The sequence below is a fragment of the Aurantimicrobium sp. MWH-Uga1 genome (assembly GCF_003325955.1).
Lineage (GTDB): Bacteria > Actinomycetota > Actinomycetes > Actinomycetales > Microbacteriaceae > Aurantimicrobium.
In genome coordinates, this window is the sequence record NZ_CP030929.1 from 280285 (window position 1) to 395627 (window position 115343).

113 protein-coding genes and 3 tRNA genes (2 of these 116 only partly in view) are annotated in these 115343 nt (G+C 54.2%); 88 read left to right on the top strand and 28 right to left on the bottom strand.

Annotated features, from left to right (window positions below):
• The 3 genes in view from AURUGA1_RS01475 to AURUGA1_RS01485 are tightly spaced (at most 41 nt apart) and all read right to left on the bottom strand, a layout consistent with a single transcriptional unit that may run on beyond the window.
• Window positions 1–1543, bottom strand: the 5' portion of a protein-coding gene (locus AURUGA1_RS01475; protein WP_114128561.1) for a DNA repair helicase XPB. 92 nt of this gene lie to the left of the window's left edge; the window shows 1543 of its 1635 coding nt (coding positions 1–1543); its start codon is at window positions 1541–1543; its stop codon lies beyond the left edge, outside the window.
• 41 nt (window positions 1544–1584) lie between these two features.
• The gene (locus AURUGA1_RS01480; RefSeq protein WP_114128562.1) at window positions 1585–3312 is read right to left on the bottom strand and encodes a helicase-associated domain-containing protein; all 1728 of its coding nucleotides are present in this window, start codon (window positions 3310–3312) and stop codon (window positions 1585–1587) included.
• A gap of 12 nt (window positions 3313–3324) precedes the next feature.
• Window positions 3325–3588 (bottom strand): hypothetical protein, encoded by a 264-nt coding sequence (locus AURUGA1_RS01485; RefSeq protein WP_114128563.1) that lies wholly within the window; start codon window positions 3586–3588, stop codon window positions 3325–3327.
• A 70-nt stretch (window positions 3589–3658) separates the two neighbouring features.
• On the opposite strand from AURUGA1_RS01485, the gene AURUGA1_RS01490 reads away from it, so the two are divergent.
• On the top strand, window positions 3659–4039 hold the full coding sequence (locus tag AURUGA1_RS01490; RefSeq protein WP_096382151.1) for a cold-shock protein: 381 nt from the start codon (window positions 3659–3661) through the stop codon (window positions 4037–4039).
• Window positions 4032–4652, top strand: a complete 621-nt coding sequence (locus tag AURUGA1_RS01495) for a DUF3027 domain-containing protein (protein ID WP_114128564.1) — start codon at window positions 4032–4034, stop codon at window positions 4650–4652. The genes AURUGA1_RS01490 and AURUGA1_RS01495 overlap by 8 nt, the downstream gene beginning before the upstream one ends.
• Window positions 4653–4658: 6 nt before the next feature.
• On the opposite strand, the gene serC is transcribed toward AURUGA1_RS01495, so the two are convergent.
• Complete coding sequence (gene serC, locus AURUGA1_RS01500) at window positions 4659–5771, bottom strand: phosphoserine transaminase (RefSeq protein ID WP_114128565.1); 1113 nt, start codon at window positions 5769–5771, stop codon at window positions 4659–4661.
• Window positions 5772–5837: 66 nt separating this feature from the next.
• On the opposite strand from serC, the gene AURUGA1_RS01505 reads away from it, so the two are divergent.
• The 6 genes from AURUGA1_RS01505 (at window position 5838) to AURUGA1_RS01530 (ending at window position 9349) form a co-directional block, all read left to right on the top strand.
• Window positions 5838–6536 carry a metal-dependent transcriptional regulator gene (locus tag AURUGA1_RS01505; protein WP_114128566.1) on the top strand — a complete coding sequence of 233 codons (699 nt, stop codon included), beginning with the start codon at window positions 5838–5840 and terminating at the stop codon, window positions 6534–6536.
• Window positions 6537–6781: 245 nt separating this feature from the next.
• Window positions 6782–7582: a C40 family peptidase gene (locus tag AURUGA1_RS01510; RefSeq protein WP_162784027.1), complete on the top strand. Its 801-nt coding sequence runs from the start codon at window positions 6782–6784 to the stop codon at window positions 7580–7582.
• A gap of 274 nt (window positions 7583–7856) precedes the next feature.
• On the top strand, window positions 7857–8354 hold the full coding sequence (locus tag AURUGA1_RS01515; protein ID WP_096382139.1) for an HNH endonuclease: 498 nt from the start codon (window positions 7857–7859) through the stop codon (window positions 8352–8354).
• Window positions 8355–8383: 29 nt separating this feature from the next.
• Window positions 8384–8455, top strand: a tRNA-Arg gene (locus tag AURUGA1_RS01520).
• 100 nt (window positions 8456–8555) lie between these two features.
• A complete protein-coding gene (locus tag AURUGA1_RS01525) occupies window positions 8556–9011 on the top strand; it encodes a prevent-host-death protein (protein ID WP_114128568.1) in 456 nt (151 codons plus the stop codon).
• Window positions 9012–9013: 2 nt separating this feature from the next.
• Complete coding sequence (locus AURUGA1_RS01530; RefSeq protein WP_114128569.1) at window positions 9014–9349, top strand: hypothetical protein; 336 nt, start codon at window positions 9014–9016, stop codon at window positions 9347–9349.
• 8 nt (window positions 9350–9357) lie between these two features.
• Here AURUGA1_RS01530 and AURUGA1_RS01535 read toward each other — a convergent pair whose 3' ends face one another.
• Window positions 9358–10248 carry a LysR family transcriptional regulator gene (locus AURUGA1_RS01535; RefSeq protein ID WP_240187376.1) on the bottom strand — a complete coding sequence of 297 codons (891 nt, stop codon included), beginning with the start codon at window positions 10246–10248 and terminating at the stop codon, window positions 9358–9360.
• Between the two features lie 72 nt (window positions 10249–10320).
• Between AURUGA1_RS01535 and AURUGA1_RS01540 the strand changes: the two genes are divergently transcribed.
• Window positions 10321–11811 carry an aminotransferase class I/II-fold pyridoxal phosphate-dependent enzyme gene (locus AURUGA1_RS01540; protein WP_114128570.1) on the top strand — a complete coding sequence of 497 codons (1491 nt, stop codon included), beginning with the start codon at window positions 10321–10323 and terminating at the stop codon, window positions 11809–11811.
• A gap of 2 nt (window positions 11812–11813) precedes the next feature.
• On the opposite strand, the gene AURUGA1_RS08095 is transcribed toward AURUGA1_RS01540, so the two are convergent.
• Window positions 11814–11975, bottom strand: a complete 162-nt coding sequence (locus AURUGA1_RS08095; protein ID WP_110234363.1) for a hypothetical protein — start codon at window positions 11973–11975, stop codon at window positions 11814–11816.
• Between the two features lie 64 nt (window positions 11976–12039).
• Between AURUGA1_RS08095 and rlmN the strand changes: the two genes are divergently transcribed.
• From rlmN to AURUGA1_RS01560, 3 genes are all read left to right on the top strand, one after another.
• The gene (gene rlmN / locus AURUGA1_RS01550) at window positions 12040–13269 is read left to right on the top strand and encodes a 23S rRNA (adenine(2503)-C(2))-methyltransferase RlmN (protein ID WP_114128571.1); all 1230 of its coding nucleotides are present in this window, start codon (window positions 12040–12042) and stop codon (window positions 13267–13269) included.
• A gap of 70 nt (window positions 13270–13339) precedes the next feature.
• The gene (locus AURUGA1_RS01555) at window positions 13340–17344 is read left to right on the top strand and encodes an AAA family ATPase (protein WP_205214657.1); all 4005 of its coding nucleotides are present in this window, start codon (window positions 13340–13342) and stop codon (window positions 17342–17344) included.
• A 2-nt stretch (window positions 17345–17346) separates the two neighbouring features.
• On the top strand, window positions 17347–17541 hold the full coding sequence (locus AURUGA1_RS01560; protein WP_114128572.1) for a hypothetical protein: 195 nt from the start codon (window positions 17347–17349) through the stop codon (window positions 17539–17541).
• Here AURUGA1_RS01560 and AURUGA1_RS01565 read toward each other — a convergent pair.
• The gene (locus AURUGA1_RS01565) at window positions 17538–17789 is read right to left on the bottom strand and encodes an FmdB family zinc ribbon protein (RefSeq protein WP_114128573.1); all 252 of its coding nucleotides are present in this window, start codon (window positions 17787–17789) and stop codon (window positions 17538–17540) included. The genes AURUGA1_RS01560 and AURUGA1_RS01565 overlap by 4 nt on opposite strands.
• Window positions 17790–17810: 21 nt before the next feature.
• Window positions 17811–18392 carry a 5-formyltetrahydrofolate cyclo-ligase gene (locus AURUGA1_RS01570; protein WP_114128574.1) on the bottom strand — a complete coding sequence of 194 codons (582 nt, stop codon included), beginning with the start codon at window positions 18390–18392 and terminating at the stop codon, window positions 17811–17813.
• Between the two features lie 55 nt (window positions 18393–18447).
• Here AURUGA1_RS01570 and AURUGA1_RS01575 point away from each other — a divergent pair, with 55 nt between their 5' ends.
• From AURUGA1_RS01575 to AURUGA1_RS01595, 5 genes are all read left to right on the top strand, one after another.
• Window positions 18448–19083, top strand: a complete 636-nt coding sequence (locus AURUGA1_RS01575) for a GNAT family N-acetyltransferase (RefSeq protein WP_114128575.1) — start codon at window positions 18448–18450, stop codon at window positions 19081–19083.
• A 66-nt stretch (window positions 19084–19149) separates the two neighbouring features.
• Window positions 19150–20037: a hypothetical protein gene (locus AURUGA1_RS01580; RefSeq protein ID WP_114128576.1), complete on the top strand. Its 888-nt coding sequence runs from the start codon at window positions 19150–19152 to the stop codon at window positions 20035–20037.
• Between the two features lie 36 nt (window positions 20038–20073).
• Entirely contained in the window at window positions 20074–20847 is a 774-nt protein-coding gene (locus AURUGA1_RS01585) for an SDR family oxidoreductase (RefSeq protein WP_114128577.1), read from the top strand.
• A gap of 2 nt (window positions 20848–20849) precedes the next feature.
• Window positions 20850–21488 (top strand): pyridoxamine 5'-phosphate oxidase, encoded by a 639-nt coding sequence (gene pdxH, locus AURUGA1_RS01590; protein ID WP_114128578.1) that lies wholly within the window; start codon window positions 20850–20852, stop codon window positions 21486–21488.
• A 10-nt stretch (window positions 21489–21498) separates the two neighbouring features.
• Window positions 21499–22641, top strand: coding sequence for a MalY/PatB family protein (locus AURUGA1_RS01595; RefSeq protein ID WP_114128579.1), 1143 nt, complete (start codon window positions 21499–21501; stop codon window positions 22639–22641).
• Between the two features lie 10 nt (window positions 22642–22651).
• Here the strand turns inward: AURUGA1_RS01595 and AURUGA1_RS01600 are convergent, their stop codons facing one another.
• Window positions 22652–23857 carry an MFS transporter gene (locus AURUGA1_RS01600; protein ID WP_114128580.1) on the bottom strand — a complete coding sequence of 402 codons (1206 nt, stop codon included), beginning with the start codon at window positions 23855–23857 and terminating at the stop codon, window positions 22652–22654.
• A gap of 260 nt (window positions 23858–24117) precedes the next feature.
• Here AURUGA1_RS01600 and AURUGA1_RS01605 point away from each other — a divergent pair, with 260 nt between their 5' ends.
• The 3 genes from AURUGA1_RS01605 (at window position 24118) to AURUGA1_RS01620 (ending at window position 29158) form a co-directional block, all read left to right on the top strand.
• Window positions 24118–26616, top strand: coding sequence for a ribonucleoside-diphosphate reductase subunit alpha (locus AURUGA1_RS01605; protein ID WP_114129672.1), 2499 nt, complete (start codon window positions 24118–24120; stop codon window positions 26614–26616).
• Window positions 26617–26839: 223 nt separating this feature from the next.
• Window positions 26840–27820 carry a ribonucleotide-diphosphate reductase subunit beta gene (locus AURUGA1_RS01615; RefSeq protein ID WP_096382109.1) on the top strand — a complete coding sequence of 327 codons (981 nt, stop codon included), beginning with the start codon at window positions 26840–26842 and terminating at the stop codon, window positions 27818–27820.
• Between the two features lie 99 nt (window positions 27821–27919).
• Entirely contained in the window at window positions 27920–29158 is a 1239-nt protein-coding gene (locus AURUGA1_RS01620; protein ID WP_114128582.1) for an InlB B-repeat-containing protein, read from the top strand.
• A gap of 47 nt (window positions 29159–29205) precedes the next feature.
• Here the strand turns inward: AURUGA1_RS01620 and hrpA are convergent, their stop codons facing one another.
• The gene (hrpA, locus tag AURUGA1_RS01625) at window positions 29206–33063 is read right to left on the bottom strand and encodes an ATP-dependent RNA helicase HrpA (RefSeq protein ID WP_114128583.1); all 3858 of its coding nucleotides are present in this window, start codon (window positions 33061–33063) and stop codon (window positions 29206–29208) included.
• A gap of 85 nt (window positions 33064–33148) precedes the next feature.
• Here hrpA and AURUGA1_RS01630 point away from each other — a divergent pair, with 85 nt between their 5' ends.
• A complete protein-coding gene (locus tag AURUGA1_RS01630; RefSeq protein WP_114128584.1) occupies window positions 33149–34720 on the top strand; it encodes an MFS transporter in 1572 nt (523 codons plus the stop codon).
• A 44-nt stretch (window positions 34721–34764) separates the two neighbouring features.
• Window positions 34765–35661, top strand: a complete 897-nt coding sequence (gene mmuM / locus AURUGA1_RS01635; RefSeq protein WP_114128585.1) for a homocysteine S-methyltransferase — start codon at window positions 34765–34767, stop codon at window positions 35659–35661.
• Here mmuM and AURUGA1_RS01640 read toward each other — a convergent pair whose 3' ends face one another.
• Window positions 35662–37026 carry an L-serine ammonia-lyase gene (locus tag AURUGA1_RS01640; protein ID WP_114129673.1) on the bottom strand — a complete coding sequence of 455 codons (1365 nt, stop codon included), beginning with the start codon at window positions 37024–37026 and terminating at the stop codon, window positions 35662–35664.
• A gap of 74 nt (window positions 37027–37100) precedes the next feature.
• Entirely contained in the window at window positions 37101–38627 is a 1527-nt protein-coding gene (locus AURUGA1_RS01645) for a dolichyl-phosphate-mannose--protein mannosyltransferase (protein ID WP_114128586.1), read from the bottom strand.
• Window positions 38628–38668: 41 nt separating this feature from the next.
• Between AURUGA1_RS01645 and rsmI the strand changes: the two genes are divergently transcribed.
• The 9 genes from rsmI to AURUGA1_RS01690 all read left to right on the top strand — a co-directional run bounded on the left by rsmI (window position 38669) and on the right by AURUGA1_RS01690 (window position 49324).
• Window positions 38669–39484, top strand: a complete 816-nt coding sequence (rsmI, locus tag AURUGA1_RS01650) for a 16S rRNA (cytidine(1402)-2'-O)-methyltransferase (protein ID WP_114128587.1) — start codon at window positions 38669–38671, stop codon at window positions 39482–39484.
• A 107-nt stretch (window positions 39485–39591) separates the two neighbouring features.
• Window positions 39592–40623: an iron ABC transporter substrate-binding protein gene (locus tag AURUGA1_RS01655; RefSeq protein ID WP_114128588.1), complete on the top strand. Its 1032-nt coding sequence runs from the start codon at window positions 39592–39594 to the stop codon at window positions 40621–40623.
• Window positions 40624–42162: an iron ABC transporter permease gene (locus tag AURUGA1_RS01660; protein ID WP_162784028.1), complete on the top strand. Its 1539-nt coding sequence runs from the start codon at window positions 40624–40626 to the stop codon at window positions 42160–42162.
• Window positions 42159–43202 (top strand): ABC transporter ATP-binding protein, encoded by a 1044-nt coding sequence (locus tag AURUGA1_RS01665; RefSeq protein WP_114128590.1) that lies wholly within the window; start codon window positions 42159–42161, stop codon window positions 43200–43202. The genes AURUGA1_RS01660 and AURUGA1_RS01665 overlap by 4 nt, the downstream gene beginning before the upstream one ends.
• A gap of 49 nt (window positions 43203–43251) precedes the next feature.
• Window positions 43252–44832 (top strand): methionine--tRNA ligase, encoded by a 1581-nt coding sequence (gene metG / locus AURUGA1_RS01670; protein ID WP_114128591.1) that lies wholly within the window; start codon window positions 43252–43254, stop codon window positions 44830–44832.
• Between the two features lie 15 nt (window positions 44833–44847).
• Entirely contained in the window at window positions 44848–45753 is a 906-nt protein-coding gene (locus AURUGA1_RS01675) for a TatD family hydrolase (RefSeq protein ID WP_114128592.1), read from the top strand.
• Window positions 45750–46586 (top strand): 16S rRNA (adenine(1518)-N(6)/adenine(1519)-N(6))-dimethyltransferase RsmA, encoded by an 837-nt coding sequence (gene rsmA / locus AURUGA1_RS01680; protein WP_114128593.1) that lies wholly within the window; start codon window positions 45750–45752, stop codon window positions 46584–46586. The genes AURUGA1_RS01675 and rsmA overlap by 4 nt, the downstream gene beginning before the upstream one ends.
• A gap of 9 nt (window positions 46587–46595) precedes the next feature.
• Window positions 46596–47534 (top strand): 4-(cytidine 5'-diphospho)-2-C-methyl-D-erythritol kinase, encoded by a 939-nt coding sequence (locus tag AURUGA1_RS01685; RefSeq protein ID WP_114128594.1) that lies wholly within the window; start codon window positions 46596–46598, stop codon window positions 47532–47534.
• Window positions 47534–49324, top strand: coding sequence for an ABC-F family ATP-binding cassette domain-containing protein (locus AURUGA1_RS01690; protein WP_114128595.1), 1791 nt, complete (start codon window positions 47534–47536; stop codon window positions 49322–49324). The genes AURUGA1_RS01685 and AURUGA1_RS01690 overlap by 1 nt, the downstream gene beginning before the upstream one ends.
• On the opposite strand, the gene AURUGA1_RS01695 is transcribed toward AURUGA1_RS01690, so the two are convergent.
• Window positions 49325–49837, bottom strand: coding sequence for a MarR family winged helix-turn-helix transcriptional regulator (locus tag AURUGA1_RS01695; RefSeq protein WP_114128596.1), 513 nt, complete (start codon window positions 49835–49837; stop codon window positions 49325–49327).
• 66 nt (window positions 49838–49903) lie between these two features.
• Here AURUGA1_RS01695 and AURUGA1_RS01700 point away from each other — a divergent pair.
• The 5 genes from AURUGA1_RS01700 (at window position 49904) to AURUGA1_RS01720 (ending at window position 53225) form a co-directional block, all read left to right on the top strand.
• Window positions 49904–49974 (top strand) — tRNA-Gln (locus AURUGA1_RS01700).
• Window positions 49975–50000: 26 nt separating this feature from the next.
• Window positions 50001–51422 carry a bifunctional UDP-N-acetylglucosamine diphosphorylase/glucosamine-1-phosphate N-acetyltransferase GlmU gene (gene glmU / locus AURUGA1_RS01705; RefSeq protein ID WP_114128597.1) on the top strand — a complete coding sequence of 474 codons (1422 nt, stop codon included), beginning with the start codon at window positions 50001–50003 and terminating at the stop codon, window positions 51420–51422.
• A 40-nt stretch (window positions 51423–51462) separates the two neighbouring features.
• A complete protein-coding gene (locus AURUGA1_RS01710; protein WP_114128598.1) occupies window positions 51463–52440 on the top strand; it encodes a ribose-phosphate diphosphokinase in 978 nt (325 codons plus the stop codon).
• 87 nt (window positions 52441–52527) lie between these two features.
• Window positions 52528–52824 (top strand): type II toxin-antitoxin system VapB family antitoxin, encoded by a 297-nt coding sequence (gene vapB / locus AURUGA1_RS01715; protein WP_205214658.1) that lies wholly within the window; start codon window positions 52528–52530, stop codon window positions 52822–52824.
• Entirely contained in the window at window positions 52824–53225 is a 402-nt protein-coding gene (locus AURUGA1_RS01720) for a type II toxin-antitoxin system VapC family toxin (RefSeq protein WP_162784029.1), read from the top strand. The genes vapB and AURUGA1_RS01720 overlap by 1 nt, the downstream gene beginning before the upstream one ends.
• Here AURUGA1_RS01720 and AURUGA1_RS01725 read toward each other — a convergent pair.
• The 3 genes from AURUGA1_RS01725 to gndA are packed head-to-tail and all read right to left on the bottom strand — an operon-like array spanning window position 53218 to window position 56460.
• The gene (locus tag AURUGA1_RS01725; RefSeq protein ID WP_114128600.1) at window positions 53218–54060 is read right to left on the bottom strand and encodes a hypothetical protein; all 843 of its coding nucleotides are present in this window, start codon (window positions 54058–54060) and stop codon (window positions 53218–53220) included. The two genes, AURUGA1_RS01720 and AURUGA1_RS01725, sit on opposite strands and share 8 nt — an antisense overlap.
• Before the next feature lie 4 nt (window positions 54061–54064).
• On the bottom strand, window positions 54065–55009 hold the full coding sequence (locus AURUGA1_RS01730) for a carbohydrate kinase (RefSeq protein ID WP_114128601.1): 945 nt from the start codon (window positions 55007–55009) through the stop codon (window positions 54065–54067).
• Between the two features lie 44 nt (window positions 55010–55053).
• Window positions 55054–56460 (bottom strand): NADP-dependent phosphogluconate dehydrogenase, encoded by a 1407-nt coding sequence (gene gndA / locus AURUGA1_RS01735; RefSeq protein WP_240187400.1) that lies wholly within the window; start codon window positions 56458–56460, stop codon window positions 55054–55056.
• Window positions 56461–56791: 331 nt separating this feature from the next.
• Between gndA and AURUGA1_RS01740 the strand changes: the two genes are divergently transcribed.
• From AURUGA1_RS01740 to mfd, 4 genes are read left to right on the top strand one after another with little or no spacing between them, the layout of a single operon-like run.
• The gene (locus AURUGA1_RS01740) at window positions 56792–57505 is read left to right on the top strand and encodes a 50S ribosomal protein L25/general stress protein Ctc (RefSeq protein WP_114128603.1); all 714 of its coding nucleotides are present in this window, start codon (window positions 56792–56794) and stop codon (window positions 57503–57505) included.
• An 8-nt stretch (window positions 57506–57513) separates the two neighbouring features.
• Window positions 57514–58095, top strand: coding sequence for an aminoacyl-tRNA hydrolase (gene pth / locus AURUGA1_RS01745; protein WP_114128604.1), 582 nt, complete (start codon window positions 57514–57516; stop codon window positions 58093–58095).
• 42 nt (window positions 58096–58137) lie between these two features.
• Window positions 58138–59268 (top strand): hypothetical protein, encoded by a 1131-nt coding sequence (locus AURUGA1_RS01750; RefSeq protein ID WP_114128605.1) that lies wholly within the window; start codon window positions 58138–58140, stop codon window positions 59266–59268.
• 19 nt (window positions 59269–59287) lie between these two features.
• Entirely contained in the window at window positions 59288–62884 is a 3597-nt protein-coding gene (gene mfd, locus AURUGA1_RS01755) for a transcription-repair coupling factor (RefSeq protein ID WP_114128606.1), read from the top strand.
• On the opposite strand, the gene AURUGA1_RS01760 is transcribed toward mfd, so the two are convergent.
• Window positions 62847–64007 (bottom strand): Na+/H+ antiporter NhaA, encoded by a 1161-nt coding sequence (locus AURUGA1_RS01760; protein ID WP_240187377.1) that lies wholly within the window; start codon window positions 64005–64007, stop codon window positions 62847–62849. The genes mfd and AURUGA1_RS01760 overlap by 38 nt on opposite strands.
• Before the next feature lie 34 nt (window positions 64008–64041).
• On the bottom strand, window positions 64042–65481 hold the full coding sequence (locus AURUGA1_RS01765) for a helix-turn-helix domain-containing protein (RefSeq protein WP_114128607.1): 1440 nt from the start codon (window positions 65479–65481) through the stop codon (window positions 64042–64044).
• Between the two features lie 134 nt (window positions 65482–65615).
• Here AURUGA1_RS01765 and AURUGA1_RS01770 point away from each other — a divergent pair, with 134 nt between their 5' ends.
• The 10 genes from AURUGA1_RS01770 (at window position 65616) to AURUGA1_RS01815 (ending at window position 75176) form a co-directional block, all read left to right on the top strand.
• Window positions 65616–67490: a phosphoenolpyruvate carboxykinase (GTP) gene (locus AURUGA1_RS01770; RefSeq protein ID WP_114128608.1), complete on the top strand. Its 1875-nt coding sequence runs from the start codon at window positions 65616–65618 to the stop codon at window positions 67488–67490.
• A gap of 102 nt (window positions 67491–67592) precedes the next feature.
• A complete protein-coding gene (locus tag AURUGA1_RS01775) occupies window positions 67593–68021 on the top strand; it encodes a hypothetical protein (RefSeq protein ID WP_114128609.1) in 429 nt (142 codons plus the stop codon).
• On the top strand, window positions 68018–68671 hold the full coding sequence (locus tag AURUGA1_RS01780) for a MazG family protein (protein WP_205214659.1): 654 nt from the start codon (window positions 68018–68020) through the stop codon (window positions 68669–68671). The genes AURUGA1_RS01775 and AURUGA1_RS01780 overlap by 4 nt, the downstream gene beginning before the upstream one ends.
• A gap of 4 nt (window positions 68672–68675) precedes the next feature.
• Window positions 68676–69983, top strand: coding sequence for a histidine--tRNA ligase (gene hisS, locus AURUGA1_RS01785; RefSeq protein WP_114128611.1), 1308 nt, complete (start codon window positions 68676–68678; stop codon window positions 69981–69983).
• A 58-nt stretch (window positions 69984–70041) separates the two neighbouring features.
• A complete protein-coding gene (gene eno / locus AURUGA1_RS01790) occupies window positions 70042–71322 on the top strand; it encodes a phosphopyruvate hydratase (RefSeq protein ID WP_114128612.1) in 1281 nt (426 codons plus the stop codon).
• 15 nt (window positions 71323–71337) lie between these two features.
• Window positions 71338–71829 carry a septum formation initiator family protein gene (locus AURUGA1_RS01795; RefSeq protein WP_114128613.1) on the top strand — a complete coding sequence of 164 codons (492 nt, stop codon included), beginning with the start codon at window positions 71338–71340 and terminating at the stop codon, window positions 71827–71829.
• A 12-nt stretch (window positions 71830–71841) separates the two neighbouring features.
• Window positions 71842–72354, top strand: coding sequence for a DUF501 domain-containing protein (locus AURUGA1_RS01800; protein WP_114128614.1), 513 nt, complete (start codon window positions 71842–71844; stop codon window positions 72352–72354).
• On the top strand, window positions 72330–73610 hold the full coding sequence (locus AURUGA1_RS01805) for a S8 family serine peptidase (protein ID WP_371412363.1): 1281 nt from the start codon (window positions 72330–72332) through the stop codon (window positions 73608–73610). The genes AURUGA1_RS01800 and AURUGA1_RS01805 overlap by 25 nt, the downstream gene beginning before the upstream one ends.
• 16 nt (window positions 73611–73626) lie before the next feature.
• Window positions 73627–75039 (top strand): NAD(P)/FAD-dependent oxidoreductase, encoded by a 1413-nt coding sequence (locus AURUGA1_RS01810; protein WP_114128615.1) that lies wholly within the window; start codon window positions 73627–73629, stop codon window positions 75037–75039.
• A 63-nt stretch (window positions 75040–75102) separates the two neighbouring features.
• Window positions 75103–75176, top strand: a tRNA-Leu gene (locus AURUGA1_RS01815).
• 40 nt (window positions 75177–75216) lie between these two features.
• On the opposite strand, the gene AURUGA1_RS01820 is transcribed toward AURUGA1_RS01815, so the two are convergent.
• Window positions 75217–76356 (bottom strand): site-specific integrase, encoded by a 1140-nt coding sequence (locus AURUGA1_RS01820; protein ID WP_114128616.1) that lies wholly within the window; start codon window positions 76354–76356, stop codon window positions 75217–75219.
• Window positions 76356–76925 (bottom strand): helix-turn-helix domain-containing protein, encoded by a 570-nt coding sequence (locus AURUGA1_RS01825; RefSeq protein WP_114128617.1) that lies wholly within the window; start codon window positions 76923–76925, stop codon window positions 76356–76358. Before AURUGA1_RS01825 ends, AURUGA1_RS01820 begins: the two co-directional genes overlap by 1 nt.
• A gap of 94 nt (window positions 76926–77019) precedes the next feature.
• Between AURUGA1_RS01825 and AURUGA1_RS01830 the strand changes: the two genes are divergently transcribed.
• From AURUGA1_RS01830 to AURUGA1_RS01870, 9 genes are all read left to right on the top strand, one after another.
• Window positions 77020–77226 (top strand): AlpA family transcriptional regulator, encoded by a 207-nt coding sequence (locus AURUGA1_RS01830; RefSeq protein ID WP_114128618.1) that lies wholly within the window; start codon window positions 77020–77022, stop codon window positions 77224–77226.
• The gene (locus AURUGA1_RS01835) at window positions 77226–77834 is read left to right on the top strand and encodes a hypothetical protein (protein WP_114128619.1); all 609 of its coding nucleotides are present in this window, start codon (window positions 77226–77228) and stop codon (window positions 77832–77834) included. Before AURUGA1_RS01830 ends, AURUGA1_RS01835 begins: the two co-directional genes overlap by 1 nt.
• 275 nt (window positions 77835–78109) lie before the next feature.
• A complete protein-coding gene (locus AURUGA1_RS01840; RefSeq protein ID WP_162784030.1) occupies window positions 78110–78496 on the top strand; it encodes a helix-turn-helix domain-containing protein in 387 nt (128 codons plus the stop codon).
• Between the two features lie 192 nt (window positions 78497–78688).
• A complete protein-coding gene (locus AURUGA1_RS08040) occupies window positions 78689–78838 on the top strand; it encodes a hypothetical protein (protein WP_162784031.1) in 150 nt (49 codons plus the stop codon).
• Window positions 78839–79397: 559 nt separating this feature from the next.
• Complete coding sequence (locus AURUGA1_RS01850; RefSeq protein ID WP_114128622.1) at window positions 79398–79715, top strand: hypothetical protein; 318 nt, start codon at window positions 79398–79400, stop codon at window positions 79713–79715.
• Complete coding sequence (locus AURUGA1_RS01855) at window positions 79712–79966, top strand: hypothetical protein (RefSeq protein WP_114128623.1); 255 nt, start codon at window positions 79712–79714, stop codon at window positions 79964–79966. The genes AURUGA1_RS01850 and AURUGA1_RS01855 overlap by 4 nt, the downstream gene beginning before the upstream one ends.
• A 13-nt stretch (window positions 79967–79979) precedes the next feature.
• Window positions 79980–80651, top strand: coding sequence for a hypothetical protein (locus tag AURUGA1_RS01860; protein WP_114128624.1), 672 nt, complete (start codon window positions 79980–79982; stop codon window positions 80649–80651).
• A 186-nt stretch (window positions 80652–80837) separates the two neighbouring features.
• The gene (locus AURUGA1_RS01865; RefSeq protein WP_114128625.1) at window positions 80838–82325 is read left to right on the top strand and encodes a hypothetical protein; all 1488 of its coding nucleotides are present in this window, start codon (window positions 80838–80840) and stop codon (window positions 82323–82325) included.
• Complete coding sequence (locus tag AURUGA1_RS01870) at window positions 82319–82582, top strand: hypothetical protein (RefSeq protein WP_114128626.1); 264 nt, start codon at window positions 82319–82321, stop codon at window positions 82580–82582. The genes AURUGA1_RS01865 and AURUGA1_RS01870 overlap by 7 nt, the downstream gene beginning before the upstream one ends.
• 221 nt (window positions 82583–82803) lie before the next feature.
• Here the strand turns inward: AURUGA1_RS01870 and AURUGA1_RS01875 are convergent, their stop codons facing one another.
• Entirely contained in the window at window positions 82804–84732 is a 1929-nt protein-coding gene (locus AURUGA1_RS01875) for an alpha-amylase family protein (protein ID WP_114128627.1), read from the bottom strand.
• 90 nt (window positions 84733–84822) lie between these two features.
• A complete protein-coding gene (locus AURUGA1_RS01880; protein ID WP_114128628.1) occupies window positions 84823–86103 on the bottom strand; it encodes an MFS transporter in 1281 nt (426 codons plus the stop codon).
• Between the two features lie 97 nt (window positions 86104–86200).
• Here AURUGA1_RS01880 and AURUGA1_RS01885 point away from each other — a divergent pair, with 97 nt between their 5' ends.
• From AURUGA1_RS01885 to ilvA, 3 genes are read left to right on the top strand one after another with little or no spacing between them, the layout of a single operon-like run.
• The gene (locus tag AURUGA1_RS01885; RefSeq protein ID WP_114128629.1) at window positions 86201–86770 is read left to right on the top strand and encodes a LemA family protein; all 570 of its coding nucleotides are present in this window, start codon (window positions 86201–86203) and stop codon (window positions 86768–86770) included.
• A gap of 22 nt (window positions 86771–86792) precedes the next feature.
• A complete protein-coding gene (locus AURUGA1_RS01890; RefSeq protein WP_114128630.1) occupies window positions 86793–87674 on the top strand; it encodes a M48 family metalloprotease in 882 nt (293 codons plus the stop codon).
• Window positions 87675–87704: 30 nt separating this feature from the next.
• Complete coding sequence (gene ilvA, locus AURUGA1_RS01895) at window positions 87705–88949, top strand: threonine ammonia-lyase (protein WP_114128631.1); 1245 nt, start codon at window positions 87705–87707, stop codon at window positions 88947–88949.
• A gap of 52 nt (window positions 88950–89001) precedes the next feature.
• Here ilvA and greA read toward each other — a convergent pair whose 3' ends face one another.
• Together greA and AURUGA1_RS01905 are read right to left on the bottom strand one after the other, a co-directional pair.
• A complete protein-coding gene (gene greA / locus AURUGA1_RS01900) occupies window positions 89002–89493 on the bottom strand; it encodes a transcription elongation factor GreA (protein ID WP_096382000.1) in 492 nt (163 codons plus the stop codon).
• A gap of 10 nt (window positions 89494–89503) precedes the next feature.
• Window positions 89504–89911 carry a DUF4307 domain-containing protein gene (locus tag AURUGA1_RS01905; protein WP_114128632.1) on the bottom strand — a complete coding sequence of 136 codons (408 nt, stop codon included), beginning with the start codon at window positions 89909–89911 and terminating at the stop codon, window positions 89504–89506.
• A 96-nt stretch (window positions 89912–90007) separates the two neighbouring features.
• Between AURUGA1_RS01905 and AURUGA1_RS01910 the strand changes: the two genes are divergently transcribed.
• A complete protein-coding gene (locus tag AURUGA1_RS01910) occupies window positions 90008–90214 on the top strand; it encodes a hypothetical protein (protein WP_096381996.1) in 207 nt (68 codons plus the stop codon).
• A 12-nt stretch (window positions 90215–90226) separates the two neighbouring features.
• Window positions 90227–90565 carry a TipAS antibiotic-recognition domain-containing protein gene (locus AURUGA1_RS01915; protein WP_114128633.1) on the top strand — a complete coding sequence of 113 codons (339 nt, stop codon included), beginning with the start codon at window positions 90227–90229 and terminating at the stop codon, window positions 90563–90565.
• Here AURUGA1_RS01915 and AURUGA1_RS01920 read toward each other — a convergent pair.
• Window positions 90562–91248 carry a hemolysin III family protein gene (locus AURUGA1_RS01920; protein WP_114128634.1) on the bottom strand — a complete coding sequence of 229 codons (687 nt, stop codon included), beginning with the start codon at window positions 91246–91248 and terminating at the stop codon, window positions 90562–90564. The two genes, AURUGA1_RS01915 and AURUGA1_RS01920, sit on opposite strands and share 4 nt — an antisense overlap.
• 87 nt (window positions 91249–91335) lie before the next feature.
• Here AURUGA1_RS01920 and AURUGA1_RS01925 point away from each other — a divergent pair, with 87 nt between their 5' ends.
• The 5 genes from AURUGA1_RS01925 (at window position 91336) to AURUGA1_RS01945 (ending at window position 95789) form a co-directional block, all read left to right on the top strand.
• Window positions 91336–92112 (top strand): isoprenyl transferase, encoded by a 777-nt coding sequence (locus tag AURUGA1_RS01925; protein WP_114129677.1) that lies wholly within the window; start codon window positions 91336–91338, stop codon window positions 92110–92112.
• Between the two features lie 88 nt (window positions 92113–92200).
• Complete coding sequence (locus AURUGA1_RS01930) at window positions 92201–93562, top strand: PhoH family protein (RefSeq protein WP_114128635.1); 1362 nt, start codon at window positions 92201–92203, stop codon at window positions 93560–93562.
• 102 nt (window positions 93563–93664) lie between these two features.
• Window positions 93665–94168: a prepilin peptidase gene (locus AURUGA1_RS01935; RefSeq protein WP_114128636.1), complete on the top strand. Its 504-nt coding sequence runs from the start codon at window positions 93665–93667 to the stop codon at window positions 94166–94168.
• 13 nt (window positions 94169–94181) lie between these two features.
• Entirely contained in the window at window positions 94182–94964 is a 783-nt protein-coding gene (locus AURUGA1_RS01940; RefSeq protein WP_114128637.1) for an alpha/beta fold hydrolase, read from the top strand.
• A 9-nt stretch (window positions 94965–94973) separates the two neighbouring features.
• Window positions 94974–95789, top strand: coding sequence for a CoA ester lyase (locus tag AURUGA1_RS01945; RefSeq protein WP_114128638.1), 816 nt, complete (start codon window positions 94974–94976; stop codon window positions 95787–95789).
• On the opposite strand, the gene AURUGA1_RS01950 is transcribed toward AURUGA1_RS01945, so the two are convergent.
• Entirely contained in the window at window positions 95786–96028 is a 243-nt protein-coding gene (locus AURUGA1_RS01950) for a hypothetical protein (RefSeq protein ID WP_114128639.1), read from the bottom strand. The genes AURUGA1_RS01945 and AURUGA1_RS01950 overlap by 4 nt on opposite strands.
• A 94-nt stretch (window positions 96029–96122) precedes the next feature.
• On the opposite strand from AURUGA1_RS01950, the gene AURUGA1_RS01955 reads away from it, so the two are divergent.
• The 11 genes from AURUGA1_RS01955 (at window position 96123) to AURUGA1_RS02005 (ending at window position 107136) form a co-directional block, all read left to right on the top strand.
• The gene (locus tag AURUGA1_RS01955) at window positions 96123–96638 is read left to right on the top strand and encodes a hypothetical protein (RefSeq protein ID WP_114128640.1); all 516 of its coding nucleotides are present in this window, start codon (window positions 96123–96125) and stop codon (window positions 96636–96638) included.
• 121 nt (window positions 96639–96759) lie between these two features.
• Window positions 96760–97527: an IclR family transcriptional regulator gene (locus AURUGA1_RS01960; RefSeq protein WP_205214661.1), complete on the top strand. Its 768-nt coding sequence runs from the start codon at window positions 96760–96762 to the stop codon at window positions 97525–97527.
• A 140-nt stretch (window positions 97528–97667) separates the two neighbouring features.
• Window positions 97668–98894 carry a cytochrome P450 gene (locus tag AURUGA1_RS01965; RefSeq protein WP_114128642.1) on the top strand — a complete coding sequence of 409 codons (1227 nt, stop codon included), beginning with the start codon at window positions 97668–97670 and terminating at the stop codon, window positions 98892–98894.
• Between the two features lie 9 nt (window positions 98895–98903).
• Window positions 98904–99974, top strand: a complete 1071-nt coding sequence (locus tag AURUGA1_RS01970) for a PEP/pyruvate-binding domain-containing protein (RefSeq protein ID WP_114128643.1) — start codon at window positions 98904–98906, stop codon at window positions 99972–99974.
• 76 nt (window positions 99975–100050) lie between these two features.
• On the top strand, window positions 100051–101898 hold the full coding sequence (locus AURUGA1_RS01975) for a PEP-utilizing enzyme (RefSeq protein WP_240187378.1): 1848 nt from the start codon (window positions 100051–100053) through the stop codon (window positions 101896–101898).
• Between the two features lie 25 nt (window positions 101899–101923).
• Complete coding sequence (locus AURUGA1_RS01980; RefSeq protein ID WP_114128644.1) at window positions 101924–102637, top strand: HD domain-containing protein; 714 nt, start codon at window positions 101924–101926, stop codon at window positions 102635–102637.
• Entirely contained in the window at window positions 102637–103395 is a 759-nt protein-coding gene (locus AURUGA1_RS01985) for an SDR family NAD(P)-dependent oxidoreductase (RefSeq protein WP_114128645.1), read from the top strand. Before AURUGA1_RS01980 ends, AURUGA1_RS01985 begins: the two co-directional genes overlap by 1 nt.
• A gap of 37 nt (window positions 103396–103432) precedes the next feature.
• Window positions 103433–103753, top strand: coding sequence for a 2Fe-2S iron-sulfur cluster-binding protein (locus AURUGA1_RS01990; RefSeq protein ID WP_114128646.1), 321 nt, complete (start codon window positions 103433–103435; stop codon window positions 103751–103753).
• 5 nt (window positions 103754–103758) lie between these two features.
• Window positions 103759–105003, top strand: coding sequence for an NAD(P)/FAD-dependent oxidoreductase (locus tag AURUGA1_RS01995; protein ID WP_114128647.1), 1245 nt, complete (start codon window positions 103759–103761; stop codon window positions 105001–105003).
• A gap of 5 nt (window positions 105004–105008) precedes the next feature.
• Window positions 105009–105671, top strand: coding sequence for an HD domain-containing protein (locus tag AURUGA1_RS02000; protein WP_114128648.1), 663 nt, complete (start codon window positions 105009–105011; stop codon window positions 105669–105671).
• Window positions 105672–105678: 7 nt separating this feature from the next.
• Window positions 105679–107136, top strand: coding sequence for an aldehyde dehydrogenase (locus tag AURUGA1_RS02005; protein ID WP_114128649.1), 1458 nt, complete (start codon window positions 105679–105681; stop codon window positions 107134–107136).
• A gap of 7 nt (window positions 107137–107143) precedes the next feature.
• Here the strand turns inward: AURUGA1_RS02005 and AURUGA1_RS08045 are convergent, their stop codons facing one another.
• Window positions 107144–107434: a DUF2218 domain-containing protein gene (locus tag AURUGA1_RS08045; protein WP_162784032.1), complete on the bottom strand. Its 291-nt coding sequence runs from the start codon at window positions 107432–107434 to the stop codon at window positions 107144–107146.
• 79 nt (window positions 107435–107513) lie between these two features.
• Complete coding sequence (locus AURUGA1_RS02015) at window positions 107514–108707, bottom strand: 4-hydroxybenzoate 3-monooxygenase (protein ID WP_114128651.1); 1194 nt, start codon at window positions 108705–108707, stop codon at window positions 107514–107516.
• 110 nt (window positions 108708–108817) lie between these two features.
• Here AURUGA1_RS02015 and AURUGA1_RS02020 point away from each other — a divergent pair, with 110 nt between their 5' ends.
• The 8 genes from AURUGA1_RS02020 to AURUGA1_RS02055 all read left to right on the top strand — a co-directional run.
• Window positions 108818–109579: an IclR family transcriptional regulator gene (locus tag AURUGA1_RS02020; protein ID WP_114128652.1), complete on the top strand. Its 762-nt coding sequence runs from the start codon at window positions 108818–108820 to the stop codon at window positions 109577–109579.
• Window positions 109580–109608: 29 nt separating this feature from the next.
• Window positions 109609–110400 (top strand): IclR family transcriptional regulator, encoded by a 792-nt coding sequence (locus tag AURUGA1_RS02025; RefSeq protein WP_114128653.1) that lies wholly within the window; start codon window positions 109609–109611, stop codon window positions 110398–110400.
• 97 nt (window positions 110401–110497) lie between these two features.
• Window positions 110498–111178: a 4-carboxy-4-hydroxy-2-oxoadipate aldolase/oxaloacetate decarboxylase gene (locus tag AURUGA1_RS02030; RefSeq protein ID WP_114128654.1), complete on the top strand. Its 681-nt coding sequence runs from the start codon at window positions 110498–110500 to the stop codon at window positions 111176–111178.
• Window positions 111175–112275, top strand: coding sequence for a 4-oxalomesaconate tautomerase (locus AURUGA1_RS02035; RefSeq protein WP_114128655.1), 1101 nt, complete (start codon window positions 111175–111177; stop codon window positions 112273–112275). The genes AURUGA1_RS02030 and AURUGA1_RS02035 overlap by 4 nt, the downstream gene beginning before the upstream one ends.
• Complete coding sequence (locus AURUGA1_RS02040) at window positions 112272–113291, top strand: amidohydrolase family protein (RefSeq protein ID WP_114128656.1); 1020 nt, start codon at window positions 112272–112274, stop codon at window positions 113289–113291. Before AURUGA1_RS02035 ends, AURUGA1_RS02040 begins: the two co-directional genes overlap by 4 nt.
• Window positions 113288–114175: an amidohydrolase family protein gene (locus tag AURUGA1_RS02045; protein ID WP_114128657.1), complete on the top strand. Its 888-nt coding sequence runs from the start codon at window positions 113288–113290 to the stop codon at window positions 114173–114175. The genes AURUGA1_RS02040 and AURUGA1_RS02045 overlap by 4 nt, the downstream gene beginning before the upstream one ends.
• A gap of 2 nt (window positions 114176–114177) precedes the next feature.
• Entirely contained in the window at window positions 114178–114576 is a 399-nt protein-coding gene (gene ligA, locus AURUGA1_RS08125; RefSeq protein ID WP_114128658.1) for a protocatechuate 4,5-dioxygenase subunit alpha, read from the top strand.
• Window positions 114576–115343: the 5' portion of a class III extradiol dioxygenase subunit beta gene (locus tag AURUGA1_RS02055; RefSeq protein ID WP_114128659.1), read on the top strand. 78 nt of this gene lie beyond the right edge of the window; the window shows 768 of its 846 coding nt (coding positions 1–768); its start codon is at window positions 114576–114578; its stop codon lies off the right edge, out of view. The genes ligA and AURUGA1_RS02055 overlap by 1 nt, the downstream gene beginning before the upstream one ends.

The window sequence follows — 115343 nt, forward strand, 5'->3', positions numbered from 1 at the left end:
CTCTGGCAACCAGGGTGTAAAAAGTCGCGGTGAAACCACTCTTCTTGGGGCGTAACAAGCGACCCAGGCGTTGAGCTTCCTCTTGCCGTGAACCAAATGCGCCAGAAACCTGAATTGCCACACTAGCTTCGGGAAGGTCGACAGAAAAGTTGGCCACCTTGCTCACCACCAGCACCGGCTCACTGCCATCGCGAAACGCATTGAACAAACGCTCTCGCTCATCAACCGCAGTAGAGCCCGTAATCTCTGGAACACCCAGGGCATCCCCCAGCTCAGCTAGCTGGTCAAGATATTGACCAATTACCAGCACACGCTCACCGGGGTGGGCGGCAATGAGTTTCTTTGCAATTTCAATTTTGCGTGGGGAGGTTGCAGCCAGGCGATAACGTTCAGCATCGCTGGCAGCTGCATAGATCAAACGCTCCTCGGGATCGAGGTCAATGCGGATTTCTTTACACTCGGCTGGAGAAATAAAACCTTCTTGCTCAATTTCTTTCCAGGGTGCATCAAAACGTTTGGGACCAATCAGGCTAAACACGTCTGATTCACGACCGTCTTCACGCACCAGCGTCGCTGTCAAGCCCAGACGGCGTCGAGCTTGCAGCTCCGCCGTCAGCTTGAACACCGGCGCTGGCAAGAGGTGAACCTCGTCATAGATCACCAGACCCCAGTCCAGCGCATCAAGCAGTGCCAGGTGCGCAAATTCTCCACCGCGTTTGGCAGTGAGGATTTGATAGGTCGCGATGGTGACCGGTTTGATCTCCTTGGTTGCGCCGGAGTACTCGCCAATTTCATCAGGCGTCAAGGAGGTGCGCTTGAGAAGTTCATCTCGCCACTGGCGAGCAGAGACAGTATTGGTGACCAAAATCAACGTGTCCGTCTTGGTGGCAGCCATCGCGCCGGCACCGACCAAGGTCTTTCCCGCGCCACAGGGAAGCACGACAACACCAGAGCCACCATCGAGAAAGTTAGACACAGCCTTCTCTTGGTAGTGGCGCAGTGCCCACCCATCGGTTGCGAGATCAATGTCATGGTGTGCACCGGGCTTATATCCGGCATGATCTTCCGCCGGCCACCCCAGCTTGAGAAGTTCCTGCTTGAGTTGTCCTCGAGCCCAGGCAGCTACTTCGTAGCTGCCATCCTCCCGACGATCCACGAGTAAGTCGGAGACCTTCTTCGATCGCGATACTTCTGCCAGCACGGCATTGTCTGTGCCGCGAAGAATAAGCACACCCTCAGCATCTCGTTCTATCGTGAGTCGTCCGTAACGATTGACGGTTTCTTCGATATCTATCGAGACAGTGGCTGGGATTGCATACTTCGAATACTTCTCGAGCGTTCCCAAGATTTCTTCTGCGGTATGCCCAGCAGCACGCGCATTCCATAACCCCAAACGGGTAATGCGATAGGTGTGAATGTGCTCGGGAGCGCGTTCAAGCTCCGCAAAGACAGCTAGGTCATGGCGGGCGTCTGCGGCCTGCGGGTGAGCGACTTCCAGTAAAACGGAACGGTCGCTTTGAACAATGAGCGGTCCTTCGGGCATCTCTCTACGTTACTCCCGTTGGAGCAAGCCAGTTGACCGCCCTAGGCCAAGCGAACAGAGGTGATGTGGCTTGCCGGAAGAGTTCTCTCCACCTCAGTGTTTCGATCCAGGCAACGCAGGCGCCCATTGGAGAAGCCCTTGGGTTCGATGGTGAACTCACGTTCACCATCGGGCATGCTGACGCTCACAATCAGAATGCTCTTATTGCGCACAGCAAGATCAAGCTGACGCGCAATCCAGGTGGCATCATCGGTAGTTCCAGCTTCGCGGCTTCCACGCAGGCGTTCAATCAACACGCTGGTGGCTGAGGGTACGTCGGGTAAAACCTCAAGCTGTGCGCGCACAGGCCGTGAGGAAACAATGTTTCCGGACTTGTCGACCAGCTGAGCCGAATACTTTGCTTCCAGCAAAGCATTGAGCACGACCTCAGCAGAGTGCGTACACACCAGAGTGTTCTCATCACCTCGACGTAATGACAGTGCAGTCAGTGCGCGATCGGCTGCGATGGTGCGCAGCACCAGCGGATCGAGTGCAGTAACCACTGCGCCAGAAACACCCTGGTTCACCGTGATGGATCCAAAACGCTCACCAAGGTCGGTGATGAAGTAGCTCACGGCTTGAGGAATATCTGTCGCTGCCAGGGCGCCAAGACGCTTCACAATCTCTGCCGCGCTGAAGCCCTGAGAAAGCAGAGCATTCACTCCGTGTGAAGTAATGCGGTATGTGCTGGCAATGCCGCGCGACTCCACAGCACACAGTTGCCTCATGAACTGCTCGTCTTCGGGAGCCAGGGGGCTGGGAGCAATCACCGTGAAGTCATGCTGTACAAAGACGTGCGTGGCATAGGGAGGAATGAGCGCTGTGACCGCCTGCTCGGCGGCGGCAAAGTCACCGGAAACCACGGCACGACCAATATCGGTGACGATGCCCTGCACCTCAAGGCCCAATAGGTGAGCTTGCTCTACTGCCGCCTGCATCTCGCTGTCGAGCCATTGGTGACCCAGTGGATACGTTGCTTCAACCCAGTTGGCGAGAGGGTGTCCCCAGTCGCTGTTGTCCTGAAGTGCCTCACGCAATTGAGGCGATAACGATGTGGACCAACCTGAGGCAATACTGAGCCACTTGCCGGCCAGAGGAGCTTGTTGCCACGTTGCTACTTCCTGACCGGGAATCCACATGTTCGAAACCAGGGCAAGAAGTCCTGCCTTGCTGCTCAGCGCAAGCAGCGACAGGGGATTGCTCACCTGCGGAGGAAGTAGTGAAGACAGGCGCTGCTGATCCTGTGCGCTGAGACCACCACGAGCAAGTTGTTTGACGGGATGAGATTCCACGCTGGCAATCACATCCTCCAGCGAAGACACAATGGCCAGAGACTGTTCAATAGCCGCTGCAGCTTTCACAGGTGAAACCTGCTCCACCGGGGAGATCAGAGCAGCTGGGCTGGGAATCTCAGGCAGGCTGTTCACAGCATGAGCAACCTCGGGATAGACCACCGTTTCTTCATCACCAAGAAGTTCAGACTTCAACAGTGCAGACAGCTGCGCTGAAGCGCGGCGAGGAGTGTGAGAGATCTCACGAAGTTCCTGCAACAACGTCACCGGGATGCGTTGCAGAGCGCGCTGCAGCGACTCGTCGCCCAGCAGCGCGTCAGCAACGTCGAAGTAATCCTTGAGCCCGGTGACAGAAGTTAAGCGCCAGCTCAGTAATTCCTGAAGCTGCTGATCATCCAACGCACGCAGACGTTTGGAAATAGTGAGAGAAGAGGACACTGAGTGCGCGGCTTAGCGTGAACTCTTCGAGGAGTCGCGACGGCGACGAATGATGTTCACAATGACCAAGGTCATCAACAGGATGAACGCAATGGGCAGGCCAATGCCAGGCAGTACAAGGATGAAGTTGCCCAGCGGGCTAGTCAGATCAAGTTGGGTGATTCCTGCGGTGATGATGGCGAGGAATGCCAATACGGAGACGGCGACGATGGACACAACCATGGTGCCGAGGATGCGTTCTAATCGGGTTGCTTCGTAAGTGTCTTCAGTAGCCATACTTCTAAGGATAGGTGCCACTTGTTACTCCTGAGTAAACTGGAGCTTGCACCAAACGCAGGAGGAAACCATGCCAACCGGCAAAGTGAAGTTTTACGACGAGGAAAAAGGCTTCGGCTTTATCTCAACAGACGACGGTCAGGAAGTATTCCTGCACGTCTCCGCCCTGCCTGAAGGTGTGAAGGTTCGTCCTGGAACCCGCCTCGAGTTTGGTGTGGCTGAAGGAAAGCGCGGTGCTCAGGCGCTATCTGTTCGTGTGCTCGATGCACCCGCAGGTCGCGAGAAGCTGGACCGTAAACCAGCTGATGACATGGCCATCATCGTGGAAGATTTGGTCAAGCTCCTTGATGGTATTGGTAACAACCTCAAGCGTGGAAACTATCCAGATAAGGCTCACAGCGCCAAGATTGCTGCGCTACTGCGCCGCGTAGCAGATGACTTTGATGTCTAAAGCTTTCCCTCAACTCACCGCGCTGCACCAAACCCTGGCGCTTGCTGCGCTGCACGAAATCACCACCCCAGAAAGCATTGGCGAACTTGAGGTGGAAACCATCGACCACGATGGGATTGCCACGCTGCAATATGCCTGCAAGCTTGATGGCTATCCCAACTGGCGCTGGAATGTGAGCCTGGCCACCCTTGAGGGCGAAGACCCCACGGTGATGGAGGCAGAACTGTTGCCTGCCGAGGGTGCACTGGTTGCCCCTGAGTGGATTCCGTGGTCTGTGCGGCTTGCAGAATTCTTGGAAGCACAAAAGCAGGCTGCTGCTGCAGGTATTGAACTGGATGAAGAACTCCCTGAAGGCCTGCTGGATCTGGCCGAGGGTGCACTTGATGGCACCGTCCTCGATGACGAACTAGAAGATCTCAACGACAGTGATGACGGTGAGGATGACGAAGATGAGGATGATGACCTCGACGAGGACGACCTCGACGAAGATGAGGATGACGAGGAAGACGATGACGAGGACGATCTCGTCTCAGCACCGACCCACGGTGGAGATATCGACGGAGTCGATATCGATGACCTCGATGACAGCGCAAACGCTGAGCGCGAGGACTAGCTCACACTAGAGACGTTCGACGACGTATTCGATTGAGCTAATCAGAGCAGCAACATCACTCGGTTCAATTGCTGTGAACGTTGCCACACGCAATTGGTTGCGTCCGAGTTTGCGATAAGGCTCGGTGTCAACAATTCCGTTAGCGCGAAGAATCTTGGCGATAGCTGCAGCGTCAATGTCATCGTTGAAGTCAATCGTGACCACGACCTGAGAACGGTGCTCAGGGTTGGCAACGAAGGGGGTCGCGTAGTCGACACTGTCTGCCCAGTTGTAAAGAAGGTTTGAAGATTCTTTGGTTCGCGCATCTGCCCAGCCCAAACCACCGGAAGCATTCATCCAGTTGATTTGCTCTTCGAGCAACACCAAGGTTGCCACCGCAGGAGTGTTAAGGGTTTGCTCGAGGCGTGAGTTGTCAATAGCGTTCTTCAGGCTCAAGAACTCAGGGATGTAACGGTCGCTGGCAGCAATGCGCTCAACCCGCTCAATGGCAGCGGGGGAGAACAGGGCAAACCACAGACCACCATCAGAAGCAAAGTTTTTCTGCGGAGCAAAGTAGTACACATCAGTTTGGGCTGCATCGATCTTGATACCGCCTGCTGCGCTCGTGGCATCGACCACGGTGAGTGCGCCTGCATCGCCGTGAACCCTGGTCACCGGGGACATCACACCGGTCGAGGTTTCGTTGTGTGCCCAGGCATAGACGTCGATGCCTGCGGTAGCCACTGCATCAGCACGAGAACCTGCTGGCGCTTCGATGACGTGTGGCGCGGTCAGCCACGGTGTCTTGGCTGCGGCTGCGAACTTGCCGCCAAATTCACCACAGACCATGTTTTGGCTCTGCTTTTCGATGAGAGAAAACGCAGCTGCATCCCAAAACGCGGTGGATCCACCGTTACCGAGCACAACTTCATAGCCGTCGGGCAGATTGAACAGTTCAGCCAGTCCCGAACGAACGCGACCAACCATGTTCTTGATGGGTGCTTGGCGGTGGCTGGTGCCCAGAAGCTCTGCACCACGGCCAGCAAGAGCTGTCAGCTGCTCGGGGCGAACCTTGGATGGTCCGCAGCCGAAACGGCCGTCAACGGGAAGAAGTTCGCTGGGGATGGTGATCTCTGCCATTACATAATTCTAGGGTTTGGCCGAAGGCGATTTTTCCGGCGGAGCGTGCTGGGTAAAGTAGTGACTATGACGGATCTGATCGACACCACCGAGATGTATCTGCGCACCATCCTCGAACTCGAGGAAGAGAACATTGTTCCCATGCGTGCGCGCATCTCTGAGCGCGTAGGCCATTCTGGCCCCACCGTGTCTCAGACCGTGGCACGCATGGAGCGTGACGGTTTGGTTCTCGTCTCCGATGATCGTCACCTCGAGCTCACCGATGAGGGGCGCTCTAAGGCCGTACATGTGATGCGTAAGCACCGCCTAGCGGAACGGCTTCTCAGCGACATTATTGGTTTGGAGTGGGAATACGTTCACGACGAAGCCTGCCGCTGGGAACACGTGATGAGCGACAGGGTGGAACGCCGCATTCTCGAGATGTTGGGCAACCCCTCCCAGTCTCCTTACGGCAACCCCATCCCAGGTTTGGACGAGTTAGGGCTCACTCCCGCTGAGGGCTTCCTTGATGGTGTTGCTAACCTGTTGGATCTGCTGCAGGCCTCGGGAGAAGAAAGCACCGGTGTGGTACGACGCTTGGGTGAACCTGCACAAATCAACCCAGAGCTGTTGCACGATTTTGCTGAGGCAGGGTTGATTCCTGGCTCCACAATTTTCTTCACTCGTGACGGTGATCGGGTTCGCGTCAGGGCTGAGGGATACACCGGTTCCCTCGATTTACCCCTAGATGTTGCGGTTCACGTTTTCGTTGAACACAGCCTGTAGTAATTCACTGCGTTACCAATTCGTGACTTTGTCGTGTCGCTGATGTGACTTTGCGGCCCTCCTCGCGTAGTCTAGGGAAGCTTTCACACCACAGTTAAGGTGCGGAAGACTCATAACGAGACGTCCCAACCCCCGTCTCTCGGTATGAACAATGACGCGAATTTCGCATCGTGACGGGGTAAGCAACCTAGCTTGTTGGGGCGCCGGAGGTTCCAACTTTGGCCGAATTAGGTAACGACAAAATCATGTCGCGTCGAGCACGCAAGCTCGCCAACAAAAAAAGCTTGAAAAAAAGCGCTCGCAGCGCATTTAGTTCCGTCAAGGAATCTGCCAGCTCAGCCATGGCAGTTGCTTCTCAGGCGGTAACACCTCGCCACGAGCGCACTGAGCCTCGCGAGCGCCGTTCTTTCTCCAACTCTGGTTTCTTCCGCGCTGGCGTGATGACCGTTGCCGCTGGAATCGTTGCAACAATTGCCATTCCTGCGTACGCGTTCAACCCAGAAACTCGTGATCAGGAACTGCTCGAAAACACCGCCTCGACGGTGTATCAGCGCAGCTCCGGTCAGGATGCTGAAGTTTCGGCAGATGCAGCCTCGATTACTGCAGGCCGTGATGGCTACGCCATCACGGCTGCATCTCGTGCGGCAATGAATGTTTCTGGTGGCCCTTCCTATGCTTCGGTGATGGCAAATCCACCTAACCCGAACTTCAGCCTCGCCGGCATCTTTGCTGAAGGCATGAAGTACATCGGAACTCCTTACGTTTATGCCGGTAGTTCTCCTGCTGGCTTCGACTGCTCCGGTTTCACTATGTATGTCTATGCAACATTCGGTGTTGCCTTGCCACACAACTCGCAGTCTCAAGCAGCTATGGGCACACCTATTTCTGAAGCGGATGCACAGCCCGGCGATATTGTGTGGATGCCCGGTCACGTCGGCCTGTGGGGTGGTCCCGGAATGATTCTGGATGCGCCCGTTCCTGGTGGAACCGTGCAATTGCGCAAGATCTGGACCTCCAACTACCAGATCATCCGCATCGGTATCTAAGTCCCTAACTTTTCGTGAACGCTGAATAACATTTCGGCGTGGCACTGTTCTGTGTTCGGGAAGAGGAATACTCTAACTCTCAAGCATCGTGAGAAATCGCGGAGGGTTACATGAAACTACACGACCGAATAGGCGGGCTCATACGAGCGCGTCTTCGCTAGGGCATTGTCTGTATTGACGGTGCCCTTTTCTGTTTCTTGACCACCCACGGTTGATGCGACCATTCGGCAAGTAGCCTGCACGCCATGCAGGCCCCAACTCGAAAAGGCCCCACATGCGAACACTGGTTCTCAACGCAGGATATGAACCTCTTGCAATCGTGTCATTCCGTCGAGCGCTCATGCTGGTCATGAGTCAGAAGGCGACCGTTCTCCGTGCCGACAGCGAGCACCCCGTTGAAGCCATCACGGCCCGCTTCGATCGTCCTTCCGTCATTGTTCTCTCCCGTTATGTTCGTGTTCCCTACTCCCGCAGGGTGCCTCTCACTAGGCGCGGAGTGCTGCGGCGAGATGGACATCACTGCGCCTACTGCGGCAAGAGCGCCAACACCATTGACCACGTAATTCCCAAATCGCGCGGGGGAGCAGAGTCGTGGGAAAACCTCGTGGCGTGCTGCTTCAAATGCAACAACATTAAGTCTGATCGCACTCCCCAAGAAATGGGGTGGCGCTTGCGCATCACTCCGCGAATGCCGGCTGGACCAAGCTGGTTTGCCATGGGGCTTGAACACCGTGACACCGCGTGGGATGACTACCTCGCCCCAGCTGCCTAGCGAGCTGGGGGTCGTAGAATGAGATACACGCCTCTGTAGCTCAATGGAAGAGCACCTCCGTCCTAAGGAGTTGGTTGGGAGTTCGAGTCTCTTCAGGGGCACTCAACAAGGTCAGCTTTTCTCTCGCCGGAGAAAGCTGACCTTTTGTATTGCGTGTGGAAAACATTTTATTCAGAATACGTTCTGAAGTATGATGGGTATATGTCAGTCACTCTTGAACGCAAGGTTTTTCAATCCTCTGAGCTTTCGCGTCAACCCCTGCCCGTTTTCGAAGCAGCCACAGTAGAACCTGTTGAAATCACGCGCCGCGATGATGACACATTGGTGTTGATGAGTAAGCGCGAAAACGATGCACGTGATCGGTTGCTCGAGTTAGCTGCCCAGATCATCGCTATTACTGTTGAGGACGACCCTCGCCCACTAGGGGAGCGGTGTGCTGATGTCTTCAATTGGATGTGGGCCTTAGATGCCGTGGATCGTGAGCAGTGTGCTCTAGATCTCATTCGTGCTTCTCGAGCATCTTTTGCAACGAAAAAGGCATACCTTGCCATGACTGAATTGGCTTCCTGGCAAGCAACAGCTGCTGCTCTGGCAGATGACCTCAGCAACGAGCCGATTCAGTGGCATGACATTAATGAGCCGGTCGAGAAGCCCTAGAGATGGCCAAGGCAGAGCGGGTAGATCGGCCTCTCAAAAAATCTGAATTTCAGATTGTGTACGGATCCTCTGAAGCGAAAAAAGGCTGGAGAGATCTGCTCGCAACACAACGATCCCAGTTGGTAGATGCGTGGAATCTTCTGACAACAGACCCCTTTGCCCACAATGCTCAGATTCATCCACTCAAAGGCAGCTTGGGGATCGTTACCCGTGGCGGGGTTGAACATGTTCAGCGCCAGTGTGAACTCTCCCAAGGCGCGCGCATCTGGTTTTATGTGGATGACATGAACTTTGTCGTTGTCAAAGTGCACACCAGGCACCCGAACCAGACAAAGTAGAGATTTTGTTATTTCGTTAGGCCAACGAGCAATGAACGTAACTTAGTGACGGCTGCCGGCAGCTGGCCAGTGCGCGTTGCGAAGTACACACTGCGTTCACCAAGATTTTGGACAGTGGCCTTCAAGGACACTCCAAGTGAAGTGTTGGCAGCAGACTCCGTCATAATTGCCAAACAGAGTCCTTCGCTCACAAGGCCATGAATCATGCTGAGGTCATCAGTTCGAATGAATTCTTTAGGGAGAAAGCCGGCGTTACGGCAGGCACGAAGTAACACTCGTTCGGTTGCTTCGTCTACATGGCGGGTGCGAACCCAACTGGTAGAAGCAAGCTGAACAAAGTCGAGTTTCTTTTCCTGGGCAAGTGGGCTTTCTCGTGCAACTAAGACTCGGTAGGGCTCACGCAAAAGTTGGACGAGCTCGAGATCTTTTTCAATGATGCTCGGGTCATCAGCGAGGTCATAGAGAAGTGCCGCATCAAGTTCGCTGCGGCGCAGGAGTTCGACCAGTTCAAGTGGTTCTGCTTCAACTACTTCGATACGAACATTTGTCGTGGCCTGAAGTTCGTGAATTGCAGGTGGCAGAAGTTTGGAGCCCAGAGAGGCGAACGTACCCAGGCGCAGTGTGACCAATCCCGCATCGCGGTGCTCAGCGATGATTCGCTCGAGGTCGTCGACTCGAGCCATGATGGTTTCTGCTTCACGAACTGTGGCCTCACCCAATGGAGTCAAGGTGACTCCGCGGTTTCCGCGCTCCACCAAAACTGCACCAAAGTGAGCCTCGAGAAGGTTGAGGTGGTGGGTTACCGTGGGGGTACCGTAGCCCAAGTTCTCGGCAGCTTTAGTCAGACTGCCCGCATCGCGAATAGCTATGAGGACTCGAAATTGTTGCAAACTCAGCACACATAGATTATATGTTGTTGAGTTAGATATTATGATATTCCTTTGAGGAGTTGAAGTTCTTAGTGTGAAGCTATGACTGTTCCTGTTGTGCTCAATCAGAACACCACGCCATATGCCGATGCCATTCGGTCATTGGCAGAAAAAGATTGGCAGCGACTGCACGTTCCTGGTCACCAAGCCAAGGTCGAAAATGCACCGGGACTCGAACCCGTAGTTGGTGCCAAAGCGCTCTCTCTAGATTTCCCCATGCTCATGACGGGTGTGGATCAAGACACCTGGCGGAGCCGAGCTGCAGGAAATCCCACTCCGCTGATGCAAGCGCAAGCACTGGCTGCCGACGCGTGGGGAGCGAGCCGCATCTGGTTCATCACTAATGGCGCCTCAGGTGGAAATCACATTGCCACCATGGTGGTCAAGGGACTCGGTTTAGAGTTTGCTGTTCAGCGCAGCGTGCATTCAAGCGTAATAGATGGCGTGGTTCATGCAGGACTCACTCCACACTTCATTCATGGCGTGATCGACACCGGATTAGGTTCTGCTCATGGAGTGACGGCGGCACAAGTGTCGAGAGTGCTCGACGAACACCCAGAATCTTCTGCGGTATATATCGTCACTCCAAGTTACTTTGGTGCTGTTTCAGATGTGGCAGCGATCGCGGAAGTTGCCCACCAGCACGGTGTTCCCCTCATCGTGGACGAAGCTTGGGGCTCCCATTTTGGCATGCACCCAGAACTGCCTGTGAATGCTGTGAGATTAGGCGCAGATTTGGTTATTTCAAGCACTCACAAGGGTGCTGGTTCGCTGACCCAGTCAGCCATGCTGCAGCTTGGACATGGACCATTCGCCCAGCAAATTGAGTCCCTCGTCGACCGGGTCGTGAGGTCGTACCAATCTACGAGCTGCAGCTCCCTCCTGCTCTCGTCGTTGGATGAAGCTCGTCGCCACCTCGCCGTGAATGGCACAGAGGCTATCGGCGCAGCGCTAGAAAGTGTGCGTGCAATTCGGCTGGGGATTCGTCAGAGTGAACGTTTCCGCGACGCCACCCTAGACATTGTTCGGAGCGAAGGAACAGTCGACTATGACCCATTCAAAGTGGCTATTGATATGCGCGGTGCGGGTATCACCGGCAACGATGCGCAGTATCTCTTAATCCGAGATCATCAGGTATATAGCGAGCTCTCAACCCCGTCTGCTCTGTTGTTATTAGTCGGTGCAACCTCCCCGGTTGACGTGGATCGCTTCCTTGAAGCACTTCATTCTTTACCCAAGGAGGAGACTGAGCCACAACGTCCTGAGGTGTTAATTCCTGCTGCCTGTGAACGGGCAATGCAGCCCACGGAAGCTTTTTTCAGCAAAGTGGAGTTGGTCAATTTTGCAGATGCGGTTGGACGTATCTCAGCTGACTCTCTCGCTGCGTATCCACCAGGAGTACCCAACGTGATTCCAGGAGAAGTGCTCAGCGAAGAAGTGGTTAACTTTCTTCGCACCACAGCAGCAGCTCCCTCTGGCTATGTCCGAGGAGCTTCTGACCCGGCACTGGAAAAATTCCGAGTAGTAGCGTAAATCTACTTCTTTCCGCCAAACAACTTGGCAAAGAAACCAGGTTCGGCTTCGTGGCCTTGGCAACGTTGGTTCTTTGGGATGCCACGCATCACTTGATCGACGTGCTGGCCACAGCCAGCCCAGGTTGCTTTTCCGCACTTGCGGCAGGTGACTTCTCTACACATGTGGAACTCCTTAACTCTGTGTTCATTATACCCCCGGGGGTATCCCTCATGCCACACTTGTTTCATGACAGAAAAGCGTGGAGCACGGAACCTTACCGACCGCGCACAGCAGAGACCCCAGGTTCGGCCCACCCCGGAAGGGTGGACACAGAACGTTGACGCTGAGGGTCGTCCCACACTTCAGTTCGAAGCGCCCAAGCGTGGTGCAAAACCCCCTGTTCACCTAGCAGACCTCACTCCTGAGGAGCGCAAAGCTCAGGTGACCGAACTAGGTCTTCCTGCTTTCCGCGCCAAACAAATCAGCACACACTACTTCTCTCACTACACAAGCGATCCAGAAAAAATGACCGACCTGCCTGCGGCAGGACGTGCCGAGTTGGTTGAGTCACTGTTGCCTCCGCTCATGACTGAGGTCAAGAGACTGAGCACCGACAACGGCGACACCATCAAGTTTCTGTGGCGGTTGTTTGACGGGGCTCTCGTTGAGTCTGTGTTGATGCGCTATCCCGGACGCATCACACTGTGTGTTTCTTCCCAAGCAGGTTGCGGCATGAACTGTCCGTTCTGCGCAACAGGCCAGGCGGGATTGACGCGCAATATGTCGGCGGCTGAAATTGTGGATCAGGTCGTCCGCGCTAATGCTGTGATTGCCGCTGGTGAGCTTGGCGGTAAGCGCCGATCAGAAGAAGGCCAGCCTGAACGAGTGAGCAACATTGTGTTCATGGGCATGGGTGAACCCTTAGCGAACTACAACCGCCTGATGACCGCGGTGCGCACCATGCTGGCACCGCAGCCAGAGGGCTTGGGGATGTCAGCTCGTCACATCACCGTTTCCTCAGTGGGACTAGCCCCCGCTATTCACAAGCTTGCAGATGAAGGTTTGCAGCTGACGTTTGCTCTCTCGTTGCACGCACCTGATGACGAACTGCGCGACGAGCTCATCCCGGTGAATTCGCGTTGGAAAGTCGATGAGGCTCTCGATGCGGCCTATGCCTATTACGAAAAAACTGGTCGTCGCGTTTCCATCGAATACGCACTAATCAAAGATATGAACGACCACGCCTGGCGCGCGGATCTTCTTGCTCAGAAGCTCAACGAGCGCGGACGTGGATGGGTTCACGTAAACCCCATCCCACTCAATCCCACCCCGGGATCTATCTGGACTTCTTCAGAACCGTCGATTATGCGTGAATTTGTTCGACGCCTTGAAGAGCGCGGTATTCCCACCACGCTGCGAGACACTCGAGGCAAAGAAATTGATGGTGCGTGCGGACAATTAGCGGCAGCTGACTAAACGCTCCAAAGGTGCCAAAAATAGGTGTCACTACAGGGATTCTTCCCCCTGCAGACATAGTGTTTTTGATGTGTGGCCACGTAATCGACGCCCTGACGACGAGTCGTTAGAACCAGAAGAGACTGCCTCGAATATTGGCGAGCAGATCTCTCTCGATGACGACCCCTTTCCCGAGCTGTCAGCCGAGAAAGAGGAAGCAGTAGATCTACTTGCTCCCACCGCCGGCAGCCTCAACTCTGCGCTGTCCAACATCAACGTTGCCGAGCCAGTGTGGAACCAGTGGCGGGAGGAACTTTCCGTGGTCGGTGGCACCTCGCCGCTGATTCAGTTTGTGGACACCCCTCGAACCAGGATTGAACTCACCTCGATTCACCCGGGTGGTTTGCCCTCATTCATCTCGGGTAAGCCCACGCTTCTTTCTAGTTTGATTCGTGAAGAGTTTGCTTTGCGCAACGCCAGATTGGCAGCGGCAGCCGTGACGGCAAAATGCACCGAACTGCGTTCCATGCGCAGTATCGAATCTGTCTACCTTGCCCTCGGCATTGCTAAATGGACGTTCCACGACCGTGAATATTGCGGCCCGGTCTTGCTGCGCCCAATGACCTTGCGTCGCTATGGCAAAGATTTTGAGCTCAAACTCAGCGGCCAGCCATTCCTCAACCCTCAACTGGCTCGTGCTCTGGAGAGCCAGTTGGGCATTGCCTTAGATGCCGACTCTTTCGTAGCGCTGGCCAACCTGGATGGCATGTTCAACCCACTACCGGTGATAGAGCGTCTGCGCGGACTGACCCAACACGTGCCGAGCTTCGAGGTTGAGCCCCGACTGGTTGCCTCCAGCTTTGCTGATCTCTCTGCTGCGATGGTCGCTGACGTTCGTGACCTGGCTCACCCCATCTTGGATGCTCTGGCAGGCAACATCACCGCCCGCACACGTTTGACTGAAAGCCACAAAGAAGCCGTGGTAATCGGTCAGGATGAGCGCCCCCCAGCAACCGACACGCTCCTTCTTGATGCTGATTCAGAACAGGAAAGCATCGTCGCAGAAATTGCCGCCGGCAATTCCATGGTGGTCAAAACTCTTCCAGGCACCGGTGGAACACAGACCATCGTGAACGCCATTGGTGTTCTCACCGCCGCACACAAGCGTGTCCTCGTGGTGGGTGCTCGTCGCTCCAGTTTGGATTCTGTCCAGCACCGCCTGGCACAGGTCGGCCTCGAAGGTCTCACAGTTTCTCCACGCACCCTGCGTCGCGATCTCATCAACGCCATTTTGCGTAATGAGAAAGCAACTCGTCCCAACGTCACCGACGTGGACGACGCCCTGCTTCGTTTGCGCAAAGTTCTGCTCGACTACCGCGGTTCACTCACCCGGAAAGATGAAGTCTTAGGTGTATCGGTATTGGACGCTCTTGAGCAACTCTCACACCTGAGCTTGCTGCCCACACCACCATCGACCACCGCGCGCCTGCCTCGTCGCGCCATTGAGGGACTGGCTAATTCGAGACCAGCCGCAGCGGCAAGCCTGATCAAAGCTGCTGCACTGGGAGAGTTCCGTTACGGCCCCGATGACTCACCATGGTACGGAGCAAACTTCCCCACCGCAGAAGAGACCACCGCGGCACACGAGCAAGCCAAGCGTCTGCATCAAACTGAGCTTCCCAAACTGCTCGAACGTGCTGAGGAAGTATTTGGTCGCACCAAGATGCGCCCCTTCGAGAACCTCGAAGAGCTCGGCATCTACATCACTTTGCTCGTTGATATTCGCGAGACGCTCGATAAGTTCTTGCCGTCTGTTTATGACCGCCCACTGACCGAACTCATCACCGCGACTTCAGGCCGCGGAAGTGGCATGAGTGGCGGAGATCGCCGTCGCCTGAAAAAGCTTGCCTACGAATACGTGCGTCCGGGAGCAAATGTTCCGGACATGCACGAGGCACTCATTGAGATTCAACAGCAGCGTGTGCTGTGGCAGCGCTACGTAGTGGCCGGTGCTGTTCCCGAGGTTCCGGTTGGTATCGCAGACCTGCAAAGCGCCTACGACAAGGTCGTTGCCGAGCTTGTTGTTCTTGATATTGCCCTGGGGCTCAACGGTACTGACCAGTCTTTCCTCAAGCTTCCACTTGCCACACTGACCAACAAGGTTTCCGGTCTGGCAGCCGAGTCAGAAGTTCTTAATAATTTGCAAGAGCGCACCGCGCTCTTGGCACACCTGCGTGAGCTTGACCTCGATGTTCTTCTTGCAGATTTGTCAGCACGTCACGTCCCTGAAGAAGAAGTCGCAGACGAGCTTGAACTTGCCTGGTGGCAATCAGTTCTCGAAGGCATGCTCACTTCAGACAAGGCACTTCTCGGTGCTAACACGAGCATCTTGGATCGGCTTGAATCAGACTTCCGCCTGGTAGACGACGCTCACGCATCGGCAAACGGCGGACTTCTTGCGGCACGCCTAGCTGAACTGTGGAAGATTGGCCTAGTTGATCTTCCCGATGAAGCAGAACGTTTACGTCAGGCGTTACGTGGTGACTATCTCAGCCCACAAGAACTTGTTGAGCTTGCGCCACGTTTAGCCAAGTCGATTGCGCCAGTGTGGTTGTGCTCCCCCTATGAGGCCCACCTCATTCCCGACACTGTCAGTTTTGATGCCGTCTTCCTCGTTGATGCCGGTGCAACCACGGTTGCTGAGAATGCGGGTGCGATTCGTCGCGGCAGCAGCGTTGTGGTCTTTGGCGATCCTGTTACTCAGACACCCTCACGTTTTGAAACCGGGATGGGCGAATTTGAAAACCCACTTCCTCCGGTGACCGACGCAGACGCGTGGCACAGTAAATCTGCCCTGGCACAGTTCAGCGGGATCTTGCCTGCCCGCACCCTCACCAAGAGTTACCGTGCCGGCGGTGAAGACCTGGCAGATGTGGTGAACCGCCGCTTCTATGGCGGAAAGATTTCCTCCCTGCCTTGGGCAGGAACCTTCTTGGGCCACTCCAGTTTGCGCCTGCACTACATTGCCGACGGAACAGGTATGCCTGACTCTGCCACCGGTGCCGTTGAAAGCGTGGATGCTGAAGTCTCCCGCGTTGTGGAGCTTGTGTTGGAGCATGCGACCGAGCGCCCCACCGAATCCCTGATGGTCATTACCGCTAGCCCTAAGCATGCGGTGCGTGTTGAGCAATCGGTGCTTTCCGCGTTTGCTCGGCGTCCTGATTTAGCCGAGTTCATCCTGGAGGACCGAGCTGAATCCTTCGCCGTGATGACGCTTGAACAAGCCGTTGCACAAAGCCGTGACCGTGTCATCTTCTCTATTGGTTATGGTCGCACCCCACACGGTCGACTCCTGTCTGACTTTGGTGCGCTTGCTCTTCCTGGCGGTGAGCGTTTGCTTGCCGTGGGAATGACGCGGGCGCGACGCTCTATGGAGATTGTTTCCTGCTTCCGCCCTGGAGACATCGACGAGAGTCGTCTCTCGGACGGCATGCGTGCCCTGGCTGAAGTTCTCACCGAGACAGAAAAGCCTCACACCACCGAGCTGGGCACAGACTCACCAGAGCCCATGCTCATTGATTTAGCCCAGCGCTTGCAGCGTCGTGGCCTGCACGTCTCTCTCAACCACGCGGGAGAGATTGCCCTGGCCGCCTCCTATCAAGGACGAGCCGTGGCAGTGGAGACTGATGCGGTTCTCGCCAAGGGTTCCTTGCGTGAATCTCTGCGGTTGCGTCCAGAAATGCTACGCCGTCTCGGTTGGCACTACATCCGTATTCACGCCTTCGAACTCTTTGCTGACCCCGAAGCTGTTGCCACACGCGTTGCCGCACTGATCGGCGTGGAGCCCGCTGAAGATGAGCAGCTCACCGGGCCAATCGATATTCCTCAGGTAGAAACCGCTACGAACAGTGGTGACAACGAGGTGGTTGACGAAGAAATCACCGTCGAGCTACGCGAGACAGTCGTCGTTGAGCAGGTGGGCGACACTGTCGTGGTTGAAGACATTATCGAAGAAGATCTCACCACCACAGAGGTCTCCTCGACACCTGGCAGTGAGCCCGATGCGATTACGGCACCGATTGATCTGCCCGAGTAATAATGCCTACCCAGCCTGAACAAGAGCCCAAGCCTCGTTCGCGCACCAACCGCCGAGTTCAGTGGCAACCAGAAGGTGCCGCAGTCGACCCGGCGTTTGTGGATTCTCCTGCCGAGGTGACCGGTGAAGATTGGGCTGAGCGTCAGCTCAGTAACGATGAGCAACTCAAACGGGATAAGCCACCCCACTGGGGTTAGTTCGAAGAAGAGCTACTTCCACCAGAGGAGCTGCTGCTTCCGCTGCTGCCCGAAGTTGAACCACTCGAACTCTGACGTGAATCAGTGCGGTAAAAACCTGAACCGTTGAAGGTCACCCCGACCATGTTGAAGAGTTTGCGCAGCTTTCCTTTGCAGCTGGGGCACTCGGTCAGGCTGTCCTCGCTGAGGGACTGCTGAATATCGAAGGCGTTATCGCATTGCGTGCAGCGGTATGAGTAGGTAGGCACAAGATCTCCGAATGAGTCGAGTTAGAAGGTAATCAGGGCGGAAGGAGTAACCACACCGGTCACCGGTTGGTCATGAACTTCCTGAGGCAAGGAATCAACATATTCACTGTCGAAAACAAGAGCATAAACAGGTGGGCGTTTACCCATCGAGCCGAGAGTCTTATCGAAATATCCGCGACCCCAACCCATGCGCACACCCTTCTTATCCACGGCGGAAGCCGGAACAATAATGAGGTCCACATCGTTGATGGCAATGGGGCCTATCAGTTCACCGGTGGGTTCGGGGATTCCATACAAACCCACGTTCTCATCCGGGGAGTCATTGGCGATAGCCCAGTCCAATAAACCGTCATCGCGGCTCACCGGCAACAACACGTCAATTCCGTTGTCGTAAGCCCAGGAAAGAAAAGGTCTGGTTTCTGGTTCACTCGGTGTTGCCAGGTAGCACGACAGGCGTTTCACGCCCCGTGCTGCCACAAGATTCTTGAGGTGTTCCGTGAGCTTAGCGGTGGCCTCATCACGCTCATGCTGAGGCATCACCCGACGGCGGTCACGAATCTCGGCACGCAAAGCCTGCTTTGCAGTAACAAGATCCTCAGACATATCCATATTCTATTCGCCCACAAAGAAGCACACTCCTGTGGTTAGGCTTAGTCACATGGCAGCCATCATTCCCACACTGCATGAAGGCCGTGTGAGTATTCGGGGAATCAAAACCCGTGATGCCAAAAAACTTGAAGAAGAACTGATGCGCAACCGCGCCTGGTTGCGCCAATGGGAAGCCACTGTTCCGCAAAGCTTTGTCAGTTTCGACACCAAAGCAGGAATACGAAACCTGCTCGCCCACGCCCGCGTGGGAGCAGGTATTCCGTTCGCCATTGAATATGACGGCGAATTGGTGGGCCAACTCAATGTTTCTGCTATTGCCTATGGCTCGCTCTCCTCAGCCCAGCTGGGTTATTGGGTGGCCGAGCGCGTCGCCGGCCAGGGTGTGACACCTACTGCTGTTGCACTTGCCACCGACTACTGTCTGCACAACCTCGGGCTTCACCGGATGGAAATCTGCATCCGTCCAGAAAACACTGCCTCGCTGCGCATCGTGGAGAAACTGGGCTTCCGCTATGAGGGTCTTCGCCGCCGCTACATCCACATCAACGGAGACTGGCGCGACCACTTTTCCTTCGCCCTCACCCAGGAAGAAGTCCCCGATGGAGTGCTCGAGAGATGGAAGAGTGGCAGGGTTCCTGAAGGAATCGGTACCGTGCCGGCAGCTGACTACGATTTGCTGGGCTAACCCACCTCAGACAACACACCCCGGGCTTAAAGCACTCCGGCTCGATTCACTCGTACCTTAGAAGTCATGAGTGGTGATTTTCTTGGCGGAGGGCTGGTATTCGCAATCGCGGCCGCCCTGTGGATTATGTATCTCATCCCTACCTACTTACGTCGCAAGCACTTCGATGCGACCGAACGCAACGCCGTGCGCATGCAGCAAACCATCCGCGCTCTGGCAGAAACTGCCGATGTTCCCGAGGAGATTCGTGTGGAAGCATCTGCTCGCGCCGTGATCGAACAAAAGCGTGTGCTTCGTCAAGCAGAGGCTGCAGCCCGCGCAGAAATGCGCCAGGCAGCAGCACGTGCTGTGGGCTATGACGAGCAAGCCGTGATTGCTGCTCGCCGCGCTCGCCGCAACCGTCTTGCAAGTGCGCTCTTCCTGGCTGCAACACTGGTCGGCATCATTGCTGGGTCCATCATCTTGGCAACCGGTGGAAGCTGGGAGACCCTCGCCATTTCGTGCCTCGTGTTCGCTCTGGCTTTAGTCATTCAAGAAGTTGTCGTTTCCTCGACCACTATCCAGGCAGCACCTGCGGCGTCGCACCGGTACGCCTCCGAATTCTTTGACCAGTCCCACTTCAAGCCTGCACAGGTGTCACGAAGCTGGACTCCTACCGCACTTCCACGCCCACTGCATCTCTCTGAGGGCACGCTGTCGCAGGCGGTCGTGCAATCACAGATTGCTGCCGAGCGCATGCGTCAGTCTGCACAAGAATCTGCACTGGTTGAGCGCATGAGCATGGATCAAGCTGGACTTGAACAGCTACGTCGCACCGCAACCACTCCTCCTGTTCGCACCGAAGCACCTGCACCAGAGGTTGCCTCACGCCTAGCTGGTATGGGTGTGGTGGACACCACAGCTTCTGCAGAACTTGATCTGGACGCTGTTCTGCGCCGTCGTCGCGCAGGATAAGTAAACCCACTAACACTTCCGCGGTACATTTGCTCTATGAGCACTCGTCGCGTTGTCATTACTGGAGCTAGTTCAGGTATCGGTCAGGCTACTGCCCGGCTTTTTGCTCAGCACGGTTGGAACGTGGTCGGTGTTGCACGCCGCGCAGACCGTCTCGCTGAACTCGAGGCTGATGCCGGCATCAGCACCTTCGTTGCCGATGTGACTCAGCAAGAAGATGTTGATGCTCTGCGGGAATTCCTCGCTGACACTGGCCCCGTGCACGCGCTGGTCAATAATGCCGGTGGTGCTTTTGGCGCATCCAGCGTGGAAGAAAGCGATCCTGCCGATTGGCAGAAGATGTTTGATGTGAATGTGTTGGGTGTGCAGCGGGTGACCAGTGCCCTGCTGCCGCTGCTGCGCCAGGCGGCAGCCGGTGGGCACGCGGACATCATGACGGTGACCTCCACAGCTGGTTTTGTTCCCTATGAGGGTGGCGGGGGATATAACGCAGCCAAGTTTGCTGCCCACGCGGTGGTGGGAGTTTTACGCCTAGAGCTTGCCGGTGAACCCATCCGCGTGATGGAGATTGCCCCGGGCATGGTCAAGACCGACGAGTTTGCACTCAACCGTTTAGCTGGAGACACCAGCAAAGTTGAGGCACTCTATGCCGGGGTGGAAGCACCACTGGTTGCCGAAGATGTTGCCGAAGCCATCGTGCACGCACTCGAACTTCCCGGGCATGTGAACATGGACATGATTACGATCCGTCCGGTAGCCCAAGCCGCACAACACAAACTCATTCGTGGCACACTCACACCGAAGGCCTAAGCATGGAATCTCTTTCGCGTCACACCGACTACGGCAATGTTCCCTTCGACGAGAACATTGCCTTAGCTCACCCTCTTGAGCAGTTTGCACAATGGCTCACCCAGGCAGAAGCAGAAGATATTTTTGAGCCCAATGCGATGGTCGCCAGCACAATTGACCCCGATGGCAGGGTGAGTTCGCGCACCGTCCTACTCAAGGGTCTGGATGAGAGTGGCTTCCAATTTGTCACCAACTACACTTCACGCAAAGGCAAAGCACTGCTGGCAAACCCCAGTATTTCTCTATTGTTTCCTTGGTATAGCCTCAAGCGCCAAGTGATTGTCTATGGCACAGCAATCAAGGCAAGCGCAGCCATCAGTGATGAGATGTGGAACAGGCGCCCGCAGGGCGCCCAGCTTGCTTCCGCTGCAAGCAATCAGTCTGAGCCCATTGCTTCGCGCGCAGAACTTGATGCTCAACTAGCTGAGCTTGAAAAGCAATATCCAGAAGGGACTGCTGTTCCCCGGCCAGAACACTGGGGTGCTTTTCATGTGGAACCGCATGCCATTGAGTTTTGGCAGGGACGTTCCATGAGATTCCACGATCGCATCCGGTATGACCTTGTGGATGGTCTCTGGCAGATAACACGCCTCCAGCCCTAGGCTGAAGGACATGGCAACTCCGTTCACTACCTATTCCCTCGATCAACTCCGCACCCGCACCAGCGCTAAGTGGAGACAATACGGCCCGGATGTGTTGCCGCTGTGGGTGGCAGAGATGGACAGCACCATTGCGCCTTCCGTTGCAGAAGCAGTTAACGCCGCACTGACCGAGGGTGACACCGGTTATGCCCATGGTGATGTCTATGGTGAAGCCTTCGCGGAATATTCGAGGCGCCACTGGAACCTCAACGTCGATCCTGCCTACACTCTCCCCGTCATTGATGTCATTCGAGGGTTGACCTCGGTCATTTTGGAATTGACAGAACCGGGGGCACCGATTGTGTTGACTCCTCCGGTGTATTACCCCTTCGCGATGATTGTTGGCGGTACGCAACGAACAGTTGTGAATGCGCCGCTGACGGCCGAAGGACGCTTTGATGCAGAAAGCCTAGAAAAGGCATTTTCTGAAGCAGCAGCTCTGGGCAAGGGCGGCATGGTGCTCATCAGCAACCCGCATAATCCTGGTGGTGCTGTTCACACCCGTGAAGAGCTGACCATGTTGGCAACCTTGGCGGCCAAGCACGGCATCCGTATTCTCTCGGATGAAATTCACGCTCCCTTGACGATGCCTGGCTATACCTTCATTTCCATCCTGGACATCCCCGAAGCAGCTGACGCCATCGTGGTGACCAGTGCCTCCAAGTCATACAACCTTGCCGGGCTCAAGGCAGCGCTCATTGTGACCAATCCAGCGTCCTCGGAGTTTGTTCGTTCCATGAAGTCCAAGTATTTGGAAGGTCCCAGCCACCTGGGCACTATTGCTCACGTTGCAGCGTTGCATGGCGGCGACCAGTGGTTGGCGGATGTGAATAAAGACATCGACCGCAACCGCCACCTCGTCACGGAACTGGTGACCACGTTCCTTCCCGGTGCGAAATACACTCCCGTGGAGGCAACCTATTTAGCGTGGGTGGATTGCCGAGACCTCGGCCTGGGCGATGACCCAGGACAGGTGTTCTTAGAAAAAGGCAAGGTTGCCTTTAGTAGTGGCCACGTCTTTGGCCCAGGCGGCGAAGGCCACATCCGTGTCAACATGGGCACAAGTCCCGAGATTTTGACGGAAGCATTCCGCCGGGCATCGCTAGCTCTCTAGTTCTGCTGTTCTAGCTGATTGTTTCCAGCGGGCCCGTATCAGGTAGAGGAACTCCCGTTGTGCCACGGAGGTCGGGACTCCACTTATATGCCACTACAGCACCGAGTACGGTAATCACCGCAAAGCCAGTGGCGGCAACAATTGCTGATGGGGCACCGAAATGGTCAATACAGAAACCTGCGACAGCTGCACCCACCCCGACTCCGATGAGTTGTCCAGTGCCTATCCAGGCGTAGGACTCCGCGGTCTCGCTGAACTTCATCGTTGCGCTGATGTTGGCAAAAAGAACCGTGAGTGCAGGGGCAACTCCAAGTCCTGAAATGAAGAGGGTGAGCGAAAGCCACCAGAAATCACTGGAGAAGGACGCGGCAACTAGCCCTGCAGTGATCACCACGAGTCTGCGCGTCAACGACCACGGCGCAATTTCCCGGTGACCCCACGCCAATCCACCGACCAGTGAGCCCAGGGCATAGATGGCGAGAATCCATCCAGCTTCTGGTCCCTCTTTGCCGTAGAGACCAATAATTCCTGCTTCAACAGCGGAGAATGTGGCCACCAAAGTGAGCCCTAAGGTCATCGAGATAATGACGGGAGAGCGAGTGAGCACTCCACCCAAGCGACGCTTGCTGGGGGGAATACGAACTTGCCCCACTGAGGGGGAAGTAATAAACCATGCTCCGCCGACGGCCAGGAATGCCATCGCCGTCAGGATTGCCTCGGTGCTGCCAAACTGCACAGCCACGAAGGTGGTGAGTACGGGCCCAACAATCCAAATGATTTCTTGAGCAGTGGCATCGAGAGAAAACAGGGGAGTGAGCAAGCGGTTAGGAACCAGCTTGGGGTAGATCGTGCGCACAGCAGGCTGAATCGGTGGGTAGGAGCATCCGGCGATAAAGCCCAGAAGAATCATGACGGGAACGGAGAAGGGGATGATGGCCATTGCGCTAAACAGCACAACTGCAACCACAGCCATCACGCTCAGCAGTGGGCGCATCCCCCAGCGCGACATGAGGCGAGAACTAATTGGCCCGGCAATAGCTTCGCCCAAGCTGATCGCACCAACCACCAGTCCTGCCGCTGCGTAGGAGTTGTGAATGCGCTCCACGTGAATAAGGAATGCGATGGAGAGCATGCCGTGGGGAAAACGTGCGAGTAGCTGCGACAAAACAACGCGGGTCACCCCGCGTACTTTGAGTAGTTCCGCATACGTTTTCACAGTTTCTCCAGTCTATGGGCCGGGTCATAAGGGTGCGAATGAGCGCGAATAACCGTCGTGAGTGTCCGTGGGTGGCCAGAAGATGTATTTCACGTAATAAATGAACAAAAAACGATGTGAATATGTGCACAAATGCGGAAAAGTTATCCACAATTGGGGATGACACGCCCACAACATGTAGGGGATTCATTTTCGAGCCAACCCCTTATATAGTGGTCAAGCACCTAGAGCAGAAAATTTACGAGGAAGAGACAACAGACGTGGGAATCACTGTCGTTAAGCGCAATGGACAGCGCGAACAGTATGACGCCAACAAGATCAACATGGCGATTGAAGAGGCAACTCATGGCCTGCACGACAACATTGCGTGGGTGACCCAGATTGCAACCGAACTCGAAATCACCCTGTTTGATGGCATCACCACTCAGCAACTTGACGAAGCAGTCATCCAGGTTGCTCTGCAGAACGTCAAAGATGACCCTGCATTCGACGTTGTAGCTGCCCGTCTGCTGCTCAAGACCATCTACAAGCGTGTTCTCGGAGACTTCTCTACCCCCGAACAGCTCAAGAAGCTACACCGCGATCACTTCGCAGAGAACATGAAGCGTGGCGTCGAGGAAGGTCTGCTTGACCCTCGACTGGCTGAACTGTTCGACCTCGACGCACTCGCGGCTGAGATTGACCCCAGCCACGATGACCTGCTCAAGTACATCGGTGTTGTTACCCTCAACAACCGCTACGCCATCAAGGGCCGCAACGGTGACCCTCTTGAGGTTCCTCAGTACTTCTGGATGCGTATCTCCATGGGTCTGTCTCTCAACGAGAAGAACCCCACCGAGCACGCCATCAAGTTCTACAACAAGATGAGCCAGCTTGAGTACCTTGCAGCTGGATCTACTCTGGTGAACGCCGGAACCATCTACCCACAGCTTGCTAACTGCTTCGTTCTTGAAATGCAGGACGACATGGAGCACATCGCGAAGACCACGCGCGACGTCATGTGGCTTACCAAGGGAACCGGTGGTATTGGTCTGTCCGTAACCAAGTTGCGTGCGCAGGGTTCCCCCATCCGCTCGAACAACACCACCTCGACCGGCCCTATTCCTTTCATGCACACGCTGGACTCGATCCTGCGTGCGGTGAGCCGTGGTGGTAAGAAGTTCGGTGCGATGTGCTTCTACATGGAAAACTGGCACCTCGATTTCCCCGAGTTCCTTGACCTGCGCCAGAACTCTGGTGACCCCTACCGTCGTACCCGTACCGCAAACACTGCTGTGTGGATCTCCGACGAGTTCATGAAGCGTGTTCAGAACGACGACGACTGGTACCTCTTCGACCCACTCGAGGTAACTGACCTCAACGAGCTCTACGGTAAGGCGTTCTCTGAGCGCTACAACTACTACGTAGCCGAGGCAGAAGCCGGCCGGATGAACCTCTACAAGAAGATCGGTGCTCGCGAGCAGTTCAAGCAGATCCTGATCTCTCTCCAGTCCACCAGCCACCCCTGGCTGACGTGGAAGGACACCATCAACCTCCGTGCCCTCAACAACAACACCGGAACCATCCACTCCTCCAACCTGTGCACCGAAATTACGCTGCCACAGGACGAGGACAACGTCTCGGTATGTAACCTCGCCTCGATCAACCTCTCCCGTCACCTCACCGACGAGAACACCGTTGACTTTGCCAAGCTGGCCGAAAGCGCCAAGCTTGCTGTGCGCCAGCTCGACAACCTGATCGACATCACACGCTCGTCAGTGGAAGAGGCAGACTTCTCCAACAAGGAAAACCGTGCCATCGGTCTGGGTCTCATGGGCTTCACCGACATCGTGGAGCGTATGGGTTACTCCTACGAGTCCGAAGAGGCCTACGACCTCATCGACGTCATCACCGAGCACATCTCTTATGCAGCAATCGAAGCATCGGTTGAGCTTGCACAGGAGCGTGGCGCCTACAGCAACTTCGAAGGAAGCCGCTGGTCACAGGGTCTCGTACCTTTCGACAGCATCGACCTCACCGAAGCAGACCGTGGTGTCCCCATCACCGTCAACCGCAAGACCACCCTGGACTGGGATGCACTGCGGAAGAAGGTCAAGGGTGGCGTTCGCAACGCAACCCTGATGGCTATTGCTCCCACCGCATCCATCGGTCTTGTTGCCGGAACCACCCCAGGTCTGGACCCCCAGTTCTCACAGATCTTCAGCCGTGCAACCAGTTCGGGCAAGTTCCTTGAGGTCAACCGCAACCTCGTTGCAGACCTCCAGAAGCTCGGAATCTGGGAGACCGTCCGTGAAGACCTGCTGCGTAACCAGGGTGACGTACAGAACCTTCCTCAGATTCCCGACCACATCAAGGCTGTTTACAAGACCAGCTTCCAGCTCTCGCCCTTCTCCTTCCTTGAGGTTGCCGCGCGTGCACAGAAGTGGATCGACCAGGCCATCAGCCGCAACATGTATCTGGAAACTCGTGACCTCGGCGACATGATGGAGATTTACTCCGAAGCATGGAACCGTGGCGTGAAGACCACCTACTACCTGCACATGAAGCCACGTCACACGGCCGAGCAGTCCACCGTCAAGGTGAACAAGGCAGAAGACATCAACGCCAGTGGTGGACCCAAGAAGGGCTTCGGCTTCGGTAGTGGTTCCGGTGCAAACCCAGAACCACACGCAGTCTCCGCTGTTGCAGAAGCAGAACCTGCTGTCGCTGCCCCTGCACGTAAAGGCTTCGGATTCGGCGCATCGGGAGGTGGAAACTAATGAACTACACAACCCCCGTAGACGAGTACTTCGTTCCCGTCGACCCGATGGATGAACTTCAGTGCGAGTCCTGCCAGTAGGCAAATCGCTCTGATCCACAGACACCCCTGCAACACCTGCACCATCTGTAACAACCCCGCCGCACCCCACTAGGGCACCCGCTCTAGAAAAACGGGACACTACAGAAACACCACACTTTTACGACGAACTAAGGAGAAACACCATGGGTATTCTCGGTACCGGAGTCCAGGATGGACTCATGCTTAAGCCCGTCACCTACAAGTGGGCGATGGACCTTTACGACCAGGCAGTAGCAAACACCTGGTTCCCCAACGAAATTCAGCTCGGTGAAGACATCGCTGACTTCAAGAAGATGACGGATGAAGAACGTCACGCCATCACCTTCTTGATGAGCTACTTCAACCCCAACGAGCTGCTTGTGAACAAGGCACTCGCCTTCGGCGTGTACCCCTACGTCAAGGCTCCCGAGGCTCACCTCTACCTCGCGAAGCAGATGTGGGAAGAAGCAAACCACTGCATGAGCTTTGAGTACGTGCTCGAAACCTTCCCCATTGACCGTGAGATTGCCTACAGCTCTCACGTCAAGGTGCCTTCCATGGCTCGCAAGGAAGAATTCGAAGTCAAGTTCATCAAGCGCATGACCGAGCAGACTCTCGACATCACCACCACCGAGGGCAAGAAGGACTTCGTTCGCAACCTCGTTGCCTACAACGTCATCCTCGAGGGAATCTGGTTCTACTCCGGCTTCATGGTTGCGCTGAGCTTCCGCCAGCGCAACCTGCTGCGTAACTTCGGATCTCTCATGGACTGGGTCGTTCGCGACGAGTCTCTTCACCTCAAGTTCGGAATCAACCTGATTCTGACTGTTCTCGAAGAGAACCCAGACCTGCAGACCCCCGAGTTCGCAGAAGAAATCCGCAACATGATTCTCAACGCTGTTGAGATGGAAGAGGAATACAACCGTGACCTCCTCCCCAACGGCATCTTGGGTCTGAACTCAAACTACATCAACCAGTACGTGAAGTACCTGGCTGACCGTCGTCTCGAGGAGCTCGGTTTCGAGGCCCACTACAAGGTCTCCAACCCTGCAAAGTGGATGGCAACCGCCAACGACACTTTGCAGCTGGTCAACTTCTTCGAGTCGACCAACACAAGCTACGAGTCCAACGGCGCAACCGCCTAAATACTCGAACAGAGTTAAGGGCCTTCCTGATTACAGGAGGGCCCTTTTCTGTACACCAAAAAGGCGACAATCCCTAGAATTTTTGTCTAGACTATTTGTATGCAAAAGTTTTCACTCAAAGCGCTTAGCGCCGCTTTTTTGACACTGGGTCTTGTTGTTGCTGGTCTAGCTGCACCGGCTCATGCAGCTGCTGGAATAACCATGATCACCAATCCAGTTCCGACGTTTGATGCAAGTACAGCGAGTCCTGCGTTCGAAGTAAAGATTGACAATGGTGGGACTGCTTTCGTTGATGACGGAAGTCCTAGCGCAGGACAGATAACAATAGAGGTTAGAGGAACCGGTTCCGCCACTGGGATGTGGAGCCTCCCAAGCGGATGTGCAACAAGCTTCACTGCATTTGCGTCATCAAACTGTGGCATCCTCTCAATCACAGGGACTGGTATAGGTACACCCGTTGTGAAAAAAGATATATCTCAACTAGTAATCAAAGGTCTGGGAACCGCAACTTCGATCAATATTCAGTTTGCAGCAAGTGCATATCAAGTTGCAGCTAGCGGAGGTACCTATAACTTCAAAGCAATTACAGGTCCAGGATTCATGCCAGTAGAGTACATACTTCCAATTACTGTGAATTCTGCGCCGCCACCTGCAACGTACACAGTCACTTTTGACTCAAATGGCGGAACAGGAACAATGTCGAATCAAACCAATGGTGGTTTTGGTCCCTTGAACAACAATACTTTTGTTAAGTCGGGAACCACTTTCAGGGGCTGGTCAACTACATGTAATGGTTCTTTAGTTTATGCAAACAGGGCTATGTACAATTTCTCTGCAAATGCAACACTTTATGCAGTTTGGGCTGACGGCTCAAATGCGTGTGGCGGTGGAGGAGGAGCCCCATCATCAGCGAGTGTGAACCTTACTTTGAATGCAACTACTGGACAGCTTGTGGCAGGCTCGACTGTTGCTATCGCTGCTAGCGGTTTGCAATCAACTGCTGCATATTCACTTGTTGTTCAGTCAACGCCCCAGACTATAGGTTCTGGAAATGCAACTGCGGGTGCTGTGAACACCTCTGTGACTCTTCCCACTGGCCTTGAGGCAGGTTGGCACACACTGACATTCTCTTCAACAGCTGCCGATGGTTCTGCTGTTACCAGTGTGACCTATTTCAAGGTCTCAGCTTCGGGAACATTGCTTGCCACATCAAGCACGATTCCTGCTGAGCTCGCTCAGACTGGTTTTGACGCAGCGCCTTACCTCTTCGGAGGCCTTGCGCTTGCCTTAGTTGGTGGTGCGCTCATGCTGATTGCTCGTCGTAAGCAGAGTAACTAGTAGTCATCCCAACAGAACGCCCCGCTCCTTGAGTGGGGCGTTTTTCTTTATGCAAGGACTTTCTTGATTCTTTGCAACGAGATTGGTTCTGCCGTTCCAAGAGGCTGCGCAAAGAGACTTACTCTGAATTCTTCAAGCATCCAGCGTGCTTTGACGAGGTGTGCTGGGGAGTGTGGGGCTAGAGGTATCTTGCCCCCTGCAGACTCGTAAAGATTGAGGGCTTGGGTAAGTTCAACAGATGCAGTTCTGTCTCTGCCTGAATCCTCGATCATGCGCTGAATACGCATCGTGATTGCTTTGATGTAGACAAGGATTCGTGGCAGTCGGGTAAGCCCAACCTCTCCGATAAAGCCTGGACGTAATAGTTGCTCAAGATGAGCTTTTTCTTCTGTGAGCTGTGCCAAGAACGTCATCGGGTTTGCTTGGGCCATGGCTTTGTGTGCTTCTTTGGCTGCACTGAGAATTCTGGCTGTTTGTGAGACAGCATCAAAGATGTTGTCCATGATGGCACCTTGGACTCGGTCTCTGAGGGTTTCAAACTCTGCCTTTTGGAAGATCATTCCGTCATCACGCATGGAGAACAGCACGTTATCCACGCTGGCGCCGATTGCATCGGCAATCAGTGCGCCCAGGCTTGGATAGGGGCTTTGGGTAAGGATGAGTTTCTCATTGGCAGTGAGGTGCTCTTGCACATATTTCGCAGGGGAAGGAATTGCTGCAATTACTAGAGCTCTCGTTCCTAGCGGGTGTTCTCGTTTTTGGTCTGCTTCGGTGGCGAGAAGTCTGATTTTGACTTCTTGTTTGGTTGTTCCTGGGTGGGTGACCACGAGTGCAGGGTATGCCCGCACGGTGTTGCCGCCGTGTTGGGCATCCACCGTGCGGGGGAGTTCATCGAAGTCCCAGCTGGTGAGGTTGTCCCTTTCGAGGGGGGACGTTACGCGTTCTGCTACTTCAGCTATGGCATCTCTCGTGCGCTCGGCTAGTCCTCGCTGAAGTTTGGTGAGGTTTTTATCTGTGCCGAGCCTCTTGCCTGTGCTGCTGATGACCCGATACGTCATCCTCAGGTGATCAGGAAGGCGTTCGGGATCAAAGTCCTGTGCTGAAATAAGTGCTCCGCTGAGGCGTTGGAGAGTTTGCGCAACAGCAACAAGGACGCTGCCTTCGGGTTTTTCAGGCAGCGTTGCGGCGGCTTTCGTGGCCCAATCTGCTGCCGGCACTACCTGGCGGCGAATGTTCTTAGGAAGTGTCTTGATCAGGCCAGTGATGAGCTCGAGGCGCAAACCTGGAACAAGCCACTCGAATGCCTCTGGTTCTAATCTCGCCAGTAATGGAAGCGGGATTTCAACAGTGACGCCGTCGTCTTCGCGGCCAGGTTCAAATCTGTAGGTGAGCTTCAGGCGTTGGTCGCCAAAGGCCCACTCTGAGGGGAATTCATTCTCGTCATGTTCTGCTTCAGTTTCTTCTAACAAGTCAGAGCGTTGCATGGTGAGCAGGTCAGGGTTTGTGGCGCGCGCCTTCTTCCACCAGCCTTCAAAGGTTCTGGTGGAGAAGACATCGGCGGGGATGCGCTGGTCATAGAACGCGAAAACAACTTCGTCGTCAGCGAGAATGTCTCTTCTTCTTGAGCGTTCTTCAAGTTCTTCGAGCTGCCTGCGCAGTGCGCGATTGCTTCGATCGAATGCTTGCTTGGAATCCCATTCGCCATCCACCAATGCATGGCGAATAAACAGTTCACGGCAGAGTTCAGGATCAATACGTGAGTATTGCATTCGTCGGTGGGCTACGAGTGTGACGCCATAGAGCGTGACGCGCTCATAGGCGACGACAGCTCCTTGGTTTTTCTCCCAGTGTGGTTCGCTATAGCTTCGCTTGCACAGCTCTCCGGCAATCTTTTCGGCCCAGCTTGGATCTATCGCCGCATTGGTGCGGGCAAAGAGTCTGCTGGTTTCTACCAGCTCTGCACTCATCACAGCTGCAGGTGGTTTCTTCGCTAATGCAGATCCTGGAAAGATGACGAACTTCTGATTCCTCGCGCCGAGATACTCATGCTGTTGTTTGCGAGGAGAGTTCTTGTCGTTGTATTTGTTCCCTAGTTTGTTGTCGCTGACTTGCTTGAGACCGATGTGAGAGAGCAGGCCGGACAGAAGTGATTTGTGTATGCCATCTGGATCAATCTTTGGTTCGCCCAAGCTCAAGCCCAATGGTTTCGTCAGGGTTTTGAGTTGGCGATAGACGTCGTTCCACTCGCGAACTCTGAGGTAGTTGAGAAACTCTGCTTTACACATTCTGCGGAAGGCGCTGGAGGAAAGTTCTTTCTGTTTCTCTTCGAGATAGTTCCACATGTTGAGCAAAGTGAGAAAGTCACTGGTGGGGTCAGTAAAGCGTGCATGGGAGAGGTCTGCTTGGGGGCGTTTTTCGAGAGGGCGTTCTCTCGGGTCTTGAATGGTGAGCCCTGCCACAATCGCCATGACTTCTCTGGTCACTCCGTGGTGGCGCGACTCGAGAACCATGCGCGCAAAGCGGGGCTCGATGGGAAGTCGCGCTAAGTCGTGACCAATTTTGGTCAGTTTTGTGCTGCTGGAGTTTGTCTGGATTGCCCCGAGTTCTTTCAGCAGGTCAATGCCGTCTTTCACACCCCGTGAATCCGGTGTTTGCAAGAACGGGAACTGGGAAATGTCTCCTAGTCCAAGTGACGCCGCCTGCAGAATCACCGAGGCAAGGTTGGTGCGCAGGATCTCAGGGTCAGTGAATTCTGGGCGGCGTTTAAAGTCTTCTTCAGAGTAGAGGCGTATGGCAATGCCCTCGCTGGTTCGACCGCAACGTCCTGAGCGCTGATTCGCGCTGGCTTGCGAGATGGCCTCTATGGGTAGTCGCTGCACCTTGGCTCTAGGGGAATAACGGGAGATTCGTGCTGTTCCCGCATCAATGACGTATTTGATTCCCGGAACCGTCAGGCTCGTCTCGGCCACGTTGGTTGCCAAGATAATACGTTTTCTGAGGCCTGGGACTTTGCTCGGTTCAAAGACTTTGTGCTGATCTGCCGCTGAGAGGCGGCCATACAGTGGCAGCACTTCGGTGCCGGCCTTCATTCGGCCGGCCGCGATGTGGCCTTCGACGGCTTCTTGAGCATCACGAATCTCTGTTTCACCTGAGAGGAACACCAGCACGTCACCGGGTGCTTCCTTGTCTAGCTCATTGAGAGCAGAGATGATTCCGTCTAGGTAATCACGGGCTGAATGTTCGGGAACTGCTGTTGCTGTGTTCTTGTCATCTGCCAGTTCGTCATCGTCGACATCGTCACTGCTGACCTTGTCTTGGATTAGGGGACGGTAACGGATCTCGATGGGGTAGGTGCGACCCGATACTTCAATAATGGGTGCACCACCGAAATGTTCGGCGAAGCTCTCAGGGTCAATGGTCGCAGAAGTAATGATGACTTTGAGGTCGGGTCTGTGGGGAAGTATCTGCTTGAGATATCCCAGAAGGAAATCGATATTGAGGCTGCGCTCATGCGCCTCATCAATGATGATGGTGTCGTAGTTGGAGAGAAGGCGATCGCGTTGCAGGGCATTGAGCAAGATGCCATCAGTCATTACTTTGACTTCAGTTTCTGCACTGGCCTGATCGGTGAAGCGCACTTGATAGCCGACAAGGCCGCCGAGTTCAACCCCCAGTTCCTCAGCAATGCGCTCGGCAACAGCACGAGCAGCGATTCGTCGTGGCTGGGTGTGAGCAATACTTGTGCGGCCCAATTCCAGGCACATTTTGGGTATCTGGGTTGTTTTTCCTGAACCGGTTGCCCCGGCAATGATCACAACCTGGTTGTCTCGAATGGCTGAAAGTATCTCGTCACGCCACTCACTGACAGGTAAGTCAGGCGGGTAGGTGATGAGTGCGGCATCCATGGGCTTTATCCAGCCTACGCGAGGGGTGTTTATACCTGTCGTCTAATGTGACACACTTACTCAGGTCCACTTTCTAGGAGGAAATGTGTCTTCATCAGCTTCTGCCGGTACCGCACCAGAACAAGGTTTTCGTCGGGCAGCCGTAATCTTGTTGGGCATGCTCGGGGCAATTCAAGTTGCTGACCCGCTTATCTCCTCGCTTGCGTTAGTTAAGGCATCTGACGAACTGAACTTTTCTGCATCCACGCAGTCGCTTGCAGCTGGTATTTCAACTCTTGCTCTAGCCGCAACGGCGATTCCCGGCGGTATGCTCGCGGACCGTTATGGCCGCCGTCTGCTTCTTGCTCTCTCAGTACTGGTTGCTGCTGCTGGTCAGCTCATGACCGCCAGCGCGGGTCTGATTGACCCCAAGGCTGACACTGCAGTGCTGTTCTACCTCCTGGGACGAATTATCACTGGTGTTGCTCTGGGCGTAACCTTTGGTGCTTCATACGGAATGTTGCGTAATGTCTCCAGTACGAAGTCACTAGGTCCTGCCATGGCTACCTACAACATCGTCAACGGAGTCATCCCCGTCGTCGCGATGGTGCTCGGTGGTGTGTTGATTGCGACCAGCTGGCGTTTGGCTTACCTCATTCTTCCTGTTGTCTCTGTTATCGGCTTCTTCTTGGTTAAGCCCATCCTCCCCAAGATTGATAAATTGCCCCCCGCCAAGGTCGACTACCTGGGCATGCTTTTCGTTGCCATCGGTATTGCTGGATTGCTGTACGGCATCAGTGGGGCAACCAACGGTTTTGACCACCCTTCGTTCTATGTTCCGGTCATTATCGCTCTCCTTGCTCTTGCACTCTTCGGAGTTCGCGAGAACAAGACCGCCTCTCCGGTATTTCCCATCAAGCTGTTGACTCACCCTGCTTTCTTGGGCGCTGTCGTGATGGGTATTTTCTGGAACATGGCCACAGCTTCGATGAGCCAGATGCTTCCCAACATGTGGCAATACGTCACCCACATTCCGGCTGCACTTCTGGGTGCCGCTAGCTTGCCTATGTCTGCCGCCGGAATTATTGGTTCCGTCATCGCGGGAACTTTATTGGGTAAGGGGTCTAAACCTCGTTCAACTGCCATTTCTGGCTACATTCTCATGGTTCTCGGGTTTGCAACCTACCTCTTCCTCACCCCCACTGCGAGCTACCTCATGTTCTTACCCGGAATGATCATTGCCGCAGTTGGCTGGATGATGAACGCCACCAGCCAAGGCAACCTGTTCATTACCTTGGCACCTGCCAAGTTCTATGGCCCTGTTACTTCCAGCAAGCTTGCGGTTGGACAGTTTGGTTACGCACTTGGTTTGACTGGTAGCACCGTAATGGTGTCCTTGTTCACACTTTCTGGAGTGAGTACAGCAACTAAGGGTGCTGTTGCCGGGGATTCGAACTTGGATGCTATTACCTCGTATATGGCAACAGGGCAGACCACCAACAGTGACCTTGCTGCTGTCAGCACTGCTGATTTGGCGTCGATCTACACCACTGCCTTTGTCTCCACGATTTCTATCATCGCTGTTGTCATTGCAGTTGCGGGTGTCACGATGTATCTCTTGCTCAAAAACAAGAAAGCATCCATCCCCGTCGATGAATACCTGGGTTTGACCAACTAGGTAACCTGGCCACCTCATTAGTGAAATCTGCATAGGCTCTTCTCATGCTGACGCGTGAAGAGTTTGAGAAGTTTGTGTCATCCCCCGTCGTGATCGACGGGGGAATGAGCACAGAACTGGAGCAACAGGGCTGTCGTCTTGAGGGCGCACTCTGGACTGCACAAGCCTTGCTTGATGATCCAGAGGTCATTCGCTTAGCTCACCGTGCTTATGTTGATGCTGGTGCCAGAGTCGTCATTACCTCCAGCTATCAGATCTCGCGTGCGGGGTTCGAGGAAGTGGGTCTGAGCGCAGCTGATGCTGACCGAGCATTGCGTGCCAGCGTTACCGTGGCAGGTGACGCAGTAGTCGGAACGCCAGCCCTCGTCGCCGCATCGGTGGGGCCTTATGGCGCCATCTTGCATGATGGCAGCGAGTATCGGGGCAATTACGGGCTCAGTCGTGAAGAACTCCGTGAATTCCACACCGAGCGTATTGCTGTCTTGCTTGAGGCTGAACCTGACCTGCTTGCCATCGAAACCATTCCAGATTCTCTCGAAGTGCAGGCACTCGTTGATGCGCTCGCAGAGTTCCCTGGTGCAATTGCGTGGATGAGTTTCACCATCGGAGCAGATGGAAAGTTGTGGGCAGGGCAGAGTGTGGCGGAGGCAGCGCAGATAGCGGCATCGTCTCCGGCGATTGCGGCCATTGGTGTCAACTGCGTTGACCCTGCTTTAGTTTCTGCCGCTATTTTTGAGATTCGCACAGTTACCAATCTGCCCGTGGTGATTTATGCCAACGGGGGTGGAACCTGGAATTCTGAAAGTGGAGTGTGGGAGAACGCTGATGCAGACGCTCTTGTTGCGTATGCCTCAACTTGGCTCAGTCAGGGAGCTCGCCTGATTGGTGGGTGCTGCGGCACTCATGCTGGCGATATTCGCCAGCTTGCTACATCGTTCTAGTTAGCACTCGATCACGTTGACGGCGAGGCCGCCTTCGCTAGTTTCTTTGTACTTTGTCGACATGTCGAGACCTGTTTGACGCATGGTCTCAATGACGGTGTCGAGCGAGACCAGGTGGTTGCCGTCACCGTGGAGTGCAAGACGTGCAGCACTCACTGCGGTGGAGCTGGCAATAGCGTTGCGCTCAATACACGGAATTTGAACCAGACCGCCCACAGGGTCGCACGTGAGACCGAGGTGGTGTTCCATGGCAATTTCTGCCGCGTTTTCAACCTGGCGTGGTGTTCCACCGAGGACGGCGCAGAGGCCACCTGCGGCCATAGCGCAGGCGGGGCCTACTTCGCCTTGGCAACCAGCCTCTGCACCTGAAATGGAGGCATTGGCCTTGAACAACGACCCAATCGCGGTGGCGGTGAGCAAATAGCGGCGAATACCCTCTTGGTTCGCACCTGGAACAAAGCGGAGGTAGTAGCTGGCGACGGCAGGGACAATTCCCGCAGCACCATTAGTGGGAGCGGTGACAACGCGGCCTCCGGCTGCGTTTTCTTCGTTGACGGCCAAAGCAAAAGCGTGCAGCCACTCAATGGTGGTGTCACGGCTATTTGCAGCATCCGCAGTGACGAGGTGTTCGCGCAGTTCGGCAGCACGACGCTTCACACTCAATCCGCCGGGCAAGATTCCAGCAGAGGTCAATCCTGACTGCACACAGGAGTGCATGGTGTCCCAGATGGCATCCAGGCGCGCATTAACTTCATCCTCAGTGTGTTGAGAAAGTTCGTTGTGCATCGCAACCTGGTCAATGGTCATGTTCTGCACATCACACAGTGCCAGCAATGCCGCTGATGTTCCATAGGGCAAAGGCCATTCCGTGGTGATGGAGCTGGTTTCTTCTCCATCACGACGAATGAAACCTCCACCGACGGAGTAATAAGTCTGTTCGTGAAGCGGGACTCCATCTGCGCCGAAGGCGCGAATGGTCATGGCGTTGGGGTGGCCAGGAAGGCGAGTGCGAGGTTCAAAGCTGATATCGCCTGCGGTGAAAGCAATAGTGTGGCTTCCGCCCAGATCGAGTGTGGGGTCGTTCTCTAGGTTGCTCCAGGCATTGCGAACCTCATCAGGCATGCAGGTTTCTGGAGCTAGGCCAGTCAAGCCGGCAATGACGGCACCGGGGGTGCCGTGACCGATCCCGGTGGAACCGAGTGAGCCATAAAGGCTGCAGTTGACGGAGGCAACCTTCTCAATGAGGCCTTGTGCCCTAAGCCAAGTAACGAAGTCCAGGGCAGCACGCATGGGGCCCACAGTGTGAGAACTGGAGGGACCAATACCTATCGAGAACAGGTCAAAGGCTGAGACGTACGCTGTCACAACCATGAGCATAGAGGGGTTTTCGCCTCTGCTGCTATATCTGTCTGAGTAACGTGTCCGGTAGGTGGGACAGGTTAAATCCAGCTGGGCAGCCACATGTGGATCTGCCAATACCAGTAGGGAATTTGCATTCCTGTCCACAGAGGATAAAAGAAAATGCTCAGTAGGACGGCAAGTATCCCGAGCACGGTCAAGATGGCAATACCAGTCGAACGCCTGTACTCATCTTTCGTGCTCAGAATCAGTCCCACGACAAAAGTGATGGCCAGAATCATGTAGGGCTCAAAGATAATGCCGTAGAACTGAAAGACGGTGCGGTTGAGATACATCAACCAGGGCACGTACCCGGCAACCATACCCATCAGGATGATGCCGACCTTCCATTCGCGGTAGCGCACGAAGCGGTACACCAGGTAGCCCACGGCAGCTGCACCACCCCACCAAATGAGTGGGTTGGCGATTGCGGTGATGACAGATGAGCAGGAGTCGAAGTCACACCCGTTTTCACCCAAGCTTGCGCCTTGGTAGTACATGCTGGTGGGGCGAATCATGAGCAGCCACGTCAACGGATTGGCTTGGTAGGAGTGGGGAGTGACGAGGCCTACGTGGAATTGGTAGGCAGAGACGTGATACGCCCACAAACTCTGGAACCAATCTGGCGCCCATGCCAAAGGGCCACTCCAGCGCAGTCCGGGGTTGGTCGTGACGAGGTCGCGGTAGTACCCGCCGGTGGTGAGAATCCATCCCGTCCACGTTGCAAGATAGGTCACAGCAGCGATGGGAACCATCAGGATAAACGTTGCAGGCGCTTGTTTGAGTGCGGCAGCAGAGAGCCAAAAATGCAAACCAGCCCGACGCCGATCCAGTGCATCCATCACAACGACGTACACGGCAAAAGCAGCCAAGAAATAGAGCCCAGACCACTTCACACCACAGGCCAAACCAAAAGCAAGACCAGCAAGGATCAGGTAGGGCCTGTTCCACAGTGTTGGCCCCCACGTAGGACCTTCTCCGTTTTCTGCTTGGGCTTTTCGTCGGGACATCCATGCCATGAGCTGGGGGAGGTTTTGCCTTCGATCCAGCACGACAAAGAAAAATCCTGTCAGGGTGAACAACGCCGCAAAGTTATCTAACAGGCTCACCCGAGATAACACGATGGCGTGGCCATCAATGGCCATCAGACCTCCGGCAACCATGGTCAGCACAGTTGAGTGGAAAAGCTTCTGCGCAATCAGCATCACCAGAAGAACAATGAGGATGCCGGCAACCGCCACACCCACACGCCAGCCGAAAGCGTTCGCAGGCCCCAAGGCGGCCATACCCAACGCAATCAGCCATTTACCTAGAGGTGGGTGAACCACATAGGACGGGTCGTTCGTGAATCCATCGGTGACCCCCGCATTGAATTGCGGGTCAGGGTTCTCTCCCCACGTGGATTCGTAACCGTTATTCCACAGCGTCCACGCATCTTTCACGTAGAAGGTTTCGTCAAATACGAGAGAGTGAGGATTGCCCAGATTCCACAGACGTAGTCCTGCAGCCACCAGAAGTATCCCTAAAGGTCCCGCCCAGTGGCCTGTTTTCGCCCACGCCCTTTTCACCCGTTTAGCCTACCGACACTCGACCCTGCCAGACTGGGACGGTGATCATTCTGGCGGCGACCCCTATTGGCAATCTCGGTGATGCCTCGAGTCGGCTCATCGAGGCCCTCAGCGAAGCAACCGTTATTGCCAGTGAAGATACTCGCACCACTTCCAAGCTATTGAGTGCGTTAAGGATTGAGAATCGCCCTAAGCTCATTGCTCTGCACGATCACAACGAAACCTCCAAGAGCCCAGAGATCATCGAGCTTGCCCGTGAAAACGATGTCCTCGTGCTCTCCGATGCAGGAATGCCCACCGTCAGTGATCCCGGCTTTCATCTTGTTGAAGCAGCGGCAGCAGCAGGAATTCAGATCACAGTTATTCCCGGGCCCAGCGCAGTCATTACTGCGCTCGCCGTGGCGGGGCTTCCCACCGACCGTTTTACCTTTGAAGGTTTTCTTCCACGAAAACAAGGTGAGCGGAAGTCTGCCTTTCGCGAACTTGCTCGCGAATCGCGCACGATGGTTTTCTTCGACTCTCCCAACCGCATTGCTGAATCTCTTGCGGATGCACGTGATGAGTTAGGCGCAGATCGACCGGCGGCTGTCTGTCGAGAACTCACCAAAATGTATGAAGAGGTGAAGCGGGGGACCCTGGCTGAACTCGCCGACTGGGCCGCCGTAGGCGTCCGCGGCGAGATTGTTCTCGTAGTTGGGGGCGCCACCGCGGCAACTCTCACAGTGGAGGAGGGATTAGCTCAGGTTCACGTTCTTGTTGCTGCCGGTATGCGCTTGAAAGAGGCCACGACGCAAGTTGCAGAAGAAACGGGCTTATCTAAGCGGGAGCTCTATCAAGCTGCCCTTTCTAGTAGGTGAAATAAATCACTTGCAGATAAGGTTAGGCTACCCTAACCTAGATTTAGTTAGGTAAGCCTTACCTAATACTTTTCGCGAGTATCCTGCGTTTCCCCCTGAAAGTCCTTATGAACATCTCTTCTCTAAAATCCTCACTTCTTGCTGCCGGTACAGCACTCGCTCTGGTAGTTGGCTTATCGGCATGTGCCACAGAACCTGCTGCCACTGCCGATGGCACCGTCGTTGTTTATGCCGGACGAGATGAAGCACTAATCGCTCCTCTGATCGAGAAATTCACCGAAGAAACCGGAATCGATGTTGATGTTCGCTATGGCTCCACGCCAGAACTTTCAGCATTGCTGTTGGAAGAGGGAGAAAGAACTCCTGCGAATGTATTCCTCTCCCAGGATGCAGGCGCTCTCGGTGCGCTCTCTGATGCAGGGCTGCTGGCGACCCTCCCCGCGGACATCACCGATGCAGTCCCTGCGGAATTCACCTCCACCGATGACACCTGGGTTGGTGTGACGGGGCGTGCACGCGTCATTGCCTACGACAGTGAAAAATACACTGAAGCAGAAATTCCTAACTCAGTGCTAGAACTCACTGGACCACAGTGGTCTGGACTTGTCGGTTTCCCGCCGGGGAACGCAAGCTTCCAATCTTTTGTCACTGCACTTCGTGTTCTTGAAGGTGAAAAAGTCGCCGAGCAATGGGTTGCCGATATGGCCAAGAACGCACCTGTTTTGACTGAGAAGAACGGAGCAACCCTGGATCTGGTTAACGCAGGCCAGCTCGATCTTGCCCTCATCAACCATTACTACTGGTACGAGCGCGCAGCAGAGCTAGGCCAAGAGAACATGAGAGTCCAGATTAAGTTCCTTCCCGGCGACCCTGGTGGAATTGTGAATGTGACCGGGGCGGGGATTCTCAAGAATTCGGCAACGGATGCTGATGCTCTTGCATTTGTGAAATACCTCGTCAGTGAATCAGCACAGGAGTATTTCGCTACGACAACATTTGAATATCCGCTGGTGCCAGGGGTCGCTTCCCCAGAAGGTCTGCCTGTGCTCGAAGAACTCGCGAATACCCAACTTGATTTGGCCGATCTAGCGTCACTGGCCGAAACCCAAGCGCTATTGGCAAAGTATGGGCTGTTGTAGGTGAGCACTCTCGTTAACGTCGCCCGCCCGCCACTGTGGTTAACAGTGGCGGGCGCTCTCGCGTCGTTAACGACCTTGGTTCCCTTGATCTATCTGTCGCAGCGTGCGTTTGGCGGTGGTTGGGAAAGTGTTGTGGAGCTACTGAGTAGGCCACGAATGTCTTTATTGCTGTGGAACACACTGTCCTTGGGTATTGCCGTAACAGCCACAGCGATTGTTCTTGGCTTGGTCAGTGCCTATTTCCTTGCCCGCGTTAATCTCCCCGGGCGCCGATGGTGGCTGGTGATGGCCACCATCCCGTTGGCAGTGCCCAGCTATCTGGCGGCCTACGGTTTGCTGGCCGCGTTTCCCACCACACAGGGTTTTTGGGGCTCGTGGCTTGTCCTCGTTGCGGTGACAACTCCCTATGTCACTCTCCCCGTCACAGCTGCACTGCGCGCAGGAACGACAGATTTTGATGATCTCTCCAGAACTCTGGGAGCTCCGGGCTGGAAAGCACTGCTACCAGGCACCTGGCATCAAATTCGCGGAGCAACGCTGGCCGGGGGATTGCTGGTCTTTCTCTACACCATTGCTGATTTTGGTGGTGTGGCACTGTTTCGTTTTCCCGTCCTCACCACAGCAATCCAGCAAGCGTATGGTGCCAGCTATGACCGTAACTTGGCAGCGCTCCTGAGCATGATTCTTGTTGCCCTGGCACTCGTCACAGTGTTTTTTGAACGCCGTGCCCGCGGAAGGCTTTTCACTGCAAAAACTTCTACTCGTGGCCGCTCACGGCTGCACCCGTTAACCGGCAAGAACATCTGGCTTGGAATGGTTTTGTTGATTGCTCCCGTGGTTGGTGCCGTTATTCCTATTGGGGTCATGGTGGTGCGCATGTTTGATGTCAACGCGCTCGGGGAAGTCCGCTGGGACAATCTCGCATCGGCCACCCTCAACACGGTTGTGTTGAGTTTTGGCGGCGCCACCATCGGTCTGTTGTTGGCAGTGCCGATAGGGATTTTGGCGGGAAGATATCGCTCGAAAATAGTGAGCACTATCGAATCACTGGGCTATCTCCCGCTGGGATTACCTGGAATCGTAGTTGGACTTGCTCTGGTCTTCTTTGCGTTGTCTACGGTTCCGGTGCTGTACCAGACGGCGTTCTTGTTGGCCTGTGCCTACGGCTTGCTGTTCATGCCTAAAGCTGTGGGAACTATTCGCCAATCTGTGCGAGCTATACCAACGTCCCTGTCCGATGTGTCATCTTCCCTGGGGTATTCCACGAGACAGCGATTGGTCTCGGTGTATTTACCGTTGACCCGCACGAGCTTTCTCGTGGCCTGGCTACTGATTGGAGTCACCGCGATGAAAGAACTTCCAGCCACCTTGATGCTGCGTCCAACTGGAATGAACACCTTGGCAACTGAGTTGTGGGCGAAGACAGATGTTGCCTCCTATGGCGCGGCAGCGCCCTATGCGCTAATGCTTGTCATCATTGCGGCAATCCCTACACTCTTGTTAGTGCGTTCAGAAACGACCCCGGAGGTGAAGTCATGAGAGCTTTTCTAGACATCACAGACCTCAACGTTTCGTATGGGCACACTCACGTTCTTTTTGATATCAACCTTGCAGCACAGCAGGGCGACTTTGTTGCGATAGCAGGCCCCAGCGGTTGTGGAAAGACCACCCTGCTTCGAACAATCCTGGGGCTCGAACGGGCTCAAAGCGGAACAATTCGTCTAGGACGCAGCATTCTCACCATGCACGGAATTCATCTGGTTCCAGAAAAGCGCAACATCGGCTGGGTTCCCCAAGACGCGGCACTTTTTCCCATGCTGACGGTGGCAGAAAACATTGCGTTCTCCTTGGCTAAATCTCCTCGGGGAGTGAAAAAGCAGGCCCAATCAGAACGTGTGGACGAACTGTTGGAACTCATCAACCTCACTTCGCTGCGCAACAGAATGCCCAGCGAGCTCTCTGGCGGACAAGCCCAACGCGTTGCTCTAGCTAGGGCACTGGCTGCTCAACCACAACTGGTGTTGATGGATGAGCCTTTTGCCGGGCTCGACCCTGTCTTGCGATCTGACCTCCGCGCTGAAGTCAAAGCCATCCTCAAAGCAAGTTCGACAACGGCACTGTTGGTCACTCATGACCAAACAGAGGCTCTTTCTATTGCAGACACAGTTGCTCTGCTCAACCAGGGACGTATTGAGCAAGTGGGAGCACCTTCAGTGGTCTACAACACTCCTGCAAGCAAATGGGTAGCCGAATTCCTTGGTGAAGCAAACCACCTTGTGGGTACCCGGCGCGGTGATGTCGTGGAGACAATTCTGGGAACAACACCGTTCACCTGGAGCGGTGAACCTTCGGAGAGAGTGACTCTTGATGTGTTGATTCGACCCGAGTCTTTACGTATCACCGAGTCGGGGGACTGGAAAGTCACCGCGATTGAATATTGCGGTCATGACGCCCTCTTAACTCTGCACAGAGGTATGGACAGGCTCGATGTTCGTGTTGCACCTCAGGAGATACGCTCTCGGGGTGATCAGGTCGGTGTGGCACTGGAAGGGCCGGTATTGGCATACCCTGCCTCCTAGGGATTGTGCGTGGTTCGAGGGTTGAGCTGAGCAAAATAGAATAGAAGCTATGTCTGCCGGCAAAAGCTTTTATGTAACCACGCCTATCTTCTACGTGAACGACGTGCCCCACATTGGTCACGCCTACACCGAGGTTGCTGCTGACGTGCTCGCACGCTGGCACCGCCAGGCTGGAGACCGTACCTGGATGCTCACCGGTACTGACGAGCACGGTGAAAAGATCTTGCGGACCGCAACCGCTAACGGGGCAACGCCGCAGGAATGGGTCGACCGTTTAGTGGAGTCTGCCTGGAAGCCTCTGTTGGACACCATCGACATTTCCAACGATGACTTCATTCGCACCACCGATGCTCGCCACGAAGATAACGTCAAGAAGTTCCTTCAGCATCTGTATGACGCTGGGTTTATCTACACCGGTGAATACGAAGGTTCTTACTGTGTTGGATGTGAAGAATACAAGCAGGATTCAGACCTCGTAGAGGGCACCGGTGAATTCGCGGGTGAGAAGGTCTGTGCTATTCACTCCAAGCCGGTAGAAAACCTGCACGAGAAAAACTACTTCTTCCGCATGAGTGATTTCACTCAGCCTTTGCTCGACATGTATGAAGCAAACCCCAACTTTGTGCAGCCAGAGTCTGCGCGCAACGAGGTTGTGCAGTTTGTGAAGCAGGGTCTGAACGACCTTTCCATTTCACGCTCGAGCTTCGACTGGGGAATCAAGCTTCCCTGGGATGAATCCCATGTTGTGTACGTATGGTTCGATGCCCTGCTGAACTACATCACGGCAGCTGGCTATGGCTATGACGAAGAGAAACTGGCGTCGCTGTGGCCGGCAACTCACATCGTGGGTAAGGACATCCTGCGCTTCCACGCAGTGATCTGGCCAGCAATGTTGATGGCTGCCGGTGTCGAAGTACCGCACCAGGTTTATGGACACGGTTGGCTGCTTGTTGGTGGCGAAAAGATGTCTAAGTCCAAACTCACCGGTATTGCACCCAACGACATCACTGACACTTTTGGTTCTGATGCGTTCCGCTACTACTTCATGAGTGCCATCAGCTTTGGTCAGGATGGCTCCTTCAGCTGGGAAGACCTCTCTGCTCGTTACCAAGCAGAGCTGGCAAATGGTTTCGGTAACCTCGCCTCACGCACACTAGCTATGGTCACGCGCTACTTTGATGGTGTTGTTCCTGCAGCAGGTGAGCTCACACCTTCGGATAAAGCCATCGTGGATGTTGTCGCTGCTTCTGTTGCAGAAGCAGACGCTGCAATTGAGCGACTTGCCATTCACGAAGCCGTGGCCGCGATCTGGTCTATCGTTGATGCCCTCAACGGTTACATCACCGAACAGGAGCCATGGGCTCTTGCCAAAGATCCTGCTCAGGCAGAACGTTTAGCCACGGTGCTCAACACTGCGACTGAAGGTTTGCGGGCACTTGCTGTCCTGCTTTCTCCCTTTATGCCTCAGACAACCCAGAAACTGTGGAACGCTCTTGGTGTTGAAGGTAGCCTCGGTGCACTGACTGCACAGCCTATTCGTGAGGCTGGAAGCTGGAACCAGATTCCTGGGGGAACAACCGTCGGAACTCTGGAAGCACTCTTCCCCCGCATTGAGTCGGCTGCTGAGTAATCCTCAGGACAACGTATGACCGAATCGGCATATATCCGCCACCGGGACACCACCTCGGAGCACGGACAGAAGCGTGATTTGTCCTACCCACCACTGCCAGAACCACTTCCGGTGGCGGTCTATGACAATCACACGCACCTCGAGATTTCCGATGGAGATCAGCCCATTGATTACCGTGAACATCTCGAACGGGCAGCAGAGGTTGGCATCGTCGGCGTCATACAAGTGGGCGGGGATGTCGAAACCTCGAAATGGTCTGCTTCTGTTGCTGCAGCTGAACCACGCATGTTGGCAGCAGTAGCTATCCATCCCAACGAAGCCCCCAACTATGAACAAGCAGGAACTCTTGATGACGCGCTCGCGGTCATCGATGAGTTAGCTGCCTGGCCTCGCACGCGCGCGGTGGGAGAGACGGGGCTTGACTTCTTCCGTACAGGACCGGAGGGACTTGCTGCCCAACACCGCTCGTTTGAAGCACACATCGAGATTGCGAAAAAGCACAACATTGCCATGCAGATTCACGATCGTGATGCGCACGATGACGTGATTGAAACTTTGTTGCGGGTAGGAGCACCAGAGAAAACCGTATTTCACTGTTTTTCAGGAGATGCCGCCATGGCACAGATTGCCGCAGATAACGGGTGGTATCTCTCCTTCTCAGGAACCATTACGTTCAAAAAGAATGACGAACTCCGCGAGGCGCTTAAAGTCATTCCACCTGAGCTCGTGTTGGTGGAAACGGATGCACCCTTCCTCACGCCAACCCCGTTTCGCGGCCGTCCCAACGCGCCCTATTTGACCCCACACACGGTGCGAGCAATGGCAGAGGTGCTTGAGGTGGACTTAGGGGATCTGTGTGCACAGATCGCGTTTAACACGGAAACGGTTTACGGCTCGTGGCAAGACGGGCTTGTTGAATGAGTGTGAAACTCCTCGGCCCCGCCGAGATACGTGACCTAGCTGAGCTGCTTGATGTCACCCCGACCAAGAAGCTGGGACAAAACTTTGTCATCGACGCCAATACGGTGCGCAAGATTGTCAAAGTTGCTCACGTGGAAGCTGGGGACTCGGTGGTGGAGATCGGTCCAGGCCTCGGCTCACTCAGCTTAGGCATCGTGGAAGCAGGTGCCTCCCTCGTTGCTGTCGAGATTGATGGTCGTCTTGCAACGCAGCTGCCGGAAACCTTTTCCCAGATGGCACCGGATGCTCACCTGACGGTCATTCATGAAGACGCCATGAAGATCATGGAATTGCCCAACGAGCCCACACGCCTTGTAGCAAATCTCCCATACAACGTCTCCGTTCCCGTCCTTCTGCACTTTTTAGAGCACTTCCCAAGTATTCGCTCTGGTGTTGTCATGGTGCAGGCAGAGGTTGGTCACCGTCTGGCTGCTGAGCCAGGCTCCAAGGTGTATGGCGGACCCAGCGCTAAAGCTGCCTGGTATGGGTCATGGCGTATTGCTGGGACTGTGAGCAGGCAAGTTTTTTGGCCCGTACCCAATGTGGATTCTGTGTTGGTCGGTTTTGAACGCGATGTCGAAGAGCCCGGAGACGAGGCTCTTCGTCGCCGCACATTCGACATTATTGATGCCGCCTTTGGCCAGCGTCGGAAAATGCTTCGCCAAGCTTTGGCAGAATTATGTGGTTCCAGTGCTGCAGCAATTGAACTTCTTGAACGCTCTGGCATCGAACCCACTTTGCGCGGAGAGCAGTTGGGCATCGCTGAATTCGTATCTATCGCCCGCGCCAGTTAGGTTGGATTTATGACCGACACTGGCGTCCGAGAGATGGTTCACGTCCGAGCCCCCGGCAAGATCAATGTCTCACTCGCCGTTGGCGCAGTGATGGAAGATGGCTACCACGATGTAGCGACCACCTACCAGGCTGTTTCACTCTACGAAGACATTCGTGCTTATCATGCTGATGATTTCTCCGTCAGCTTCACCGGCGACTTTGATCTCAGTGGCATCCCCCTAGATGCATCCAACCTGGCCATCAAAGCAGCCCAGCTGCTCGCCCGCACTGCGAAATATCGTGGCGGGGTTCGCCTCGAAATCCAGAAGAACGTTCCCATTGCCGGCGGTATGGGTGGAGGCTCAGCAGATGCTGCCGGATCACTCGTCGCCTGTGACGCACTGTGGGGAACCAACCTGGGTAAGGATGCACTCCTAGAACTTGCTGCGCAGCTGGGAGCAGATGTTCCCTTTGCGTTGATGGGTGGCACCGCCATTGGTACTGGTCGCGGCGATCGGCTTAGTCCCGTACTGACCAGTCACGAACATTTTGAGTGGGTTCTTGTCTTGGCTGAATATGGGCTGAGCACTCCTGCCGTCTATGGCGAGCTTGATGCGCACCGTGAACGTCACGTTGCAGACATCAAACCCGCACCGCAATCTCCCACAGTGGACACCCACGTTCTGCAGGCGCTGCGTGCAGGAGATCCCGTCATGTTGGCAGACTCCCTCAGTAATGATCTGCAAGCACCTGCACTGCACCTCCAACCAGCACTCGTTGACATTCTCGAACTGGGTGAAAGTAATGGGGCCCTCGCCGGTATTGTTTCCGGTTCTGGCCCCACACTGGCTTTCCTCGCGCAAGACGTTGAATCAGCGATTGATCTGCATGTTACCTTGAGTTCTGCCGGTCACAAGGTTGTTCGAGTTACTGGTCCAGTTCACGGTGCCAGACTCGTGAACGACTAATGGCGCACCTTCTCGGTGGAGAAAACATCCACCTGGAATTCCCCACCCGCGTTATCTTCGAGGGCGTCACGGTCGGCATCAACGATGGCGACCGGATTGGCATCGTCGGCCGCAATGGTGATGGAAAATCCACCCTGATGAAGATTTTGGCAGGACGCCTTGAACCAGATCAGGGCCGTGTCACCCGCCGCGGGGGCATCACCCTCGGCATGCTCGATCAAGCCGACGAGGTCGACCCTTCCCTCACCGTCGGCGAAGCAATCGTGGGCGGGATCGAAGAACACGTATGGGCTGGCGACGCCAAAGTTCGTGATGTGCTGGCAGGGCTTGTCGCCGATATTCCCTGGGATGCGAAAGTCGGAGATCTCTCCGGTGGTCAGCGTCGCCGCGTTGCACTGGCCGCGCTGCTCACCGGCGACTGGGATGTCATTTTCCTCGATGAGCCCACCAACCACTTGGATGTGGAAGGTATCGCGTGGCTTGCTAGTCACCTCAAGAAACGCTGGCCTGCAGGACAAGGTGGTCTTGTTGTCGTCACTCACGACCGCTGGTTCTTAGATGAAGTCTCCACCGCTACCTGGGAAGTTCACGACCGTATTTTGGAGCCCTTTGAAGGTGGCTATGCAGCGTATGTGTTGCAAAGAGTCGAACGCGATCGTATGGCCGCCGTCAGTGAAGCAAAACGCCAAAACCTGATGAAGAAGGAACTGGCGTGGTTGCGTCGCGGTGCTCCTGCTCGCACAGCCAAGCCCAAGTTCCGTATCGAGGCAGCTAACGCCCTTATCGCCGATGAGCCACCCGTTCGTGACAAGGTCACTTTGGCCTCCATGGCTATGCAACGACTGGGTAAAGACGTGGTTGATCTGGAGAACGTCAGCGTGAGCTTTGGCGAACAGAAGGTGTTGAAGGATGTGACGTGGCGTATTGCGCCGGGGGAGCGCACCGGAATCCTCGGTGTCAACGGCGCAGGCAAATCAACGCTCTTGGGGGTGGTCTCCGGTCACGTTCAGCCCACCTCTGGACGCGTGAAGCAGGGAAAGACCGTCAAAATTGCCACCCTCACCCAGCAACTGGATGAACTCACAGCAGTTCAAGACATGCGTGTGAGCGCGGTGGTTGCGGAAAAGAAAACAACCTATTCCGTCGGGGGCAAGGAGATGACTCCGGGGCAACTTTTGGAGCGTCTGGGTTTCACTTCTGCCCAGCTGGCAACCCCGGTGAGAGATCTCTCTGGTGGTCAAAAGCGCAGACTGCAGCTGTTGTTGATTTTGCTGGACGAGCCCAACGTGTTGATTTTGGATGAGCCCACCAATGACCTCGATACCGACATGCTCGTGGCGATGGAGGACCTTCTGGACACCTGGCCAGGAACTCTGCTCGTGATTTCTCACGACCGCTATCTGCTCGAGCGCATTACCGATAACCAATACGCGGTTCTCGAGGGGCACTTCACCCACTTACCCAATGGCGTTGACCAATACTTGTCTATCCGCGCCAAACAGCTGGCTGCGCCAGCAGCAGTACCCACGCAGGCGTCAGTCGCTGCCAAGCCACACAGTTCTCTCAGTGGTGCGCAGCTGCGCAACGCGGAGAAAGAATTTGCGTCCATCGAGCGCAAGATTGCCAAGCAGCAGGAGGATGTGAAAGCAATCCACGCCAAAATGGCGGAGCATGACCCGAACGATTACGTCGGTTTGGGCGCACTAGCGGAAGAAATTAGTAAGTGTGAAGGCACTATCGCAGATTTGGAAATGCGATGGCTCGAGCTCAGTGAGCTACTGGGCTACTAACTAATCGATTGAATCCTGCTCAACAACATCGATACTCAGTCTGCGCAGGGATTCGGCTAAGCGATGTTGTTCAGAGCGGGAAAGTGACGCTAGTAGCAGAGCTTCAGCATCCACCAGGCGCGTGATTGCTGCATCAACACGGGTGAGTCCAGCTGCGGTCATCTCCACCAGGACACCACGACCATCGTTGGGATCCTCGCGACGGATAACAAGTCCGTTTTCAACTAAACGGTCGATGCGGTTGGTCATAGTTCCACTGGAAACCAGGGTTTGTTTCAGCAAAGCCTTCGGGCTCAGTTGATAGGGGGCGCCTTCACGGCGCAGTGCTGCAAGTACATCGAACTCCCAGGATTCCAGCTTGGATTTGTGGAAAGCATCCTTTCGGGCCCGGTCCAACAGCTTCGCTAAACGCCCAACACGCGAGAGAACTTCGAGTGGAGAAAAGTCGAGATCCGGGCGTTCGCGCTTCCACGAACGCACAATGCGGTCGACTTCATCATTCTCTGGGGCCATGAAACCATTATCCCTTCTGGAATCTGGCAGACTGTACTAGTGACATCCAGTGCTGGATTTCACAATTCCGCCATAGTGTAATGGCAGCACAACAGTCTTTGGATCTGTTGGTCTAGGTTCGAGTCCTGGTGGCGGAGCTCCCCATAACAACATTGGAGAAACTTTGGCCGACGCACAGCTAGCAATCGTAGTTCTTGCGGCAGGCCAAGGAACTCGAATGAAGAGCTCAACTCCCAAGCTGTTACACAAGCTGGGTGGAGTATCAGTGGTCAGCCATGTTCTTGCAACCGCTCGCCAGCTTGATGCTGCTCACGTTGTTTCCGTGGTGCGCCACGAACGTGATCGCTTAGTTGAAGTCATCGAGGTTGATCTGCCGCAGAGCATCATTGTTGACCAGGATGAGATTCCTGGAACTGGTCGAGCTGTTGAACTTGCCGTTGCGGCACTGCCTTCTGGTTTTGCTGGTGATGTACTTGTTGTCAACGGTGATGTTCCACTCTTGGATGCTGAAACCTTGCAAGGTTTGATAAATCAGCACCGCGACGCTCAGGCAGCAGCCACAATTCTCTCAACAGTTTTAGAAGATGCAACAGGTTATGGCCGCGTTGTTCGCTCGGCAGACGGCAACCTCGAAAAACTCGTTGAACACAAAGATGCCACGGCAGAGGAACTAGCCATCAACGAAATCAACGCGGGAATTTATGTGTTCTCCGCACCTGAACTTCGTGCACAGCTCAGTAACCTCACCCTCGATAACGCCCAGGGCGAGAAATACATCACGGATGTGATTGGTCTGCTACGTCAAGCAGGTGCAACGGTGGCTGCTGTCGAGATTTTGGATTCTTGGAAAGTTGAAGGAATCAATGACCGGGCGCAACTCTCGCGCGCAGCAGGGCTACTCAACGGATTGATTGTTCGCGGTTGGCAGCTTGCCGGTGTGACCATCACTGATCCTGCAACCACGTGGATTGATATCCAGGTTCAGCTCGCTCCAGATGTTGAAATCAAGCCAGGAACCCAGCTCCTTGGCGCCACGGTTGTCGAAACTGGCGCGGTAATTGGGCCAGACACCACGCTTCTCGATACTGAGGTGGGGGAAGGTGCTGTGGTCAAGCGCACCGATGCCACACTCTCTGTTATTGGTGCCGGCGCTTCCGTTGGCCCGTTCTCTTATTTGCGTCCAGGAACCTACCTCGAAGCTGACGGCAAGATTGGCACCTTCGTGGAGACCAAGAACGCACGCATTGGCAAGGGAAGCAAAGTTCCCCACCTGTCTTATGTTGGCGATGCCACCATCGGTGAAGGCAGTAACATCGGTGCCGGCACGATCTTCGCGAACTATGACGGCGTGACCAAGAGTCACACCACCGTGGGTTCCCACGTGAGAACTGGTTCTCACAACACATTCGTTGCGCCAATTAGTATTGGCGATGGAGCATACAGTGGCGCTGGTGCGGTCATTCGTAAGGATGTCCCAGCCGGAGCTCTCGCCATCAATGTTGCTCCACAGCGCAATATGGACGGCTGGGTTCAAGCCAACCGTCCCGGCACCGCCGCAGCGAAAGCTGCGGACGAGGCCAAATAAGTTCCCTCTCACCAGAGAAACCTCACCCGAAAGGCCTTCAATGTCCGAACTTTCTGTCCCGACAAAGAAGAAGCTCGTTCTGGTGAGTGGGCGAGCGCACCCCCAGCTTGCTTCTGAGGTTGCTTCCCAGCTCAAGACTCACGTCTCGGGAACGGACCTGCGCACCTTTGCTAACGGTGAAATCTACGCTCGCTATGACGACAGTGTTCGTGGCGCGGATGTTTTCGTAGTTCAATCACACACCGCCCCCATCAACGAATGGGTGATGGAGACCTTGATTATGGTGGACGCGCTCAAACGTGCCTCCGCCAAGCGCATCACAGTGGTTGCCCCCTTCTACCCCTACGCTCGACAGGATAAGAAAGGTCGCGGCCGCGAGCCCATCTCAGCACGTCTGATTGCTGACCTATTCAAAACTGCTGGTGCTGACCGCATCATGAGCGTGGATCTCCACGCAGCACAGATTCAGGGATTCTTCGATGGCCCTGTGGACCACCTCTTTGCTATGCCCGTTCTTCTGGAGCACTTCCGTGCTCAACTTGACCCCGCAACCCTCACAGTGGTCTCCCCAGATATGGGCCGTGTTCGTGTGGCAGATATTTGGTCCGAAAAACTCGGTGCGCCACTGGCGATTATTCACAAGCGTCGTGACCCTAAAGTCCACAATCAGGTGACCGTTCACGAAATCGTCGGTGAAGTTGAAGGACGTGTCTGTCTACTGGTCGATGACATGATCGACACTGGTCGCACGATTGTCAAAGCTGCTGAAGCATTGGTTGCCAACGGTGCTATCGGAGTGGTTGTTGCTGCTACCCACGCAGTGTTCTCTGACCCTGCGTGTGAAATTCTGCAGTCGGAATTCATCTCAGAGGTTGTCGTCACCGACACCCTTCCGGTTCCAGAAGAGAAGCGCTTCGACAAGCTCACCATACTGCCGATTGCGCCACTGCTGGCAAGCGCAATCCACGAAGTCTTCGAAGAAGGTTCGGTTACCTCAATGTTTGATGGGGCTGCTTAATTTCTCCACAACCTGTGACATAAGGTTTGTTGCACAGAAACAAACCCCACTCAATTGAGTGGGGTTTTCTGTTCTTATCATGTGGTCATGACTGTGATTCAGAAGATTGTATATACTTTAGATATATACAAGGAGAAGTTCATGACTTCAAGCAAAATCTTCTATAACAACACCACTCAAGCAGTGAGGCTTCCAAAAGATGTTGCGTTTGCTCAAGACGTAACTGAGGTAGAGATATTTGTTCAAGGTGAAACTCGCGTGATAGCGCCAAAGGGGCGGAGTTTGGTTGCCTGGATGCAAACAGGGCCCCACTTTACAGAAGACTTTATGGTCGATAGAGATCAACCACTGATGCCCGAGGATGACGAAGGATTTTTCGCGTAGTGGGCTACCTCTTTGACACCAACATTCTCATCCACCTTGACCGTCACGGTGATATGAAACTTGCAGAACGAATTCAAGATGTTCTTCCAAGTTCGGGAATCTCCGCGATTGCTGTGATGGAAATGTATTACGGTGTTGCTCGATCAACTCGAGTCGAAACTAATCTCGTTAAAACACAATCATTGCTGAGCATCATTCCCATCTTCGAATTCACCGCAGCAGATGCCTACGAAACAGGCATGCTCAGGGCAGAGTTAGCGCGTGCAGGAACTCCTGTTGGTCCTTTTGACGTGTGCATTGCGGGTCAAGCACGCGCCCGTAAGCTCACACTTGTGACGGCGAATTCTCGAGAATTCGAACGTGTTCCCGGACTAAAGGTTGAAAACTGGCTCGTTAGTTAGCCGGAGTCTCCGGGCATACGGACATGAGTGCTGATCCCGGGTAGGACTCCTCAATTGTCTTCAGTGCTTGCGTAATCGCAGTGGGCTCAATTGTGGGTGTCCCAACAATAGGAGCCAATGGTGAGTCCAGCACTGTGAGAGCAAGCAGAATGACGGCGAGCATTCCCCAGGCCATCGCGGCAGAGATCCGGGCAAGCCACTTTCGGTCAGCCAAGTGCATGGCCAGCAAGGCAGCCATGATGAAGCTGGCGAAGAAAATAACTAACCAGACAACGTGAGGAATCATGGCAGTATTGCCCATGACGAGCTCCTCGCGAGCATCTGTCAAGTCTGAGACGCTTCCCAAAAGAACTGGGTAGCTACCCTGTTGCTGGTTGGTATCCAGAGTGACCTTGCTCACGTCATAGTTGAGCTTTAACAGCCAATCTTCGGTTGCGGGAGAACCACCTGGGGTTCCATTGCCAATAGCTTCCCAATCTGAGGTGGCAATGGAGCGTAGTGTGCAGACTGTGTCACGCCTGATCTCCATCCGTTGAGATTCTTCCATAGTTTCTGTCGAGGTAAACACCCCAACGCTACTGCGAGCAACAGCTTGAATATTGCTCTTGGTGTCATCAAATTCGGTAACGCCGAAGCTCAGGAGCAAACCCAGCAAAATACCAACGGCACCACCAACAAAAGCAAGAGTGTCTGTAAGGCGACCAAGCTCGTGGCCCTTCAATGACCCTTCGGTGAAACGGTTGTCGGCAAAACGGTGAATTGCTCGGCCCACAAACCACCCCACCAAGACGCAAGCAAGCAGGATGCCTTGGGTGATCAGAATTTGCACAAACATAGTTTTACAAGCCTAGTTCGGCGAGAGTTGGTGGGTTACATCCAGCACGTGAACACGTAATCGCACCGACCTCAGCAGCCAGCGTGAGCAGGTCAATCCAGTCATCTATGGTGACCTTTGCGAGAAGCTCTTCAGCGTTAGCTCCTAGTGCACCCCTGTGCTGCAAACCATACAGCGTTGCTCCCAGGAACGAGTCACCAGCTCCCACGGTGTCTACTAGTTCAATCACGGGAGCCTTCACGCTCACAGTGTCGCCTGTTGGGGTGAACAAGGTTGCCCCGTCAGCGCCGCGGGTCATGATGACGTGCTGGCCCTCGGTGGCCCAGTGGCGAGCAGTGTCGACGGGGGAGCGGTCTGGGTAGAGCCACGCTAGATCGTCATCAGAAGCCTTGACGATGTGAGCAAGTTTGATTTGGCGCTCCACGCGAACGGTCTCGTTTTCGCGCTCAAAACCCAAACCTGGACGAATGTTGAGGTCTATGACAACCGTGGAGCCTTGGGTGGAGTGGAGGTGTCCCGCTAAGTTCTCGATCACCGATGCGCCAGGTTCTATTGCTGTAGCGACAGAGCCGATGACAAGAGCAGCGGGTGGTTCTACTTCGAGGTGAAGGAAGGCACCTAGAGTCCATCCCCAGTCCGCCGTGCCCTTGAGATAGAAGCTGTAGCTAGCTTTGCCCTGCTCATCTAGTGAAGCAACTGCGAGCGAGGTGGGATCGCTGGTGCGCTCCACGAGCGAAAGGTCAATGTTTTCTGGGCTGAGCCAGTTGTGCAACTTTTCCCCGAACTTGTCGGTGCTCATGCGTCCAGCAAAGCTGACATGAGCCCCCAAGCGGGCTAGGGCAATAGACACATTGGCTGGCGCACCACCTGGCTTCGCCTGGTAGCTTCCATCAGCCTGCTGGATGAGGTCAATGAGTGCCTCACCGATGACCACTATGCGATCACTCATCGACGTCTCCTTCGACAGTGTGGGGAGGGAAGCCCCGTTACGAGTTAGTGAGTGCTGGGCTCAGCTTCGATTTCAGAGCGGTCACCAGACCACAGAGTGTGGAAGGTGCCAGGCATATCAACCCGCTTGTAGGTGTGTGCACCAAAGAAGTCGCGCTGACCCTGCACCACAGAAGCAGGCAGACGCTCAGCACGGAGGCCGTCGTAGTAGGACAGCGAAGAAGCGAAAGCTGGGATGGGATATCCAGCCAGTGACGCGCCAGCGACAATGCGACGCCACGCACCTAGAGATTTAGCAACAGCATCGGTGAAGTAGCTATCAAGCAGGAGAGAGAGCAAGTTTGCGTCCTTGCCATAAGCCTCGGCAATGCGGTTGAGGAACTGTGCACGAATAATGCAACCACCTCGCCAGATCTTGGACACCGCGCCTAAGTCAATGTTCCAGTTGTATTCTTTAGCACCGGCGCGAATCGCATCGAAGCCCTGAGCATAAGCAACAATCTTCGATGCATAGAGTGCGCGGCGCACGTCCTCAACAAATGCAGCCTTGTCAGCAACGTTGTAAGCAACAGTGTCTGAAGGAAGGTTATTGGCTGCATCGCGCTGAGCACGTTGTGAAGAAAGTGAGCGAGCGAATACTGCCTCGGCAATACCGGAAACAGGAACGCCCAAGTTCAGTGAAGTTTGCACAGTCCAGACACCTGTTCCCTTGGAACCAGCCTCATCGAGGATGACATCTACGAGTGGCTTTCCGGTCTTTGCATCAACCTGCTTGAGAACCTCAGCGGTGATCTCAATGAGGTAGGACTCGAGCTCACCCTTGTTCCATTCGGTAAAGATGTCTGCAATCTCTGCTGGAGTGAATCCACCAATGTTGCGCAGTAGGTCATACGCCTCAGCGATGAGTTGCATGTCTGCATACTCAATACCGTTGTGAATCATCTTCACAAAGTGACCAGCCCCATCTGTGCCGACGTGAGTGACGCAAGGCTCACCCTCGGCAACAGCTGCGATGGAAGAAAGGATGGGGCCTAGGGTCTTGTATGACTCTGCCGAACCACCCGGCATGATGCTGGGGCCCTTGAGCGCGCCCTCTTCACCACCGGAAATACCGGCGCCGACAAAGTGAATGCCGGTGGGGGAAATGGCTGCTTCGCGACGAAGAGTGTCGGTGAAGAGTGCGTTACCACCATCAACGATGATGTCGCCGGGTTCGAAACGCTCAGCGAGCTGGTTGATAACGGCGTCAGTACCAGCACCAGCCTGAACCATGATGATGGCGGTGCGGGGTTTCGCCAGCGATGCGACGAAGTCGTCGATGGTCTCGGAGGCAATGAAACCTGCTTCGGGGTGCTCAGTAATGAGTTGTTCGGTACGCGCATAGGAGCGGTTGTAAACAGCAACGGTGTTACCTTCGCGGCTGGCAAGGTTACGTGCCAAGTTGGAACCCATAACGGCGAGTCCTACGACTCCGATGTTTGCCTTCGCGCTCACGAATGCGTCTCCTAGCTTGAGAAATAAAAAGGTGGGAAAAGGTAGAGAAAAAGTCGTCTCACTGAATAAGTCTCTGTGTTCAATCGTACCCGAGTTGAGTAAGCCACCTTCCTCGATTTCGCGCTGTTACGGCTTTCCCGGTACAGTAAAGACGTACTTCGGCGAGGGATATCTCTTGGATATCCGTTATCGACGCGGTGGAATGTGGCTCTTGCCGTTTCCTCACGCTGACATGCGTTCGAGTTGAAAACACGAGACGAGGCCACGGCCTCACAAGAAGGAGGCCATCATGGCTGAAATTGATAACAAGGTTCCCGCAGAGGTCCGCACCCAGTTCGGTAAGGGTTTTGCTCGCCGTCTGCGTGCAGCTGGCCAGATTCCTGCCGTCGTATACGGTCACGGCTCAGAGGTGCTGCACGTCGCTCTTCCTGCACGTCAGGTTTCTCTGCTTCTTCGTAAGAAGAACGCAGTACTCGACCTCCAGATCGATGGCAAGAGCCAGCTCGCACTGGTGAAGGACGCTCAGAAGGATCCCGTACGCCAGATCATCGAGCACGTTGACCTCGTTGTCGTCACCAAGGGTGAGAAGGTTGTCGTTGACGTTCCCATCCACATCGTGGGTACTCAGCAGTCTGGTTCAACACTTGAGCTCGACGCCAAGTCAGTCCACCTTGAGGCAGAGGCGACTCACATTCCTGAGTTCATTGAGGTTGACATCGACGGAGCTGTTCCTGGATTCCGCGTCACCTACGCTGACCTGAAGTTGCCAGCTGACGTTGCAGTTTCTGGTGATTCTGACCGCCTCGTTGTGCACGTACACGGTGCGAAGGCTCGTGACCTTGCAGAGTCTGGTGAAGAGCTTGCAGCTGAACTTGCTGACGAAGCAGCTCACGCTGAGCACAAGGCAGAAATCCACGCTGAGCAGCACGACGCAGAGAAGGCAGAAGCTCTCGCTGACGCTGAGCTCTCTGGTGCAGCTGCAGCAGCTGAGGCTGCTGAGTAATTACTCCAGTGAGTAATACCTGGCTTGTGGTCGGGCTCGGTAACCCTGGGCCCGACTACGCCGGCCATCGCCACAACGTTGGTCAGATGGCACTGTCGCAGTTAGCCAGCGACATCGGGGCAACATTCAAGTCCCACAAAGCCAACGCGCTTGTTGCAGAAGGTTGGGTGCGCCCCGGAGGCCCCAAGTTGATTCTTGCCAAGCCCAACACTTTTATGAACCTCTCGGGTGGCCCCGTTGCCAACTTGTTGAAGTTTTATGGCATCGAACCCTCAAACCTCATCGTCTTACATGACGAACTCGACATTGACTTTGATGTGGTGCGCCTGAAAAGCAATGGAGGTCACGGAGGCCACAACGGCCTGCGAGACATCATTGCTGCCATTGGCACGAACGAATTTGACCGTGTTCGCATCGGCATCGGGCGCCCGCCTGGACGTCAGGACGCTGCCGACTTTGTGCTCTCCAACTTCAACTCCTCTGAGCGTGACGTCTTGCCGCATGTTTTAGCGCACGTCTGTGATGCCGTGGACATGATTGCTACAGAAGGTATTCTCGCCGCTCAGCAGCGCTTCAATTCCCCGTCATAACTTGTCAGCTCACGCAAAGCTTGAACGTTTACGCTTAATAGCGTGAAGTTCTCAGCCCGTACTCAGATGATTGCCGCCTTGGCAGTTAGTGCTGTGCTGATTACATCTACCGCTAGCTGGGGTTCTCAGGTTTATGTTGAAACCCGGGCTTCTGCCCAGCAACAAACCCAGCAGCTAATCTCTTCAGGAAAAGAACAAATCACAGCGTTGACAGAACGCTCTGCTGATTTGGAAATGGCTATCGCCAATGCCACAACCATCCTGAATGATTCCAGTGGGAAAGTGCTTGATGAGAATGCACGGCAAACCTTAGAAAAAAGCATCTCGACTGCCCAAGCGACGCTTGTTGCGAATAAGAAGGCATTGAGCAAGTTGAAGTCTCAGTTGAGCTCACTTTCCAACACTGATCTGTGGGAAGAGTTACTTCCAACACTCAAGCGTGACCGCGCAGAAAACTCGATCACGATTAATAAAAATGATGTTGAGTCCCTCGCCAATAACGTCATTGCACTAGGCCAGGGTATTCAAGCCGTTCAGGCAACACAGGCAGCATGGCAGGCCGAGCAGGAGCGCGTAGCGGCAGAGCAGGCTGCCGCTGCCGCGGCTCAGGCAGCAGCAGCCCGTGCTGCGGCTCGTAACGCAGCAGCAAAAAGTACTTTGAGCGAATCTGGCGGTGGAACTGCACCAAGTGCCCCAGCGCCCCCATCAACACCACCCCCAGTGATTTCCGCTGCGTTTAGTGTCGAGGCATACGTATCAGCATTGGCCCCAAACTCATATATTTCTTGGGTACCTGACTTGTGCATTCAGTATTACGCATGCGGTGAAGCCTGGGTTGGTGGTACCAATTCAACCCCAGTTGAAATTCGACTTGATCCAGCAAAACGCGAAATTTATGCCAACACAATCGGGATTTCTGTGTTGGTTCATGAAGCAGCACACGCGCGTCAGTGGTGGACCTACGGCCCAAGAATTCTTGATGAAAGCTTGGCCCAAGCCCCACAATTCACTGCCCCCGCTGGTTCGACACCTCAGCAACAACTTGACGCAGCAAAGCGAGCCGTGGAATACATGGCGGATTGCGCAACGATTGGAAAACTGGGCTATTCAACCGGGGCCTACACCAATTCATGTACTGCGGATCAACTCGCACGAATCTCAGCTATCTGGTGACCTGCGTAAACTAGCTTGCATGGTATTTCACGGGCTTTCGCGCGCCCTCTCGCGTACCCGAAATATCTCTGAAGCACTGAACTACGCCAACAAAGATGCGGATTTTTCTCTCGTTGAGGGTCTGAACGCCCCGTTGCTGACCTCGTTGATCGAAGCCCGCATCGATCGTGGTGAACCACCTGTAGTCTTGGCGGTCACCGCAACCCAGCGTGAATCTGAACGGCTTGTTGCCGCTTTAGGAAGTTTGCTCCCTCACGCGATGGTTGCTGAATTCCCTGCCTGGGAAACCCTGCCGCATGAGCGGCTGAGCCCCAGCCCAGAAATTGTGGGTCGACGTTTTGATGCCATTCGTCAGTTGCGGGACTGGGATGGTCAGACACCTCTGGTCATGATTACCTCGGTGAGGGGTGTGCTGCAACCTATTGCCAACAATCTTGCTGAGGTGGATCCCATCACCCTCAGGGTGGGCTCACGTGGAAATGATCTGCATGAGATTGCATCAGCTCTGGTGGACTTGGCATATGTCCGAGTTGACATGGTCACCCGCCGCGGTGAATTTGCCGTGCGCGGTGGCATCTTGGATGTTTTTCCTCCGGTTGCGGACCACCCCATTCGGGTGGACTTCTTTGGTGATGAGATCGACAGCATCCGGGCCTTTTCTGTTGCTGATCAAAGGTCTCTCGATGGTGATCTGGACGCTGTCTCTTTGCCACCTAGCCGAGAACTTCTTCTGACAGATCCTGTGCGTCAGCGTGCCAGGGAGATGGAACACGAGTTCCCCGGTATCTCACACATGCTCTCCAAAATTGCTGAGGGCATTGCGGTTGAGGGTATGGAATCCCTCACCCCCGCACTGGTGGACAACTTGGTTCCCATGACGGACTATCTGCCCACGGGATCGGCTATCGCATTGCTATCCCCAGAACGCATCGCCACTCGTGCCATCAACCTCACGGAGACAAACCGAGAATTCCTCGACGCAGCATGGAATGCAGCAAGTGCCGGCGCGCAAGCCCCTATTGATCTTTCTGCTGGAGATTTCCTCACCATCACCCAATTGCGTGAACACTACTCGGGTGGTCCTTGGTGGACATTCAGCGCTTTCCAACATGGTCCAGATGCGTCAGAACCACTTCCTGAAGAGCTAGACCTCGATGAGATTTTGGCCGTGCGCATCAACGCCAAAGCCGTCCCCAGCTTTGCCGGAAACATAGAGGGTGCTGCTGAGCACGTGGAGTCATTACTGAAGAACAACTGGACTGTGATTGTTGCGGCTGAAGGTCACGGCCTTGTTGAGCGTGCAGGGCAGGTTCTGGCAGAGCGTAATCTTGCTGCCCGGATGGTCGAGCAGCTTCCTGGCGAGCTCGAACCTGCGGTGGCGTACCTGGTTCAAGCATCTGTGGAGGCAGGGTTCGAGCTCGAGGAAGCCAAGCTCGCCGTTATTTCGGAATCAGAGTTTTATGGCCGCGCTGCCAGCTATGACGCCAGAGCACCTCGCAAACTGGCCAGCAGACGCAAGAACGTGGTTGATCCGCTCAAACTTGAAGCTGGAGATATTGTCGTTCACGAAACCCACGGCATTGGGAAGTTCCTTGAGCTTGTTCAGCGTGAAGTGTCCACCGGTGGTCGTAATGCCGTGAAGACCATGCGTGAGTACTTAGTTATTGAGTACGCACCGAGTAAACGTGGCTATCCCGGTGACAAACTCTATGTCCCCACAGATCAGCTTGATCAACTCACGCGCTATGTGGGCGGAGAATCTCCCGCGTTATCCAAGATGGGTGGCAGCGACTGGGGTCAAGCAAAGAACAAAGCACGCAAGGCTGTCCGAGACATCGCGGTTGAACTCGTCAAGCTCTACAGTGCACGCATGGCCAGCAAAGGTTTTGCTTTCAGCCCCGATACGCCCTGGCAGCGCGAACTCGAAGAAGCTTTCCCTTATGTCGAGACCGTTGATCAGCTCACCACCATTGATGAAGTCAAAGCAGATATGGAACGCCCCATCCCCATGGACCGCCTTATCTCCGGGGATGTGGGCTTTGGCAAAACAGAAATCGCGGTTCGCGCAGCGTTCAAGGCTGTCCAAGACGGCAAGCAAGTTGCCATCTTGGTGCCCACCACGCTGCTGGTGAAGCAACACTTCGAGACCTTCCAGGAACGCTTTGCTGGATTCCCCGTTCACTTACGTGCACTCAGCCGATTCCAAACAGAAAAGCAAGCCAAGGAAACCTTGGCTGGCATGGCTGATTGCACCGTGGACGTCGTTATTGGAACTCACCGTCTGTTGGCCGAAGGCGTCACTTTCAAAGACCTCGGCCTGGTCATCATTGACGAAGAGCAGCGTTTTGGTGTGGAGCACAAAGATGCGCTCAAGAAGCTCAAGACCAACGTTGACATTCTTGCTATGAGTGCGACCCCCATCCCTCGCACACTCGAAATGGCAGTGACCGGTATTCGCGAAATGTCGACGTTGGCCACTCCGCCGGAGGATCGTCACCCCATTCTCACGTTCGTCGGCCCCTACTCGGAGAAGCAAGCAGCTGCTGCAATCCGGAGAGAAATCCTGCGTGAAGGCCAAGTCTTCTTTGTGCACAATCGTGTCTCGAGCATCAACCGAGTCGCTGCGCAGATCGCAGAACTTGTCCCCGAAGCACGAGTGGGTGTTGCTCACGGACAACTCTCCGAACACCAGCTGGAACAGGTCATCATCGACTTCTGGGAACGCAAATTCGATGTGTTGGTCTCCACCACCATCATTGAGACCGGTCTTGATATCGCCAACGCCAACACCCTGATAGTGGACCGAGCAGATAAATATGGCCTGAGCCAACTGCATCAGTTACGTGGTCGTGTTGGCCGTGGCCGCGAACGTGCCTATGCGTACTTGTTCTATGACGAAACAACGCCCCTGAGTGAAACAGCCCATGACCGGTTGAACGCGCTCGCGGCAAATAACGAACTTGGCTCTGGTATTCAGATTGCACTCAAAGACCTCGAGATTCGCGGTGCCGGTAACCTCCTTGGCGGAGAGCAGTCAGGACATATTGCGGGTGTGGGTTTCGACCTCTACCTGCGCATGATTGGCGAAGCGGTCTCTGCCTTCCGCGGCGACGTCGCAGAAGGCCAGACAGAGCTTCGCCTGGAACTGCCGGTTGATGCTCGCATTCCGGAGGACTACGTCAACTCAGAGCGTTTGAGACTTGAGGCCTATCAGAAGCTGTCGGTTGCCAGCGGTCCACTTTCCCGTGAAGAACAGATTGACCAGGTCTTCGAAGAACTCTCTGATCGCTATGGTGAACCACCAGCGCAGGTTCACAACCTGATAGCTATTTCCAGACTTCGTCGCCGAGCACACCAGTCCAGCCTCAGTGAGGTTGTCGTGATGGGGTCTAACCTGCGCATAACCCCGGTCGATCTTCCGGACTCACTCCAGGTGAGATTGGCGAGGATGTATCCGGGAGCAAAATATGTTCCTGCTGCCAGGGTGATGACCGTCCCTCTTCCCGAGGATGTTGATCTGATTGCGTGGACAGGGAATCTTCTCGAAGCTATCTTCCCGGTGACTGTGAACTCAGAAGCTAGCGCTGCTTCCGGTAGTGACGAGAGCGCCAGATAACCAAGCTTCCACCAATAACGATGGAAATAGCTGATCCGATTAACACCCCAAGTACTCCCTCGTCTCTAATGAGGGCATTGTCGGCAAAGGCTAGTTCGTTCATTAAGAGTGACACGGTGAAACCAATACCTGCCACGGCAGAGACGGTGACAACATCCCATCCTGTGACGATGGTTTCGGTTGCTTCACCACGGCGAATAATTGCGGCCACGATGCTGCCGGCAATCGTGATACCGACAATCTTTCCCAGTGGCAGTCCAACAGCAATTCCCCAGAAAGCAGGACTGAGCTCGCTGGGTGCTAGATCGGGAATAACGACCAAGGCCGAGACGAAGGCAAAGAGGGGGAGTATCACAGCATTCGTGGTTGGCTGCAGTGCGTGAGCAGCTTTGCCAGCCAAGCGAGGTTGAAGGACTAGACCAAGGGCAACGCCAGCGATAGTGGCATGCACGCCAGAGAGGTAAGTGAAGTACCACGCAAACAGTGCAACAACGACCAACAAGGTTGCTTGAAGCTGTGTATTCATCCGACCTTGGCAACTGATGAATCGGAACAAATACACAGCGAAAACAGCCATGCCGAGTGCGATGAAGTCAATGCTGGAGGTGAAGAAAACGGCAATGATTAGTATCGCGATGAGGTCATCAATGACCGCTAAGGCAAGAAGAAATACGCGCAAACGCCCGGGAAGACCTCGCCCCACAAGCGCAATGAGACCCAGAGCAAAGGCAATGTCAGTGGCCGTAGGGATGGGCCAACCACGAGCAAATTCAGGCCCGGCAATTGCCAGATAGCACAGCGCTGGAACAATCACACCGCCGAGAGCGGCAATTCCCGGAGCCAAAGCTTTTTTGAAAGAGCTCAGTTCACCCACGGTCAATTCATGGCGAAGCTCAACGGCAATGATGAAAAAGAAGACTGCCAGCAAAGCATCGGTAATCCAATGCGCAATGCTCAGCTCAAGCCCGATAGCAGGAAAGCCAACATAGGAGTGACTGAGTTCAATGAGCCCAGGGCCTGCTACGGAATTGGCTAGAAATAAGCCCAGTGCAGCAGCGCCAGCCAGTGAAATCGCGGCATATCGTTCGGAACGAAAGATCGTTTTCATGCTGACTTTGGCCATGTCTCAAGACTACCTGCTATGACCAAACAGCAATTTATGCTCCCGCGTTGGCGTGCTTTTCCAAGAAGGCAAACAGTTCAGTCTCCTCCACGCCGGGGAAGGTTCCTGAAGGAAGGGGAGAGAGCACGTGGGCATGCATGCGTGCACTCGGCCATGCTTTTCCGGACCAGCGCTGGGCGAGTTCCTCTGCAGGAACGCGGCAGCAGTTCTCGTTGGGGCAGGTGGATACTTCGCGGCGCTCGGTGTCGCGGCCACGGAACCACTTGGCGTCGTCGAAAGGAACGCCAACACTGATCGAGAACTCTTCCTTTTCCCCAGTACCGGTCTGTGTGGAGTCCCAAAACGTTCCGCCGGGAGTATCGGTGTATTGATAAAACTCGTTTGTGCGGTTGGTGCGCTGGAAAGCCATGCGTGCTGGCCATTTCCTGCACACAACTTGACCTTCGATGGAGCCGTTAACGTCGGCGGGAATCCGCAGACCGTCGTTTTCGTAACCACGGAAAATACCTTCACCCTGGTTGACTCTCAAGAAGTGAGTGCGCAAGCCAAGATGCTCTGTCGCCAGATTGGTAAAGCGCAAAGCGGCAGCCTCGTGGGTAACACCAAAGGCATCGCGGAAGTCTTCGATAGCGATGTTGCGGTCCTTTTTGGCATTTTGTAAAAACGCAACAGAGCGCGAGCGCGGCATCAAGGCGGCGGCTGCAAAGTAGTTGATTTCCAGACGCTGCTGCAAAAACTCGGCATAGTTCGAGGGCTTCTGGTGATTAAGCAACCTGTGAGCAATGGCCTGCAACGCCATGGCACGCAACCCGTGACCACCAGGGATGGAGGCGGGAGGCAAGTAGATACGACCGTTGGCAAGGTCAGTAATTGACCGAGCTGTGCTCGGGAGGTCATCGACGAAGATGAGTTCAAACCCAACAAGGTTGGCCATCTCGGCCACCGTGCGGTGCATGAGAGCGCCGCTTTCGTGACCGGCGCGCTTGACGAGATCTTCTGCCAGTTCATCGAGTTCAGGCAGGTAATTGTTTTTCTCACGCATCACCGCTTGTAGTTCGGTGTTAGCTCGACGGGCTTCTTCAGGTGTGGCAATGGAGAGGCGTTCGCGCCGCTCCATTTCTTTGTGTAGGCCTACGATGGCTTCGAGTGCTTCATCGCTGAGGCCCTTGGTGCTGCGTACGGCAGGCAGTTGCAATGAGGTGTAGAGCTCGGACTGTTGAAGTCGCTCAAGTTCAATCTCGAGTTCTGAGCGGCGATCTGGGGCCTCTGTGCTCAACAGTTCTTGCACGCTCACCCCGAGGGTGCTTGCGATGGCATTGAGGAGAGAGAGCTTGGGTTCACGCTTACCGTTCTCAATGAGGGAGAGTTGGCTGGGTACAACCCCCACGCTGTCACCGAGTTGTTCGAGAGTCAGTCCCGAGGTAATGCGGAAATGTTTGATGCGTTTGCCTAAAATCATCATGTCTGCGGCCATTTCTTTACAATACGAGAAAAAGCTCACTTTTTTCTAGTGAAATTTGTGAATCTTTCACATATCTCTCCTCAATACTTGAAATATCACCAAGTTTTTTCTTCCCTCGAGACTTGGATGAGACAAAGGAGACTCAGATGTCGATCGCAGACCTCACTCGAACCGAGCCCATCGCACAGCCTGAGGTGCCCATCGCTACTGAACTCAACGCACCTCCCTTTGTCACTCAGCGAGCCCTGCTGCACTGGGTTGCAGACATTGCCAAGCTGACCAAGCCAGAGCGTATTGAATGGTGCGATGGCTCGGATGCCGAATGGCACCGTCTCACTCAGCTACTCGTTGAGGCAGGATCCATGATTCCTCTCAATGCAGAAAAGCGTCCCAACTCGTTCCTCGTTCGCTCTGATCCAGACGATGTTGCACGTGTTGAAGACCGCACCTTTATTTGTTCTGTGAACAAAGAAGACGCTGGTCCCACCAACAACTGGCGTGACCCAGATCTGATGAATGAAGAACTGCGTGGCCTCTTCGACGGCTCCATGCGCGGTCGCACCATGTACGTCGTCCCCTTCTCCATGGGTCCCTACGGTGGACCCATCTCGCAGGTCGGCATCCAGCTCACGGACTCTCCCTACGCTGTGCTCAACCTGCGAATCATGACCCGCATGGGTTTTGATGCTCTGGCACAAATCGACGAGAAGACCCCCTGGGTTCCCGCAGTTCACTCGGTAGGTATGCCACTGGTCGATGCAACTGGTCGACGCATCGAGGACATTGCCTGGCCTTCAAACCCCATCAAGTACATCTGCCACTTCCCAGAAACCCGTGAGATTTGGTCCTTCGGCTCTGGTTACGGCGGAAACGCTCTACTTTCCAAGAAGTGCTTCTCACTGCGCATTGGTTCCTACATGGGTCTCCAAGAAGGCTGGCTCGCTGAGCACATGCTCATCCTCAAGCTCACATCACCCGAGGGTAAGGCGTACCACATGGCTGCTGCGTTCCCTTCGGCATGCGGCAAGACCAACCTGGCAATGCTGCGCCCCACCATCCCCGGATGGAAAGCAGAAACCATTGGTGATGACATTGCTTGGTTGCGCCAGGGAGCAGATGGTCGCCTCTACGCCATCAACCCAGAAGCAGGTTTCTTCGGTGTCGCACCAGGAACTGGTGAAAAGACCAACCCTGTGGCCATGGACACCGTCAGCGGCAACACCATCTTCACCAATGTGGCACTCACCGATGATGGCGATGTCTGGTGGGAGGGCATGACGGAGTCAGTTCCTGAGCACCTCATCGATTGGCGTGGCAATGACTGGACCCCTGACGCAGGACGTCCAGCAGCACACCCCAACTCACGTTTCACCGTTCCTATCCAGCAGTGCCCCACCCTCTCTGACGAGTGGTATGAGACTGCTGGTGTGCCACTGGATGCCATTATCTTTGGTGGCCGCCGGGCAACAAACATCCCGCTTGTTGCTGAAGCCTTCGACTGGCAGCATGGTGTGTTCATCGGTGCGACCATGTCGAGCGAGCAGACCGCAGCAGCTGAAGGTATAGTCGGCGACCTGCGCCGCGATCCTTTCGCAATGCTTCCCTTCTGCGGCTACAACATGGCTGACTACTGGGGTCACTGGCTCGAAATTGGCAAGCAGCTTGGCGACAAGGCTCCCGCAATCTTCCAGGTGAACTGGTTCCGTAAAGACGCTGACGGCTCATTCCTGTGGCCAGGGTTCGGTGAGAACTCTCGTGTGCTGGAGTGGATTGCTCGCCGCGTCGACGGCGACGTGGCAACCGATGACGCACCCATGGGTCGTGTTCCCGCAGCGGGAACACTCAACCTCGATGGCGTGGATGTTTCGGAAGACGCCCTGGAAAAGTTGTTCCATGTTGATCGCAACATGTGGACAGCGGAGTGTGACCTCACCGAGGAATACTTCGAACAATTTGGTAACCGTGTTCCTGAAGCACTAACCGAAGAATTGGCTCAGCTACGAGGACGTCTCACCACGTAGAGTCCTGAGTCAAAACCGACAATTTATTGTCGGACGAGTGAACCGGGTCTGTGTCTCTCAGTCTCGGTGAGAAGATGGGGTTGTACATCTGGAGGGAAACTGATGACCAACCCCATCTTCTCCTCACTTCGTGAAGTGAAAAGCCCGCGCTATCTCGCAGCGATATGGGTTTCTCGCATCCTCGCTTTTGCTGTTGCTGCTCTTTATTTCACTGCGTGGTGGGACGAGTCACAGGCTAGGCAAGAACCCATGCTTGGCGGAGCCTCTAACCCCAGCTTGATCTATACCTGGGCCGTGTTTACCCATCTCCTTCCCGTCGTTGCACTCGTTGTCTTTATTGTCTGGGGATGGAATCGTCCAGGTATTTCCGCAATTGGGTTTGCTCTCTTTGCCTTCCTACAGGCATTTACTGTTGGTGGAGAGTTCGCCTACATCCCGATCGTGGTTGCTCCATCGCTGATTGTCGCTATTTCCTATGTGACGGCATATCGCTGGGGCATTCGTGAGAAATTTCTCAAAGGCAACTCATGAGTGACGAGATGAAAGAACAATCCAAACTCGATGAACTCATTGAAGTCATGGCCGTGCTGCGTGCACCAGGTGGCTGCCCCTGGGATGCGGAGCAAACCCATGAGTCACTCATTAAGTACCTCATCGAGGAAACCTACGAACTCATTGATGCCATTGAGTCAGGCAACCGTGAGGAAATGATCGAAGAGCTCGGGGATGTACTCTATCAAGTCATCTTCCACGCCGACCTCGCATCCACCACCCCGGGTGAAGAATTCGATATTCAAGATGTTGCCGCCCATATGACAGCCAAGATGGTTGGCCGCCACCCACACGTGTTTGGCGAAAACAAACTCGAAACCGCCGATGATGTCATGCAGGTATGGGATGACCTCAAGAAGGCAGAGAAGCCCGGAAGAACCTCCACCCTTGATGGCATCCCACAATCCATGCCCGCCCTCGCGCTCGCCGAGAAACTTCTGGGCAAAGCAGAGAAGGTCGGTTTAGAGAAGCAGCACCTGCCTGATCCGCCCATTTGGGAAAGCGAAGACGAAGTGGGCAGTATTTTGCTCAGCATTGTCTCTTCTGCACGCGAACAAGGTATCGACGCTGAGAAAGCACTGCGTGTGCGACTGCGTGAACTGCAGGAAGACATTCGAGAGGCAGAATAGATACATGGCTCGTGACGTTTCTCCTCCCCGTGGCATGCGGGATTTCCTTCCGGCAGATAAGGCCAAGCGCGAACGCGCTTTGCGCATCATCCGGGATGTGTATTCCAGCCACGGTTTTGAAGAAATTGAAACACCTGTCGTCGAAGACTTTGAACGTCTGCACTCAGGTCTTGGTGGAGATAACGAAAAGCTGGCCTTCAGCGTTCTCAAGCGTGGGCTCGACCGCGATGCACTGGAAGCTGCGGCTCAGTCTGGAGATGCGCAAGATTTAGCAGATCTGGGTTTGCGCTTTGATCTCACCGTTCCGTTGGCTAGGTTCTATGCCAGCCACCGTGCAGAACTCCCCACAGTTTTCCGCGCCATTCAGATAGCTCCGGTGTGGCGGGCTGAGCGACCCCAAAAGGGTCGCTACCGCCAGTTTGTGCAGTGCGACATCGACATCATCGGTGAGGCAACTCAGCTTGCCGAAGTCGAACTCATCACGGCGACCTCAGCCGTTCTCTCCACCCTGGGACTCCAGGGTTGCACCATTCGCATCAATGACCGTCGTATTTTGTCAGGCATTCTGGACTACTGCGGTTTCGCTCCAGAACGCTTTGCATCAGCACTGATCTCTATCGACAAGCTCGACAAGATTGGCGCCGAGGGTGTCGTGAACGAACTGTCGGAGACCGGTCCTGATGCGGCCGCAGTCCTGGGCGGACTGCTGGAGCGCATCGAACCTCACATAGCTGCCGGCGGGGTTCCGATGACCACCGCAGATATTCTTTCTGTTCTGCCCGACGGCATCGATTCCGATGCTGTGGCAGATATGGAAACCCTGGCGAAGTCGTTGACGGAGCTTCCTACAGGTGTTGAGGTGCGATTTGATCCCACTCTGGTTCGCGGAATGGGTTACTACACCGGCACCATCTTTGAGATTTCTCACCCTGAATCTGGATCTTCTGTCGGTGGCGGCGGACGTTATGACGGCATGATTGGTCGATTCCTGGGTCAAGACGTTCCCGCGGCAGGATTCTCTATTGGTTTTGAACGCATCGTTGACCTCATCGAGGTCGATGACGCAGCGGCGTCAGACAGCGTCGTGTTGGTTCACGATGCTGTCTTGGACAGCACTGATCTCAGCCTTTCACAGTTGATGGGCATAAAGAGTGAGCTCATTGCTGCTGGCAAGCGCGTTCGTCTCGAGAAACGTGCCAAGAACCTCACCCCTGTGCTCGATCGTGCTCGCGAAGCAGGATTTGGCTCCTTTGCCTTTGTTTCTGCGGAGACGACGAGTGCCAAGGACCTGGTCTTCAAGGACCTCGCCTAGAATTAAGACTGTTTCCCTCCCTCATTACTTATATAAACAAACATCACAAGGAGATACTGTGGCACTGATTGACGCCATTGGCGCACGCGAAATTCTTGACTCTCGCGGTAACCCCACCGTCGAGGTTGAGGTTCTGCTCGAAGATGGCGTGCTGGCTCGCGCTGCAGTTCCCTCCGGTGCATCCACCGGAGCTTTCGAAGCATATGAGCTTCGCGACGAAGACAAGAACCGTTACCTGGGTAAGGGTGTTCAAAAGGCAGTAGATGCTGTCATCGACGAAATCGGTCCCGCGCTTGAAGGTTTCGATGCAACAGATCAGCGTCTGATTGACTCCGCCATGATTGAGCTTGATGGCACCGAAAACAAGAAGCGCCTTGGCGCAAACGCCATCCTCGGTGTTTCTCTGGCAGTGGCCAAGGCAGCTGCGGATTCTGCAGACCTTGCTCTCTTCCGCTACGTAGGTGGACCCAACGCACACACTCTTCCTGTTCCCCTGATGAATATCATCAACGGTGGTGCTCACGCGGACACCGGTGTGGACATTCAGGAATTCATGGCAGTTCCTTACGGTGCAGAGAGCTTCTCTGAAGCACTGCGCTGGGGTGTTGAGATTTACCACTCACTCAAGTCACTGCTGAAGAAGAATGGCATGGCTACTGGCCTCGGCGACGAGGGTGGTTTCGCACCTGACCTGCCCAACAACCGTGGCGCACTCGAATTCATTGTTGGCGCTATCGAGCAGGCTGGCTTTAAGCCCGGCAAGGACATTGCTCTTGCTCTCGACGTTGCTTCCTCAGAGTTCTTCAAGGATGGTGCATACCACTTCGAAGGCCAGAAGCGCTCTTCTGAAGAGATGACTGCCTACTATGCCGAGCTCGTCCGAGACTTCCCGCTGGTCTCCATTGAAGACCCACTGGATGAAGACGACTGGACTGGTTGGACACACATCACCGCTGAACTCGGCGACAAGCTTCAGCTTGTTGGTGACGATCTGTACGTCACCAACCCTGTCCGTCTGCAGAAGGGTATCGACCTCAAGGCCGGTAACTCCATTCTCGTGAAGGTGAACCAGATTGGTACCCTCACCGAAACCCTCGATGCTGTATCGCTGGCTCAGCGTCACGGCATGAAGGCCATCCTCTCTCATCGTTCGGGTGAGACCGAGGACACCACCATTGCTGACCTCGCTGTGGCAACCGACTGCGGTCAGATCAAGACTGGTGCACCTGCACGTAGCGACCGCGTCGCGAAGTACAACCAGCTTCTTCGCATCGAGGAAGAACTTGGAGAAGCTGCCGTCTATGCAGGACGCAGCGCTTTCCCACGTTTCTCCGCCTAGGAGTAGCACGCCAGTATGGCCAAGAAAAACGTCCGCGTTCGTAAGGTTCCGGTGGCTTTGGTCACCGGAACCACGAAAGCAGGCGTCTGGCTTGGCAGTATTCGTGTCTCAGGCTTCACCATCTTGGTTATGTCGTTGACCCTACTGGGTGTGGGCATTTTGGCTCCGCAGCTGAAAATCTTGATCGAACAACGCCAAGTTGTTGCAGATCTCCAAGCAGAAGCTGCCCAGAAACAGGCTGATCTCACGGAACTGGAAAAGCAGCGTGCGCGCTGGGATGACCCAGCCTATGTTCGTGCCCAGGCTCGTGACCGTCTCTACTACGTCATGCCCGGTGAGATTAGTTACCTCGTCATTAATGACACCCAGGTGGAAGACCTCAAGCGGGAGAAAGCAACGGCTGAACTCCAAAACACCCAAACTGACTGGGTTACTGGCCTGTTAAAGTCTTTCCTCATCGCGGGGCTGGGAACACCCACCCCCGACCAAGTTCAGCCAGTCCAGTAAGAAAGTTTTTTCATGCGTCCCCCCTTTGATCCCGTTAGTGACGAAGACATCCGGATTGTCTCGGCACAACTGGGCCGTCCCGCACGTGATGTCGTCGGTATTCCTTCCAGGTGTGTGTGTGGTGCTCCCACCGTGGTGGCTACTGCACCCAGGCTTTCAGATGGAACTCCGTTTCCCACCTTCTACTACCTCACACACCCGGCAGCCACCGTCGCTATGAGCGATCTCGAAGCAACCCAGGTAATGGCTGAATTCACAGAAGTTTTGAATGCGGATCCTGAGATGCAAAAGCAGTATCTTGCCGCGCACGAACAGTTCATTTCGGACCGTGAAAGTTTTGGCGTTGTTCCTGAAATAGACGGAATATCTGCTGGGGGAATGCCGGTGCGCGTGAAGTGTCTTCACGCGCTGGCCGGCCATGCCCTGGCAGCAGGACCGGGTGTCAATCCCATCGGAGACCTTGCTTTAGCCCGTTCAAGTTGGTCTCCTGAGGTGTGCCAGTGCGTCGATTACGACGAGGACTAATTCTTCTTGCCACCTTTGCCGTCACCATGATGACGGTGTTGCAGGCTGTGCCTGCCCGGGCGGACTACATCCGTGACTTAGAGTATTGGCTCTCGGACTACAACTTCTATCAAGCCTGGGATGTCACCCGAGGTGAGGGCGTCCTGGTATCTGTCATTGACTCAGGTATTGGGTATGCACCTGATATTAATTCCGCTGTGGTCGGCGGAGCAGATTTTTCAGGCATTGGGTCCCCAGATGGTCGAACTCCAGTGGGCGCCTCGCCTGATCACGGAACGTTAGTGGCTTCTGTTCTTGCAGGTCGTGGCACCGGTGGCAATAACGGAATTTTGGGCACAGCTCCCGCGGCACAGCTTCTTTCCGCCTCAGTCGCCTTCGGTGTTGATACGGCTATCCCCTCAGATGAACAGATAGCAAATGCCATTAGGTGGTCGGTGGATCAGGGCGCCAAAGTGATCAACATGTCTCTTACCAGAAACTCGCTGGAGTGGCCAAAGAGCTGGGACGAGGCATTCCTTTATGCCTTCGAGCATGATGTCGTGATTGTTGCTGCTGCGGGTAACCGTGGCTCGGGAACCAACGAAGTGGGAGCACCGGCAACAATCCCTGGCGTCTTGACCGTTGCCGGGTTGGATGTCAACGGTGAAGCCAGCTACGACGCCTCCAGCCAGGGAATCACCATCGCGGTTTCAGCCCCCAGTGAGGCACTTGTTGGTGTTGCTCCCGGTGGCCAATACATGAAGTGGTCTGGCTCCAGTGGTGCAGCACCTATCGTCTCTGGACTGGTCGCATTGGTGAGAGCATCACATCCTGAGCTCGACGCCAACAACGTGATTCAACGGGTGATCGCTACAGCTACACCGGTGGGAGAAGTTCCTAGCCCTATTTATGGCTACGGAAAGATCAACGCTTACGCTGCCGTGACTGCAGATGTGGCACCAGTGAAAGCAAACCCACTGGGTGATCTCACCGAGTGGATCAAGCTGTATCGACGCGGAAGCTCCACCTCGACTCCCATCCCGTGGGATACCTCAACAGCAACCCCAGCACCCCTCCCCTTCGACAGTGGCAATATTGCGGGTCTTCCCACCCTCTATCAACTGACCACCGTGGGTGTTCCGTTACTGTTTTTCGCTGGATTCGCTACGATTGTAGTTATCGGGTACATCGGAGTTACTCGAAGACTTCGTCCTGTTGTTCCCCGTGATCATTCCCGTCACGAAACAGACGAGATGCCCCAACCCCCCAATGTCTAGCTGGAGACGTATTACTGTGCCCAAGATTCTGATTGTCGGTGCTGGTTACGCCGGTTTCTATACCGCGTGGAAGCTCGAAAAACTCCTCCGCAACGGAGAAGCAGATGTCACCATTGTTGACCCACTGCCCTACATGACCTATCAGCCCTTCCTTCCCGAAGTTGCTGCCGGTTCCATTGAGCCTCGCCACGCAGTAGTTGGCCACCGCTCTCACCTGCGTAAGACCCGCGTAATCTCCGGCAAGGTCACCGGCATCAACCACGCCAAGAAGACCGCAACCATCGTTCCTAACGCAGGTAAGCAGTTCGACGAGAAGTATGACCAGGTCATCTTCACCGCCGGTGCTGTCTCTCGCACCTTCCCCATCCCCGGCATTGCAGACAACGCAATTGGTCTGAAGACCATCGAAGAGGCTGTTGCTATTCGCGACCGCCTGCTCTCCAACTTCGACAAGGCAGCACAGCTTCCTGCTGGCCCTGAGCGTGACCGTCTGCTCACTGTCACCGTTGTTGGTGGTGGTTTCGCGGGTATTGAAGTTTTCGCAGAGCTTCGCTCACTGGCATCGGATCTGATCAAGGACTACCCAGAGCTCACCTTCGATGACACTCACTTCCACCTCATTGAGGCAATGGGTCGCATCATGCCTGAAGTTTCTCTTGAGACCAGCAAGTGGGTTCTGAACAACCTCGCAACCCGTGGTGCTCAGGTCCACCTGGACACTCAGCTCCAGTCAGCAGAAAACGGTGTTATCCAGCTCTCCACCGGTGAAAGCTTTGAATCAGATCTCATCATCTGGACCGCAGGTGTCATGGCTAACCCGATGCTGCGTGCAACCGACTTCCCCCTCGACGAGCGTGGCCGTCTGCGCGTACGCGCAGACCTTCGGGTTGAAGGCGACAACGGAGTTATCGAAGGCGCCTGGGGTGCTGGTGATGCAACCGCATGTCCTGACCTTTCCGGCGGTGGTGTTGGTGGTTTCTGTGTCCCTAACGCTCAGCACGCTGTTCGCCAGGGCAAGCTCATGGCACGCAACGTTGTTGCCGTGCTTCGTGGTGAAGGACCCACTGACTACTTCCACAAGAACCTCGGTGCTGTTGCAGGCCTCGGCTTGAACATCGGTGTCTTCCAGTCCGGAAAGATCGCCCTCAAGGGATACATCGCGTGGCTTGCACACCGTGGCTACCACGGTCTGGCTATGCCTTCCTTCGAACGCAAGTTCCGCGTCATCTGGGGTTGGTGGAACAACTTCTGGCTCGGACGTGACATTGTTTCTCTCGAAGCTCGTGAGACTCCTCGCGCTGCATTCGAAGAGTTCGCTTCACGCCCCGCTGCTCCAGCTAAGGCAGCAGCTAAGCCTGCTGCTAAGAAAGTTGCTGCAAAGCCCGCTGCAAAGAAGGCTCCTGCAAAGAAGCCAGCAGTCAAGAAGTAATACTTCTCACACAAGGGAGGCCGTCCGCGGCCTCCCTTGTGCTTTGCTAGCCTTGAGAGGTACGCCCCCATAGCCCAATCGGCAGAGGCAATCGACTTAAAATCGATCCAGTGTGGGTTCGAGTCCCACTGGGGGTACAGTTGAGATTCCCTCTAGTTCCCTTTATTTACAAGGATTCTAGGGGGTTTCTTTTTGTCCAGAATCGCTCTGTGACAACACCGTGACAACATTTCTAGAAATCTTGGCAGTGTTTAGTGCCACGGCAACAGCGTTTAGATCACTATCAAATAGGTCCGCGTAACGGTCCAGAGTCATGGTTGCTGATTTGTGCCCCAGCATTCTCTGTAGTGCTTTCACGTTGGCGTGAGCTTGCACTGCCAGGCTTGCAGTTGTGTGGCGTAGATCGTGGAGTGTGATTCTGGGAAATGTGGGGTCATTGGCTTGGCAGGTTTGCAGCGCATTCACCCACCATGAACTTCTCACATCAGGTGTTCGCACGTGGGCGTAACCTTTACCAAATAGAAGCATCTCTGGAGTCTTTCCAGCACTCTCAGATTCGATGACACTGTCCAGGAATTCGGGGTAGGGCACAGTTCGGCGTTCATGGTTTTTGGGAGTGCCAACGATGATGTTTCCACCCACGTTCACAGCGTTTTCCTCAACGCTTATAAGCCGTTTCTTAGTGTCGATGTGTTTCACCCTCAAGCCGGTGGCTTCACCCCATCTCAGGCCCGTATAGGCCAGGAACAGGACCAGCCCAGACTTGTTCCCAGCTGCATCAGCCAGGGATTGAACCTGGTCATGGGTGAGATATGCAGGGGGCTTCACTCGCTTTTGTGGCAGGGTCACATCTTTAGAGGGGTTGGAACTGAGTTTTCTATCTTTCACAGCATTTTCGAGAATGCCGGAGAGAACCCCATGTGCTCTGATTACTGAGGTGGGGCTGAGGTTTTTCGATAGTGCAGTGATCCAGCTTTGAACCTCTGTGTGTCTGATGGACCCAACTTCACGTTTTCCCCAGGTGGGAAGGACATGAAGTCTCCAGGCTATTTCTAACGGCCTGAATGCTGAGGGCTTCATCACGGGTTTTTTGTTCTCTAGCCAGACAGGCCCCAGAGCTGCCACAGTGGTTTTTGTATCAGCTTTGTCGATGAATGTTCCTGTGGATTTTGCCACGGTCAGAGCAGCGATGAACTCATTGGCATCGCGTTTGGTTTTGAATCCGCGCTCAGTGGCTTGTGAGTGGTCAGGCTTTCGATAGGCAACGCGATACAGCCTGGTTCCATCTGCCAGTTTGTATTCGTGAATCGATGCCATCAGAAACTTTGTAGCCCCAGGTAATTCTTGAGTTCAAAGTCTTGTTCTGAATCGTTATCTTCTAGGAATCCGCTGGGGGAGTGTGAGCTGGCAGAGACAAGTAGCCGGTGGAAGTAGTTCCTGGGGGTGGCGGTATCTTCACCAAATGTGAGCGTGGCATCTTTACCGAACTTGGATTCAAAGTTCTCGATTTCTTGCTCAAGCTCAACCAATTCCATGCCAGCTACGTGTGCCCCAGAATCCAATGATTGAACAGTGGTGAACAAGTTTCTGGCCAATGTTCTCAACCTAATTTTGATTAAGGGAACTTCCTCATCCCCAGTGGCCGTGAGGGCATAGAGATCTGATTCAAGAATCTCTGAAAGTGCCATGGCTTCCGCAACGGTTACTTTTCTTTTCCCAGTCTCAATTTTGTAGACGGTGGATTGAGTGAAATCGAATCCGCGCTTTTGCATTTGGTCAGCCAGAAAATCCTGGGTGAAACCAGCAGCTTCTCGGATTGGCTTCAAGCGTGAACCAATTACTGAATCACTGCTGGCAGTGGTGTGGGATTCGTGCGGACTAGTCATTTAAAAATTATAAGCCAACACGGCTTGACAAAACCCACCAAAAAGCATTTAAGCTAATAAGGTGGTTACACACCCACCGAAAAGGAGTTTGGAAATGAATGAATATCTCACTCCAGATCAGCTCTGTGAGCTAGTACCTGGAACAACGAAAACATATTGGGCACAGCTGAGGTTCTACGGCAAAGGGCCAAAGTATCTCAAGCCATCGCCCAGAAAAGTTCTCTACATCAAGAGCGAAATCATCGAATGGTTAGAGAACTCAGCACGCTACGGCACACACCCCGACAAGGTAGCCAGCTAATGATTCCCTTTGAGTTAACAGAGCCAAACAAATTCGATGTTTCAGATGCTGAAAAGTTTTCTGAATATTCAGTGCGAATCAATTACTGCCAAAAAACTGAAGTGTATTCCAAGGATGGATTCAGATTCTACGGATGCATTTCTGTGGTTCACCAGGACAAAGAAATAGTTCTGAATGTGTTTAAGCACGCCACAGAACACGATCTGGCGGTCCTGGAGTCTTACATCACCAAAATACAAAACGGATTCTGGAACAGTTTCCCGTGGGAGAGCAAAACAGGATCTAACGGAGTTCAGTTCGACCAGGTCACGCTGGGTTCTAAAGGTGATGCCATAACCCTTGAAATTTATCCCTGTACTGAAAAGCACTGTGTCAGCTTTGGCAAGCACCATTTGATAGAACCAATGGAATATGAATTCGGCCCAATCCACTCAGCCGATTTTCAAATTGGTGAGAAATATCGACTAACAGTTTTCAAACCTCATCATGAGGAATGGCTCATCGATGTTTCAGTTGGTGGCCCACTGACAGCCACAGAAGCTGCATCTTTCAATTCAGATTTAGCTTGGCTAACTGCAGAAGTGAAAAAGATGAACGGGGTCAGCTGATGGAATATCCAAACCTAGGCCAGGGGATTAGAAACCCCAGAATTGAACGCCCAATCACAAGCCGTGAACAACTCCAGGGCATGACATCAAAACAGATCATGCACGCATTCAACACCGGCCAACTTGATGAGCTAGTGGGGAGAGATTCCGAAGATGACAAGGAATAAGAAAACCCCCCAGCCATGCAACTGGGGGGCGAAGATAACAAAGCCAAAGGTTATCGAAGTTTCTTGTTCTCATTTTACCCCACAAAGCACCAAACAGGGGATAAAGACATGAGTATCGAAGCGTATAAGTGGGCCAAAACAGTTGAAGGCATATCCCACAGCGAAAAGCTACTTCTCATCATGATTGCTGACCATTACAGCGATGAACTCAAAAGAGCGTGGCCATCACGGGAAACACTCGCTAGAGAGTGCTGCATGAGCATGAGAACAGTCACCAGGGGTATCAAGACACTCGAAGAGCGTGGACTCATCAGAGTGCAGCGATGGATCAATAACGAAAACGGCCACAATCTCAGCAACAGATATTCACTGCCAATCTTTGATCCACAGTGGGCCAGCCAGGACACAAGAAAGTTTGTTCACGCCCAGCCCTACCCAGACCGCATCACAGGAAAGGTTTCATTCATCGATGACTATCTCGAAGAAGTGGGGTGACATATTGCACCCCTCAAAGTTGGCTGGACAGTTTGTCATTTTGGGTGGACAAATTGGCATTTTGGGTGGACAAATTGGCACATCAGGGGTGACAGATTGGCTCGCTAACTCTTACTTAACTCTTAAAGGAAATCTCAATACAAACTCTTAGCCTCACCCTCACGGGATGAGGCACACAGAAAGGAAACAAATATGAACCAAGTCATTGCAGACCACATCATCGACTCAGACGGAGTGCAGTGGAAAGTAACCGGCTACTGGTGCAGACGCTGCATCATGCCACTCCAATCACCAGACGAAATCGAATCAGGACTTCACTCAGACTGTGAAATCACGGACTAACCCCATGAAACACAAACCAGAACCACCATTCGCCACAGTCCTAGACGTACAAGGAGACAGAGTCACCATACTCTGCCCACTATGCAACGGACAGCACTATCACTCCGGATTCTCAGCCGAACGCACAGAACACAGAGTTGCAGCCTGTGGACTCTACGAACCCATAAACCAAACCACAAAAGCCATCGGCTACCGCTACAAAGTAGGAAAGTAGATGATCTCATGAGCAACCCCATCGATGCACTCAAACAAGCAGAACAACTCATCCTCAAAGGAGAACTATCTGCAGCATCAGAACTACTCGAACAAATAGAGATACAACTATGACAGGCGGCTTCACCCCGGTGGCGGTGTCTCTCTTCCCCGGGGAGATGCTGGTGGGCGCGGTGCGTGATGGCCTTAATGAGAAAACCTCTGGAAGCCCTGTATTGCGTTCTAAGCGCATAGGAGCAGGGGGGCTTAATGATATGCCATTGGTGGCGCGAAATGTCCTCAGATTTAACCGGTTTTTTAGTGCCCAGTATTTACAAGGAATTAGCCGTAACAGTAAGGAGATGCCGTGAGTTTGCTAGATGATCTCATGCTTGAACTGCCCAAGGGGTATTCGTTCACACCGGTAGAGCTGACACAGATTCAGCTTGCCCAGGCCCAGCTTGATGATGTGGCCAGGTTAGAAACAGTTTTGGAATCTGAGGGACCGATTGTCATTGGCCATGCAGGACAGACTCGATTAAACGCTGCATTCAGTGAATTGAGGCAGTCCAGGCATGAGGCAGCGCGACAGATTGAAGTGATTCGGCGCGGAATGCTCTCTGTGGATAAGCCTGTGAAAGCCGGTACACGCTACACGGCTTCTGCAGCAAGGATTCGCGCATGAGTCCCTGGATTACCCCCACAGAACCCACTGAGCTGGCAGGGGATGCGCTCAGGGATCATTATCAGCTCATCTTGAGAAGGATTCGGAAGTGGTGTTTAGGCCAGCCGGAATCTTCTGAGCTTTCAAAGTTTTGGCTAGAGCTGAGAGATGCAGAACGGCCACTTTACAGACAAGGCCACATCGCCGATGTGGTTTCCATCAATGCAGTTATTGAAACTGCCATTCAGCTGGGTTACTCCAGCGATAACTAGAAAAGAGAAAACAATGTCCGAATATTCTTTTGCCCCACTTGTTCCAGTGCTTTTGCCAGATAACTTGAACTATCCAGAAGAGGTTATTTCAGCAATAGAGACTTATGAAAAGGCCTGGGAGAACTGGGCTGAACGTGAAGGTGAATTTCTTGAAGCTAAAGAGAATCTTCAAATTGCTGAGACTCTCGATAACAAGGCACTAGAAGTTGCAGTTGAAAAGGGAAGTGGAAAACACCCTGGACACAAACACCGCGATGAAGCCAAGGATGCTCTGGATTATGCCTACCTGGTAGCTAGAAAAGCTCACAAGGCAGTTCGGGAAGAGATCTCACACTTGCAGGAAGTGATGAAAACTCACTCGCATGAACTCATTCTCGATGCTATCCGCGTAGCGCGTGAAGGCAGTGAAGAGTTTGAAGCTGAACTGACAAAGATTCAACAGCGCACACAAGAAATTCTCGATGCCAGAAACAATTCCTTAACGGGAATGAAAATGGCTGCAGGACTTCTCCAGGGAAGTGGACTCTTCATCAAGTCATTCAGCCCACATTTCCCATTAGAGGGTGATTTCAGATTCCCCTACTATGGCCAGTCCAAGATTCGCTTGTTCGATATTTGTGACCAGCTAGAAGCAGACATCACCCCAGCAATTAGCAGTATTTCTCAGGAAGAAAACGCTGCATAAATATCTCTAGATTTCCCACGGTTTGCCACAAATAAGCTGGCATTCCGTGGGAAAATAGAACTAATGAACGCCGCACAGTTCGCGGTTTACATTGAATAGCGGACAGATCCGCACTCTGCCGAAATCTCAATGTGAATTGGTAAGAAAGCCTGGATAACAGGAAGCCAAACACACAAGGAGTTTCTAATGGCATCACGTATAGCAGAAGCATACGTTCAGATAGTTCCCTCAATGACGGGAACACAAGCAGCACTTGAGAGCGAATTCTCAAACATCGGTGGCCCAGTAGGTAGATCTATGGGTCAGAGCATGATGGGTAGTCTCAAAGCCCTAGCCGGTCCAATGGCAGCCGTTGTGGGCGGACTAGCAATCGGTAACTTCACAAAAGACATCGTGGGTGCAGCTCAAGAAGAGATCAAGCAGAACTCCAGGATTCAGAACATCGCATCATCGATGGGAATCTTTGGAAAGAACGCCGATGGGGTTTCACAAAGACTCATCGACCTAGCTCAAACTCAAGCCCTCAACAATGGTTTAGATGAAGATGCCATCAAGAACACACAGGCAAAACTTCTCACATTCAAAGAACTAGCTGCATCAGCTGGAACCATGGGCGGAATGTTCGACCGCGCCACCTATGCAGCAATGGACCTAGCTGCAGCCGGATTCGGAACAGCTGAACAAAACGCGGTTGCCCTGGGTAAGGCATTCAATGATCCAATTGGCGGAATGGCTGCACTGGGCAGAATGGGTGTTCAGTTCACCGATGAACAAAAAACCATGATTGAATCCATGGTGAACGCCGGAGACATGGCCGGTGCTCAAGCCCTCATGATGGAGGAGCTAGAAACCCAAGTGGGTGGCACTGCCACATCAACAGCCACAAACGCAGACAAGATGAATCAGGCATTCTCAAACTTCCAAGAAACTCTTGGCTTGCTAGTTATTCCTGTAGTGGAACAGCTGGCCCAGGCAGGAGCTGATGTCATGAATTGGATGTCTGAGAATCCAGCTATTGTTCAAGCACTTGGAATAGTCATTGGAATTCTCGCTGCAGGATTCATCGCATTATCGATAGCGATGTGGGCAGCATCAATGACACCAATCACGCTCATCATCGGAGCAATCATCATCGGTGTTGGTTTACTCATCGCTGCAGTAATTGCTTTGGCCACAAACTTTGACAAAGTTATGAAATTCCTGGGAGATGTGTGGGCCGGATTCCTGGGATGGTTCACTGATGGTGTTAAGGCCGTTGGAACATTCTTTGGAGATGTGTTCCGTGGCATTGGTGACACTGTGAAGGGTGTTTTCGATGCAGTAGTGGGATTCATCAAGAACGGCATCAATAATGTCCTCAGACTCATTAACGGCATGATTGATGGAATCAACACTGTGGGAAGTTTCCTCAGTAAAGCCACTGGTGGAACTGTGAACTTCAAGCTGGGAAAGATTCCACTATTGGCAGATGGTGGAACCATCACCGGATCAGGAACGGTTCTAGTTGGTGAGAAGGGTCCCGAACTTCTCAACCTCAACAGGGGAGCATCTGTAGTTCCCCTAGATAAGACTTCCGGTCAGACCATTATTTACAACGCTGCACCTAATGACTCGCTTGATTCAGAACAGAAACTATTCCAGGCCATGAAGCGTGCCAAGGTAGTTGGATGGTAGCCCTAGGAAACCCCGTAGAAGCCGTTAAGGAACGCTACGGGGGATACCTAGCCACCCTAGGAATCACCATGGAACCGATATTCACCCCCAGTGAAGATGTGAGCAGATTCGGTGGGCAGGTCATGGCATGGCGTGACGGCCTGATGATGGTGTTCAGTGTTGGATATTCAGATACCGGTGACTTCCTCACATTCCCAGCCGATATGGGGACAGCCACGGCCCTGGGAGTGGTAGACATACTCCAGGGGACCCAGTAACCCCTCTGGGCGTATATCCTCACCGCTTCGCGTATAGCGTCAGCCAGTGTGTACGGGTTTTCAAGTCGATTTCGTGACAACACCGTGACAACATTTTGAAAAAAACATAGCTAATTTAGACACTTCCAAAAACTGAAAATCCGCTAAAAATCAAGGTTTTTGGGGTAGTGCTACACAGTAAAAAGTGCACCTATTGGGTTCGAGTCCCACTGGGGGTACAACTACGCCTTGCTAAACCAACGCACTTCATAGGGTGCTAGCGGTATACCTTCACCAATATCGAAGGTGTGACCAGTGAGATGGTCTGTTACATGCGTTCCTAGGTGGCCCAGGTCATGGGGAGATAACCATCTGGCTGAGTCAGAGATGTTGTACACCTGAACAAGATCTCCTGCTGGGTGCACTCGGTCGAAGATCACCACACCTTTACCCGTACCTGAGCACACTTGTGTGGCAACACCTGCGTGAAGAGAGGGAAGAGTTTTCCTTACGTCAATGACGTGCTTGATGCGGTTGTAAATTCGCCCAGCGGGTTTGTCATTGAGTTCGCCAGCTGCTGCGGCATCCGCTACGCGCCAGTTCATTTTGGGGCGGTGAATCCAGCGGTTATCTTCCTTTTTTGTTTCGTCTTTGAGATAACTGTGGTCGTTGAGTAAGCCAATCTCATCGCCCATATACAGCAGAGGAATACCGCCGAAACCAAAGACCATCGTGTACGCGCAGAGATAGCGGTCGATGGCTTGGTCGAGAAGTTTCTCATCTTTGAGTTTGATGGCTTTCTCAATTCCGGCAAGGCTAGCGCCTGTTCCGGAGGTGCGACGTTCACCGCTCACGGGGTCAGGCATAAATGGCTCGCCTGTAGCCAGTGAGCCGTAGAAGTTCCCTTCGAAGTATTCAGCCAAGAACATGCGGTGATCATGGCCATTGAGGCCAACTTCCTGTGCATCGGTATCATCGATAGCCCAGCCGATGTCGTCGTGGCAACGCAGGTATACTCCCCATGCAGTGGTGCTGGGAAGACCTGCAAAACGGGACATGGTGTGCACCATGAGTGAATTGTCTTTGGCGGCGATGGCAGACCAAATCTGCACCATCAAGCTGTTGTGATAGGCAAGGTCCGAGACCTTACCTGCGTGCTTTCCTTCCCCGAGATAAGCGCCAACCTGGGCAGGCCCCACAATTGCTTCAGCTTTGAAAATCATCGAGGGGCACAATATGCGAGCAAAGGCGCGAAGTGCTTGGGTAATGACGTGAACTTCTGGCTCGCCCTGGCAGATGGTACCCATGCGCTTCCACATAAATGCGATGGCATCCAGACGAATACAGTCCACGCCATGATTGGCCAGGTTGGCAATGATGTCGGCGTATTCGCAGAACACGGCAGGGTTCGACCAGTTGACATCCCACTGATAGGAGTTGAAGGTGGTCCACACCCAACCTTTCAGTTCGTCATCCCACGTGAAGTTTCCCGGAGCAAAGTCAGGGAAGACCTCAAGCAGAGTCTTTTCATACTCGTCAGGGATTGTGCGGTCGGGATAGACATAAAAGTAATCGCGGTAACTTGCATCACCTGCACGCGCTTTTTCTGCCCACTCGTGTTCTTGCGCCACGTGATTGAGTACAAGGTCAAGAGTCAGCGAGATTCCCGAGTCATGGAGCTTGTCTGCAGTTGAACGCAGTTCCTTCATGGAGCCTAAGTCCTCACGAAGTGCGCGGTAATCCATCACGGCGTAACCGCCGTCATTGGCACCCGGCCTGGGCTTGAGAATGGGCAATAGGTGGAGGTAGGTAATCCCTAAATCTTTGAGATAGGGAATGCGCTTGTTGATTCCCTTGAGGTTCTTGGCAAAGAGGTCAGCGTAGGCAACATAGCCAATGGTTTGTTCTGACTGGAACCAGTCCTGTTCCAGAACACGCTCGCGGTCGCGCTGCTGCAGCTCCTCATCGCGGTGGAGGTGAGCTGCGGCCATTACCTCGATGAGTTGGGGCAGTGCTGTCTCGATGGGGTAGAGCTCAGCAAAAGCTGTTATGAGGTCCTGGCCCCACCGATCAAAACGATCAAGGAGATCTTGGGCACCACGAGTACTCGTGCCAATAAGGCCCTGCAGTTGTGCACGTGCAGCAGCAGTTAGTTCGGGAAATGCATACATTGCAGTGACTCCGTCGTCTCTGACCCCGTTCGTCTCTTAACGGTTGTGAATAGTGTATTCCTCTGTTGAACCCGCGGTGAATTTCAGTTTCTACTCAACTGGTGTTGGGGCTTTTCTAATCCGGAAACTCACCCATGCTGCCACGGCACACAATCCCGCTGCACCAAACCAGGCCAGAGTGTATTCGCCAGTGAGGTCTCGCACTGTTCCGGCAGCAATAGCTGCTATTGATGCTCCTACTTGGTGAGAGGCAAAGACCCAACCAAAGACGATGGGCCCCTTATTGCCAAACATCTCATTACAAATCGCGATGGTGGGAGGAACTGTGGCCACCCAGTCCAAACCATAAATCACAATGAACAGAATCAAGCTGGGGTGGATGGTGGCTGAGAGAAGAACGGGTAAGAGCATGAGAGATATGCCGCGACCAAAGTAATAAATGGCTAGCAAGATTCGTGGGTTGACTCTGTCGGTGAGCCAACCGGAAGCAATCGTGCCAAAAATGTCAAAAATACCTACGGCTGCTAGCAAGCCCGCGGCAGTGGTTTCGGGCATCCCGTGATCATGTGCAGAGGGAATGAAGTGCACACCGATCAAGCCGTTCGTAGTAGCACCACAGATAGCAAAACCGATAGCAAGAGCCCAGAAGGTTCGAGAGCGTGAAGCTTCCTTGAGAACTACAAGTGCGTATCTAGCGGGATTGCCTTGAGGAGGTTCTGCCGCTCGCTCTGCCGCGGCAACTTTGGCTTGTTCTTCACTTTCCCCAAAACGACGAACGCCAAGATCAGCGGGGGAATTACGCATGAAAAGCAAAATCAGTGGCACCACCGCCAAAGCGGCTGCAGCGATCAGTAGCGACGCTGAACGCCATCCGGTCGTAGTGACCAGATTGGCCATCACAGGAAGGAAGATGAGTTGACCTGTTGCACTTCCGGCGGAGAGAACACCGGCAACAAGTCCTCGCCGGGCAAGGAACCACGTGTTGGTGATGGTAGCGGCAAAGACCAATGCCATTGAGCCGCTGCCGAGACCAATCAGGACGCCCCAGGTCAGCACCAGGATCAGTGGGTTTGTGGCAAAAATGCTTAGTGCACTACCGGCAGAAATCAACAGCAGGGCACCGGTGGTGACTTTTCGCAAGCCGAAACGATTCATTAACGCTGCCGCGAATGGAGCGGTCAGACCAAAGAGCAAAATGTTCACGCCGATAGCAATGGAGATAGTGGTGCTGCTCCAGCCGAATTCTTCCTCGAGAGGAACCATCATTACACCGGGTGCAGATCTAAATCCTGCTGCACCGACCAGTGCCATGAATCCCACTAAAGCAACAATCCATGCGGGATGAATCTTGCGTGTGCGTGGGGAAGACATAGGTTTAGCCTATTGAGAATTGTGCCCGAAGGAATCTGTTTCGGTATTCATCAATCTCTCGGCATTCATCCAGCATTCTCGTCGTACCATTGGAGCTATGGATTTACTGCTCCCCATTCTCGGCATTGTTGTGGTGCTTGCTGTCATCGTCGGCATTTACCTCTGGGCAACCTACAACAGCCTCGTCACTCTCAATGTCCGCGTCGAAGAGGCATGGAGTGACATCACTGTTCAACTCAAGCGTCGAGCGGATTTGATTCCTAACCTCATCGAGACCGTCAAGGGATATGCCTCCCACGAGCGCGGTGTTTTCGAGGCCGTAACGAAAGCTCGAGCTGAAACGCTCACTGCGGAAACTCCAGCTGCTGCTGCTGAGGCCGAAGGCCACATGCAGGCAGCTCTCAAGAGCATCTTTGCTGTGGCGGAGGCCTACCCCCAGCTTCACGCGAGTGAAAACTTTCTTCAGCTTCAGAGCGAACTAGTCGATACCGAAGACAAGATTCAAGCTGCTCGCCGCTTCTACAACGGTGGCGTGCGTGAATTCAACACCAAGATTCTGTCCTTCCCCAACAACATGTGGGCCAACAAGTTGAAGTTCGACAAGCGCGACTTCTTCGATGTTGCCGATGCTGCAGCTATTGCAGAACCTCCACGCATCCAGTTCTAAATCTTTCTGAGCAAGGGCTCTGATGTATTCCGCAATCGCGAAAAACAAGCGCAACACCGTCGTCATCATGGTGTTCTTCCTGCTCATTATTGGTGGCCTTGGTTGGCTTGCTGGGTATATCTACAACGACATCACCATTACCGTGATGACCATTGTGATTGCTTCCGGGTATGCCCTGTTCCAGTACTACTTGGCAGGATCTCAGGCACTGTCAATCGCTGGAGCGATAGAGATTCAAAAAGCGGACAACCCTCGGTTGTACCGCATCGTGGAAAACCTGTGCATCGCCACCGGAACACCCATGCCCAAGATTTACATCATCAATGATCAGGCGCCCAACGCGTTTGCCACCGGTCGTGACCCTCAGCATGCTGCTGTCGCAGCAACTTCCGGTCTTCTTGATTTGATGGATGATGCAGAGCTCGAAGGCGTGATGGCGCATGAACTCGGTCACGTTCGCAACTATGACATCCGCGTATCCATGATTGTTTTTGGTCTGGTCGTTGCAGTGGGTTTCCTTTCCGACATGCTGCTGCGCATGTCATTCTTCGCCCCCAGGCGTGACTCCAATGGGGGAGGTAACCCCGTCATGTTGGTGTTGGGTTTAGCCGCCATGATTATTGCGCCATTGGTTGCCACGATGGTGCAATTGGCTATCTCCCGGCAGCGCGAGTATCTGGCAGATGCCACAGGCGCTCTGGCAACCAGACACCCAGAAGCCTTGGCAAGTGCTTTGCAGAAGCTGGCTGCTTACGGCCGCCCGCTTCAAAAGCAAAGCTCTAGCATGGCTCACATGTGGATTGCGGATCCGGTCAAGCCCGGCATTGTTGACCGCATGTTTGCCACCCACCCACCTATCGAAGATCGCATCCAACGACTGCATGAAATGGGCGGCAAGTTTTAGAGCTTCAGAACTCTCCTCTAAACTTTGGATATGACCTCGAAGCCTATAGCTGGACCTAGCCTGTCCGAGTTCGAGGCCGCCCGCGCAACCGTGGGCAAAGTGGCGCAGTCCACTCCGATGGAAACCTCCCGCTATCTGAGCAAAGTTCTCGGTTCTGAGGTATTCCTCAAGTGTGAAAACTTGCAACGCACTGGTAGCTACAAGCTTCGCGGCGCATATAACCGTCTCTCTCAGCTTTCTGCAGATGAGCGTGCCAAGGGTGTTATTGCTGCCTCTGCCGGTAACCATGCACAAGGTGTTGCTTTGGCTGCTCGCGAGCTCGGAATCAAGGCAACTATCTTCATGCCGCTGGGTGTTGCCTTGCCTAAGCTCGAGGCAACTCGTGAATACGGTGCTGAAGTTGTTCTGACCGGAAATATCTTCAACGAATCGCTCAAGGCCGCTAAAGAGTTTGCGGCTGAAACAGGCGGCATATTCATTGCCCCCTTCGATCACCAAGATGTCATCATCGGTCAAGGAACATTAGGTCTTGAGATCTTGGAAGAAGTTCCTGATGTGGACACCATCATTGTCCCTATCGGCGGGGGCGGGCTTATCTCTGGTGTTGCCTCTGCAGTGAAGCAAAAAGCTGCCACCCTCGGACGCACAGTCAGAATCATCGGTGTTCAGGCTGAACACGCGGCGGCTTATCCTCCCTCATTGGAGGCGAGAGAACCCGTCACAGTGGAGGTTCAGCCCACCATTTGTGACGGTATTGCCGTTGCACGCCCAGGAACCTTGAACTTCGAAATCATCAAGGACACCGTCGACGAGGTTGTCACCGTCTCAGATGATGACACTGCTCGTGCACTGGTCATGTTGCTCGAACGAGCCAAGCTCGTTGTTGAACCTGCCGGTGCTGTCGGCGTTGCCGCCATCATGGCGAAGAAGGTGAAGAAGACAGGCAAAACTGTTGCCATCCTTTCCGGTGGAAACATTGATCCGCTGTTGTTGCAACGCATTGTTGGTCATGGCTTGGCTGCCTCTGAGCGTTATCTCAAGCTGCGAGTCATGCTTCCTGACCGTCCTGGTCAATTGGCCCGCACGGCAGAGATTGTCTCCGAGCAGAACGCTAACGTTGTCGAGGTGTTGCACACCCGTCACGGTCGTGGCCTCCAGATCAGTGAAGTAGAACTCGAACTTCACATCGAGACTCGTGGCAAAGAACATCGCAAGCAGGTTATCAAGGCCCTGCGCGATGAGGGATTCAAAGTCCGCATCAGCGACGATATCTAAGACTTAACGAATAAAGCCTCCCGAAAGGGAGGCTTTATTCGTGTGGTTTGTGTTAGCCGGTGAACGTTTCCACGTTGATGACTTTTACTTCAATGTCTTTACCGTTGGGTGCAGTGAAGGTGGTCTTTTCCCCAACCTTAAGACCTAGGATGGCAGCACCCATGGGGCTGCTCTCGCTGTAAACCGTGTAGTCGGTTCCGGCAGCAATTTCACGGTTGCCGAGTAAGAACGTAGCTTCATCACCAGCAATAGTGGCGGTAATCACTGTACCGGTTTCGACAACACCAGAGCTTTGGGGGGCTTCGCCCACTTTGACGTCCTTGAGAAGAGCAGTCAAGGTGCGAATGCGAGCTTCGATCTTGCCCTGCTCATCTTTAGCAGCGTGGTAGCCACCGTTTTCTTTGAGGTCACCCTCTTCGCGGGCAGCTTCAATACGCTTGGCAATCTCTTCACGACCGGTGGTGGACAAGGTGTCGAGTTCTCCCTTGAGGCGGTCATACGCCTCTTGAGTGAGCCATGTTTCTTTGATTTCTTCGCTAGCCATAGGGTTTAGCCTAGGTGAGCCAACATTGGTAAACCAAACCGGTGGTCGCTGGTTGGCTGGTGGTGATGGTCTCTTTAATATCGCGGATGCGCTGCTGCGACGGAGGGTAGATAAATACTTTCCAGCCCACAATGGCAAAGCTTGTGTTGAGCGCCTGCACGGCACAGGCAACCTCATGCCCGGGGGTAGCCGTGAGTTCAAATTCGACGGTCACGCTTGTTTCTGTCAGGTCCTCAAATCCCAAATCGCGCGCGGAGGTCTGCGGACCAAACCCGAGTGCATCTGTGAAGATGACCCAACTCACCAGAGCAACAATTATGACGGTGGAGACGATAATGACACCGAGGTTGCGGCGAATGGGTCCGCGGTCATCGCGTGATCGTCCGTAGCGATCTGCGAGGTTGGTTTCGGTACTCATGGAGCTCCTTGGTGGCCCGTCGTGACGGACGAATTCTCAGTTTCGCCCAGTACTCTATTTATAAGGCTATTAGCTTAAAAACCCTTCGGAGGAATCGTGCTGTTTGCAGAAGAGACAATTGACCCTCAGCTGGTCTCTCCTGGAGTGGTGGGATTCGTTGCCACAATCCTTGTCACCATTGCGACCGTGTTACTTCTGATCGACATGGTTCGTCGCATGCGCCGGGTGAACATGCGCGCAGAGATCAACAAGAAGCTCGATGCTGAGCAGGCTGCTGACACCAGCGCCGCCGAGTCGAAGTAGTCACTTTCCCTCATGTCGAACCAGTTCGGAATGTATTCCGAGCAGTACTCCAATGACTTCTCGAAAGAACAAAACGAGCAGTTCACTGCTGCTTTTGATGCAATTACGCAGCAATTTGTTGAAGGCCTCAATGCTGGCCTGCCAGCTGACGCGGCATCCATTCAGGATGCTGTGCGTCAGCACTACGAGTTTTGCTCTCAGTTTTGGAAACCCACTCGAGAGGCTTACAAGAGTCTCGCATTGAGTTACATCATGCCCTCGCCCTATCGGGACACCTACGAAGGGATAGCCGAAGGTTTAGGAAAATACCACTACGACGCGATCGTCATCTGGGCAGATAACAACCTTTAGGCGTTATAGGCAGGGTGCATGGCAATGAGCAAAATTGCCGTCCAGTGGCACATAAACGCGATAACGGTGAGGGTGTGGAAGATTTCGTGGAAGCCAAACACCCCTGGAATGGGGTTTGGTTTCTTCATTCCATAAATCACGGCGCCGGCGGTGTAGGCCAAACCACCTACGATGACCAGCACCATCATGGCCACGTTTGCCTGGAAGAGATCAACCACGTACATCATCGCTGCCCAGCCGAGCAGAATGTATAAAGCAACATAGAGCCAACGCGGGGCGTGCACCCAAAACACCCGGAAGAAAATGCCCAAGAGGGCACCACTCCACACCAGCACCAACAGGAGAACGCCCTTACTCGGCGGGAGAGCCAGCACCGCTAAAGGCGTGTACGTACCAGCGATGAGTAAGAAAATGTTGGCGTGATCAAAGCGCTTGAGCATCACCTTGGTCTTTGGTTTCCAATTGATGCGGTGATACAGGGCTGAGATGCCAAAAAGCAGCAGTGAGGTGGTCATGAAGACGGCAGAACTCCACTTAGCTGCTGGGCCATCGGCCAGAACAATAAGTACAACTCCTGCGGCGATTGCCAGAGGGAAAGTTCCGGTGTGAATCCATCCACGCCAGGAAGGCTTCACCTCAACGTGGGGGTGAGACTCTGCATCCTCGATTAGTGGCAAGCTCATTTAAGTAGCGTACACCAGTTTTATTGTGAGCAAGCTGGGCGAAACACTGCTCGCAGGCGCCTAACCTTCGGTAAAGTCATGGACGTGATGTCGCGCGCGAATAAGACAGGTCCGCTCTATGGCCTGTATCAAAAACGCCTGCGTCGGGGGCTCAACAAGGACAATCTTCCACACCACATTGGAATGATTGTTGATGGCAACCGTCGCTGGGCGAGAGAGCGCTTTTTGGAGAACCCTTCTCATGGCCACCGCGCAGGTGCCCAGAAGGTTCCTGAGTTTCTAGTTTGGTGTGATGATCTGGGCATCGGCATGGTCACGCTCTATTTGCTCTCCACTGACAACCTCACTGGCCGAGATAAGTCTGAACTCACCGAGCTGTACAACATCATTGCGGAGCTTGCTGAAGGCTTGTCTCACTTCCGTAACTGGAAAATCAACCACGTAGGCAAAGACGATGTTCTTCCCCCAGAGTTGTTAGCAACATTGCTAGATGCTGAGGAGCGAACCAAAAACAACACTGGTCTTCACGTCAACCTAGCAATTGGCTATGGCGGCCGTGCCGAGATTGCCGATGCTGTGAGAAGCATCATTTCAGAACACCAAGCACACGGTGGCAATCTCGATGACTTAGCCGAAAAGCTCACTCCTGAACTCATCAGCGACCACCTCTACACAGGCGGACTTCCTGACCCAGACCTCGTCATTAGAACATCTGGTGAGCAGCGCTTGTCAGATTTTATGCTGTGGCAAAGCGCTCACTCCGAGTTCTATTTCGTAGAAGCTCTTTACCCGGATTTACGTGAAGTCGACTTCCTACGTGCCATGCGTGACTACTCACGCAGAGAGCGTCGTTTCGGTGGATAAACCCTGTTGGATTACATCCAGATGACACTTAGCTGAACATCGGGCGTGTCGTCACAAAAGTGTGTGATGAGGGTCGTACTTTCATCACATGAGCCCACAAAGTAGTGGCGCTAAGACTGGTCAATCCGGTCAGCGCCAGAAGTCCACTTCCTCATCCACAACCGAGCGTGTCTATGTCATAGATACCTCGGTTTTGTTGTCTGACCCCCAGGCACTGTTTCGCTTTGCCGAACATGCCGTGGTCATCCCGGTGGTGGTGATCAGTGAGCTGGAAAAGAAGCGCCATGATCCCGAGATAGGTTACTTTGCTCGGCAAGCTCTGCGCATTCTCGATGATCTGCGCATCAAGCATGAACGTTTAGATTTCCCCATCCCCATCGGGGAGGGTGGTTCGCTCCGAGTTGAACTCAACCACTCCAACCAAGCAGTGCTTCCATCAGGACTGCAACTAGGTGATAACGACAGCCGCATCCTTGCTGTGGCAATGAACCTTGCTAATGACGGTCTCAACGTCACCGTGGTTTCCAAAGACCTCCCCATGCGCGTCAAGGCTTCTTCTATCGGCATGAACGCCGAGGAATACCGTGCCGAGCTGGCTGTAGACAGCGGTTGGATGGGGCACGAAGAGATTGACCTCAGCGCGGATGACATGGCCATCTTGTATGAAGATGAGGTGTTGCGCACCAGCGCTGTTAAGGACACCCCCATCAACACTGGGCTCATTATTCACTCAGACCGTGGCTCAGCTCTGGGCCGTGTGGTACATCAGGGTGAGATTGCTTTGGTGCGCGGAGATCGGGACATCTTTGGCCTCCACGGTCGCTCGGCAGAGCAACGCCTGGCCATTGACATGCTGCTCGACCCCAGTATGGGGATCATCTCTTTGGGCGGTTCTGCCGGTACCGGAAAGTCGGCACTGGCATTGTGCGCAGGTCTAGAGGCAGTGCTGGAGCGTCAGCAACACAAGAAGATCATCGTCTTCCGTCCGCTCTACGCAGTTGGTGGCCAAGAGTTGGGCTACCTCCCTGGGGATAAAGAAGAGAAGATGAACCCCTGGGGTCAGGCCATCTTTGACACCTTGGGAGCTCTGGTCTCTGACAACGTCATGAATGAGGTTGTCGACCGCGGAATCCTGGAGGTTCTTCCGCTGACACACATTCGCGGCCGCTCACTTCACGATGCATTCGTCATCGTGGACGAGGCGCAGTCCCTCGAGCGTAACGTTCTGCTCACGGTGCTCAGCCGTATTGGCCAAAACTCTCGAGTTGTTCTCACTCATGACGTTGCTCAGCGAGACAACCTGCGAGTGGGTCGCCACGATGGCATTGCCAGCGTGATTGAAAGTCTGAAGGGACAGCCACTCTTCGGCCACATCACTCTGACCCGTTCTGAGCGCTCCGCAATTGCGGCGCTCGTCACCGACCTCCTGGAGCGCCAGGAAGTCCTCTAGACGCCACGCGAATAGCTGGGGAGGAGAATACTCGTCGTCAGCTCACCCGCGGACTGTGGATAGCCCTCGCACTGCGAGGGCTATCTGCATTAGCGTGAGCACATGACGTTGTGGCACATCATTCCGCTGGCCTATCTCGCGGTCGTGACGATTCCACTGGTGCGCATTGACTGGCGCACTCATCGACTTCCCAATGCCTGGGTGATGCCCGGTTATGCCGCTATCGCTATTGCCTGGATCGGCGTCTGGATCAGCACGGGGGAGTATCCACTCATACCTGCCATCTCAGCAGCAGGCTATTTCGGATTCCTTCTCATCTTTAGCTACGGCGGGGGAATGGGTATGGGGGATGTGAAGCTTGCCGGGGTTCTCGGTGGCGCTGCCGGGCTGATTGGTGCACCCACGGCCATTCTTTCTCCCGTTTTTGCATTTATCTTCGGAGGCCTTGCCTCACTCGTGGTGTTAGTCATCACTTTGCGCAGGAGAAAAGATCTTCCCTTCTCTCAAGCTTGGGCGGTGACGAAAGAGACCCGTATTCCTTTTGGACCCTTCATGCTGCTGGGGTTCTGGGTTGCCCTGGCGCTTACCGTGCTATTCGCAAGCTGAGTAAAGTGGGGCTATGGCCGTCCCACAGATATACACCGTCTCTGATACTCCCTCTGAGGAACTTGCAGCAGCAGACAACGTTTTAGTTCTTGGCAATGCCCTCGGCACTGATATTCATTTGTGGGAGAGGGCCATGCCTGCCCTCTCCGCGCACTATTCCATCGTGCGCTTTGATATGCCCGGGCACGGTAAATCACCTATTCCTAGCGATTCCTACACACTCGAAGACGTCGCTGATGCCGTCATCGCTTCGGCAGACAAGCTCGGAATTCAGAGGTTCGACTTTGCCGGGGTCTCCGTTGCTGGAGCCGTAGCTCTCGAGATTGCTCACAAATACCCAGACCGCATTAAGCACTCTGTTGTGGTCTGTTCTGCTCCCTATATGGGAGGCCCAGAGGGGTGGAGTGAACGCATTGCTCAGGTCGAAGCGCAAGGAACGGTTTCACTCGTTCCTTCCCTGCCTGCCCGCTGGTTCTCTGATGATTTCATCACCAAAGATCCAGCAGCAGTGAAAGCACTTCTGGATATGGTCGCTACTACTGATGACTCCAGTTACATCAAAACATGTGAAGCACTTGGTGCCTTTGATGCAAGGGGATACCTTGCAGACATTCGTGTGCCCATTCTGGTGATCTCGGGAGAAATCGATCCTGGTTCTCCTCCTGCAGCGGGTGCACTGATTGCTGACACAGTGCCGGGAGCACACCAGGTCATCATTGCCGGCGCATCACACCAGGCAGTTGTCGAAGCACCACTGGAGGTTGCCAAGGCAATGACGACCTTTTTGTCCAAGTAGTCTTTATCTATGATTTCTGCAGAAATATCGCGGTCGTGGCTGCTTGTTAACGGGGCAAAAACTGAAGAGTTTGACATCGCTGCTTCATCTAAAGCTGACCAGATTGTTCTCGACATTGAAGACGCAGTAGACCCTTCGCAGAAGAACGTTGCCCGCGATGAGGTGGCCAAGTGGCTGGAAACGAAGCAAGCTTGGGTTCGCATCAACGATCGTGCATCTGATTTCTGGTCAGACGACATTGACCAGCTTCGGGACGTCCCCGGGTTATTGGGTGTCATGCTTGCCAAAACAGAAGATGGCTCACACGTCACTGAAACTTTTGACCGACTTGGCGGTAAGACTCGCGTGCTTGCCCTGGTTGAGTCGGCTCTGGGTATTGAAGAAGCTCGAGAGATTGCTTGCGCACGCGGAGCATTCCGTCTCGCCTTTGGCAGCGGTGACTACCGCCGCGACACCGGAACCAGCGTGGAAGATATCGCGATGGCGTATCCTCGCTCGCGCCTGGTCGTGGCAAGCCGCATTGGAAACCTTCCTGGCCCCATCGATGGCCCCACAGTTGGATCCAGCTATGGAATTCTGCGTGAGAAGTCAGAGCACGCAGTTGCCTTGGGCATGACCGGAAAGCTGTGTTTGCACCATGACCAAATCCCGGTCATCAATGAAGCAATCAGCCCCACGCAATCTGATGTCGCCTGGGCCAGAACATTCCTTGCAGACTTCGAAGCTCGCGGACGTGTTGTCCGCGACGGCAGTGACCTGCCTCGTTTGGGTCGTGCCGAGAAGATCGAGAAGTTGGCCGTTGCCTTCGGCATCAACCCTTCCTAGTTTGGACTGGAACTCTTTTTCGAGCTGAGCTTGACGTAAAGCCCCAATAGTCGGGGGACAATGACGTAGACCGCTAGAGGAACCACAATCAGCGTCAACACGAATGCCTTGAAGATGGGGTGTGTGTCACCAAGTAGTGGCATAAGAAACGTCAAACCCAGTGCAACCAGGGGGAAAATGGTCAGCCAGGTGATGAAGGCGCGAACGTGAACAGAGATCTGCTGGTGAGGATGTGCCATACATCTCACGTTAGGGCAATTTTATTACTTCTCTCAGCCCACTCATAAGTTCGCTCGATACCGTGATGAGACATTCCCACTTATTGGAGTAACCATGGCCGCGTCCACCCCAGAAACATTTGATCCTCCCCAAGAGCCCAAGTCCTCCTCCGCAAAGACTGCTCCATCCGGCACCAAACCTGCTGATGCTCCCGGTTCCGCTGTCACGTCATATCCTGGGCAGACCTTAGGAATAGTTGCTTTGGTGTTCGCTTTTTTTATGCCACTTCCCGCACTAGCGCTAGGAATCATCGCGTGGGTCTGGTCCAACAAGGCAGGTAAGAATAATGTCTTGGCGAAAGTCGCTGTTGTTGTCAGCGGTGCCCTAAGCATTATCGGGATCTTCCTACTGGGAATGTGGGTTGCCTTTACAGCAGCAGTATTCAGTGGACCTTTTGGTCCTGCGTACCCCGTTGGTGAAGTTCACGTCTCAGGTGGTGGCGATCACATGATGTTTGAGGGTGACATGAATGACATGATGCACGAATTCGACCAGCTGGAAGGGGACATGAAGCACATGTTTCCCGCCCCCGGAGAGATGCCACAGCTTGAAGCACCCCAAAGCAACTAATTCTTTTTGTGAGCTCGATACCACCGGTTTTTCCGGGGGTATTTGCGTTATCACCGAGAACTCCCATTGATGGGATTGTGTTGGGTAACATGACCTTGAGGCACTCAACAAGGTGGTGATGGTGGCACACAACAAAGCTGAAACAGCTGAATCCAGCAGTGTCACCTCGCGCGCACTGTCTGTGCTCTCTGCTTTTGAGAATTCTCCAGGGGCACTTTCTGTTGCCCGTATTTCGCAGCGTTCTGGTTTGCCCCTGTCCACCACCTATCGTCTCGTGCATGAGTTGGAAGAGTGGGGCGGTCTGGATAAGACGTCGGATGGCAAATATCAAGTGGGTATGCGCATCTGGGAGTTGGGCCAGTTAGCTGGTCGTCGTTTGCGAGACCGGGCTCACCCCTTCTTGCAAGATCTTTTTGATCTCACTCACGAGAACGTGCACATGGCGGTGCGCGAGGGAACCCAAACTCTTTACACCGACAAGATTTATGGTTCTCGCAAAGTGCCCCTCATTTCACGCGTGGGTGGCAGGCTGCCTCTGCATGCCACGGCCGTCGGCCGTGTGCTGTTGGCAGCCCAACCTGAATGGTTTATCGAGGCCTATTTCGAGCGTGAATTGGAAACGCCCACTCCGAAAACAGTGGTTGATCCTGAGATTCTTCGTGCCGAAATAGATGAAGTGCAGCGCACTGGGTATTCCATCACGATTGAGCAAATGCGTGTGGGGCAGTTCTCTCTTGCGCTGCCGGTCATCGTTGATGGTCAGACCATCGCTGCGGTGGGTATGGTGCTCGATAAAGCAAAGATTGGTGAGGTTCGCCGCTTGATGCCTCTGATGCGAGGAACGGTCGAAAGTATCCAATCTTCGATGTCTGGCCGGGCTATTCGCTAACTATTTTTCCCACGTTTTTCCTGTATTTACGCGGGGGAGAAAAATTCTTTCAATGTCATTCTCATTGAGTGAGAAACATGTCTATCTGTTTACCTCCGACAGGTCGACTATGTAAATAAGCAGTTCAAGGAGGAACGCACATGGGTGCAACCACATACCACGGATACGAGCCCTTCAACATGAAGGACCCCTTCCCCGCTTACGCTGAGCTTCGCCGCGAAGAGCCCGTGATGTATGACGACCGCATCGGTTACTACGTAGTCTCCCGTTACGATGACGTCAAAGCAGTCTTCGAAGACTGGGAGAGCTTCTCTTCGGAAAATGCTCAGGCTCCTGTTCGCCCCATGGGTGCACCTGCCAAAAAGATCATGGAAGAAGGCGGCTTCACCGCCTACTCAGGATTGTCTGCTCGCATTCCGCCAGAGCACACCCGCATTCGCTCCATTGCCTCCAAGGCGTTCACTCCTCGCCGCTACAAAGTTCTCGAACCTGCTATTCGCGAAAACGTCGACATCATGATTGACAAGATGCTCGCCGCGGGAGAACCCGGAGATATTCTCAGCGACATCGCCAACGACCTGCCCACAATCACCATCTTGACCTTGTTCGGTGTTCCCATTTCTCGCATTCCTGAAATCAAGAAGTGGTCCGGTAGTCGTGCCTTAATGACCTGGGCAGAGCTCACCGATGAGGAACAGATTCCTCACGCACACAACCTCGTTGAGTACTGGAACTTCTGCCAGGAAGTTGTGGCCAACAACAAGGCAAACCCTGGACAAGATAACCTCGCTGCTGACCTGTTAAAGCTTCAGGCTGAAGGCAACGACATCTCTGACCACGAAATTGCATCCCTGCTCTATTCGATGCTTTTCGCCGGTCACGAAACAACCACGACCCTGATCTCGAACTCGCTGCGCATGCTGCTGTCAAACCCGGAAACTTACCAAGCTCTCGTGGAAGATCCCGAGAAGATTCCCGGCGCCATCGACGAAGTACTGCGCATGGCCGGAAGCATTGTGGCCTGGCGTCGCAAGGCAACCCGCGATGCAGAAATCGCCGGAGTCAAGATTCCTGAAGGATCTGGCGTGCTCCTACTCATGGGCTCGGCAAACCGCGATGCCAGTGTGTTTGAGAACCCCGATGTCTTTGACATCGGTCGCGAAAACGCCCGTAACCACATGTCTTTTGGATACGGAATCCACTTCTGCCTCGGAAACCTCCTTGCAAAACTGCAGGGCAAGGTTGCTTTGGAAGAAATCACCAAGAAAATTCCAACCCTGCGACTGATGCCAGGCGCAGATATCAACTTCATCGAAAATCTCTCCTTCCGGGTACCAACGTCGGTACCAGTTGAGTGGACCAAGTAAAGGAAAACCATGGGAAAGTACACCTTCGCTTTTGACAGCACTGAAACTCCAGAACACGACCGTCTAGGCGGGAAGTGCACCAGCCTGGCCATCATGACCAACGCTGGTATGCCTGTTCCTCCCGGATTCGCGGTCACCACCGACGCATTTGATGCCGTGATGAACCAGACCACGCTGCGCGATCACATCGTCAAGCACCTCGACGGTCTTGACCCCAACGATGTGACCGATGTGGACACCCGTGCAGCTCACATCCGTGAACTGATCATGACTCAGGAAGTACCTGCAGATGTGCGCGATGAAACAATCGCCGCCTACAAGAAGCTCATGGATCTCTGTGGCGGTGAAGTCCCTGTCGCCGTTCGCTCCAGCGCTACCGCTGAAGATTTGCCTGACGCCAGTTTCGCTGGACAGCAGGACACCTACCTCTGGATTATCGGCCAAGAGGCAGTCATGCAGAAGATTCGTGAATGCTGGGCATCCCTGTACACCGCGCGTGCCATCACCTACCGCATGGCAAACAACATCCCCGATGAGGGTCTCTCGATGGCTGTTGCCGTTCAGAAGATGGTCAACTCTCGCACCTCCGGTGTTGCCATGACCATTGACCCCAGCAACGGTGACAAGTCCAAGATTGTTGTCGACTCCAGTTGGGGCCTGGGTGAGATGGTTGTCTCGGGTGAAGTCACACCAGATAACTTCCTTATCGACAAAGTCATGATGCACATCATCAACCGCACCATTTCTGACAAGCACGAAGAACTCGTGCCTTCAGGTCATGGCACCGTGATCCGCAAGGAAGTCGACGCCGAGCGTCGCAACAGTCCTAGCCTCAGCGATGAAGAGCTCATTCAGGTTGCAACCCTAGCTAAGGCTGCACACAAACACTACGGAACAGTTCAGGACATTGAGTGGGCTATTGACGCCGACCTTCCTGCAGGTTCCAACGTTCTCCTTCTGCAAAGCCGCCCCGAAACGGTGTGGTCGCAGAAGAAGCAGGAAGTGAAGATCACTTCCACCGGTTCCGGTATTGAAGCGATCACAAAGTCGCTGATGGCCCAAATCGGAGACCGCAAGTAAAGCCCCACAACAACGGCAACACCTGCACCAATAAACCCTGTAACACCAGTCTCGACGATGAGAAAGGCACCACCACATGTTCGGAAAGAAGGCAAAAGCAATGACGCCTAGCGATGCTCGTAAGAGCTTCGTCTCGCCTTATGACCTGCCAGCACCCAAGGGCGCTGAAGGTTGGCAAGACCTCTACCCATACAACCTTGTATTCCAGGAGAACCTGAAGGACAAGGAAAACGCGAAGTTCTGGTTCTGCGACTCGCAGCACTGGCCCAACGTGTTCAAGCCATTTGAGACCGTCGGTGTGGAATTTGCCGTACGTTGCCTCGGTGCATACAACACCCGCCACTACATCATTCCTCCAGCAAACGGTATTGAATTCCGTATTCACAACGGTTTCTGCTACATGAGCCCAGTTGCTGTTGCACCTGAGCTCATCGGTGACCGTGTACCTCACTTCATGGAGCGTGCAGGCTACTACTTCCAGAACTGGAACACCCTGCTCGAAAACTGGAAGAAGAAGGTTCTTGCAACCATCGAAGAGATGGACGCCATCAACTTCGAAGCGCTTCCAGACATGGTTGACATTGAGGTCATCACCAGCGGTGCTGGTATTGACCCCACCGCCAAGATGATGGCTGACTATGACCGTCTGATCCAGCTGGCATATAAGAACTGGGAGCACCACTTCGAGTTCCTGAACCTCGGTTACGTTGCTTACCTGGACTTCTTCGGTTTCTGCAAGGAATCCTTCCCCGGCATCCCCGACTTGGCTATCGCCAAGATGGTGATGGGTGTGGACTCGGTTCTCTTCCGTCCCGATGACGAGCTCAAGGATCTTGCTGAGCTAGCTGTCAAGCACAACCTCACCGCTGTTTTCGCAAAGAACAACGATGCTGCAGCAACTCTTGCTGAGCTCGAAGGCTCTGCTGATGGCAAGAAGTGGATTGCTGCATGGGAGAAGGCTCAGGAGCCTTGGTTCAACTACACCAGCGGTAACGGTTTCTACGGTTCAGACGTCTACTGGCGTGACAACCTGGATCTCCCCATGGGGTACATCCAGGACTACGTTGTTCGTGCTGCAAAGGGCGAGCAGCTTCACCGCCCCAAGGACGAGCTCATCGCAGAGCGCGACCGCATCACCAGTGAGTACGCTGAACTTCTCGACGGCGAAGCCCTCGAGACCTTCAACGGCAAGCTCGGTCTTGCACGCACCGTCTACCCCTATGTAGAAGACCACAACTTCTACATCGAGCACTGGACCATGGGTGTCTTCTGGCGCAAGGTTCGTCAGCTGTCTCGTCTGCTGCACAGCTACGGATTCTGGACTGAACCAGATGACATGCTGTACCTGACCCGTGACGAAGTACGTCCCGTACTGTTCGACCTTGCAACCGGTTGGGGTGTTGGCGCTGACTGCATCGCACCTACCTACTGGCCAGCCGAGATCGAGCGTCGTCGCAAGATCGTCGATGCTTTGATGACTGCACGCCCCGAGCCTGCATTCAACGAGCCTCCTGCAGAAATCAACGAGCCATTCACCATCATGCTCTGGGGTATCACCACCGAGCAGGTTCAGCAGTGGCTTGGCGCTGAAGAGGGCGACCCCAACCAGCTCAAGGGTATGGCAGCATCCCCTGGTGTTGTTGAGGGTAAGGCTCGCGTCATCATGGGACCAGAGCAGCTCGATGAGCTCCAGCAGGGCGAAATCCTTGTTGCTCCTGTGACCGCACCGAGCTGGGGACCTGTCTTCGGCAAGATCAGCGCAACTGTGACCGACATCGGTGGAATGATGAGCCACGCGGCTATCGTTTGCCGTGAGTACGGCCTCCCCGCCGTGACCGGTACCGGTTCTGCTTCCACCAAGATCAAGACCGGTATGAAGCTTCGAGTCGATGGCTCGAACGGTACCGTCGAGATTATTGGCTAAGTAAGTAGCCGCTAAGGAATACACCATGTCGTCCCCATCCCACTCACCAGTTGTCAATCACCTGGGCCGCGATGTCACCGGAAAAATTCCGGACGCATCGCGAGTCCCCGGGATGATTGAACTGAACGAGCGGGATGGGGCGATTTGGTCCCTCGCAAAGGATTTCCTTCGCACCCGCGATAACGATGCACACAGCCTCTATGCGTACTCAATCGCCCAAGCTTTGCTTTCACAAATCCCTGAAGCCGATGAAAACATCGTGCTTCCTGCGATTCTTCTGCACGACACGGGTTGGTCCACTGTCGACGAACGCCTAGCACTGGAAGCTATTGCTCCCGGAGCTGATGGTTCTCTCGATCACCTCATCATTCAGCATGAAAAAGAGGGTGCACGCATTGCTCGTGAAATCCTCGAGCAGGTCGGGGTCCCCGAGCAAGACATCGTCCAGATTGTGGACATCATTGATGGCCACGACACCCGCCTTGTGGCGATGAGCACAAACGACGCTGTCGTGAAAGACTCCGACAAGGTCTGGCGCGTCACCCCACACGGTCGCCGCGTCGTGATGGACTGGTTTGGTATTGATGCCGAGCAGTCCTTGCGCCTGTGTGCTTACCGCGCATATAACGAACTTTTTACTGACCAAGCCAAAGCAATGTCCAGGGTTCTTGTCACTACCGCGTGCATGGACTACATGGATGAACTGGCTAATACGTACACTCGAGAGGACCTCGCCTAATGGCCACAGATCAATTTGAGGGCAAGGTTGTTATCGTCACCGGTGCAGCTGGAGGCCTCGGTCGCGCATTTGCGCAAGGTTTTGCAGCCGAGGGTGCCCAGCTGGTTGTGGCCGATATTGACCTTGCTGGTGTGGAAGAAACCGCAGCGATGCTGACCGCCTCTGGCGCAGCAGCAATCGCTGTCAAGGTCGATGTCACCAACAAAGAATCCACCGACGCCCTTGCTCAGGCAGCTATTGATGCTTTTGGCCGTATTGATGTGCTCATCAACAACGCAGCCATCTACGCAACGTTGACCCGCAAGCCCTTTACCGAGATTGACCCTGCCGAATGGGATCGCGTGATGAACGTGAACGTCAAGGGTGCATGGCTGTGTTCTGCCTCGGTATATCCGCGAATGGCGCAGCCCGGTGGTCGTATTGTGAACATAGCCTCCGCCACCGTTTTCAGTGGCTCACCACTGTGGATGCACTATGTCGCTTCCAAGGGGGCAGTCATCGGCATGACCCGCGTAATGGCTCGTGAAGTGGGACCCCAGGGTGTCACCGTCAACGCCATTGCGCCTGGGTTTACGCTCACTGAGGCCAGCTTGAGCCTGATGGAAGACGCAGAAACCTATGGTGTTGACCGCGGTGCCATCAAGCGCGCCAGCCAGCCTGAAGACATTGTGGGAACCGCAATATTCCTTGCCGGCGATCAGTCCGGATACATCACCGGCCAGACCCTCGTGGTTGATGGCGGCAAACAATTTATCTAAGAACTCGTACGACAGAAAGAGACAACAGGAGTAATACATGCCTCACGTAACCTACATTTCCCCCGACGGAACCGAGACCACTCTTGAAGCCCGCGACGGTGACTCCGTAATGGAGATTGCTGTCAAGAACGGCGTCAAGGGCATCGTCGCAGAGTGTGGTGGCGCTTGCTCCTGTGCAACCTGCCACGTTTACGTCGACGATGCATTCGTCGAAGCTGTTGGTGAAGTTTCTGACCTCGAAGACGACATGCTCGATGGTGCCGAATCGGAGCGCCTTCCAGTTTCCCGCCTGTCCTGCCAGATCAAGATGTGTGCAGACCTCGACGGTCTCAAAGTCCGGATTGCCCCTAAGCAGTAATCATCATGAAAGAAAAGATTCTCATCATTGGTGCCGGTCAAGCCGGCATGCAAATAGCCTCGTCGCTGCGCGACGAAGGCTATGCCGGTGATGTCACCATCGTGGGCGAGGAAGCATATGCTCCCTATCAGCGCCCACCGCTGTCAAAGGCCTATCTGGCCGGCGAGATGGATGAAGAATCTTTAGAGTTCCGTAACGAGCACTTCTATGTTGAGAACAACATTGGCGTGGTTACCGGTGAGCAAATCGAGCATGTGGAGTTTGGCCCCAACGGGGGAGTGGCCACAGGCCGCTCGGGAAAAACCTATGCATTCGACAAGCTTGCTCTGACCACAGGTGCAGATCCGCGCAAATTAAAAGTCGACGGAGCTGATCTTGACGGCGTGCTGTACATGCGCCACCTCGACGATGCCAAAGAGCTGAAAAAGCGGTGGGATTCCATTACGAACGTCGTAGTGCTCGGCGGAGGATTTATTGGTCTTGAGGTTGCTGCGGTTGCACAAAAGCATGGAAAGAACGTCACCGTGTTGCAATCCGGTAGCAGGCTCATGGGTCGTGCAGTCTCACCTATCGTGAGTGACTTTTATAAAGCAGCCCATGAAAAACGTGGCACCACCGTCACTCTCAATGCTCAGGTCTCTCGCGTGGTTGGTGACAACGGCAAAGTAACCGGAGTGCAACTAGCTGATGGCTCTGTGGTCCCAGCAGACATTGTCATGGTCGGAATTGGTGTCACCGCACGCGGTGAACTAGCCGACCAGCTGGCGCTAGAGATGGAAGATGGCGTCATCGTTGTCAACGAATATGCCGAAACTTCCAACCCCAATGTTGTTGCCGCCGGTGATGCAGTGATTTTGCCGCACCCACTTGGCCACGAAGGTCAGGTTCGACTTGAATCTGTACAGAATGCTGTTGATCAAGCCAAGGTTGCCGCCAAGACCCTCATGGGAATTCGCGAGCCTTATCGTGCTGTTCCCTGGTTCTGGTCTGATCAGGCAGATCTCAAACTTCAGATTGCTGGCTTGTCTTCTGGATATGACCAGACCGTTATTCGCGGCGATATGGCCGCGGAAAAGTTCTCCGTTCTGTATTACAAGAACGGTTCCCTGTTGGCTATCGACGCTGTCAACGACGTCAGTGACTACATGGCCGTTCGCCGCGCACTTACTGCAGGTGCCACTATTCCTGCAGATGCGGCAGCAGACTCCACCATTGCCCTCAAAACGCTCATCACGGGCGGGGAAGCGTAAAGAAAATGACGATGGAATACACGCATGTCCTTGGAGACATCCCGACCCTCGCTAATGGGGCAAGCCCCCGCGGACAGTGGGAAAACCTTGATGCAGTATGGGTGGCAGTTCGCCCCTACCTGCGCACTCGTGCTAACGACATTCACCTGCCACTGTCGTTCAACTTTGCTGAGCTACTCCTGGACCACCACCCCGAGGCAGATTCACTAGTGACTCGTCTTGCGATACTTCTGCACGACACCGGCTGGGCTCGTGTCGATGAGGAGCGCATCATTTCTGAGGGTTTCCGCAGCGAGAACGCTATGCAGTCTGATATTCGAGTTCTGCACGAAATCGAGGGATGCAACATCGCCCGCGAAGTATTGCCACCCTTGGGATATAGCGATGAGGTCGTCGAGGCAGTGTGCAAGATTATTGACGGCCACGACACTGACCCCAACCATGACGGCATCGAAGATGCCATCATGCGTGATGCTGACCGCCTCTGGCGTTTCCAACCCACCGGTATGGCCTTCTCTGCACTGTGGTTTGGTAAGACACCACAGGAGATTCGCCTCCGTCTTGAAGACACCATCTATGGCCAGCTCATTACTCCCGAGGCACGCGCCATCGCAGAAGTAGAACTTGCTCGTTCCATCGAACTGCTCAAACTCGACGTTATTCAGTAAGGACATCATGACCACGCTCCAGGAATACCACGACGATAACTTCATCAACGGAGATTGGGTTAAGTCCCTCTCCTCCACGAAGATCGAGATTGTCGATCCTTCCACGGAGGAAGTGTGGGGTGCTGTTCCTGCCTCAACCGTTGAAGACATTGACCGTGCTGTTCAGGCAGCCCACGATGCTTTCCGTGGCACAGGATGGAGCGATATCGGCGCCCCCGCACGTGCAGAGATGATGATGCGTCTTGCGGACGAGTTTGAAGCACGCGCTGAGCGCTTGGCCATGATTATTACCAGTGAAAACGGCACTGGAATCACCGAAACGCGTCAGGCGGCAGGTCACGCTGGCAAGCTCCTGCGCTACTACGCAGGCCTTGCCGACTATGTTGACCAGGTTGATGAGCGTCCTTTCCCTGGTGTTGCTGACCAATTCACAGAGGTTGTTCGCCAGCCTCGTGGTGTTGCTGCCTTGATTGCACCTTGGAACTTCCCTGTTGCTCTCGTGATGGTCAAACTTGCTCCGGCACTGATTGCTGGCTGCACAGTGGTCATCAAGCCTGCATCAGAGACGCCTCTGGATCTGCGCATCCTGATGGAAGCAGCCCAGGCCGCAGGTATTCCTGAGGGTGTGCTCAACCTCATTACCTGCAGCCGTGATGTTGTTGGTGCCCTGGTTGAACATCCACTGGTTGCCAAGGTTGCGTTCACCGGGTCGACTGGCGTCGGACGCCTGCTCGCTGAGCAGTGCGGACGCCTGCTTCGCCCGGTCACTTTGGAACTGGGTGGAAAGTCAGCGAGCATCGTGCTTACTGACGCCAACTTGGACTACTTCGCCTCCATGCTCAACCGCACCTGTCTGCGGAACACTGGCCAAACCTGCTACAACTCGACCCGTATTCTTGCGCCACGGTCGATGTATAACGAGGTTGTCGATGCTGTCGCCACCGTTGTGGGAAACACCATTATTGGCGACCCCTTCGACCCTGCAACTGTGTATGGACCTTCTGCTTCACAGAAGCAGGCGGCCACTGTTGCTGAGTACATTCGCATCGGACAAGAAGAGGGCGCACGCGTTGCTGTTGGTGGTTCCGGAATGCCTGAGGGCATTACTCGTGGCTACTACAACAAGCCCACCGTCTTTGCTGATGTGAACAACCAGATGCGTGTGGCCCGTGAAGAGATCTTTGGCCCCGTGCTTGTTGTCATTCCCTATGAGGATGAAAACGATGCTGTCAGCATCGCCAACGATTCGCCCTTTGGTTTGGGTGGCTCAATCTTCACCGAGGATGCTGACCATGGCGCTGCACTTGCCCGCCGTATTGAATCTGGTTCTGTGGGAATCAACTTCTACGGATCTAACCTTGCTGCGCCATTTGGTGGTTGGAAGGATTCAGGAATTGGCATGGAATACGGACCAGAGGCCATCGGCGCATACACGCGCATGAAGTCCATCCACCGTAAGCGCTAAGAGCAGATTAAGTCCACTGAATATCCAGTGGTTCCAACTTGGACGCAAACTTTCTTAGGTGACGCTCCAGGACGTCTTTGACAATGACGAGGGTGTCTTGGTCATGGGCGCGGGCTTCAAGGACGAGAACACCGTTCCCGGGGAGCACTTTGCCCTCACCATCGCGAATGAGGAGCTCCCAGCCTTGACTGGTTTCCGTCATGGGGCACTTGTGAGACAGATGTGAGGCAAGTTGTTTGCCATATCTTTCAGGGCGCTCAATCACTACCTCTGCGCGTTCGACAAGTTCGAAGGTCATGTCCTCATTATCCAGTGTGAAGGTGAAAATGATCGAGGCCCCCTTCCTGCTGGTCTGGGGGCCTCGAAGTAATGTGTGATTATGAACGCCAGTCGTCGGCGTCATACTCCCAGCCAACATACCCTTCAGCGATAAAGGTCTGTCCGGCAAGTGATTGCGTGTGTGAGTAGAGGTCAGCAACCTGACGCTTCTTATCGAACTCAGTTGCATCTGGTGCGATGTGAAGCATGGTGGTCATCATGTAGGAGTAGTTGGTGGCCTTCCAAATACGCTTGAGGGCGTCTTCTTGGTAGGTGTCCAAGTACTTTTCAGAGCCTGAACGGTAGTACTCACGAAGTGCGCGGTTGAGCCAGAGAACATCGCTGAAAGCGAGGTTCAGACCCTTAGCTCCCGTGGGGGGAACGGTGTGTGCTGCATCACCCATCAGGAAGACCTTGTTCTTGCGAAGGCTGTCGTGGACATAGCTGCGGAACTTCAACACATCCTTGCGGAAGATAGGTCCGCGCTTGAGCTCGTGTGTTGCCACACCAGCTTGGAGCTTGTCCCAGATCTGCTCGTCATTGACGGCATTGACATCCATATTGGGGTCACACTGGAAGTACATGCGCTGGATGTTCTCGTCACGAGTGGAGATGAGCACGAAGCCTTCTTCAGAGCGCGAATAGATGAGTTCTTCTGAACTCGGCGGTGCTTCCACGAGGATTCCGTACCACCCGAAGGGGTATTCACGAGCCATGCCACTGAACTTATTGCCGGTGACATATTCGCGGGCAATGCTCATCGATCCGTCTGCACCGATAACGAAATCTGCTGAGATTTCGAATGCTTCACCGGTAGCAGTCTTTCCCACGATCATGGGTCCGTTGGGGCCATCAACAACTTTGTCGGCGAGGTGCTCGAACAGGGGAGAGACACCCGCATTGACGCGGGCTTTGATCTGGTCTTTGAGCACTTCGTGCTGGGGGTAGAGATAAACGCCCTTGCCGGTCAGTGCAGGGAAATCAAAGCGGTGAGCGTGTCCATCAAAGTGGAACTCGATGCCGTCGTGACGCATAGTTTCAACATGCTCTCGTGAGACAACGTCGGTGTCGACAAGAACCTCAACAGCGGGGGATTCCAGAATTCCTGCCTTGACAGTTCCTTCAATATCTTCGCGGCTGCGGCCGTCAATCACGACAGAGTCGATGCCGGCGCGCTGCAAGAGGTGTGCAAGCTGGAGTCCTGCGGGGCCAGCGCCCAAAATGCCTACCTGGGTGCGAATAGTTGTGGTCATCTTTGAACCTTTACTTTTTCAGGGGAACGTCTGTGTCTATTCAGGCCTGTTCACACACGTGAAACAAGGATAAAGTTTCATGAGATGGAACTTTCAGAAGGGACAACCTGATGAGCCCTGCACGGGTTGACAGTGGTGCACCCACTGCACTGTTGGAACGAGCTATGGAGATCCTCGGATGCTTTGACTCCAAGCACAGCGCACTCACCCTGACGCAGATTGCAGAGATTACGAAGCTTCCCATGTCGACCTGTCACCGGATTGTTGGCACCCTCGAGCAAGGTGGCTTCCTGAGCAAGGGTGGCGATCGCCGGTTCCGGGTGGGAACCAAACTCTGGACCATTGCTCAACATGCGCCGCTGAGTGAACGTCTGCGCGAAAGCGCACTTCCAACTCTGGCTCGCCTCTATGAAGAAACCGGGGAGAACGTCACGCTCGCTGTTCTCGACCGTGGGCAGGCTCTCTATGTTGACCGCCTGGTTGGTGAGCGCAGTATCCCCACCATCAGTCGAGCTGGTGGCCATCTCCCGTTGCACACCACGGGTGTGGGCAAAGTGTTGCTTGCCTATCAATCCGAGAAGGCTATCGAGCAATACCTTGCTCAACCACTTCCTAAGCCCACCCCACAATCGATTACTAATCCTGATGCGTTGAGAAAAGATCTGGCTGAGGTGCGCAAGAACGGCTACTCAATCACGCGTCAAGAAATGACGCGCGGCAGTGGCTCTATCGCTGTTCCCATCATGCGCAAGGGGAAGTGCGTTGCCGCCGTCGGCGTGATTGTTCACCTCAATAGGCTCGACATCAACCGCTTGGTTTCCACATTGACAGATGCGGCAGCTTCCATAGCTGCTGAACTTGATTCCCAGTAGCTGCCTCTTCGGAGAAATAGACTCGAATCGTGACACCTCAGAGCACCCCTTCTCGCACTGTCACTGGTCGCGCGCTCGCCGTCCTCGACACCTTCGATGCTAAGCATCGAAGGCAGTCATTAGCTTCCATCGCTAGGCGCGCTGACCTTCCCCTGACGACAACCCATCGTCTCGTTCATGAGTTGGAAAAGCAGAACGCTCTCTTTCGAGGCACTGACGGTGATTACGAAATCGGGAGCAAGATTTGGCGTCTTGGCCTGCTTGCTTCCGTTCACTCGGACCTGCGTGAAGTGGCACTTCCCTACATGGAAGATGTTTACCAATTCCACAACGATGCCGTGCAAATTGCAGTGCTTGATGGTCTGCGCTGTTTGATCGTGGAGCGTATAGCGGGCTCTCGGACCCTTGAAGTCATGAGTAAACCGGGATCAAGGCTTGCACTGCACGCCACGGGTGTGGGCAAAGTTCTTCTTGCACACGGTGGTTCAGAACTTCAGCATGCAGTGTTTAACTCTCTGGATAAGTACACGGATCAAACCATCACTGATCCGGGTTTGCTGGAGTCCCAACTCAAATCCATTCGCACGCAAGGCTTCGCGTGGACGCGTGAAGAACTCGCTGATGGAGCAATCTCCATTGCTGTGCCCTTGCGCGGCAAAGGCGGCAATGTGATTGCGGCGCTGGGAATTGTTGCTCCCAGTGATGGCCGGGACTTGGGCAAAATGGTGCCTGTCATGCAGGTCACTGGTGCTGCGCTGTCACAAAAACTAGTTGAGGCAGGTCTGGGCGAGACGGTTCGCCCTCAAGCCGAGATAAATTAGCCTTCCACTATACGGAAGGGTCCTTGGATTTCTGCGCCACAATGCAGTTGTCTGGATACAGGCTTATGCATCTATTCAGAGTTTTCAAGGGAGAATCATGGCACGCGTTGTTCGAGGAACACCACGAACCCCACTCGAGATTGTTGACGGCCTCGCCGCACTCGGATCCGCCACCGTTCATGAGGCTCAGGGCCGTATCGGTCTGTTGAACCGTCGTCTGCGCCCCATCTTTCCCGCCATGATTGCCGGCAACGCATTGACCTGTGAAGTTGCGCCTGGCGATAACTGGATGATTCACGTTGCCGTTGAGCAAGCACAGCCCGGAGACATTCTGGTCGTCACTCCCACCAGCCCCTGTGACGACGGGTATCTCGGTGACCTTCTTGCCGAGAGCCTGATGGCTCACGGCGTACGTGGTCTGATCATTGACGCCGGTGTGCGCGACGTGGCAACACTGACCGAGATGGGTTTCCCTGTCTGGTCCAAGACCATTAGCTCGCAGGGAACCGTGAAAGAAACCATTGCGAACGTGCAGACACCCATCTTGATGGCAGATCAGCTGGTTCGTCCCGGAGATGTCATCGTGGCTGACATTGATGGCGTGTGCTTGGTCAAGCGTGAAGATGCCGAACGCGTCCTCGAAGCTGCACGGGCTCGTGAAGCAAACGAAGCAGACAAGCGCAAGCGCTTGGCCGCGGGTGAACTCGGTCTCGATATCTACAACATGCGCGAGAAGCTTGCTGCAAAGGGTCTTGTTTATGAGGACTACCAGGGATGACCAACACACAAGTAGCCGTCGACTGCGCAGTCATGCGCGGGGGAACATCCAAAGGACTGTTCTTCCTCGCCAGTGATCTGCCTACAGATCGTGTTGCCCGTGACACCTTCCTGCTAGCAGCGATGGGTTCACCTGACGTGCGCGAGATCGACGGAATGGGCGGTGGTCACCCGCTTACCTCCAAGGTTGCCGTGGTCTCGAAGTCTGAGCGTGACGGTATTGATGTGGACTACCTGTTCTTACAGGTGTGGCCTGACCGTGCTGAGGTCAGTGACCAACAAAACTGCGGCAACATCCTGGCAGGTGTCGGCCCTTTCGCGATTGAAAAGGGTCTCGTCCCAGCCGTTGACGGCGTGACCCCCGTGGCGATTTACATGGAAAACACCGACTCCAAGGCAACCGCCTTTGTGGAGACTCCCGGTGGAGTCGTGAACTATGCGGGTACAGCTCGGATTGACGGAGTTCCTGGAACTCATGCTCCCATCACTATCAACTTTGAAGATGTTGCTGGATCCAGCTGTGGCGCTTTGCTTCCGACCGGCAATGTAGTGGATGAGGTGTTGGGTGTGCAGGTGACCTGCATTGATAACGGCATGCCTGTTGTCTGCCTGAACGCTTCCGACTTCGGCATCACCGGTTACGAAACTCCAGCTGAGCTGGAGGCAAATGCTGAGCTCAAGGCCCGGGTTGAAGAGGTTCGTTTAGCAGTTGGTCCACTCATGAACTTGGGTGACGTCACAAACAAGACTGTGCCCAAGATGAGTTTGCTCGCGCCGGCACAAGACGGTGGCCTGGTTTCTACCCGCACCTTCATTCCTCACCGCGTGCACGAAAGCATCGGTGTTCTCGGTGCTGTCTCCGTTGCGACCGCGTGCATGCTTGATGGCAGCGTTGCTGCCCAGATAGCTGGCCTGGACGCTGTGGGCTCGAGCATGGAGATTGAGGTTGAACACCCCACCGGCTTCTTCACTGTCGAGATGGAAGTAGATAACTCCTCCGGTACACCTGTTGTGACAAAGTCTGCGCTGCTGCGCACCGCCCGCATGCTCATGCAGGGTTCAGTTTTTGTACCTCAAACCGCGTGGGAGAACGCATGATTATCGACATTCACGGCCATTACACAACAGCTCCAGAGCTGCACAACCAGTGGCGTATTGACCAGCTTGCTGCCTATGCTGCTGGTGAACCCAGCCCGGAATACCCTGAAATCTCCGACGAGATTATCCGAGAGACCATTGAGCAAAACCAGCTCAAACTCATCAAAGAACGTGGCTCGGATCTGACCATCTTCTCTCCTCGCGCTTCGGCAATGGGCCACCATGAAGGTGACCAGCGCATCTCTTTAGAGTGGACCGTTGCCTGCAACAATCTGATCAAGCGCGTTGTTGACCTCTTCCCCGAAGATTTTGTCGGTGTTGCTCAGTTGCCCCAATCACCCGGTGCTGACCTGACCGAGACCATCAAGGAAATGGAACGCTGCATCAATGAGCTGGGCTTCATTGGAGTGAACCTCAACCCTGACCCATCCGGTGGTCAGTGGCAGACCGTTCCGTTGACGGATAAGTTCTGGTACCCCCTCTACGAGAAGATGGTGGAACTTGATGTTCCCGCCATGATTCACGTCTCTGCCTCGTGTAACCACAACTTCCACGCCACCGGCGCTCACTACATGAACGCAGACACCACCGCGTTCATGCAATTACTGCAGGGCAACCTCTTTGCTGACTTCCCCACACTGAAGTTCATCATTCCTCATGGTGGTGGAGCTGTTCCTTACCACTGGGGTCGCTACCGTGGTCTGGCAGACATGCTCAAGCAACCCAGCGTGGACACCCACCTGATGAACAACGTGTTCTTTGACACCTGTGTCTACCACCAGCCAGGTATTGATCTCCTTGTCGATGTCATCGATAACAAGAACATCTTGTTCGGCTCAGAAATGATTGGCGCTGTTCGCGGCATTGATCCTCAAACTGGTCACTACTTCGATGACACCAAACGTTACATCGACGCAGCGAAAATCTCCGACGAAGAACGCACCAACATCTTCTCCAAGAATGCCCGTAAGGTATTCCCTCGCCTGGACGCCAAGCTGAAGGAGCGCGGACTGTGAGCGCATTTGTGAAAGATGCGGACTGGCTCGACTGGCACCCCAACCCCAGCAAGCCCAAGTTCACGGTCCCAGCAGGTGCCGTCGATGCGCACTGTCACGTCTTTGGTCCGGGAGATGTGTTCCCCTTCGCTCCAGAGCGCAAATACACTCCCTGCGACGCCAGCTGGGAACAGCTCTTTGCTCTGCGAGACTTCCTCGGTTTTGAGAAGAATGTCGTGGTGCAGGCAACCTGCCACGGTTCTGACAACTCTGCTTTGCTGGATGTCCTAGAGCGTGCCAATGGAAAAGCCCGTGGTGTTGTTACGGTGAAGCCAGATATCACTGTGGAAGAACTCCAGCGCATGCACAATCTGGGTGTGCGCGGGGTTCGCTTCAACTACGTCAAGCGGTTGGTTGATCCCAAGCCCGATGACTACTACCGCGAAATCATTGAGAAGATTCGACCCTTGGGTTGGCATGTTGTGCTCTACTTCGAACCTGCAGATCTCAAGGAAAAGAAGGATTTCTTCAACTCGCTGAACATTCCACTCGTGATTGACCACATGGGACGCCCCGATGTGACCAAGCCTGTCGACAACGAGGAATTCGAGATGTTCCTTGACTTCATGCGTGGCAACAACGACATCTGGTGCAAGGTCAGCTGCCCAGACCGCCTGACCAAGAGCGGTTCACCTGAGTACGCCGACGTGGTTCCCTTCGCCAAGAAGATAGTCGAAGAATTCCCTGACCGCGTTTTGTGGGGCACGGACTGGCCGCACCCCAACATGAAAACCGAGATGCCTGATGACGGCATCTTGGTTGACTATGTTCCTTCGATTGCAGTGACCCCAGAGCTGCAGGAGAAATTGCTTGTTTCTAACCCCAACACCCTCTACTGGAGCTAATCATGAAGCCCAACTTTGAGCAGTACAAGGACATCCCCGGTACAACCATCTTCACCATTGAGTTGGCTCGTCAAGGATTCCACCTCAACCAGTTCTGCATGAGTTTGCGGACGGAAGAAAACCGCAAGCGGTTCTTGGCAGATAACCGTGCCTATCTCGACGAGTGGGACATGACCGAGGAGCAGAAACAGGCTGTTATTGACCGTGACTTCCAAAAGATGCTCGACCTCGGCGGAAACGTGTACTTCCTGTCCAAGATTTTTGCGTCAGAAGGTCTCTCCTACGTTCAGGCAGTGAGCACCATGACGGATATGAACGTGGAGGAATACCAGCAAATGATGCTGAACGGCGGCCGCAATATTGAAGGCTGGCGCTCCAAGAAGGAACGAGGCGAAGCATAATGGCCAAGATTGTTGCAGGTATTGCGACCAGTCACGTCCCTGCCGTCGGCCACGCGGTCGACTCGGGCAAGACCCAGGACGCTTATTGGAAGCCCATGTTTGATGGCTACGAATTCTCTAAGCAATGGGCCAAAGACAACCCCGCTGATGTTGCGATCATCGTGTACAACGACCACGCGTCTTACTTCGGCATGGAAATCATGCCTACCTTCGCCATCGGTATCGCAGATAGTTTCGCTATCTGTGACGAAGGCTATGGTCCACGTCCCGTCCCGGTAGTTGAGGGTGCCCCTGAATTGGCAACCCACCTGGCAGCGTCGCTGATCACGGATGATTTCGACATGACTGTGCTCAACGTTCTCGAAGTTGACCATGGGCTCACCGTGCCCATGTCATTGATGTACGGCACTCCCGACAAGTGGCCTACCAAGGTTATTCCTTTGCCCGTCAACGTGGTGATGAACCCACAGCCTTCAGGTGAGCGTTGTTTAGCGTTGGGTAAGGCAATCCGCCGTGCTGTAGAGCAGTTCGATGGCGATCTCAAAGTTGAAGTCTGGGGGACCGGTGGCATGAGCCACCAAATTCAGGGTGCCCGTGCAGGTTTGATCAACTTGCCCTGGGATATTCAATTCATGGATGACCTCATTAACCAGCCTGAGGTGCTGCAGTACAAGCCACACCTGGAATACATGATCGAAGCAGGTTCGGAAGGTGTTGAGCTGATTATGTGGCTCATCATGCGTGGTGCTCTCGGTGACAAAGTCAAC

Bases quoted from the DNA above. Each gene is read 5' to 3' on its own strand.
- AURUGA1_RS01860 (WP_114128624.1), top strand. From the start codon at position 79,980: ATGTCCGAATATTCTTTTGCCCCACTTGTTCCAGTGCTTTTGCCAGAT.
- AURUGA1_RS01870 (WP_114128626.1), top strand. From the start codon at position 82,319: ATGGTAGCCCTAGGAAACCCCGTAGAAGCCGTTAAGGAACGCTACGGG.
- AURUGA1_RS01505 (WP_114128566.1), top strand. From the start codon at position 5,838: ATGACGGATCTGATCGACACCACCGAGATGTATCTGCGCACCATCCTC.
- AURUGA1_RS01710 (WP_114128598.1), top strand. From the start codon at position 51,463: ATGTCCGAACTTTCTGTCCCGACAAAGAAGAAGCTCGTTCTGGTGAGT.
- AURUGA1_RS01580 (WP_114128576.1), top strand. From the start codon at position 19,150: ATGAGTGGTGATTTTCTTGGCGGAGGGCTGGTATTCGCAATCGCGGCC.
- AURUGA1_RS01835 (WP_114128619.1), top strand. From the start codon at position 77,226: ATGATTCCCTTTGAGTTAACAGAGCCAAACAAATTCGATGTTTCAGAT.
- AURUGA1_RS01615 (WP_096382109.1), top strand. From the start codon at position 26,840: ATGGGTATTCTCGGTACCGGAGTCCAGGATGGACTCATGCTTAAGCCC.
- vapB (WP_205214658.1), top strand. From the start codon at position 52,528: ATGACTGTGATTCAGAAGATTGTATATACTTTAGATATATACAAGGAG.
- AURUGA1_RS01935 (WP_114128636.1), top strand. From the start codon at position 93,665: ATGACGTTGTGGCACATCATTCCGCTGGCCTATCTCGCGGTCGTGACG.
- AURUGA1_RS01740 (WP_114128603.1), top strand. From the start codon at position 56,792: ATGGCTGAAATTGATAACAAGGTTCCCGCAGAGGTCCGCACCCAGTTC.
- AURUGA1_RS01875 (WP_114128627.1), bottom strand. From the start codon at position 84,732: ATGTATGCATTTCCCGAACTAACTGCTGCTGCACGTGCACAACTGCAG.
- AURUGA1_RS01925 (WP_114129677.1), top strand. From the start codon at position 91,336: ATGTCGCGCGCGAATAAGACAGGTCCGCTCTATGGCCTGTATCAAAAA.
- AURUGA1_RS01765 (WP_114128607.1), bottom strand. From the start codon at position 65,481: ATGGCCGCAGACATGATGATTTTAGGCAAACGCATCAAACATTTCCGC.
- AURUGA1_RS01775 (WP_114128609.1), top strand. From the start codon at position 67,593: ATGACCAACCCCATCTTCTCCTCACTTCGTGAAGTGAAAAGCCCGCGC.
- gndA (WP_240187400.1), bottom strand. From the start codon at position 56,460: ATGGGTTCCAACTTGGCACGTAACCTTGCCAGCCGCGAAGGTAACACC.
- AURUGA1_RS01620 (WP_114128582.1), top strand. From the start codon at position 27,920: ATGCAAAAGTTTTCACTCAAAGCGCTTAGCGCCGCTTTTTTGACACTG.
- AURUGA1_RS01490 (WP_096382151.1), top strand. From the start codon at position 3,659: ATGCCAACCGGCAAAGTGAAGTTTTACGACGAGGAAAAAGGCTTCGGC.
- AURUGA1_RS01885 (WP_114128629.1), top strand. From the start codon at position 86,201: ATGGATTTACTGCTCCCCATTCTCGGCATTGTTGTGGTGCTTGCTGTC.
- AURUGA1_RS01730 (WP_114128601.1), bottom strand. From the start codon at position 55,009: ATGAGTGATCGCATAGTGGTCATCGGTGAGGCACTCATTGACCTCATC.
- AURUGA1_RS01970 (WP_114128643.1), top strand. From the start codon at position 98,904: ATGGGAAAGTACACCTTCGCTTTTGACAGCACTGAAACTCCAGAACAC.
- AURUGA1_RS01965 (WP_114128642.1), top strand. From the start codon at position 97,668: ATGGGTGCAACCACATACCACGGATACGAGCCCTTCAACATGAAGGAC.
- AURUGA1_RS01780 (WP_205214659.1), top strand. From the start codon at position 68,018: ATGAGTGACGAGATGAAAGAACAATCCAAACTCGATGAACTCATTGAA.
- metG (WP_114128591.1), top strand. From the start codon at position 43,252: ATGTCTGCCGGCAAAAGCTTTTATGTAACCACGCCTATCTTCTACGTG.
- AURUGA1_RS01890 (WP_114128630.1), top strand. From the start codon at position 86,793: ATGTATTCCGCAATCGCGAAAAACAAGCGCAACACCGTCGTCATCATG.
- AURUGA1_RS01825 (WP_114128617.1), bottom strand. From the start codon at position 76,925: ATGACTAGTCCGCACGAATCCCACACCACTGCCAGCAGTGATTCAGTA.
- AURUGA1_RS01995 (WP_114128647.1), top strand. From the start codon at position 103,759: ATGAAAGAAAAGATTCTCATCATTGGTGCCGGTCAAGCCGGCATGCAA.
- AURUGA1_RS01865 (WP_114128625.1), top strand. From the start codon at position 80,838: ATGGCATCACGTATAGCAGAAGCATACGTTCAGATAGTTCCCTCAATG.
- AURUGA1_RS02035 (WP_114128655.1), top strand. From the start codon at position 111,175: ATGACCAACACACAAGTAGCCGTCGACTGCGCAGTCATGCGCGGGGGA.
- AURUGA1_RS01915 (WP_114128633.1), top strand. From the start codon at position 90,227: ATGTCGAACCAGTTCGGAATGTATTCCGAGCAGTACTCCAATGACTTC.
- AURUGA1_RS01655 (WP_114128588.1), top strand. From the start codon at position 39,592: ATGAACATCTCTTCTCTAAAATCCTCACTTCTTGCTGCCGGTACAGCA.
- AURUGA1_RS01540 (WP_114128570.1), top strand. From the start codon at position 10,321: ATGACTGTTCCTGTTGTGCTCAATCAGAACACCACGCCATATGCCGAT.
- AURUGA1_RS01570 (WP_114128574.1), bottom strand. From the start codon at position 18,392: ATGTCTGAGGATCTTGTTACTGCAAAGCAGGCTTTGCGTGCCGAGATT.
- AURUGA1_RS01530 (WP_114128569.1), top strand. From the start codon at position 9,014: ATGGCCAAGGCAGAGCGGGTAGATCGGCCTCTCAAAAAATCTGAATTT.
- AURUGA1_RS01840 (WP_162784030.1), top strand. From the start codon at position 78,110: ATGAGTATCGAAGCGTATAAGTGGGCCAAAACAGTTGAAGGCATATCC.
- AURUGA1_RS01945 (WP_114128638.1), top strand. From the start codon at position 94,974: ATGATTTCTGCAGAAATATCGCGGTCGTGGCTGCTTGTTAACGGGGCA.
- AURUGA1_RS01510 (WP_162784027.1), top strand. From the start codon at position 6,782: ATGTCGCGTCGAGCACGCAAGCTCGCCAACAAAAAAAGCTTGAAAAAA.
- AURUGA1_RS01595 (WP_114128579.1), top strand. From the start codon at position 21,499: ATGGCAACTCCGTTCACTACCTATTCCCTCGATCAACTCCGCACCCGC.
- AURUGA1_RS08045 (WP_162784032.1), bottom strand. From the start codon at position 107,434: ATGACCTTCGAACTTGTCGAACGCGCAGAGGTAGTGATTGAGCGCCCT.
- AURUGA1_RS02040 (WP_114128656.1), top strand. From the start codon at position 112,272: ATGATTATCGACATTCACGGCCATTACACAACAGCTCCAGAGCTGCAC.
- AURUGA1_RS08095 (WP_110234363.1), bottom strand. From the start codon at position 11,975: ATGTGTAGAGAAGTCACCTGCCGCAAGTGCGGAAAAGCAACCTGGGCT.
- AURUGA1_RS01880 (WP_114128628.1), bottom strand. From the start codon at position 86,103: ATGTCTTCCCCACGCACACGCAAGATTCATCCCGCATGGATTGTTGCT.
- AURUGA1_RS02020 (WP_114128652.1), top strand. From the start codon at position 108,818: ATGAGCCCTGCACGGGTTGACAGTGGTGCACCCACTGCACTGTTGGAA.
- AURUGA1_RS01795 (WP_114128613.1), top strand. From the start codon at position 71,338: ATGGCCAAGAAAAACGTCCGCGTTCGTAAGGTTCCGGTGGCTTTGGTC.
- AURUGA1_RS02015 (WP_114128651.1), bottom strand. From the start codon at position 108,707: ATGACCACAACTATTCGCACCCAGGTAGGCATTTTGGGCGCTGGCCCC.
- AURUGA1_RS01905 (WP_114128632.1), bottom strand. From the start codon at position 89,911: ATGAGTACCGAAACCAACCTCGCAGATCGCTACGGACGATCACGCGAT.
- AURUGA1_RS01515 (WP_096382139.1), top strand. From the start codon at position 7,857: ATGCGAACACTGGTTCTCAACGCAGGATATGAACCTCTTGCAATCGTG.
- AURUGA1_RS01940 (WP_114128637.1), top strand. From the start codon at position 94,182: ATGGCCGTCCCACAGATATACACCGTCTCTGATACTCCCTCTGAGGAA.
- pdxH (WP_114128578.1), top strand. From the start codon at position 20,850: ATGGAATCTCTTTCGCGTCACACCGACTACGGCAATGTTCCCTTCGAC.
- greA (WP_096382000.1), bottom strand. From the start codon at position 89,493: ATGGCTAGCGAAGAAATCAAAGAAACATGGCTCACTCAAGAGGCGTAT.
- AURUGA1_RS01560 (WP_114128572.1), top strand. From the start codon at position 17,347: ATGCCTACCCAGCCTGAACAAGAGCCCAAGCCTCGTTCGCGCACCAAC.
- AURUGA1_RS01725 (WP_114128600.1), bottom strand. From the start codon at position 54,060: ATGTTTGTGCAAATTCTGATCACCCAAGGCATCCTGCTTGCTTGCGTC.
- AURUGA1_RS01975 (WP_240187378.1), top strand. From the start codon at position 100,051: ATGTTCGGAAAGAAGGCAAAAGCAATGACGCCTAGCGATGCTCGTAAG.
- AURUGA1_RS01525 (WP_114128568.1), top strand. From the start codon at position 8,556: ATGTCAGTCACTCTTGAACGCAAGGTTTTTCAATCCTCTGAGCTTTCG.
- AURUGA1_RS01985 (WP_114128645.1), top strand. From the start codon at position 102,637: ATGGCCACAGATCAATTTGAGGGCAAGGTTGTTATCGTCACCGGTGCA.
- AURUGA1_RS01690 (WP_114128595.1), top strand. From the start codon at position 47,534: ATGGCGCACCTTCTCGGTGGAGAAAACATCCACCTGGAATTCCCCACC.
- AURUGA1_RS01830 (WP_114128618.1), top strand. From the start codon at position 77,020: ATGAATGAATATCTCACTCCAGATCAGCTCTGTGAGCTAGTACCTGGA.
- ligA (WP_114128658.1), top strand. From the start codon at position 114,178: ATGAAGCCCAACTTTGAGCAGTACAAGGACATCCCCGGTACAACCATC.
- AURUGA1_RS01675 (WP_114128592.1), top strand. From the start codon at position 44,848: ATGACCGAATCGGCATATATCCGCCACCGGGACACCACCTCGGAGCAC.
- AURUGA1_RS01980 (WP_114128644.1), top strand. From the start codon at position 101,924: ATGTCGTCCCCATCCCACTCACCAGTTGTCAATCACCTGGGCCGCGAT.
- AURUGA1_RS01695 (WP_114128596.1), bottom strand. From the start codon at position 49,837: ATGGCCCCAGAGAATGATGAAGTCGACCGCATTGTGCGTTCGTGGAAG.
- AURUGA1_RS01820 (WP_114128616.1), bottom strand. From the start codon at position 76,356: ATGGCATCGATTCACGAATACAAACTGGCAGATGGAACCAGGCTGTAT.
- AURUGA1_RS01800 (WP_114128614.1), top strand. From the start codon at position 71,842: ATGCGTCCCCCCTTTGATCCCGTTAGTGACGAAGACATCCGGATTGTC.
- AURUGA1_RS01585 (WP_114128577.1), top strand. From the start codon at position 20,074: ATGAGCACTCGTCGCGTTGTCATTACTGGAGCTAGTTCAGGTATCGGT.
- AURUGA1_RS01575 (WP_114128575.1), top strand. From the start codon at position 18,448: ATGGCAGCCATCATTCCCACACTGCATGAAGGCCGTGTGAGTATTCGG.
- AURUGA1_RS01930 (WP_114128635.1), top strand. From the start codon at position 92,201: ATGAGCCCACAAAGTAGTGGCGCTAAGACTGGTCAATCCGGTCAGCGC.
- mfd (WP_114128606.1), top strand. From the start codon at position 59,288: ATGGTATTTCACGGGCTTTCGCGCGCCCTCTCGCGTACCCGAAATATC.
- rsmA (WP_114128593.1), top strand. From the start codon at position 45,750: ATGAGTGTGAAACTCCTCGGCCCCGCCGAGATACGTGACCTAGCTGAG.
- AURUGA1_RS01950 (WP_114128639.1), bottom strand. From the start codon at position 96,028: ATGGCACATCCTCACCAGCAGATCTCTGTTCACGTTCGCGCCTTCATC.
- AURUGA1_RS01990 (WP_114128646.1), top strand. From the start codon at position 103,433: ATGCCTCACGTAACCTACATTTCCCCCGACGGAACCGAGACCACTCTT.
- mmuM (WP_114128585.1), top strand. From the start codon at position 34,765: ATGCTGACGCGTGAAGAGTTTGAGAAGTTTGTGTCATCCCCCGTCGTG.
- serC (WP_114128565.1), bottom strand. From the start codon at position 5,771: ATGGCAGAGATCACCATCCCCAGCGAACTTCTTCCCGTTGACGGCCGT.
- AURUGA1_RS01495 (WP_114128564.1), top strand. From the start codon at position 4,032: ATGTCTAAAGCTTTCCCTCAACTCACCGCGCTGCACCAAACCCTGGCG.
- AURUGA1_RS02030 (WP_114128654.1), top strand. From the start codon at position 110,498: ATGGCACGCGTTGTTCGAGGAACACCACGAACCCCACTCGAGATTGTT.
- AURUGA1_RS01760 (WP_240187377.1), bottom strand. From the start codon at position 64,007: ATGGCCAAAGTCAGCATGAAAACGATCTTTCGTTCCGAACGATATGCC.
- rlmN (WP_114128571.1), top strand. From the start codon at position 12,040: ATGACAGAAAAGCGTGGAGCACGGAACCTTACCGACCGCGCACAGCAG.
- AURUGA1_RS01955 (WP_114128640.1), top strand. From the start codon at position 96,123: ATGGCCGCGTCCACCCCAGAAACATTTGATCCTCCCCAAGAGCCCAAG.
- AURUGA1_RS02000 (WP_114128648.1), top strand. From the start codon at position 105,009: ATGACGATGGAATACACGCATGTCCTTGGAGACATCCCGACCCTCGCT.
- AURUGA1_RS08040 (WP_162784031.1), top strand. From the start codon at position 78,689: ATGAACCAAGTCATTGCAGACCACATCATCGACTCAGACGGAGTGCAG.
- hisS (WP_114128611.1), top strand. From the start codon at position 68,676: ATGGCTCGTGACGTTTCTCCTCCCCGTGGCATGCGGGATTTCCTTCCG.
- AURUGA1_RS02005 (WP_114128649.1), top strand. From the start codon at position 105,679: ATGACCACGCTCCAGGAATACCACGACGATAACTTCATCAACGGAGAT.
- AURUGA1_RS01770 (WP_114128608.1), top strand. From the start codon at position 65,616: ATGTCGATCGCAGACCTCACTCGAACCGAGCCCATCGCACAGCCTGAG.
- hrpA (WP_114128583.1), bottom strand. From the start codon at position 33,063: ATGGATGCCGCACTCATCACCTACCCGCCTGACTTACCTGTCAGTGAG.
- ilvA (WP_114128631.1), top strand. From the start codon at position 87,705: ATGACCTCGAAGCCTATAGCTGGACCTAGCCTGTCCGAGTTCGAGGCC.
- AURUGA1_RS01685 (WP_114128594.1), top strand. From the start codon at position 46,596: ATGACCGACACTGGCGTCCGAGAGATGGTTCACGTCCGAGCCCCCGGC.
- AURUGA1_RS01855 (WP_114128623.1), top strand. From the start codon at position 79,712: ATGAGTCCCTGGATTACCCCCACAGAACCCACTGAGCTGGCAGGGGAT.
- AURUGA1_RS01920 (WP_114128634.1), bottom strand. From the start codon at position 91,248: ATGAGCTTGCCACTAATCGAGGATGCAGAGTCTCACCCCCACGTTGAG.
- AURUGA1_RS01485 (WP_114128563.1), bottom strand. From the start codon at position 3,588: ATGGCTACTGAAGACACTTACGAAGCAACCCGATTAGAACGCATCCTC.
- AURUGA1_RS01665 (WP_114128590.1), top strand. From the start codon at position 42,159: ATGAGAGCTTTTCTAGACATCACAGACCTCAACGTTTCGTATGGGCAC.